Source organism: Terrimonas ginsenosidimutans (assembly GCF_022012415.1).
In the GTDB taxonomy this organism is placed as follows: domain Bacteria; phylum Bacteroidota; class Bacteroidia; order Chitinophagales; family Chitinophagaceae; genus Terrimonas_A; species Terrimonas_A ginsenosidimutans.
This window is the reverse complement of sequence record NZ_JAKLTR010000009.1, coordinates 57672-173014: the sequence shown is the minus strand read 5'-3', so window position 1 is coordinate 173014 and position 115343 is coordinate 57672. Positions and strand designations below refer to the sequence as shown.

Genomic DNA, 115343 nt, shown 5'->3' with positions numbered 1-115343 from the left:
AGGGAAGACCTGGAAGGGGCGATCGCTAAAGCTTTCAAAGAAGATAACCAGGTGCTGGTGGAGGAAATGATACAGGGGAGGGAGTTTACCGTAGGCGTGTTCAAAACCAGGGGTAATATCATCGTACTGCCCCTTACGGAAGTAAAGGCGGATGCAAGCAAGGAATTCTTTGATTTCGAAGCAAAATACCAGGGCAAATCAACCGAAACGACACCCGCAGTGGTGGACGAGGAGATTGCCAACAAGGTCAGAGCGGCGGCCAAAAAGATCTATGAAGTATTCAATTGCCGGTTTGTTGTAAGGATCGATTTCATCTACAATGAAGCAACAGGCTTGCCTCATATGCTAGAGATCAACACCATTCCCGGTCAGACGGAAGCAAGCATCGTCCCTCAACAGGTGAAAGCCATGGGCTGGAGCCTGACGGAGTTCTATACAAAACTGACAGAGGAATGTTTCCAGTAAACAAGCTTAAAAGTTTTATAGTTTAAAGGTTTAAAGTTCATCCTTCAAATTATTAAAGCTTTAAACCGTAAAACTTTTAAACCTTTCAACACAGAATCGCCTAATGTTTAAATTCATAACACATCGCCCTTTATGGGCCAATATCCTCGCAGCGATCGCGATAGCGCTGATCATCTTTTTCATTTTTATTTTTTCGCTCAACTGGCTGACGCATCATAACCAGGCAATGTCTGTGCCTTATGTGCAGGGAAAGAATTTTGAAGAAGCAAAGTCGGCCCTTGAAAAAGCTGGCTTCGAAGTAGTAGTGCAGGATTCACTTTATATAGATACAGCTAAACCTTTATCGGTATTGAAGCAGGTTCCGGAAGCGGAAGAACTGGTTAAAGTGAACCGTACGGTCTACCTCACGATCAATCGGGCCGTCCCCCCGGATGTGGAAATGCCTAACCTGATCGGGTACAGCTACAGAAGCGCAGAGATGGCTTTGAAGAATGCAAATCTCCGCGTAGGTGATACGACCTTCCGACCTGATTTTGCAAAGAATGCCGTACTGGAACAACGTTACAACGGCCATATTATCCGTCCCGGCGATAAGGTTCGTATGGGTAGTACGATCGCACTGGTGCTGGGCGATGGCGTGGGTGACAGGCAGTTCCCTGTTCCTGTTCTGATCGGGCTCACCTATTGCGAAGCAAAGACACTGGCGGAAGCGCAGGGGATCACTATCGGCAGTGTTATCCCGAAAGAAGATGTGACCGATACCTGTAACGCATATATTTACTGGCAGAGACCTGAACGATTTGACGAGGATAAGAAATTCCGCTATATCCGTTCCGGCCAGATGATAGATATCAGGCTCCAGAAAGACAAGCCAGAGGCGGATACATCAATAGTACCTCCAGCGGATGGAGAGTAAAACACCTTATTTATTTTAACTGATCTTAATCATGCAAACAATTACAGCTGAAGAACTCAAAGCCCGCCTCGATGCCGGCGAAAAATTAAATATCGTTGATGTTCGTGAACCTCATGAACATGCCGACTTCAATATAGGCGGAACGCTTGTCCCTCTTGGAAAGATCCAGACCATGCAAGCCGATGAACTGGACGAATTCAAAGACCAGGAATTGATCGTATACTGCCGCAGCGGCAACCGCAGTGGTCAGGCATGTCTGATCCTGGATACACTTGGTTTTACAAATACGAAGAACCTGGTGGGAGGGATGTTGTACTGGCAGGAGAAGATCGGATAGGAAGCCGAAAGTCAGGGAAAGTAAAAAGTCAAAATTAAAAAGTAAAAAACAGTTCAGAATAAGAGTATAACTTCTTCCTGTTCTGAACTGTTTTTCACTTTTTAATTTTGACTTTTTACTTTTTTGAGAAGTCTTACAACTTAATATTCACTGCTACCATAAAATTCGTTCCCGCCATTGGGAAATAATAATTATCCGCAGCGACAGCACCATCAAGGAAATAAGCGTAGGTATAACCATTGGGTTCATACTTTCTGTCGAATACGTTATTTACCTGGCCGATGATATTCCATTCGGAAAAGATCTTGTTTTTCAAAGTGAGGATCGCGCGTGCATCCTGTGTATAGAATGAATTGAGCTTTCGGAGATCATTCTGGGTATTGTCGAGGTATTGTTTGCCCACATATTTGCTGATCAGACCGAATTCAAGATCCTTTACAGGGATCACATTCAGCGTAAGACCTCCGACAACCGACGGTGCAAAAGCGATATCCGTGTTTTTGTGTGTGATGGTTTGCTGGCCTACCCATTGCCAGATTGAATTATACTCATCAAGATATTCTGTAAATGCTTTGATCTTGTTTTTGCTGAAACTGATATTGCCATTGGCATTCAACCAGGAATTGAACACATAACCGCCGGTGAGTTCCAAGCCTGCGCGATAGCTCTTCGGCACGTTCACGCGCGTATAAGCACCAACATCATTGATCATGCCTGTAAGAACAAGCTGATCTTTGTACGACATGTAATAGAGGTTGGCACCAACCTGGAAACGTGTTCCTCTTTTTTCGATACCGCCTTCAAAATCATGCAGCATCTCTTTCTTTGGCTGATTGGTCACGCTTGCTTCAAAGTCGTCACGGTTCGGTTCTTTCTGTCCCAGCGCATAGCTGATATACGACTGCCAGCCATTCTTTGAAAAAGTCAATCCTGCTTTAGGATTTACAAAATTGAATTTGCGGTCGATAAAGAGTGATGGTCTGTCAGCAAAGCCATTCATGCTGTGCTGTACATGACGATACTGAACATCCGTAAATGCGCTGAATGCTTTGCTGAACTGGAACTGCCATTTCGCATACGCATTGATGTCAGATTTTTTCGCATCTACATCGTAATACCGCGCGCCCTGGTCAAATCCGTATTTAGCCCAGATGATATCACCATGGTGGTTGCCATCATAAACAGTCCAGCCACCGCCGATCGTAAGGGTGTGTTTATCGCTTTTGTATTGAGTGGAGATGATCTGCCCGTAGAAATAGTTGTCGAGCCATTTTTGTCTGACGAGATCTGTTTCGGTTACAAGCTGGCCATTTATGGAGAGGTCCGGCAGGCCATAATCGCTGAAGGATTCTTCGCCTTTATAGTTCTCATAGTAGCCGAGGCCTCTTGTCATAAACACAGCCGTATTAAAATGCCATTTGCTGCTCAGGGCATGGTCAAAGAAAAGCTGGTAATGTGTCTGGCGGTAGTTATCGGTTTCATTATCATAAGGTGCGCCGGGGCGATCTGTTCCACTTGAATTGAAAGTGCGATCAGATTTTAATGATGCTTCAGGGATGCCATTCCATGCCTGATAGGTTTTTTCTTTACCGGAGAAGAGGTTGAAGCGGAGTGATGATCTGTCACCTGTATACGCACCGGATAAGTAGAACGATTGCAAATGGCTGCTTGCGCGATCCACATAGCCATCACTCGTGATCTGACTGAGACGGGCGTCAACGGTGAAATGATCATCGATCAAACCCGTCCCTGCTTTGACCGTGTTCTTCCAGGTGTTGAAGGATCCATAGCTGTTGTTGATCTCGGCATAGGATGTTTTGTTCAGTTCGTTCGTGGATAAGCTTACCGTTGCACCAAATGCACTGGCTCCGTTGGAAGATGTTCCCACACCACGCTGTATCTGTATTGAATTGACAGATGAAGTGAAGTCGGGCAGGTTAACAAAGAATGTTCCCATGCTTTCTGCATCATTGTATGGGATTCCATTTAAGGTGACATTGATACGTGTAGCGTCTGTGCCGCGGATACGCATTCCGGTGTAACCGACGCCTGTACCGGCATCGGAGTTGACAACAACGGATGGTGTCTGATTCAGCAGGAATGGAATATCCTGCCCGAGATTCTTTTTGACGATCTCTGTTTTGCTAAGATTGGATTTTGCAAACGGGGCTTTTTCGCCGGCGCGGATCGCGCGCACTTCAACGGGCGTAAGGGCATAGAAACTGTCGGTAACTTCTTTTTGCTGGGCCGAGGCGGCGTACCATCCAGCGATTGAAAATGAGATGAGTGCAATCCTCTTCATTTTTTGTTTGTTTAAACGGTTAAAAAAATGAGAGGGAAATGCTGTTGTAGAAAGGACATATGTAGGACTCCTTCCCTGCGCAGGCATTACCCTGATCAGGTTTACGGGTATAATCTCAGATCGTGGCTTACACCACAAACACCCCGGGAAACGCTGAAAGCTACCTGGCGAAGGTGTCAAGGTCAGGAGTTTCAGGGTTTAAAAGTGTAATTGTTCAAAAGTTGCAAGCCTCTCGAGCGGCGTTTAACTTATAAAACTTAAAACATTGAAACTTTTAAACTTATCTTCCTTTTTCGTATGTCCTTCGCCTTGTAGGACCGCGCAAAGCTAAGAAATTTATTATTCATTGTAACTTTCGCGAAGCATCAAGCGTAATACTTTTAAATAAATCGAAAAAACTGTATGAAAAAGATATTTTACTCATTACTCTTTTTGGCACTGGGCCAGGCGGCTTTGGCGCAGCCTACTGCTATCAAAGACCCGAATGTTCAGGTAAGAGAAGCAAAGAATTTTACGGTGATCCGTCTTTCCAGCGCGTTTGATGTTTTCCTGTCGCAGAGCAATGAAGAGTCTGTGGCGGTCAGTGCTTCAGATCGCGAGTACCTGGAAGACATCAAGGTTGAAGTGAAAAATGGTGTGCTGGAGGTGTATTATAAGCCGAAGAAAGGCTGGGGCAGAGGTGATCGAAAACTGAAAGCATATATTTCTTTCAAGCAGCTGGATAAGCTGGATGTCAGCGGCGCGTGTGATGTTGATATCGTTGGAGTATGGAAGGCAGACGGGGCAAAGATCGAACTGTCTGGTGCGAGTGATCTGACGGGCCAGGTGAACATCACTAAACTGTCATTTGACCTGAGTGGGGCATCTGATGTAAAGCTTACAGGAACCGTGGGACGGCTGGAGATCGATGCGAGCGGAGCCAGCAGCTTTAAATGTTACGATCTGGCGGCAGATTACTGCACAGCCGATGTTTCTGGTGCCAGCGATGTGCGCATCCAGGTGAACAAAGAAATGTCTATTACCGCAAGCGGAGCAAGTGATGTGCGTTACAAAGGCGAAGGTACTATCCGGGATATCAGGACAAGCGGTGCCAGCAGTGTAAAGCGTGGTTCCTGACGCACCGGAGAATCAAACGTTTGAATTATATAGTTACCGTCCTTCCGTCGTCACCGGTTTATTTATATCGGTGAGGCTGAAAGGACGGTAAGTTTTTTGATCCAGCGGAGATGGGGCCACGGAAGCGGTTTTTTTCTATAAAAAGAAAAAAAACTTTGGCTGGTATTTATCAGGCCCTTACCTTTGCAAACCAATCGCGAATGAAGGATATGTGGAAGAGTTAGATTGGAGACATAGATTACACTTTAGTAAACGATACATCGCGAAGTAGAGCAGCGGTAGCTCGTCGGGCTCATAACCCGAAGGTCGGGAGTTCGATCCTCCCCTTCGCAACAGAGAAAAAGTCCGCTAAATGGCGGACTTTTGATTTTTAAACGTTTACGTTTTCTGGGCAGTTGCAGTCAACTGGTACGGATTGATTACCTCCTTTGCTTTTAAGACCTGCGAGTCCCAGTGTGTGTATTTAATAGATAAGAATGAAAACTGGATTCGTAAATATCTTCGGTCGTCCTAATGCAGGAAAAAGCACTTTACTCAATGCATTGATGGGAGAGAAACTGGCTATTGTATCACATAAGGTGCAAACAACCCGCCATCGTATCAAAGCTATCATGACGGAAAAGGATTATCAGATCATCTTTTCCGATACTCCTGGCATTATTGAACCCAAGTACAAGCTGCACGAAAAAATGATGCAGGCCGTGAAAAGCGCACTCGAAGATGCGGACATGGCATTGCTTATTGTTGATGTCAACGAGAGCTGGGAAGAATGCGACGCTATATTCCAGGCACTCCGTTTAAAAGTACCGGCATTGGTAGTGATCAATAAGATCGATCGCGCAAGCCCTGAAAAGATCAGGGAATCGATCGAATTCTTCGCTGCAAAGAAATATTGCAAAGGCACGGTTACCATCTCCGCAACAAGCGGGATCAACATCAAGAACTTCCTGAAGCCGATACTTGAGATCCTTCCCGAAGGAGATCCTTTTTATAATGAAGATGATATCACCGATCTGCCGACAAAATTCTTTGTCGGAGAAATGATCCGTGAGAAGATATATGAACTCGTACAGGATGAGATACCTTATCATACAGCTGTTCAGGTTCGTGAGTTCAAAGAAAAGACAACCCTTGTGAAGATTGTAGCGGATATCATCGTTCACCGGGAAACGCAAAAAGCGATCATTATCGGCGATAAAGGATCCATGATCCGCAAACTGGGAACCGAATCAAGAAAAGACATTGAAGCATTCCTGCAACAGAAAGTCTTCCTCGAACTTTTCGTGAAAGTAAAACCGAAATGGAGAGAGAATGAGTTGCATCTGAAGGAGTATGGGTATTAGGGAAGAGGAGAGGGGTTTAGGAGTTTAATAGGTTAGAAGTTTAAAAGTTTAATAGTTTAACAGTTTAACAGTTATATGCACAACCTTTAAACTATTAAACTTTTAAACTTTTAAACCGTACCCACACCTCCATAGAACATTAATAACTTATTTATTCGAACATATGAGTTTCACATTAGCAATAGTTGGTCGTCCCAACGTAGGTAAAAGCACTTTTTTTAATCGTTTGCTGGAACAGCGTAAAGCGATTGTGGATGATGTGAGTGGCGTTACGCGCGACAGGCAATACGGTGTGGCCGACTGGAATGGAAAGACATTTAACGTGATCGATACCGGCGGTTTTGTAGCGGGTAGTGATGACGTATTTGAAAAAGAGATCGCCAAGCAGGTGCTGATAGCCGTGGATGAAGCTGATGCCATTGTGTTCATGGTGGATGCGCATACCGGGATGACTGATCTGGACGATTCTATGGCTCACGTACTGCGCCGCAGTACCAAACCGGTTTTTCTAACGGTGAACAAGGTAGATACGAATGACAATCTGCTGGATGCATCCGAATTTTATTCGCTGGGGTTTGAGCATACATTTTTTATCGCAGCTGCAAGTGGGAGTGGTACTGGTGATCTGCTGGATGAAGTAGCAAAGCTGATCACGGCAGAGGATGATGCAGCCGAAGAAACTGCTGAGATCGCCGCTCTTCCGAAGTTTGCGATCATCGGTCAGCCAAACGTTGGGAAATCTTCGCTGCTGAATGCACTGGTGGGTACGGAAAGAACAATCGTGAGTGATATCGCAGGTACAACCCGCGATACCATTCACACTCATTATAATCTCTTTCAGAAAGAATTTATCCTGATAGATACCGCTGGTATCCGCAGAAAAGCAAAAGTACATGAAGACCTGGAGTTCTATTCTGTGATCCGTGCGATCAAAGCACTGGATGAAGCAGATGTTTGCCTTCTCTTGCTGGACGCTGAAAAAGGGATCACCGCACAGGATCTGAACATCTTCGCCCTGGCTGCCAGAAAAGGTAAAGGCGTTGTCGTACTTGTAAACAAATGGGATCTTGTAAAAAAAGAAACCAATACAGCAAAGGAGTATGAAGCTGAACTGAAGAAAAGACTCGCTCCATTTACAGATGTGCCGATCCTGTTCATTTCCGCACTGGAAAAAACAAGGATCTTCAAAGCGATCGAGATTGGACTGGAAGTATATGATAACCGTAAGCGCAGAGTACCTACTTCACAGCTGAATGATGCGATGCTGAAAGCAGTGGAGAATTATCATGCGCCGGTGGTTCGTGGACATTCTATAAAGATCAAGTTTGTAACGCAGTTGCCAACAGTCGTTCCGTCGTTTGCCTTTTTCTGCAACTTCCCCGATGATATAAAAACGCCGTATAAGAATTACCTGGAGAACCAGCTTCGCCAGCAATTTGACCTTACCGGAGTACCGGTGAGAATATTTTTCAGGAAAAAGTAACGTTTTGTGATGACTGAATGCGCAACGGGAATGCGGGGAAAATGTTGTGGCACAATGAAGAAGGTGTGGAAGGCAGGGAATCAACGTACTGGTTTCCAATAAAAAAATTGTTAAGGATTTGTTTATTTGAAAACCGCTATTACCTTTGCGAACAAATTATAAACCCATCGCAATGAAAAAAGTATTTGCAATGCTCGCTATCGCTGCTGTTGTAGTAGCGTGTAACAATGAATCTGCAACTTCAGCTGAAGACGCTGCAAAAAAGACTGCTGATTCTATTCGCGTAGCTGACAGCGTAGCTGCTGAACAAGCTAAAGCTGCTGCTACTCAGGCTGCTGATACACTGAAAGCTGCTGCAGACTCTCTGAAAGCTGCTGCGGATTCTCTGAAAAAATAATTGATTGTAGGAATTACTCCAACAAGATTTCCTCCCGCTTGCGGGAGGTTTTTTTTACCCAAAATCTTCGTTTTTTTCCCAAGGTTTCGCTTTCAGCCGATTCTATCTTCACTTCATCAGCAGTATTGCTGACAGTACTAAAAAAGTGAAGTATGAAAAAGTGCGTGTGGGTTGCCTGGTTATTATTGAGTAGTTTTCAGCTCTATGCTGCGGTTCTTCGGTGGGATGGACAGGGTAATGACGGACTGTGGAGTACTCCCGGCAACTGGGATCTTGACCGGTTACCTGAGACCGGTGACGAAGTGATCCTCGATAATACATTTCTTTTCTCCGGATATAACGTTACACTGCCATCAGGAAGTACGGCTATATCATTGATCTCATTAAGGATCACACCTGCTGATCATTTTTCTATTTACTGCATTATCCCTGTCACCAATACCGCAATACCTGGTTTGATCCTTACGGGAACAGGCGATGTACTGATCCTTGATCGCGGAGCTGTTCTGAGAAATGCATCCGGAGCTTCGGCTGGTACGCCATTGAGTGTTACTGCAAATGGCTTTTTCAGGATCAATAACGGGGGACATTACATTCACCAGACAGCAAGGGGGCATACCGATTTTCTTGTGAGCAGGCTGTCTGATTTGCCAGGTACAGAAGAAGGGGTCTTTGAATTTGATGTTCCGGGAACAGCGTCCTATACGGTATCGATCAGTGGGCGGACTTTCGGACGCCTCGTTTTTTCAGCAGCCAGTGCCGGCGCGGGACGTACGTATACCGGCGCGGGGATCAATCCACTTCTGATCCGCGGAGGACTAACCATACGGGAGAATACAGTGTTGTCTTATGGCGCCAATGTAGATACGATCACTGTTAACGGGCAATGCAGTATTGCTGCCGGTGCAATATTTAATATCGCAAACGGGAGCAACAGGGCTACAGTCCTGCTGAAAGGCGATCTCGATAACAGAGGGTTTATCACGGAGACTGGTTCGTCTTCAGGTTCTGTGATCGTTATGAATGGAAGTGTTGCACAGACGATCTCCGGGGGCGGAAGTATTATCCAGGAGGTTAAGATGATGGTCGATAACCCCGCAGGCATTACGTTACTGGGGCTTTTGCATCTTCCATACCAGCTTGAGTTTATCAGCGGAAAGATCAGGTCCTCCGCATCTAATCTTCTTTCATTTGGTCCGGGTGCTGTCTGCTCCGGCGCAAACGACCATAGCTTTGTAGAGGGCCCGGTAAAGAAAACAGGTCGTAGCGCCTTTGTATTTCCTGTTGGAGTTGGCGCGATCTATGCACCAGTATTTTTTGAGGAAGGGGGAGACGATGCGGATGAGTTTATCGTTAGCTACCGGAGAGCGAACCCTCAGTCATTACCAGGTTTGGGAAGTAGTTGTCTGAGCCCGATCAATCATGTCAGTTATGTCGAGTTCTGGGAACTGATCCAGGCTGCGGGGAGTTCATCGCGAAGGATCAGCTTCTCTGTTTCGCCGTTTAGTTTTGTCCATGATCTTGACGCTATCGTTGTGTCTCGGTTTGAGAACGGATCATGGGTAAGTGAAGGGGGCGTTGATCATACTCCCGGACCGCCGTCCCCGCCGTATATGACCGGCACTTTAAGCAGTGTTTCAGAGGTATCGCAATTTGGTGCATTTACATTGGGCTCAACGGTCAATCAGCAGTTAAATCCTTTACCACTATTTATCGAACGTTTTGAATCGCAGTACATCAACGGACGGGTCCATTTATTATGGAAGGCCGGCGATTGCAACGGCGCAGGCTTTAAATATGTGTTACAACACGCGCTACCCGGAGAACATTTCAAGTTACTGGCCTCTTTGCCAGGAAACAATAATAGCTGCACTTATGATTTCATTCATCATTTTCCACCATCCGGGCAAAATCATTATCAGTTGAATGTATTGAACGGATCCGGTGATACTGTTTATCAGACAAATCTTTCGGAACGTATTACAAATACCGGGAGAGATGATACGCATTCTGTTCGGGTGATCAAAAAACAGCCGGATGGTATTGATCTGATTACGGATCTCCCTTTAGGTGATATTCAGATCCTGATCGTTGGTCAGAATGGCGCAATCGTAGCTTCACATACTATCAGAACATCCAGGCGGGGCGAAGTTGTATTTATCAAGACGCCGTTTCTATCAAACGGTATTTATCGGGTCATTGCTGTGGGTGGCAACAAAAAAGTGTCAGGATTTTTCATTCGCTGATCTTATCAGGAGGATCGATCTATAATCAGCCTTACCGGATTTTCGCCTCCCGGTTTATTTAACAGGAAGGCGAAAATCCGGCAGGAAATAATGTGTTGCCAGAGGTTCAGCGGCGTTCTGATCCGGGAGTTTTAATACTGGCGTTTTTTGCCTTTAAGGGGAGTTCCTTTTTTTCGCGCAGGGCTCTTCTTCTTTACTGCATTCACCATTGGCTTTTTCAGCATTTTTGCTTCCTGGTTCCAGGCGGCGGCGGTGAGGATGATCTCCTGCAGGTTCAAGGTATAGATGTCTGCCTTTGACGTGATGAGCACTGACGCAACAATCGCTCTCTTATTCTGCTGCAATTCGGGAAACAACTCCACCAGGTCTTTTCCACGCATAAAGCAGACGGATATACCGTCTTTGGTGCTTCTGAAATACATGAACATGCCGAAATAATGATAGAAGGGCATTTTAAAGCTGAGCCGTTCTTCAATTTCCGGGACCAGCGAAAAGATCATCTCGCGGATCTTCTCGCATATTTCCTTTCTGCCTTCAGGCAGTAATTTGATATAGTCGTCTACGCCTCTCATTTTTTGCGGGATGATGGCCTCGTCTTTTTGACCCAGGCTTTCAGTTCTTTAACTTTTTCACGAAAGGCTTTAAGCTCTGCTTCCTGTTGAAGAATGAACGTATTGTTTTTTAATTCGCCGATGACCTTCTCCATTTCCTGCTCAGTTTCATAAACCATCTGACGGAAAGGACTTTCGTAATCTTTTGCCCTTGATTCATAGATGCCTTTGGACATCCATTCCTTTGTTGCCAGCGTTTCGCTCAGGTATTGCAGAAAGATTTTTTTCGTAAAATCCGCGGCGGTAAGCCCTTTTACTTCAAGCATCGATGCAAACGCATGCTGTGCTTTCTGGAGGGGGTAGTTGTTGCTGCACTGATGATAGAATTCATGAACAGCATCCCAGTCTCCGATCTTCCCTGTATGAATATTTTTGATCAATTGGTTCAGTGTAGGCTGAGGGATCAATTGTCCGCCAATATTGTTCCAATGGTGTCTTTCAGCTTTGCTTAGTTTCCTGAGAAGCGAGTCGAAGTTGAGTTTTGGTTCCTTCTCCAGCAACCCGATCAACTGGGTAATACCGTAATAAACGATCAGTTCTTTATACAGGTGGTATGCTTCGGTCACTTTGATCAATTCAACTTCCCGGGATGAATTTTCTATTCCATCGATCAGAACCCTTGTTTTATGTAACGATGACTTCTTTTCCAGTACGGATTCTCCTTTATGAACAGCTGCCTCCGCAGAGATGACTTTGCCTTCTTTCTTCTTCCAGCTTTGACCCACGGCTTTTTTCATCAGTTCCATTGCCGTGAACATTTCGTTGACGCTGTCCGGCGCGAGAAAATCATATTCGAGATATTGGTTCCTGAATGTTCGTTTGTCACGGCTGTCGTATTTGCCGGCATTGCGGGCAAGCGCATACATATTGTACATGAACCAATAGCCGGGCATGATGACAAGTTTGTCGTTGCTGACATCATTGCTTACCAGGGAGAAAGGAATGGGGATATTCAGTTCAGCAGGAAAATCACCTTTTGCCATTAGTGTGAACGAGGCAAATTTCGAATTGTGTTTAAGACTTACACACAAGCCCGGCCAGAAACCTCTTCCTGCCATCAGCTCTCCATCAGCACCGCGGGAATTGTGATTTGATCCGATTGTAGCTCCGGCTGCCATATTGCTTTGTCCCATCAGCACTGCGGCGCAAAGGAATGAATTGTTGTGGTGCTGCTCATGTGCGGGAAACAATAATGAATTCAGCACTTCGCAACAGGAGATGGTTGAGTTATCTCCGAGAAATGAATTGATCAGCCTTGCACCATACTTCAATTGCGAATGAGACGCCAGAAAAAAGCGTACTGCTTTTACCCCGTAGAACACCCGGCATCCAAACCCGATGATCCCATTCACCAGTTCGCATCCTTCTCCGATCTGGGTCGGAGAATCGGACGATGAATTGATGGTCAGGTTTTTCAGTTTGTTAGCGCCTTTGATATATGCATCTGTTCCTATGAGTACGTCTTTGATGATCCGGCTGTTTTTGATCACGGTCCTGTCGCCCACCATCCCATAGTATCCGCGTCTGAGATCGAATTTCTTTTCAGTGAATTCACGGAACTTCTGCATCAATGTATCATCAGTTCTGTACCTGGTCCATAACCAGGCATCTCCGGTTTGCATTCCATCAAAAGGGAGTACGCTGCGTCCTGCATTTTCATTACACAGTTCCATCCAGATGCGGACAGATTCTTTCTCTCCGTGTTTTACAATACCATTACCGAATTTCGCATGATCGGAAACGCTGACTTCATTCAGGTTGATCAATATGGCTTCATTACCAATGATGTAATGGCTGAGATAGTTCACGTTATCTATGATGACATTATCTCCGAAGTCGCAGCTGATGATCAAACTATTGTATAGTCCAACGGGCAGTCTCACATCATGAAACTCGAGCGAATATGGTTCAAGCTTTCCAATCCGCACCAATCCGTAAAACTTACAGTTTCTGACAAGGGAGACGTCGAAAATTTCTGATACGAGGATGTTATTCCAGTTGTCTGCCATGTTTCCATTGGCGGTCAGCTGGCTGATCTCCTTATCATTAAGATTTCGCCAGTTGCGTTCACCGGTATATTGCTGATCTCTGAGATAGTATTCGTTTTCTCCTTCCGGCAGATATTCAGCGGTAATGAAATTGTAACCGAGCCGTGCTACGGGGATTTTGTTGATCTTGTTCATGGGAATGAGTTTAATCCCGGCCTTTTCGGGCCGGGATCGTGTATCGTTAGGGCAAAGGCTTATTCTACAGTGACCGACTTAGCAAGGTTACGCGGTTTATCTACATCGAGGCCTTTGGCCACGCCAATGTAGTAAGCCAGTAATTGAAGCGGAACAACATTGATCATTGGCGCAAGGATCTCGTCAGTTTCAGGTATCACCATGGTGTCCAGCGAAAGTTCTGTTGATGTTGTATCGCCTTCTGTGATCACTGAGATCACTTTCCCTTTCCTCGCTTTGATCTCCTGCATGTTACTCACAACTTTTTCATGATATGCATCTTTGGTTGCAACAAACACTACTGGCAGGTTCTCATCAACGAGGGCGATAGGACCGTGTTTCATTTCTGCTGCGGGATACCCTTCTGCATGTATGTAAGAGATCTCTTTCAATTTGAGTGCCCCTTCGAGTGCAACAGGGAAATTATATCCTCTGCCGAGGTAGAGGAAGTCGCGGGCGTCCTTATATTTATCTGCCAGCTGTTTGATATGGTCGTTTTGTTTCAATGCGATCGCCACTTTTTCCGGCACTTCTTCCATTTCTTTCAATAGCAGCCTGTATCGTTCTTCAGAAATGGATCCTTTTATGTGTGCGATCTTTAACGCCATCATTGTTAACACAGCCAATTGTGCGGTAAATGCTTTGGTGCTGGCCACTCCGATCTCTGGTCCGGCATGCGTGTAAGCGCCACCATGGGAGGCGCGCGCGATCGATGAACCAACCACATTCACTACGCCGAGAATGATCGCGCCTTTCGCTTTTGCGGTTTCAATGGCAACGAGCGTATCAGCTGTTTCCCCGCTTTGTGAGATGGCAATGATCACATCACCTTCGTTGATCACGGGATTACGATAGCGGAATTCAGAAGCATATTCGACTTCAACATTGATCCGGCATAGTTCTTCGAAAATGTATTCGGCTACTAATCCGGCATGCCAGCTGGTTCCGCACGCGATCATCACGATCCGGTTTGCTTTGATCAGTTGATCAGCATATTGCTGTATACCAGCCATGGTGATCGTGCCTGCGTTTGCATCAAGCCTTCCGCGAAGACAATCATAAATGGTTTGAGGCTGTTCAAATATTTCCTTCAGCATGAAATGCTCGTAACCTCCTTTTTCAATCGCAGCCAATTCCAGGTCGAGCTTCTGTACATAAGGAGTGATCTTTTCATTACCCAGATTTTTCAGGATCAGTTCATCAGGTCGGATGATCGCCAGCTCATAATCGTTGACATACACCACTTCTTTTGTATACTCAAGCATGGGAGAGGCGTCTGAGCCAAGAAAATGTTCGCCTTTACCAATACCGATCACCAGCGGGCTTCCTTTCCGCGCAGCGATGATGGTCTGCGGATCATCTTTATCAAGCAACAGGATCACATATGCCCCCACAACGCGTTTAAGCGCGATCCGCACAGCTTCTTCCAGCGAGCAATTATTATTGATCTTGATCTCTTCGATGAAATTCAGCAGTACTTCCGTATCCGTATCGCTTTTGAATTGATACCCTTTTTTGATGAGTTCATTTTTCAGTTGCGCATAATTCTCAATAATGCCATTGTGGATCATTGCGAGATTACCGCTTGCAGATTGGTGAGGGTGCGCGTTCCGGTCGCTTGGCTCACCGTGTGTGGCCCAGCGGGTATGACCGATGCCGGCATGGGCATTAAGATCCTGGCCGACGATCGCTTCTTCGAGATCGGCAACCTTGCCCTTTTTTTTATATACTTTTAGATTGTTATTCTGTAATGCAACGCCTGTACTGTCATATCCACGATATTCCAGTCTTTTCAAGCCTTTGATAATGATCGGATAAGCTTGCCTGGGTCCGGTATAGCCAACAATTCCACACATAAGGTTTATTCTTTTAAGGTATTTAAAATGGCCGTCATTGCGAATTTCGAAAATTGCGGGCACACGCCCAAATTGGGGATTGAATTCTAATGAGTTGTAAGTTGGGAATTGCCGGCTGCGGCAATCTCTTTTTTTGACTCCCAGCGGGGCCTTGCGCTTTCCGATGGAGATCTAAATCTGCTTCTACTTGCTTTCAGCAAGACAACGAAAGTAATCTGGGCTTCAGCAACATTCCTTAAAAAAGGCGAATCAGCGAAGTTCTGCGGCATACAGACCCAGCTACTCCTGTTGTACTGGTGGTGCAGGCTGTTTACACCATTAGTTAACTGAGCGAAAGATATTTTATAAAACGATATTACTGCTTTACAGCAGACTTCCGCTCAGGATCAGGTATGCAACGGAAAAGTAAATGATCAGGCCTGTGACATCCACCAGCGTCGCTACAAACGGCGCAGAAGAAACAGCAGGGTCAGCGCCAAGCTTCTTCAGTGCCATGGGAAGCATACTTCCTGAAAGCGTTCCCCACAGGACGACACCAAGAAGTGTGATACCAACAGTGATGCCGATCCCCATCCAGTGTTCTCCGTAAATATCGGGGGCAAAGGAATGCCAGAGGAATATTCTCAGAAAACCGAAGATGCCTAGCACGGTACCCAGAAGGAGGCCGGAAATGATCTCTCTTTTCATGACCCGCCACCAATCGGAAATAGTGATCTCGCCCACGGCCATTGCCTGAATGATCAGCGTTGAAGCCTGAGAGCCGCTGTTACCACCACTTGAGATGATCAGTGGGATGAACAAGGCCAGGACCACCGCTTTGGCGATCTCGTCTTCAAAATAGGCCATGGCGGTGGCGGTCAGCAATTCTCCAAGAAATAAAATGATCAGCCATACAACCCTTTTTTTGAACAGCCGCATGATCGGCATCTCAAGATAAGGCTGATCCAGCGCCTCCGTACCACCGATCTTCTGTATGTCTTCGCTAAACTCTTCACTGGCCACCCAGAGAATATCATCGATGGTGACTATGCCCAATAGTTTATTGCTATTACTTACTACCGGCAATGCGACCCGGTTATTCATTTTGAATACCTCACTGGCGCTTTCCTGGTCATCATACGCATTCAGGGAAGTTACACGTTCGTCCATCAGTTCGCGGACCGTTTTATCCGGAGGGTTCAATATGAAATCGCGGATGCGGATATCATCCAGTAATTCGCCTTTATCATTGATGACATAGATCACATTGATGGTCTCACTATCCTTCCCGTATTTACGGATCGTAGAGAATACTTCTTCAATGGTATTTTCCGGGTAAACATAAACATAGTCCGGTGTCATCAGCCGCCCAATACTGTTCTCTGGATAACCCAGCAGCGAAAGGGTGATCTTTCTCTCCTCGGGGTCCATGAGTTTGATCAGTTCACGAACGGCATTGCTTGGCAGTTCTTCCAGGAAGTCCGTACGGTCATCTGCGGGAAGTTCATTCAGCAGTGAGGCGACAGTATTGGGGGGAAGGATCTGTATGATCCGTTTCTGTGTGGGGAACTCAAGGATCTTGAATACGCTGGCAGCGCGGTGTACAGACATGTTCGCAATGATCTGCCCTTCAAAGTCCGGAAATTCATAGACCAGGTCAGCCACATCACTGATATTCTGGTCGTTCAGGAAATCCCTGATCTGAAGTTTATCTTCTGTAAGAATAACGGCCTCAAACTGTTCGAGCATTGAGGGTAGTTGATTGAGTTCCTCAGTCATGTCCCAAAAATACGAAGTACGACGGTCAGAACTAGCTATCAATCTTTCCTCAGTGTTAAGAAATATGCGATTTTCGCGAAAAGTTTATTTTTTTGATGATCCTTCCTTTTCTCTATATATCTGATGCGGGTGCCAGTGGCCGCGGAGTATTCAGTTCAGAAGATATCGATGCCGGCACCCTGATCGAGGTGTCGCCTGTAATTGTAATGAGTGGTGATGACCGGAAACACCTTGATCGAACATTACTGCACGATTATATTTTCGAATGGGGGCATGATCAGCAGGAGTGCTGCATGGCGCTCGGTTATGTTCCTTTATACAATCATTCCGCAGCTTCCAACTGCGAATATGAGATGGATTTTGATCATGCATTGATCGGGATCCGCACAGTGCGGGCGATAAAAGCGGGCGAAGAGCTTTGTATAAATTATAATGGCGATTGGGACGATGCCAAACCGGTCTGGTTCCAGACAGCCTGAGCATAAAAAAAGCGTTTATACAAATTGTACAAACGCTTTTTTTGTAAATGATAACTGTTACTGGAATACAACCTGCGCTCTTACTTCTCCAAACCAACGGAAGAAGAAACGGGCTGCTCCCGGGACAGGGAGTGTGGTTTTTGTATGCAGTGTTACGTAATAGTATTGGTTCAACAGGTTAAGCTCTGTTGCTGTTACTTCATCGATGGGGAACGTGGCGGTAAAAGTACCGGTCGATGGCAGAAGAGCTCTCGGAGCTGTTCCGGTCGTCTGTTGCAACACAATATAAGGTGTTGTATTAAAGCTGGTGGAATCACCGGTTGCGACGGTGAACGGATTTCTGAGTGCACTGTATCCGATCGGCGCGGGACCATTCAGCCTTACCGCGATCACACTATCGGAAAGACCGCTCCAGCTGATCGTATAGTTAAGTACTTTGGTTCGTTTATCATAGCTCACAGAGAGCTTTGCGAGACCTGTAGACGGACTGGGATTTGGTGCGATCTGAGCACCGGTTCCGCTGATATCACTCTTCGTGTAAAAGTTTACTTTTTTCTTTTCTGATTCTTTTTCGCAGGATGAAAGGCCCATGAACAGGGCAAACGAAAGAAAACCCAAAGCAGTAAGTCTGAACAATTTCATGGTTGCGTGATTTATAGTAAATATAAGACTAAGAGGTTAAAGAGAAAAAAGAGAAAAAGGAGATCGGGGATGTTTTGTGATGCCCAAAAAAAGGATAAACGTTTGCCGGCACCTGGATAAAAGATAAGGGGAAAGATCACTCTTTCCCCCTGGTGACTGGTGGACTATGGTAGCAAAAACAGTTAATCTTATAAGATGATGAAACGGTGCTGGCTGATATCTTCATCGCCATCTTTAAGTTTCAGAATATAAGTGCCTCTTGGGAGCCGGGTGGTGGCAAATATGTTTACCGGCTGACCGGCTTCCATAGTGCCCTGACTTTGCCTGGTGATCAACCGGCCATTCAGGTCAAAAATGGAACAGGAAGCTTTCGCCAGTTTTTTTCCACTTTGGATATAGAGCGCATTATTCTCAACAATGGTAGGGAATACTTTTGTGGTGACTGGGCCAGATGTGGTTGTTGTTACGGATATAACAGATGAATAGGAGATCACTCCGGCATTATCTGTCATTTTCAAACGATAGTAATAGTTGTCTGCTTTAGGCAACGCGTCGGTGTATTGATAGTTGATCTCATTACTGCCTATCGTGGCGGCCTGACCTGGCAGGCGGTTGACCGTTGTAAAGCTGAGTGCGTCTGTACTGCGCTGGATATCGAACCAGGCGGGATCACTGTCACGGGTGATCTTCCATTTAAGATCTGCTGCGCTGTTTCTGCCCTGCCCTGTGAATGAGATCAGGTTTACCGGAAGAAGGATCATCGTTTGAAGGGAGAAACTCACCCGGTTATCGGATGCATTCTCAAAATATTCCAGTACCAGGTTGCGTATACCGGACAGGCTTGTTGTATAGGTCGTCGATGTATAGGAATGGGCATTCCAGTTGTCGATCACCCAGGTTGAACCTCCATCAAGGCTGAGCCTGTATCCGTCATCAGCTCCCACAATAAACCGGTATTGCCCGTTTGCGAAATTTTTGCTCAGGCGGTATCTGACACTAAAGTATTCTGTCAGCACGCTACACGAACTGGTAGGGTAAAGAACGTTGGTGCCACCAAAACTCTGATCGAAATTAGGTGAAGAGGTGCTGCCTTCATGTACCATGCCTTTGTAAGTGGTAAAATTATTACCGGAATACACATAGCCATTCCAGACGTTATTTGATCCAGACACCGATGTGTTTTCAGTGCCGCTGCAATCTTGTGTAACCTGGAAGGACACGCGGTTGCCTCCACCGTTCTCATAATACTCCAGTACCAGGTTATAGGTTCCGTTCAAAGGAACACTGACCGAATAGGAAGCGAATCCCTGATCAAACCAACGGTCAATGATCCATGTGGCGCCACCATCGATACTGAGCCTGTAACCATCATCTCCTCCTACGAGGAAGGTATAGGCACCGCTGGCGAAAGTTTTTTGGAGACGATAGCGGACACTAAAGGTGGATGTGAATACCGGGCAGCCATTTGTGGAATAGTTGACGTCGCTGCCGCCAAATGATTGATCAAAGGATGGATCTGTGGTTGTACCCTCCGTTACATAACCTCTGTAGTTCGTGAGGTCCATGTTGTCATACACATATCCGATCCAAACATTGTTTGTTCCATAAACGGACTCAGTTCCCTGGGGCGTACAGGGTTGTGCAATGGAAAAAAATGGCAGAATGAGGCCGAGAAATAAAGCAGGTAGAGTTGGTTTCATGAGATGATGGTTTCTTGTCACCTCAATAAACGAAACAAACTAAGGGTTATTGCTTATTAAAAATAGGGGTTTATTGTTAACGCTGTGATTATCAGGAAAAAGGGTACCCGATAAATCCGGGAAAAACAATGAAGTTTTGATAATTGTCAATGATTCAGCCGCAAAAAACCGCATAAGAATGATCTCATGCGGTCAATAGTAATCTTTATCAAACCAGAATTCGGGCTTATTTAAGCATATCTTTTATTTCCTGGAGTTTTAATAGTGCTTCAACAGGCGTCAGCCGGTTAATGTCAATTGCGCCCAACAGGCTCCTGATATCCCCGAATGTCTGGGAATGGGCGTCAAAGATGGATAACTGGAATTTTGGAGCGGAGAGTGACTTTACTTTTTCCTTTGTTTGATCTTGTGCGGCAGGCTGATCATCATCATCCACGTGTTTGGACTCAAGATGTTTCAGGATCTCATTCGCCCTGTCGATCAGCGATGGCGGCATGCCGGCCATTCTGGCCACGTGTATACCAAAGCTGTGAGTACTTCCTCCCGGCGCAAGTTTGCGGAGGAAAATTATTTTATTGCCGATCTCTTTATTCGTGATATGGTAGTTCCTTACACGTTCGAGTTTTATTTCCAGTTCGTTCAACTCATGATAGTGCGTTGCGAAAAGCGTCTTTGGCTGATGAGGCGTATTATGTAAGTGTTCCGCAATACTCCAGGCGATAGAGATCCCGTCATATGTTGACGTTCCTCTTCCGATCTCATCAAGCAGTATCAAGCTCCGGGGAGTGATATTGTTGATGATACTTGCGGTTTCATTCATTTCAACCATAAAGGTGGATTCACCACCACTCAGGTTGTCTGATGCGCCAACACGCGTAAAGATCTTATCGGTCAGCGAAATCCTTGCTTCTGTTGCCGGCACAAACGATCCGATATGCGCCATGAGTGTGATCAATGCCGTTTGCCGGAGCAAAGCAGATTTACCACTCATGTTCGGCCCTGTCAGGATAATGATCTGCTGTTCCGATTTATTCAGTTCGAGGTCATTGTGGATATAGGTTTCCCCTACAGGCAGATGACGTTCGATGACCGGATGGCGTCCTTCCTTCACGATCCACTCCATGCCGTCATGCAGTTGTGGTTTTTTGTACTGGAAGTAGAGCGCATTCTGTGCGAAGCAGGATAAACAATCAATCACGGCAAGGATATTGCCGTTGGTTTGAACAGGGGAAAGGTAGTCAAACAGCTCATTCAGCAATGCATCATATATACGAAGCTCTGTGGCGAGTATCTTTTCTTCTGCACCGGTGATCTTTTCTTCATACTCTTTCAATTCCGGCGTGATGTATCGTTCCGCATTCGCCAGTGTTTGCTTACGCATCCATGACTCAGGAACTTTATTCTTATGCGAGTTGGTTACTTCCAGGTAGTAACCGAACACGTTATTGAATCCGATCTTCAGTGAGCTGATACCTGTGATCTCTGCTTCCTTCTGTTGAAGTTTGGTAAGATATTCTTTGCCGCTGTGCGAGATCGCACGGAGTTCATCCAGCCCGGCTTCCACTCCGCTGTTGATCATGCCTCCTTTTGAAGCAAGCGCAGGCGGATTATCGATGATCTCTTTGAAGATCTTTTCAGCAATGTATGGACAGGGGTTCAATGCATCACCCAGTCGCTTGAGATATTCATTATCTGTGCCTGAGCAAAGTTGTTTGATGATATCGACCTGTTTCAGCCCCCGCGCGAGTTGGAGCACCTCGCGCGGATTGATGCGCTTGGTCGGGATCTTTGCCACGAGGCGCTCAATATCACCGCAAAGTTTAACTGCCTGTGACAGTTTATTGCGTGTATCGGTTTCTTTGATCAGCCATTCGACCAGGTCCAGCCGTTCATTGATCTTTGCCATATCTTTCAGCGGAAACACGATCCATCTTTTCAGCAGGCGTGCTCCCATTGGGGAAACAGTATTGTCAAGAACGCTGAGCAGCGTGTGATCACCTTCGGACGATCCATATACCAGTTCCAGGTTGCGGATCGTAAACCGGTCCATCCACAGAAAATCATCCCGATCGATGCGCTGCAGAGAGGTGATATGTTGCAGGTTCGGGTGTTCGGTATCTTTCAGGTAATGGATGATGGAGCCAGCAGCGATCAGTCCTTTCTTCATTTCTTCCACACCAAAACCTTTCAGCGAGTGTGTCTGGAAGTGTTTTAGTAGTGTGTCTTCCGCATAGACGGCATCAAAGATCCATTCGTCGAGCGTGTAGGTATACATTCTGCCGCCGAAATATTCTTTGAACGTTTTCTGACGCTGGCGTTGAAAAACGACTTCGGCAGGTTTGAAGCTTTGGAGGAGTTTATCGGCGTATTCCCGATCGCCTTCGGCGATAAAGAACTCACCGGTTGAGATATCGAGGAAGGCAAGGCCGTACTGGTCATCGTCAGAAAAGTGAATGCCTGCGAGAAAGTTATTGCTGTGATGTTCGAGCAGTTTATCATTCAGTGCTGTTCCGGGCGTAACCATTTCGGTGACTCCTCTTTTGACGACACCTTTTGCTGTTTTGGGATCTTCGAGCTGATCGCATACAGCCACACGATAGCCGGCTTTTACCAGCTTGTGCAGGTAAGTGTCGATCGAATGGTGAGGGAAACCTGCCAGTTCGAGGGAGGAGGCCGCACCGTTATTCCGTTTGGTAAGCGTAATGCCGAGCACTTGTGAGGCTATTACAGCATCCTGACCAAATGTCTCATAAAAATCGCCGACACGGAACAGTAGAACGGCATCCGGGTATTTCTGTTTGATCGCCCGGTGCTGTTGCATCATCGGGGTCTCCTCTGTTTTGCTCTTCGCCATGGGCGACAAATATAAAGGCTTTTGCTGCCCGGTTGAACGGTATTATAGCGGGTGTGAATTACTTTTGCGCCATGCGAAAATTGAGTATGGATGAGTTGGGCCGGAAATCGGTCGAAGAATTCCGGCAGTCAGATAAAACGCCGGTGATGGTAGTATTGGAAAATATCCGCAGTGCGTATAATGTTGGGAGTGTGTTCCGTACCTCGGATGCCTTTTTGGTGGAAGGTATTTTCATCATTGGATATTCGGCAAAACCTCCGCACAAGGAGATCAAAAAAACGGCTTTGGGCGCGGAAGAGACCGTCGCCTGGAAGCATTTTTCCACATCGGCCGAGGCTATTGAGGAGCTGAAGCGCGATGGTTACACCATTTATGCCGTTGAACAGGCCGAAGGAAGTATCAAACTTCAGGATCTTTCCCCGGCTCCCGACGAAAAGATCGCGGTGGTTTTCGGCAATGAAGTGACGGGAGTGGAGCAAACCACCATTCATTTATGCGATCACGTGCTGGAGATCCCGCAGTTTGGGATGAAGCACTCGCTGAATATTGCGACGGCGGCGGGCGTGGTATTATGGGAACTGGTGAGACGCCGGGGAAAATGACCTGACGGTCGTTTCTGCCATGAGCCGCCTGCCCCGACACTGCGGTTTACAATCCAGCAGAATATTGCTTACCGTTCTTCCCGCCCCGGTTTATTTCCTATCCGAAGGACGGAAGAACGGTATTTTTTTTAAGAGTTATATCTTACTGATATTACGTGTTTGCAATTGCTTCTTAAATTTTATAGTGAGATTAATCAAGAATTAATCAGGTTGTTTCTTCATGCTATAGTCTTTTTGCTACCTTTTTCTTCTAAACCTTATCTATCATGTTCGCTTTCTTCTCAAGTCACCGATCGTGTGATATCCTCATTTCTGTATTATCCATTTTAACCAATAAACCATAATATGAAAAGGAAACTTTTATTTGTATTATCCCTGTTCTTGGGACTGTATCTGCATGCGCAGCGGGTTACGTTCAATGATACTATTGCTGGTGTTGTGGTTCGTATAACACACGATCCATCGGCAGATAGTGCACAAGCGATTTTTTTTATGCCGGGTCAGGGCGAAGTGGGAATGGATCCCGCTAACCTAACTGTATACGGTCCGCATTACTGGCTTCAAAATGGCTGGGATGGTTCGGTGGCGCTTGGTAATGGCACGCACTACCCCATACTGATAACAATGTTACAGCCTTTTAATAATACCCGTCCCTGGGTATTGAAGCCTGCAATCGACAGTATTCTGGCCAATTTCAAAATAAAAAGAAATTCACTGCACATCATGGCGTTGAGCCAGGGCGTTTGGACTCTTGGCCAGCTGGCAACATATAAGCCTGCTGCAAACGATTACTCTTACCTCAGTCTTTTCAGAAGTTTTGTGGATATACAGGGGCAAAATCCAACGGATACTTATCATTCTTCATTACCTTTTCCTGATAAGTTTGGTGATTGGGTAGCCAGGTACAACACAAAATTTCTTGGGTTCGAGCAGATAAATGATACCCGGAATACAAGAAGGATCGTGGATACAATGAATAACAGGGTAGCAGGATCCGCGTTCTTTCTCTGGACAACTTTTGGTTCTGGCGGGCATTCCAATTTTAACGACTTCATGGATCCTGCGCAAAACAACTGGACGCTGTCAAATCCAAATGTGAACTGGAGGAAACCCCTTGCCAGCCCCACAGGTTATCTTTCAACTCCCATTGCCGGAGGGCAAAACGTTTATCAGTGGATGCTGCGTCAGGGAGATACTTTGATTGGTGCATGCGGTTCAAATATCGCTCCTTTGGCCAATGCCGGATTAAATGATACTATTACTCTTCCCCTTGATTCTTTACAACTCTCAGGCAGCGGCACTGATTCAGATGGATCGATCGTTTCTTATCAATGGACAAAAATAAGTGGCGGAACTGCAACCATTGCCCGTCCCGACTCGGCTATTACCAAACTGAACGGTCTTCAGGCTGGAGATTATGCTTTCGAGCTGACGGTTACTGACAATTGCAGTGCAACCGCAAAAGATACAGTGTTTATTACCGTACTGCCACCGGTAAGCAATGCGCCGAAATTCATCAATGTAAACATCTACGTTACCAATCCTTATTCGCATGGGGAGTGGAATGACTGGACGTTCAGCAATGGTTCAGACAAGGTTTCCGGGTTGTTCAATTATTCAGACACTACAGCTTCTACTGTATATGCAACGCTGAGTTACAGCAATGGTATCAACGATAATTACAGCGGATATGGCGCCGGAGCAACGATGGCTCCTGCTGATGTGCTTCGGTATACAAGCTACTCATCAGCGAACAGAACCCTGACTTTGTCGGGTTTGTCATCCTCAAAAGAATACAGTATTGAATTATATGCAAGCCGAAGGACCGATGGTAATCCGACGATCTTCACTATTGGAGGTCTCAGTGATACGGTAAATACCTACTATAACACTACACATGCAGCTGCATTTACCGGGTTAACGGCGGACGGTTCGGGTAATATTGTTGTGTCTATCGGCAAAATAAATTCATTTACTTATCTCAACGGATTCCGGATCGTCGAGACTGTTTCCAGTGCGCGCGGGCAGCGTGTGCCTGCTGTTGTTAAGCCGAACATTTCGCGCAACGCTGAAGATGGCGGATTGAATCTTTCTGTCTATCCTAATCCGGCGGGACAAGAGCTATTCTTTGAGTTGAATACGACCTATAAGGGTTCATTCTCAGTTTCCGTTGTTGACCTGGCTGGGAAAACTGCAAAACAATTCTCACTTGCAAAAGAGGCTGGCAGGCTAAGAAGAAGCGTTGACCTTCGCGGGCTTCCGGGAGGAAGCTATATGCTGGTGATACAAGAGGGGGGCAAGAAATATGTCAAACAATTCATCAAACAGTAGATATTGTTTGATCTGAACAGACTGGTTTAGTAAGTTCGATGGCGTCCTCCTTACAGAGGGCGCCTTTTTATTGGCGGAACAGCAAATTCTTCAATTGACTTATCTTTGCGGGATGTCCACCGCAAAAAAGTACCTCAGCTTAATAAAATTCTCGCACACGATCTTTGCAATGCCGTTTGCATTGATCGGTTTTTTTCTCGCAATTTTTTCTTTTGAAGTAGGGTTCGGAGTTGGCCAATGGAACCTGAACCAAACCATTGGCTGGAAGCCGGACAATACTCCGGTAGATACAAGCGTAGGATGGGAATATATAGCGGTGAAGTTTCTCCTTGTGATCGGATGTATGGTTTTTGCCCGCAGTGCAGCAATGGCTTTTAATCGTTACCTCGATCGTCAGTTTGATGCACTTAATCCACGAACGGCGATCAGGGAAATACCGGCAGGAATTCTTAAAGCAAACAGCGTACTGCTTTTTACGATCCTGAACTGTGTTTTATTCCTTGTGTGTACATATTTTATAAATACGCTTTGCTTTGCCTTAGCTCCTGTCGCGTTGCTTGTGGTGCTGGGGTATAGTTTTACCAAACGGTTTACTCCTTTATGTCACCTGATCCTTGGCATTGGTCTTTCCCTGGCTCCGATAGGCGCATTCCTTGCTGTTACAGGAGAGTTTCATTTATTGCCATTACTTTTTTCTTTCGCAGTGATCTGTTGGGTAAGTGGATTTGACATCATCTATGCATTGCAGGATGAAGAGTTTGATAAATCGCATTCTTTGTATTCCATTCCATCGTGGTTAGGAAAATCAAAAGCACTGCGTGTATCGGAGATCTTACATGTACTAAGCGCATTCTTCGTGATCTTTGCAGGGTGGTTTGGAAATTTTGGATGGCTCTATTGGATAGGTGTTGCCGTCTTCGCCGGGATGCTCGTCTATCAGCATTCTGTGGTAAAGCCCAATGATCTTCGCCGCGTGAACCTGGCGTTCATGACAGCAAACGGAATTGCTTCAGTGGTATTTGCTGTCTTCGTGATCGCAGACCTGTTTTTTCATTGGCGGTCATTAATGCAATAACCATTTTGAATTTTTACTTTTTACTTTTGACTTAACAATGCCCCGCATACTCTCCATAGACTACGGCCTCAAAAGAACCGGCCTCGCTGTTACAGACCCGTTACAGATCATCGCAACCGGTCTTACTACTATTGAATCCAAACAGGCTATTCCTTTTCTCAAAGATTATTTTTCCAAAGAACCTGTTGAGCTGATCATCATCGGTGAGCCAAAGAACTGGGATGACAGCGATACGCATGCCACACCTCTCGTGGAAAAGTTCATCAAGGAGCTCCAGAAGAATTTCCCTGCCATGCCGATCAAAAAGGTGGACGAGCGCTTCACTTCCAAAATGGCCAAGGATGCGATGCTCGAAATGGGCCTGAAAAAGATGCAGCGCCGCAATAAGGCGCTGGTGGATGAGATCGCTGCCACCATCATGCTGCAGGAGTATATGCGGTCGCTTTAGAAATTTCATGATTGGTAATCAATCATAAATCTTTGGCAGACACGGCGTTCGGGTTTTCCTGCTGTCTTCTCTTTCCCCGGGATGGCTTAACTTTGCCCCTTCTTTTAATGTAATTAATAAAATGATTCTACCAATTGTAGCATACGGCCACCCGGTTTTGAGGAAAGAAGCCGTAGATATAGCACCCGATTACCCAAACCTCGAAAAGCTGATCGCCGATATGTGGGAAACGATGTATGGCAGCAGCGGCGTTGGTCTTGCTGCTCCGCAGATCAACCGCGCCATCCGCTTATTCGTTGTCGATACAGAACAGATGTTTGCCAATATGGAAGAAGATGAAAAAGGTGAATTCCCTGACGAACCCGGTTTCAAAGGCGTTTTCATCAATGCCCATATAGTGGTACTGGAAGGTGAAGAATGGGCGTATAACGAAGGCTGTCTCAGCATTCCGAAGATCCGCGAGGATATCTATCGCAACGAATCAGTCACACTCAAATACGTGGACGAAAATTTTCAGGAGCAGGAAAAAACATTCAACGGCATCACTGCCCGCGTGATCCTCCACGAATACGATCATATAGAAGGCAAACTATTCATTGATCATATCTCTCCGCTGAAAAGAAAACTCATGAAGGGCAAACTGAATGATATTTCTAAGGGCAAAGTGAATGTGGATTATAAGATGATGTTTCCTTGATCGTTGATCGTTGTCCGTTGACCGTTGACCGTTGTCCGTTGTCCGTTGTCCGGAATTCAAGTGAGGTGGAATAAATTTGATCTTCGTGTACAAATTAAAAGGGTGGGGCTATCGTTGATAAACGATAGCCCCACCCTTTTAATTTGTACACGGTCAACGGTCAACGGTCAACGGTCAACGGTCAACGGTCAACGGTCAACGGTCAACGGTCAACGGTCAACGGTCAACGAATCCAAAATCCCACAAACGAGGTATTGTTCCACACCTCTATCTCCGATAGCTTTGCTTCTTACACCACCCCTTAGTCATTTCTCCGGACTGATCGAGTAGCAAAAAACAATTACAGAAAACTTATTGCTTATGAGAAGAAGTTTACTCTCAGCAATGGCCATACTATGCGCCATCAGCTACTCCTTTGCCCAAAGTGTTGCACCATCTACGGTGAACACTGCCGGTGGTACATATGATAACCCCGGTTCTTATTATCGCTTTGAATGGAGCTTCGGCGACATGCTGCTGATCTATTCTTTTTCAACGCCGGACAGTGCGTTCACCGTTACACAGGGGGTATTGCAGCCCTGTACGGAGAAGGTTGCCGGGGCTGGATCATCTTCTTTTGAAAGCGGTGATTATAGTTTGTTTCCCAACCCTACAACAGGAAAGTTCGAACTGAACTTCTTTATCAGGGAGTCCGGTAAAATGTATCTGCGTCTTGTGGATGCCACAGGGAAAGTGCTTGACAGGCGCAGCTATAACTACAATGGCTGTTGCAGCATTGAACAATTTGATCTGACCAATCATCCTCCCGGGCTTTACTATGTGATCGCGGAACTGCAGAATGACAAGAAACGCTACAGCGGATTCAAGGTGATGAAACTTGGAAAATAATAAACAACTCTACCTCTCAATTAAATACTTCAAGAACATGAAAAAGCTTCTTGCCCTGTTGGGTATGATACTAACTGCACAACTGGTACTGGCGCAGGCTCCCGGTATTTTCAATTACCAGGGTGTTGCACGTAATTCAGTTGGAAATGTTATTCAGAATAAAACGATCGCGCTGCGATTGAATATCCGTAACAATACGGCCACAGGTCCTATTGTGTATTCGGAAACACGTGAAGTAACGACTAACCCATTCGGGTTATTCAATGTGCAGGTGGGTAGCCCGGGTGCCCGCGCCAGCACGGGTACGATCGCCGGCGTGAGCTGGGGAAATGGAGCGAAGTACATCCAGGTTGAGATCGATCCTGAAGGAGGAACAACATACATCAACATTGGGACAACACAACTGGCTTCTGTTCCCTTCGCATTATACGCTGCGAATAACCTTCCAGGTCCGGCAGGGCCAGCCGGACCAGCTGGGCCTGTTGGTGCAACTGGTGCAGCAGGCCCAGCCGGACCGGCTGGTCCCGCAGGTGCGGCGGGAGCAACGGGTGCAGCCGGTCCCGCTGGCCCTGCCGGTCCGCAAGGCCCTGCAGGTTCGATCAGTAATGCGCCTGCCAGCGGCGATCTTTCGGGCAACTATCCCGGTCCCGTAGTGCGTGCATTGCAGGGAAGGGCTGTGAGCAGTACCGCGCCAGCAAATGGCCAGGTATTACGCTTTAATGGAACAGACTGGGCCCCTTCTACAATAAGCGGCGGCGGCGGTGGTTTTACTATCCCGTTTATAACAACAGAGAATAACGCCGGAACTCTTTTTTCGATTACAAATGAGGGTGATGGGACTTCTATCGAAGGTGTCAATAACACCACCACCTCCAGTATCGCAGCTGTAAGAGGGCTTGTGAACAGTACGGCTCCGGGAGGATTCTCTACTGCGGTTCGCGGCATCAATAATGGAACAGGTGGACTGGGCATCGGAGTATGGGGTTCCCAGGCAGGAAGCGGATGGGGTGTCTATGGGGTTACGCCAAATGGTCTTGGTGTTTATGGAAATGCGTCAGGAAGTGGTACAGGCGTATATGCCAATAGTAATTCCGGTACGGGTTTGACAGCTGTGAGTAATAACGGCATTCCAGCCAGTTTTTCTGTATTCAATAATGCTAATAATAACAATGTGGTAAACGCCAACACACTCGGAAATGGAAGAGTGATCAATGTTTCGTCTTCCGGTAATGGTGTTGGAGTATTCTCTGCAACAGGTGCCGGCTTTGGCGTGCAGGGGGTAAGCAGTGAGCAAACCAGTGCTGGAATTGTAGGAGATAATACAGGTGCAGGTGAGGCAGTTGTTGGGCGTACTACCAGTGACATTGCGGGCGCAGTTGTTGGTCGTAATGATGGAGGTGGATACGGAGTAAGAGGTTTTATTTCGACAAGCACGGCGGGCTCGGGAATTGGAGTGCTTGGACAGGTTGGCGCCAATAGCAGCACCGGAAGCGCCGGACGATTTGAAAATTTCAACCAAAGCAATAATGTGCGCAGCACGTTGGAGGTTGAAACAAACGGAAATGGTAATATTCCTGATCAGACGAAAGGACATGCGGCTTCATTCCTGGTAAATAATACACAAAGTGTGGCTGCTGCCGTAAGAGGAGAAGTGAAAACTATTTTCGGCAACTTTGGAGCAGCCGGGATCTTCGGAGTTTCATCTGGTACGGGTGGCTTTGGCGGCTTGTTCCATGCATCGAATCCAACTGGTAATGGATCTGCACTGGTAGCGGTCACAGACGGTAATGGTAACGCGGTAACCGCGAATGCCGGCAAAAATGGTAATGCCATCGAAGCAAATATCGATGGAGCCGGTAATGCACTTTATGCATGGGTGCCTACATTCGCGACAGGACGCGCAGGGAAGTTTAATATTTTTAATACAAGCAATACAAGCGATGTGATAACTGTCACAACCGTCGGTAATGGTATCGCAGGCAATTTCAAAGTAGACCGTACGCAGGGAACCTCAGCTGCGGTAAAAGGTGAAGTGAATTCAATGTTCGCCAATTTCGGCACAGCGGGTGTATACGGTATTTCTTCAGGTACCGGCGGATTCGCGGGTTTATTTCATTCCTCAAATCCTGCAGGTAATGGCCCGGCGCTTCTTGCCATTGCAGAGGGAAATGGTAACGGTATAACTGCCAACGCGGATAAACTCGGAGACGGTGTCGAAACGACGGCGGACGGTACAGGAAGTGCTCTTTATGCATGGACGCCGAATTTCAGCAATGGCCGTGCAGGACGCTTTGTAAATTATAATGCAGCAAATATTAATCCTGTTGTTACAGTAGAAACAAGAAGTACAGGAAACCTGTTGCTTCTCAGATCTGGAACCAGCCCCGCAAACGTGGCGCGCATCAATGCCGCAGGCCGTGGTTTCTTTAATGGCGGTACACAAAACAACGGAGCGGATGTGGCGGAAGTTTTTGATGTGAATGGCGATGCCCGGTCTTATGAAGCTGGTGATGTACTGGTCATCTCAACAGATAAAGACCGTGCAGTAGAGAAATCCGGTGAACCTTATTCAACACTGGTAGCAGGTGTATACGCGACAAAGCCAGGTGTACTGCTGACAGAAGAACAGATCGATACGGATCTGTCAGACAAAGTGCCAATGGGTGTGATCGGAGTGATCCCGACGAAAGTTTGTATGGAAGGCGGCGCGATCAAAAGAGGAGATATGCTGGTCACTTCCTCGCAGGCAGGCGTTGCCATGAAAGCTGATCCGGATAAAGTAAAAGTAGGTCAGGTGATCGGTAAAGCATTGCAGGACTACAACGGGTCTGCTATTGAAAAAATTAAAGTACTGGTAAGTGTCAAATAACTAATCTGAAAAAAAGAAGTATGAAAAAATACCTGATCCTCACACTGTCACTTGTTGCTGTGCTGGAGATAAATGCACAGAACACGGAAAAAAACAGAACTGGTGAAAGCATCGGCCAGCAGTATAAAAATAACAAAGTGCCCGGGTTGCAGTATGCATCGGCTCAATCGTCTTCGCCTGCCCAGGTTCAGCCTCATGTCTCCATGGTGGAAGAAATCAAAAATGGTAAGTATGGAAAAGTCCTGACAGGAGGAGCGGCCGCCCCGGCTCCATCGGCAGCCCGTTCGGCTAATCAAAAGCTTGCCAGCGATAGGGCTGCTTCGCAGGCAGAACCATCAGGCCAAAAGGCAACGGCGGCTCCCGCGTTCAACATTCCCTCTCAGGGGAATGTGTCTGAAGAGTCTGCCGTGCCGGCCAAGGCTGTTCCCGCAAATGAGCTCAAGCGTTTACCTGTTAAAAAAGACCAACAATAACGCGCTTCCTTTTTTGGTAAGTAGACTAGGCGTAAATTGCAGGCCATGCAAAGTGTAAAACTCTGCCTGGCCTTTTTTCTTTTATCCATTTCCTGTTTTGCGCAGGATAAAGATTCGCTGGATAATGAAAGGCTGGCTAAAATGATAAACCTATCCGAAGTAATTGTCCGCACAGACGTGAACGTTCCTAAGTTCATGGATCGTGTGAAGAACGATACAACTTTCTACAAGGCGTTCAAAAACCTTCACGTCCTTGGTTTCACTTCATTGAATGATATCCGGATCCTTGATAAGAAAGGAAACGGTAAAGCTGGTATGCAAAGCAAAACTGTCCAGACAAGAGCCTACGGATGCCGCACTATGGAGACATTATCAGAGACAACGCAGGGCGATTTTTACGATAGCAAACAAAACTTCAACTATTACACAGCGGAACTCTACGCCGGGTTGTTTTTTACAAATGGAAAGATCTGCGGGGAGAATAATATCGTCGCAGGAACTAACTTTTCAGCAAAAGGAAAAAGCGGTACTGACAAACATAAGGAACAGCTGAAGATGCTGTTCTTCAATCCCGGAAAGAAAATACCCGGCATACCTTTCATCGGAGATAAGATCAACATCTTTGATCCGGATGTGGCGGAGTTATATGACTTTTCGATCGACCAGGTAGACTATGAAGGGAAACAGGCTTACTTATTTATTGTAAAAGCCCGGGAAGATCTTGGCGGTAAAAGAAACAAGATCGTGATCGACAATATGACCACCTGGTTTGATGCAAAGACAATGGAAGTAATGGCCCGCAATTACAAAATGAGTTATGATGCCGGTGTTTACGATTTTGATGTGGAAATGGAAGTGGAGATGACCAAATTCAACGGGTATCTTGTTCCAAAGACTTTGCGTTACAGGGGTAATTGGGATGTCGTATTCAAAAAGAGGGAAAGAGGGGTTTTTGCGGCAACATTATTTGATTTTAAGACTGAATAAGAGAGACAGCGGACGGCAGACGGGTCATTTGTTAAGGCTATATCTTCACAGTCCAGGAAGAATTACCTCTTGAAATTATTGCCTGCGGTCCGTTGTCAGTCATCTGTCTTTTAGCTCTCCATCCTGTTCCCGATCGCACTCACATATTTTCTCCATTTTTCAATTACCTGGTCAATGTCCGGGGGGAGATCTGTATCGAAATGCATTTCTTCGCCTGTCGTCGGGTGAACAAATCCAAGTGTTTTTGCATGAAGTGCCTGCCTTGGGCAGATGGCAAAACAGTTGTCCACAAACTGCTTGTATTTTGCGTAAACGGTCCCTTTAACGATCCGGTCGCCACCGTAGAAGTCATCGCTGAAAAGCGGATGCCCCAGGTGTTTCATGTGGACCCTGATCTGGTGAGTGCGTCCTGTTTCAAGAATACATCTCACCAGCGTAACGTAATTGAAGCGCTCCATCACTTCATAGTGTGTAATAGCTTCTTTGCCATGATCGCCTTCGGGATAGGCTTCAAATAATTTACGGAAGCGTAAATGTCGTCCAACATGCGCAACGATCGTCCCCCTGTCTTCGGGCATATCTCCCCAGACCAATGCGGTGTATTGCCGTTTGGTGGTATGGTCAAAGAATTGTTTTGCCAGGTGGCGCATTGCTTTGTCATTCTTTGCAAGCACGAGTAAGCCGCTGGTGTTCTTATCGATGCGGTGAACCAGTCCAAAGCGTGGAAGGGATTCTTCGGAAATGTCCGGTTGCTGCTGTTGCAGGTACCAGGCGATGCCGTTCAGTAAAGTACCTGTATAGTTACCGCTGCCGGGATGAACCACCATGCCGGCAGGTTTGTTGATCACCATGAGGTCCGCGTCCTCATATACGATGTTCAGCGGGATGTTTTCGGGAACAACATCGGTGTCTTCAGGGCTCATGTCCGAAAAGACCACGATCTCGTCCAGTGCCTTTATTTTGTGGTTAGGACGCACTTCTTTGCCATTCACTAAGATCAGCCCGTTATTGATGGCCTGCTGTAATTTATTTCGCGTTGCACCTTCGATCCTGTTCATCAGGTACTTATCGATCCTTAACGGTTCCTGGCCCTTATCGGTCTTAAAATTGAACCGTTCATAAAGCTCTTCGCTGGTTTCACTGATCTCCGGCAAATCTCCTTCTTCATATGGTAAAGATCCATCCTGCATTATTCGTGATTTTGTGCAAAGGTAACGGATGAAAAATTCTTGGTAAATTGCAGGTTCGTTATGAAGCAAAAAATTGAATTCAGGGATCTTGCACAAATGAGATACAAGGAAGCCTGGGACTACCAGGAGGCCCTTTTGCAGGAATCTGTAGGAATAAAGGCCGCTTTGCGAAACCTTGCGGATTCGGGGGAAAGCGAGGGGGAGGTATTATTGCAAACGCGTCACTATCTTCTTTTTGTCGAGCATCCTCCTGTTTACACACTCGGCAAAAGCGGCGATATCGCCAATGTTTTGTTGAGTGAAGAGGAGATGGGCAGGAGGGGGATCGACTTCTTCAAGATCAATCGTGGAGGAGATATTACTTTTCATGGCCCGCAGCAATTGGTAGGATACCCGATCCTGGATCTTGAAAAATTTTTCACGGATATAGGCCGCTATCTCCGCAATATCGAAGAAGCGATCATTCTTACACTGGCGGAATACGGGATCGTGTCAGGACGTTCCGAAGGCGAAACAGGTGTATGGATCGATGCCGATAAAAAAGGCATGGAGCGAAAGATCTGTGCCATTGGTGTCCGCAGCAGCCGTTGGGTGACGATGCATGGATTTGCCCTTAATGTGAATACAGACCTCGCTTATTTTGAAAACATCATTCCCTGCGGGATCAGGGATAAGCAGGTCACTTCAATCGAAAAGGAATTGGGGCATCCGGTGGATTTTGAAGAGGTGAAGGAAAGGGTTAAACGGAATTTCGCTAAAGTTTTCGACGCTGAATTAACTGGTTGATCAAAGCAGACCATATTGTAAGATGTCAGTATGTCGACAGTAAAGCGGCAGTACAGATAGTGCAGAGATGCTGTAGGGATGGGTTATAGGACCGGTAGGGGCCTGCTATAACCACAGTATGACCCTGGTAGGTGGGTAGTAGGTATGTAGTAGGTCTTCAGTAGGTAAGTAATAGGTAAATAGTAGGTAAGTAGTAGGTAAGTAGTAGGTAAATAGTAGGTAAGTAGTAGGTACGTAGCAGGTGGTCTGATGTAAGTTATTGATTTTCACTAATTTGAATAATGATTTGATTTGGCCCGGATTGTATGATCCTGACTATAAGGAAATTGTGATAAAGGAGTAGTATGGGGGCGATTTTCAGACGAAAGAATCAGGGCATTTCGTTTGGATGTGGGGGAGGTTGCTTCAAGCAGCCAGGCGTAGGAGTAGCCCGAAGGACGCAGAGCTCCGCAAGGAACGCAAAGAAACGTGTAACTGAATAATCAATAACTTTCACTGACCGTAGCGTTGCTGGTGCGACTTCCGCGCCAGATAATCCGGGAAGTTTTGAAGGCCTGACGGAACTAGTACCTTTTTAGAACTCTTTTGGTAAGAAAAACTTATTCTTCTCAACGAGCTTTTCATCTTCATAAAGCTCAAACTTATACCAGCCTGACCTGTAGAAAGTGGATTTATCCAGCTTAAAGCTTTTTTCTTTAATGTTCTTTAATTCGAACAGTGCGTCATCAGTCAGCGTAAAGAATTTGATGTTATATGCTTTACCTTCCTCGGGAAGATTGATCTTGATATAGCCGTCTTTGAAGGTGTATACGAATTTTGAAGGAACCCATGATTCAACTCTTGGAGCGCTGTTATTGGCAACAGGAGGGCGGCCATTTGATCCATCGATCGAGGGAATGGTGAAGTTGCCATTTTGCAGGCGTCCCGGCCTGTCTTTCCTGATCATCGTGTCTATCACCGGCCTTTTGGCGTCACTGAACAAAAACACGCCTTTATCGAGCATGATATACAGGCGGTAAAACATGCGGTCATTTGCTGCTTTTGTATCTACGTAACCGTTTTCAGGGGTAGTGGGGTCTGCTACCGTCAGAATAGTCTTATAGCCGGAAAGGCTGTCGAACGAGCGTTGGATACTGATCTGCTTGATATTTTCAAACTTATTCACCCAACCGATCACGATACGGTTGTTGCCAATGTTTTTCAATGAAAACCTGGGAAGGGTGTCTTGCGCCAGCAACGGTGTGCAGGCAACAGTAAGAAGGATAAAAATAGGCAGGGTCAGTTTGTGCATGGTACTTAGAACGAATCAGGATAAGGATTCTTATTCAGAAGTCACAAAGATAGGGCAGAGAGGTAAAAAATCAGAAGTTTAACGTTCCTTTTGGCAGTGATCGGTTGCCTTGTAATCCACCACTGTGGATAACAAGAAGCCTGCTGCCCGAAGGAAAGAATGACCGGCTCACGAGATCGTCTACTGCGCGGAACAGCTTTGCCGTGTATACAAAATCCGTTGGTATGCCTGTTTCTGCATAAAAATCATTCATGAACCGGAGAAGTGAGGGGGTAAAGCGCGCGTACCCGCCTTCATGATGATCATGCAAAAGTGTCCAGTCCGCATGCACAGGGGCCAGTTGAAAGGAGATCTGCTCCTGCAGTGAATGATTGTTTTTCATAGCGCTGATGCTGATAACTGTTGAAGACTCAGGTAGGGCATTGATCAGTCCGGCGGTCATAGTACCTGTTCCCGCCATGCAGAGATAGTGGGAGTAAATCTGCGCCGGTATTGCGGCTATTGTGGCTGCTCCTTTGACTCCAGCCGCGCCGTATCCGCCTTCAGGGACCAGGATATAGTCGCGTGAGCTTATGTTCAGCTCTCCCGGAACATGTTTCTCTTTATAATCCGTGCGTGAAATAAAATGCAGCTGCATTCCTTCTTTTTTTGCGTCAAGCAAAGCCTGGGACCATTCGGCAGGCTCTTCTCCACGGATAATACCAATCGAGTGAAGACCATTTTCGCGGCAAACAGCGGCTGTTGCGACAATATGATTTGACCAGGCGCCGCCGAAAGTGAGCAATCCTTTTTTTTGCTGAGAGATGGCTTCTTCAAGATAAAAACGGAGCTTGAACCACTTATTACCGGAAATAACAGGATGTAATTTATCCAGTCTGAGCACAGACACGCGGATGTCTGGAGGATACCTTCCCGCTATTTCATCAACCGTTATATGATCAGGAGACAATGAATTAAGCATAAAAATTACTACCAGCCTTGGCGAATTTACTTTAATTTACGCCGCAAATTAAAAAGGTATATGCAACCAACATTAGTTATCCTTGCTGCCGGTATGGCTTCCCGCTATGGCAGTATGAAACAAATACAAGGCTTTGGACCTGGTGGTGAAACGATCATGGATTATTCCATTTATGACGCTATCCGTTCTGGTTTTGGAAAAGTTGTCTTTATCATCCGTCGTGATTTTGCCGAGGATTTCAAGAATATATTCGAACCTAAGTTGAAAGGAAAGATCGCTATCGAATATGCTTACCAGGATATGGAAGCATTTACCGAAGGATATACTTTTCCAGAAGAAAGGAAGAAGCCCTGGGGTACTGCACATGCGGTATTGTGCGCAAAGGATGTGGTGAATGAGCCATTCGCAGTGATCAATGCTGATGATTTCTATGGCCACAATGCGTTCGAAAATGCAGCTGACTTCCTGGTGCACGACTGTTCCCCTAAAAATTATGCGATCGTCGGTTATGACCTGCTTAAAACGCTTTCTGACTATGGTACGGTGAACCGTGGCGTTTGTGGTCTGGATGCGCAGGGCAGCCTCGCTACGATCACTGAGCGGATCAATATTGCAAAAAAAGGTGATCAGATCCTGGTTGATGATAACCTGGAGCCAAAAGAACTCAGCCTTGACACAAGGGTTTCCATGAACTTCTGGTGCTTTGATCCATCTTTCTTCTCCTATACACAGCAACTGTTCCGCGAATTCCTTCAGGAAGCTGGCCAGGAACTGAAATCAGAATTCTTTATTCCGATCGTCGCTGACAAATTCATCAAGGAAGGCGGCCGGGTGGAGATCATTCCAACTACCTCATCCTGGTTCGGCGTTACCTACAAGGAAGACGCTCCCTTTGTGGAGAACAGTTTGAACGAGTTGATCGGGAAAGGGGAGTATCCGGAGAGGTTGTGGCCGGTGGAGTAAAGCTACGATGGCAGATTACCGATGGCCGTTGGCCGAACTTCGGGCTCCGTTAAATAATAATAGAAAAGAGGCCTCTGGTTTAAGAAGGCCTCTTTTCTATTATACAGATTCGTTATGCGGAGCCCGGTCAACGGTCAACGGTCAACGTCTCTAATTCGCTTTTACCATAAAAACATAATCTTCAATTTTCTTGACCTGCAATGTTCTGTCGAGATAAGAGATCGAAGATTTCGAACTGAGTTTTACGCGGGAGTAAGCAGAATCTTTCGTCTTCATGTCATTCAGGGCTTTGTAGATATGCTTGGACTGAAGGGCAAATACCACGCCTACAGATTCGGCTTCGCGTGTGCTGAGGATACCGATCACTTCGCCTTCATGGTTGAGTACGGGTCCGCCGCTGTTTCCCGGATTTGCCGCGATGGCGATCTGGCAACTGAGCGTGTCTCCGTTATAACCGGTTTTTGCACTCAGGTAGCCCTGGCCATAAACGATCTCATCACGTGGATATCCAAGAGTGTAAACTGGTTCCGCGAGATCTGTGGAAGATTTGCTGAAAGCATACGGTGGTGCCGCCATTGGTTTGAAGTTCTGATCCTCGATCTTCAGGATGGCCAGATCCTTTTCCACGTCGCTATATACAAGCACTGCATTGAAAATCGCGCCGCTTCTGTTCTGTACGGCAATGTTCTTTGCATTCTTTACCACGTGAGCATTTGTCACAAGGAGGCCTTTCCCATCAATGATAAAGCCGGTACCGCCCGACTTGAATACCTGGGGCGCAGCGGGTTTGTCTGTAGCCGGAGCCGGTGTGGTAATGATCTGGTCCTGCAGGTTATTCACCACTGATTTCTGATGCTGCTGCTCAATTTTCACTTCATCAAGATCGCGGCTCAGTGCCTGCAGCTTCTGGGTGTCATTTTTCGGAGAGATCGACCAGATCAGGCCGCTCATCGCAAGGGCTGTAATGCCGGCAATGGAGGCTGCAATAGCCGTAACCCGCTTGGAGCGGTTCCAGAGGTATACGAGTTTTGCCTTGCCTTTCAGCTTGTCTGCATGGATCTTCCCTGTCTGTGCGAGGTCTGTATGAACTTCGTTCAGGGTATTCTGGAATTTCTGCCATTCACCAAAGCGGTTCATTTGCTGAAGGAAAAGCGTATGCTCAACCACCAGCTGGTCTACTTCACTATTCGTTTTCCGCAGGTTTTCAAAATGCAGCCTTTCGTCGGGGTTCATCTCACCTCGGATATAGCGTTCAACCGCATCAAGTATCATTATATCGTTGTTCTCATTCATCACGCTGTCCGTTTTTATAATGCGTAAAAAATATCTTTTTAAGCCTGACCAGGCACTTATATTTCTGCGTTTTGGCGTTTTCGGCGTTGGTGTACCCAAAATTACCTGCAATTTCCTGCATATTCTTTTTTTGCAGGTAGAACGCTTCAAGCAAGCTTTTGCAGGGTTCTCCCAGGCTGCCGATCGCCTTATTCATCATTTCAAATTCCTGGTCACGGCGGGCATGCTCTTCCACATCATCTTCCACCGGTACGGTGGATTCCGCGTGTCCTATATCTCCGCCATAACGGCTGCTTTGCTGTAATCGCTTGAGCCACAGTCGCCTGGATACCGAATACAGGTAAGTTTTGATCTGGCAATTCAATTCAAAGCTGCCTGAGCGGGCTTTTTCATAAAGAACGATCATCGCTTCCTGAAATATGTCTTTCGCGTCATCAGCCGAACCGTTGTTGTTGATTATCAAGGATTGAATGGTCGAATAATTCTCCTTATAGATCGCTTCAACGGCCTTTTTATCGTTACGGGCCAGTCCCTGGAGCAAAACCTTTTCTGAAAACTCTACTTTCACTATCCGTTTTTTAATACTTTTTTTTAAAAATAGTAACCCTTATCCTGCTCAAAAAAAATATTTAAAAAAACAGGGTTACCTTTTTTCAATCCAGGTATAAACACTGAAATATTTCAAAAATTCAAATTCAACAAACACATGAAAAAGCTTTTCATCGTTATGGCTGTAGCTTCTATCGCATTCGTATCTTGCAACAACGAAAGCGCTTCTGAGCAAGCTAAGCAAGATTCAGCAGCGATCGCTGATTCAATCGCTAAAGCTGAAGCTGCTGCTGCAGCTGCTGCAACTCCTTCAGTAGATACAACTGCTAAAGTTGATACTGCTGCTAAAGTTGACACTACTGTTAAACACTAAGACTTTTAATAGGCAAGCGTCAAAGCCGTTCCGGTCTCCGGGGCGGCTTTCTTGTTTTAGTTGACCGTTGTTCGTTGGCCGTTGCCCGGTTAAGAAGTTAATGAACAGGACTTTAGTCCTCCAATTGACATAATCGCCGGTCGTCGGACAACGGTCAACGGACAACGGTCAGCGAAAAACCGTACCTTTGCCGCTTCTTATATATAAATAATACAATCAGTGATTACATTTGAATCGTTAGGATTAGAAGAAGGCATTCTTGCCTCTATCCAACAACTTGGTTTTACCCAACCTACTCCTATTCAGGAAAAAGCCATCCCGGTACTGCTCCAGGGTACCAAAGATTTCGTGGGGCTGGCACAAACCGGAACAGGAAAGACGGCGGCTTTCGGCCTCCCCCTGCTCCATCTCATCCGCAAGGAAGATAAATTTCCCCAGGCACTGGTGATCTGCCCGACAAGGGAATTGTGCCTGCAGATAACCAATGATCTGAATTCATTCAAACCTAAAAAAGCGAATATATCTGTCACCGCTGTTTATGGTGGTACTTCTATCGTAGAGCAGATCCGTGAACTAAGAAGAGGCACACATATCGTGGTAGCAACTCCCGGCCGTTTGATCGACCTGATCGAAAGAAAAGCAGTTGACCTTGAACAGATCCATTACGTGGTGCTGGATGAAGCTGACGAAATGCTGAACATGGGTTTTAAAGATGATATCGAATTCATCCTGAAAAATACACCCAACCGCCAGAGCACCTGGCTCTTCAGTGCAACCATGCCGGCTGAGATCCGTAACGTGAGCAAGCGTTATATGGACAAGCCGTTCGAGATCACTATCGGTAAAGTAAATGCCGGTAATGCGAATATCGATCACCAGTACTATGCTACGCAACACGTAAACCGTTATGAAACGCTGAAGCGTATCATCGATTTCAACCCTGGTATCTATGGTATCATCTTTACCCGTACGAAAGCTGATGCGCAGGGCGTAACAGAGCAACTGATCCGTGAAGGCTATGATATCGAAGCATTGCATGGTGATCTGACACAGCAGCAGCGTGATAAAGTGATGAGCCGTTTCCGTGAGAAAAGCATTCAGCTGCTCATTGCAACAGATGTGGCCGCCCGTGGTATTGATGTATCAGGGATCACACACGTTATCAACTATGAGCTTCCTGACGATACAGAGGTTTACACACACCGCAGTGGTCGTACCGGCCGTGCTGGTAAAAGCGGGATCTCTTTGTCCCTGGTTACTCCAAAAGAAGCATACCGTCTTCGCCAGATCGAAAAACTGGTGAATACCCGTTTCCATAAAATGGATATTCCTTCCGGTAAGGACGTTTGCCGTAAACAATTCTTCCACTTCATCGATAAGATGTTAAGTGCTGATATCAGTCACGGCGAGTATGAAACTTACCTGCCGTTGCTGAAAGAAAAATTTGAACACGTAGATAAAGAAGAGATCATGCAGCGGGTTGCCGCATTGGAGTTCGATCGCTTCCTTAAGTATTATGAGAACGCCGCGGATCTTAACCTGCGTGATGATCGTCGTGGAGAAAGAAGCGAGAGAACTGCTTCACGTGAACCAAGGGCAAGGGCAGCTGGTGATGGTAATTACCAACGCTTGTTCGTTAACCTGGGAACGAAGGATGGTTTCTATAAAGCCAGCTTCCTGCAGTTCATCCTGGATATGAGCGACCTTAAGAAAGATGTGCTGGGCCGCATTGATATGAAAGAGATGAACAGCTGGATCGAAATAGAAGGCGCAGCTGCCAAGAAGATGATGAAAGCAATGGACGGAAAGAACTTCAGAGGCCGTAAGATCCGGATGAATGATGCAGACTCTGGTGGCGGAAGAAGAAAGTAACCAGATTTAATTTTTTTATATTCAATAGATTTTTATATTTGTTTGACAATGGCACTCGTAAAAGCATATACCCGATTTTATTTTTACTTCTTTTTTACAATGAAGCCGGGTACGCTTTGTTTGAGCCTTAGTTAATACGAACAACTAAATCAAGATAAAGAGTCCCGGCTTAAAGCCGGGACTTTTGTTTTAATGCACTATATGCAAACAAAAGTTTCGATACAGGGATATGAAGGCAGTTTCCACCAGGTGGCAGCGCGCACATTCTTTGGTAAGCAGGTGGAAGTAATTCCCTGCGCCACATTCCGCGAAGTGATAAAGATTGCAGGAAATAAGAAAGAAAGCGACGGTGCTGTCATGGCAATTGAAAACTCTATCGCAGGGAGCATTCTTCCCAATTATAACCTGCTGCAAAAGTCCAGCCTTAAGATCGTCGGAGAAATTTATCTCCAGATCAAACAAAACCTTCTTGTTAATCCGGGTGTGAAACTCGAAGATATCCGCGAAGTGCATTCACATACGATGGCATTGCAACAATGCTATGATTTCCTTGATAAGTACAAATGGAAACTAGTAGAAACGGAAGACACTGCCTTAAGTGCCAAACATATTCATCAGCATAAAAGCAAACATATCGCTGCAATTGCGAGTAAACTTGCTGCTGAACTTTTCAACCTGGATATGATCGCTCCCGGTATCCAGACAATGAAAAATAACTATACCCGCTTTCTGGTGCTGCAACGCGAAGATGTTGCCGCACCCGTTGAAGGAGCCGACAAAGCTTCTGTGAATTTTCATACAGATCACTCCAAAGGAAGCCTCGCCAAAGTATTAAGCCGTATCGCCGATGGCGGTATCAATCTTAGTAAGCTGCAGAGCTTCCCCATCCCCGGCAGCGATTTCAAATACAGCTTTCATGCAGATATGGAATTCGAATCAGTGGATCAGTTCAACGAAGTGATCAGAAATATCACTCCGTTAACCGAGGAGATCAAAGTGTATGGACTGTACAAGAACGGGAACAACAAAGTTTAAAAGATTAAAGAGTTGAAAGTTTAAAAGTTCAGGGCTATACGTTAATAAAACTAACCTGTTAAACTGCCAGACCTATTTAAGCCTTCAAACTCTAACTATTAAACTGTTAAACAATTAAACTTTTAAACTTTTCTCACTTCGCATGAAAACCGCAAAACGCCTCGATGGAATTGGAGAGTACTATTTTTCGCAAAAGCTGCGTGAGATAGAAGAGCTGAACAAGCAGGGAAAGCAGATCATTAACCTGGGTATCGGAAGCCCTGATCTTCCACCACATCCGGAGGTGATCAGGACGTTACAGGAGGAAGCTGCCAAACCTAATACGCATGCGTATCAATCCTATAAAGGTTCGCCGGTATTGCGTAAAGCATTTGCTGACTGGTATCATAACTGGTATGGCGTTGAGTTAAGTGCGGAAACGGAAATCCTGCCCTTGATCGGGAGTAAGGAGGGGATCATGCATATCTGTATGACCTATCTCGATAAAAAAGATGAAGTACTGGTGCCGAATCCCGGATATCCAACTTATCGCAGTGCGGTAAAACTGGCAGGTGGTAAATGCGTGGAGTATGAATTGAAAGAGAAGAATAACTATGCGCCGGACTTCAGCAAGCTTGAGAAAAAAGATCTGTCCAGAGTGAAGCTGATGTTTGTCAACTATCCTCAGATGCCAACAGGGCAATTGCCGACGAAGGAGTTGTTTGAGAAGCTGGTTGCGTTCGGTAAGAAGCATGATATCCTGATCATTCATGATAATCCTTACAGTTTTATTCTGAATGAAGATCCGGTAAGCCTGCTGTCTGTTGACGGTGCAAAAGAGATAGTGATCGAATTGAATTCACTTAGCAAGTCACATAATATGGCGGGATGGCGTGTAGGTGTATTATGTGGTGCGAAAGAAAGGGTAGAAGAAGTGCTTCGCTTTAAAAGCAATATGGACAGCGGGATGTTCCTGCCTCTTCAGCTGGCTGCCGCAAAGGCGCTGACCCTTGGAAAAGAATGGCAGGACGAAGTGAATGCGATCTACCGCGAAAGACGCGAGAAAGTATTTGAACTGCTCGAGACGCTGGAGTGCATTTATTCAAAAGAGCAAGCGGGGATGTTTGTTTGGGCAAGGATCCCTTCAGCCTATAAGACCGGTTTCGAACTGAGTGATAAAGTATTGTATGAAGCAAACGTATTTATCACTCCGGGTGGGATATTCGGAACAGCTGGCGATAAGTATATCAGGGTAAGTCTTTGTGCGCCGGTATCGAGGTTTGAAGAGTCACTGCAAAGGATAAAGAGTTTAAAGGTTTAAAAGTTGTCGCTAATCAGCCATAACTTTTAAACGACAAAAACAGAACTTTTAAACCATTAAACATTTAAACTACTTGAGGAATGGAACGCAAAAAAGTTGCAATAATCGGAGTGGGGTTGATCGGAGGTTCACTGGCGATCCGTCTTCACGAGCGAAAGATCTCTTCCAGGCTGATAGGCGTGGATGTGAATCCGGATCACCTGGAGAAAGCGATGGAAATGGAGTTGGTAGACGAAGTGCTGCCAATGAGCGAAGCGATCGCAGCAGCGGAGGTAGTGGTACTGGCCATACCGGTAGACAAGCTGGTGACCATGCTTCCATCAATTATGGACCAGATCAACAACCAGATCGTTATAGATCTTGGGTCAACAAAAGCACAATTGATCAATGTTATTAAAGATCATCCTAAAAGGGGGAGATATGTAGCCACGCATCCCATGTGGGGTACCGAGTACAGCGGTCCACAGGCAGCGGTGCGTGGCGCCTATGAAAACAAGGCAGTGATCATTTGCAATCCGCAGGATAGTGATGAAGACGCATTGATATGGACAAAAGAAATGTATAAAAAGATCGGGATGCATCTGCTTGAAATGGAAGCAGGGGCGCATGATCTACATGCTGCCTACGTAAGCCATATTTCACACATTACTTCTTTCGCCCTCGCTAATACTGTATTGGAGAAAGAGAAGGAAGATAAGGCGATCTTCGAAATGGCCAGTGCCGGTTTTGAAAGTACGGTAAGGCTGGCCAAAAGTAATCCGGCGATGTGGGTGCCGATCTTTATGCAGAATAAAATAAATGTGCTGGATGTATTGACCGAGCACATTGCACAGTTGACCCGGTTTAAAGAGAGCATCGAGAAGGATGATACACAATCTCTGCAAACCCTTATCTCCGATGCAAACAAGATCCGCAGGATACTTAAATAACAATAGAAGGCTGTACACATCAGCCGCCGTTTTTTAATTTTTAAATTTGACTTTTTACTTAATAACTTACAAACCAATAAAGACATATGCAAACAGCCGAACAAACAACAGCAAACGCAGCGCAGGAAGCATGGAAAAAACGACCGCTGATCATTAGTGGACCATGCAGTGCGGAAACAGAAGAGCAGGTTCTCGCAACAGCCCAAAGGCTGGCGGCTACCGGCCGGGTTAATATGCTCCGCGCGGGCATCTGGAAACCGCGTACAAAACCAGGTATGTTCGAAGGTATCGGGGCGAAAGGTTTACCATGGCTGCAGCAGGCGAAAAAGCTGACAGGCTTGCCCACCACGGTGGAAGTGGCAACAGGTAAACAGGTGGAAGATGCCCTGACATTTGACGTGGATGTTCTTTGGGTAGGTGCGCGTACAACAGTGAACCCGTTCAGCGTACAGGAAGTAGCTGATGCATTAAGAGGTGTGAATGTGCCTGTGCTGATCAAAAACCCGATCAACCCTGATCTTGAATTATGGGCCGGTGCGGTTGAAAGGATCGCCCGTGCGGGAATCAAAGATATTGGCCTGATCCACCGTGGATTCTCTTCTTATGGCAATACGGAATTCAGGAATGCTCCAATGTGGCACCTGGCGATCGAGATGAAACTGAAGCATCCGCATATGCCGATCATCAATGACCCTTCTCATATCTGCGGCCGTCGCGATATCCTCCAGGAAGTAATGCAACGCGCAATTGATCTCGACTATGATGGCCTGATGATAGAAAGCCATATCGATCCGGATAATGCCTGGAGTGATGCGAAACAACAGATCACACCGGAACGTCTGAAAGAGATGCTCGAAGCGATCATCTGGAGAAAAGAAGACAGCAACTCTGCTGAATATCATGCTGCATTGGAAAAACTGCGCCAGCAGATCAATCACCTGGATGACGAACTGATGCAGATCCTCAGCCAGCGTATGAAGATCGCAGAAAAGATCGGACAGTATAAGAAAGATAACAATATCACGATCCTCCAAACCAACCGCTGGAACGAGATCATCGAGAAAGCATTTGCAAAAGGAGATAAGACGGGCCTGAGTAAAGAATTCATCACGAAGTACTTTGATGCGGTGCATATGGAAAGCATCAATCATCAGAAAAAAGTGATGGACGCGTAGATCGTTAACCGTTCACTGTTGTCTGTTGCCCGGAAGGCTGACAGACAACGGTGAACGGTCATGTCTACGGTCTCTTTTATTTCCAATAACAAGCTATGCAACATAAAAAGTATAAATTTTCAACCGCTGCTACCGATTTTTATTTTGGAGGAAGTTTTTCCCAATTGAAGACAATCATCGATCAGAAAGCAACAGTGTTGCTTACCGATGAGAATGTTTTTAATGCCCATTCTAAAAAGTTCAAAGGCTGGAGGACGATCGTGATCAAAGCGGGAGAAGCATACAAGATCCAGTCGACGGTTGATGATATTATTGATCAGTTGATAGATTTAGAGACTGACCGGAAAACCACACTTGTGGGAATTGGCGGCGGTGTGATCACGGATATTGCTGGTTATGTTGCGGCTGTTTACATGCGCGGATTGAAATTTGGTTTTATTCCCACTTCTTTACTTGCGCTTGTAGACGCTTCTGTTGGGGGTAAGAATGGGATTGATGTGGGGATGTACAAGAATATGGTCGGTGTGATCCGCCAACCATCCTTTATCCTGCATGATATCAGTTTATTGAAAAGCCTTCCTGATAAGGAGTGGATCAATGGATTTGCAGAGATCATTAAGCATGCCTGCATAAAAGATGCGGCTATGTTCCGGGAACTGGAGGCGAATGATCTTTCCGTATATCAGAAAAAGCCGAAGCTGATCGCCGCACTTTTACAGCGCAATGCTCAGCTGAAGGCTAAGGTAGTACAGGAGGATGAGTTTGAAACATCTGTGCGTCGCCTCTTGAATTTTGGGCATACACTCGGGCATGCGATCGAAAATCAGTATGCACTGATGCATGGGCATGCAGTGGCAATAGGAATGACCTATGCGTGTCATATCTCAGCACAATTATCGGGGTTCAAACAAACAGATCGCGTCGTAAAAGTGCTGGAACAGTACGGGCTGCCCACTTACATGTCATTTGACAGGCAGCTGGCTTTCGATCTGTTGAAGATGGACAAGAAGCGCGAGAAAAAGGAAATGAACTATGTGTTGCTGGAAAAAGTGGGGAAGGGTGTAGTAAAAAGCATACCGCTGGTTCAATTAGAAAAAATCATTCAAGCATTACCGAAGTGAAAGTAACAATACAACCCGGCGGTCTGACAGGCATTATACAGTCGCCAGCATCAAAAAGTTCGATGCAGCGCGCATGTGCTGCTGCTCTTGTTGCAAAAGGAAAAAGTGAGATCTTCAATCCTGGTCATAGCAACGATGATAAAGCCGCAATGGATATCGTGAGCCGGCTGGGCGCAAAGCTCGAAGATCTGAACGATGGAACACTCCTGATCAGCAGTGAGGGCGTAAAACCTGTGGCTCCCTTTATTGATTGCGGTGAGTCCGGTTTGAGTATCCGCATGTTTACCCCGATAGTAGCTTTGAGCGAGGAAGAAGTGACGATCAAAGGATCTGGCAGCCTTGTTACAAGACCGATGGATTTTTTCGACGAAATTCTTCCGCATCTCGGTGTCAGAGTGAAATCGAATCAGGGTAAATTGCCTTTGGTTATCCAGGGACCGCTGAAGCCTGCGGACATTACTGTCGACGGGTCTTTAAGTTCCCAGTTTCTGACAGGCTTGTTACTTGCTTACGCAGCTGCGGGTGCCAGTGATGTGGCGATAAAGGTAACGAACCTGAAAAGCCGTCCCTATATCGATCTTACGCTTGACGTAATGAAACGGTTTGGATTAAAAACTCCGGAAAACCGGAACTACGAAGAGTTTTATTTCAGTGTGGACGAGGTCAGGAATGATACGGAAGCACAACGTTATACTGTGGAAGGAGACTGGAGTGGCGGTGCATTTCTGCTTGTGGCAGGGGCTATTGCGGGACCGATCATTGTAAGAGGTCTTGATATAGCATCAACCCAGGCCGATAAAGCGATCGTACAGGCTTTGATCAGTGCGAATGCAGGAATTGCGATCGAGGCAAAAGAGATAAAACTTCATCCCGCAGATCTTTCTGCATTTGAGTTTGACGCAACGGACTGCCCTGATCTCTTTCCTCCACTCGTTGCTCTTGCGTCTTACTGTAAAGGAGAAACAAGGATCAAAGGCGTAAGCAGACTGGCGCATAAAGAAAGTGACCGTGGGTTAACATTGCAGGAAGAGTTTGGTAAGATGGGCGTTGAGATACATCTTGAAGGAGATCTGATGCGTGTTACGGGAGGTAAGGGTGTCAACGGAGCACCGGTAAGCTCAAGACACGATCATCGTATTGCTATGGCTTGCGCCGTGGCGGCGCTGAAAGCTGCGGGGGAAACAACCATCGAGCATGCTGAAGCTGTTAACAAATCGTATCCTGATTTTTACAGTGATCTCAAACAACTTGGTAGTGTTGTATCTTTAAACCATCAATTCAATTTTCATGAATAGCTTTGGCCGCATATTCAGGGTGCATATTTTCGGAGAGTCACATGGTGAATCTGTAGGCATTGTTATTGATGGATGTCCTGCAGGTCTGTCATTATCGGAGGAAGATCTTTTGCCCGATCTTGAAAGACGTAAAGGTGGAAAACAAAAGGGAACAACCCCGCGCCAGGAAGCTGACTACCCGTTTTTTAAAAGTGGTGTATTCAATGGTAAAACAACCGGTGCGCCGATCACTATTCTTTTTGAAAATAACAATACCCGCAGTGGCGATTACGAGAAGCAAAGAAGTTTCCCGCGCCCGGGCCACGCGGATATGGTAGCTCACCAGAAGTATGGTGGCAATGAAGATTACCGTGGTGGCGGGCATTTCAGCGCGCGACTGACCACTGGCCTTGTTGCGGCAGGTGCTATCGCAAAAAAGCTGATGCCGGGAGTTAATATAGCAGCGGCCGTAACAGAGATCGGTGGGGAAACTGATCTTGAAAAAGGTTTGCAAAAAGCGATCGACGCAAAGGATTCGATCGGCGGATTGGTGGAGTGCCGTGTAAACGGACTTCCTGTTGGTTTGGGCGAGCCTTTCTTTGATTCCGTGGAATCTCAGCTGGCGCATATTGCGTTTGCCATTCCGGCAGTAAAAGGTGTTGAGTTTGGCAGTGGCTTTGCTGCTGCAAAGATGTTCGGCACCCAGCACAATGATGCGATTGAGAACATGGAAGGGAAAACACGGAGCAATCATGCCGGTGGTGTTGTTGGGGGGATCAGCAATGGGAATGAGCTTGTATACCGGATTGCGATCAAGCCAACCGCGTCAACTCCAAAAGAGCAGAGCAGTTTGAATTGGGAAACAGGTCAGGTAGAGAATTTTTCAGTTAAAGGACGCCATGATCTTTGTGTGGCGCTTCGTGCGCCTGTGATCCTGGAAGCTGCAACGGCTGTTGCGCTGGTCGATCTTTATTTGCTGGAGCAACATAGCAAACGGGTAGTTTCATCTTAATAAGAAAATACGTAACGATTATGCCAATTATCTATCATGTAACAAGCGCGTCTGAATGGAAGCAGGCACAGGAGCAGGGAGCTTATGAAGCACCGTCATTAAAAACGGAAGGGTTTATTCATTGCAGTGAAACGGATCAGGTAGCGGGCGTGCTTGAAAGATATTTCGCCGGAAGAAATGACCTGGTGAAATTACATGTGAATACAGATAAGCTGACCAGCCGTTATGTACAGGAGTGGTCTAACTCAGTGGAAGATACATTTCCGCATATTTACGGGCCGATCAATCTTGATGCGGTTGAGAAAGTAGAAACAATATAGAAAACGACCTTTCTGAATCTGTTCTTACAATTATTATGCACCATTATCTCGTTAATGCATCTCTGCAGATCGTACCGGTTGTCCGGGACCGTCATCCTTACGAATGGGTGGATGAAGTGATCGCGATCATACAAAGCTCGGGTATCAAATATGAGGTCGGCCCGTTTGCGACCGTACTGGAAGGTCAGTATGACGAAGTATTGAAGGTGATCATGGCTGTCAATGAGTTTCTGTATCAACGCGGCTGCGCCGAATGGATCAGCAATATCCAATTGCAGATACGGAGTGATGGAGATATTACGGGTGAGGAGAAGACGGCGAAATTTACACAACCGTAAACACTGGCAGCATCAAAAAAAATCTCACTATCGGTAAGCGGTAAGAACACTGAGCAGTTCATTCAAGTTGAACCTTCCGGTTAAATCTGGCAATCCAACGTACAATTATTTGTGTTTACTGGCTTCTTTTATTAGTTCCTGAAAAGAGATATCCAGTATTTCGAAACGGTTTCCTTCCGGCAGAAAGTAATGCCACCATTCCGTTTCCAGTGCTTTGAAGCCATACTTCTCCATCGTTGTGCGCAACAACTTTCGGTTTTTTAATATGTCGGCTGGCAAAGCCACAAAGCTATGATGCGCGGTGTCACTGAAGTTATCAAAGCCGGTTCCCATCGGTAATTCTGAAAGGTTATTGAGATTTATCAAAGTGAGATCGATGGCGATCCCTCTGTTATGCCCACTGCCCCTGGCGGGATTAGCGACATAACGCTCGTCTTTTACAAGTTCCCAGAATTTCACTGTTACAGAATAGGGTCTGTACGCGTCAAATACCTTCACCCCGATTCCGGCGGCTGAAAGTTCTTTTTGGACATTTGAGAGCGCTTCCGCAGCCGGTGTCCGAAGAAAGCTGACCGCTGTTGCCGGTGTATACATCTCCAGGTTCATGAAATTCTCCCGGGTTGAATAACGCAGATCATACACAAGACGGGGCACTTTACTGCTTAACTCGATCATTCTTTTACCAGGATCACTATTTGCCGTTTTCAGGTATTCCTTCACATCCTTTATTACGAAGAGCTTCTTTGATAAGCTGTCTTGTGCACTACCGGGAATAAAAACGGTTGTTAAAAAAATAACCGGAAGCAGCACCTTTATACGGAAAGGTTTAGTTAATTTGTTATACATATATCCTGTTAGACCAAAGAGGGGAAAATTGAGTTTAACGGTCAAAAGTTCAAAGGGTTTAGCGTGACAGTTCTGAAAGAGTTTTAGATGCCGCGTACAGCTGGTTAAACTTTTAAACCTTAAAACTATTAAACGATTGCAGCGTCCGCAGCAACTTGCAACCCTAACGTACACAGTTTTGTCTGAAGAAAGATACTTATAAAACAGGATACCCATACATGCTCACCTTTATGAATAAGAAAGTTTTTTCGTATTCCTCTGTCATTACCCTTTTTGTTATTTCATGTGTTGTAGCTGCTTGTGGCGAAGCGAAGAAGCCGCCGGAGAAAGAAATAGTTGTTTCTCCGGAAGAGCTGCATACAAAAGTGACAGAATTGATCCGCAGTTCTATTGATTACGCGGTCGCCAATGATGGCAGGATCGATGATTCAATCAAACTGGAATTACTTGCTCCGCTGAAGCAGGTTTATGAAAGTACTCAATTTGCCACATCCTGGAATGCAGGGCAGCAGTGGCAGCCGGTGAGTGATTCCATGCTGGAACTGGTGCGCTCGGCTCAGTTCTACGGTTTATTTCCTGAAGATTATCACAGTGCTACGCTGGAAGCGATCTACACAAAACTTGTTGCGGACACGTCAGATAAAACAGATAAGAAAGATGCGGTGCTTTGGGCTAAAGCAGACCTGCTGCTGACAGATGCTTTTATGCACATGGTAAAGGATGTGAAACTGGGACGTCTGCCGCAGGACAGCGTCAGCTTAAGAAAAGATTCTGTACTGGTTGATGAATTTTACATACAAAAGTTGCAGAGCTTATTGAAACAACAGGAGTCGCTTGCGTCAATAATAGCTTCGCTTGAACCGCAACATGCCGGATACAAGGCGTTGAAGGCGGGTGCAAAGGCGTTTCTTGACAGTGCGGATTACCAGAAAGTATATACCCGCGTGCCATCCCCCAAAGATCCCGGTTTTACAGCGGCCCTTGAAGCGCGCATGCGTGAAGGCGGCTACCTGACAGACAGCCTGCCTCCCGATTCTCTGCAAATGGCCAGTGCAATTAAAAAATTCCAGTTGCACACCGGTATCACAGACGACGGGAAAGCAGGAGAGGGAACCGTGCGTATGCTGAATTTTACGGATAAAGACCGTTTCGTGAGTCTTGCGATCAATATGGACCGGTATAAGATGTTGCCCGAGCAAATGCCTGAACGGTATATCTGGGTGAACCTCCCAGGGTTTTACATGAAATTATTGAACAAGGATTCGCTGGAGATCACCTCTAAGGTCATTTGCGGCAAGCCGATCACACGGACCCCGCTGTTGAACAGCTCTATTTCTAACCTGGTCACTTACCCTCAATGGACAATCCCGAATAGCATAATTGTGAAAGAGATCCTGCCGGCGCTGAAGAAAAATACCGGTTACCTGGCTAAAAAGGGCTACAGCCTGATCAATTCTCGTGGTGATGAGGTCAGCGCAGACAGTGTTGACTGGTCAAAATACAGCAAAGGCATTCCGTTCAACGTAGTGCAGGGAAGTGGCGATGAAAATGCTCTTGGTATCCTGAAATTCAATTTCCCCAATAAATATGCGGTGTATCTGCATGATACAAATCAGCGCTATTTGTTTGCCCGGACAGGTCGTGCGCTTAGTCATGGATGTGTACGGGTACAGCAGTGGGAAGAACTGGCTTACAACATTGTACGTTATGATAATGACAGTGATCAATACATAGATACGCCATCTCCGAAGGAAGACTCTATGTCGGCCTGGTTACAGCGCAAAGAAAAACACTCCATTGGCGTAAAAAACCGTCTCCCCGTATTTATCCGCTATTTTACTGCTGATGCGAAGGATGGGAAAGTGGTGTTTTATGACGATATCTATGGTGAGGATAAATATGTGCGGGCGAAGTATTTCGCAGGTAAGTAAGCTCAGTTCATAGGGAAGACCGGATGAGGGACCGGCGATTTTTGTTTGCCGGTGGAGGGGTCTGGTTTTTTCGCTCACAAATACGTGAATTGTAAGGAAATAGTTTATTTTCAAATGTAAATAGCGTTTATTTTTGTCCCGTATTATTAACCAAACTACTGCTTTATGAAGAAGATTTTAGTCGTCATAGTGGCTTTGTGTTTCCTGAATTCAAACAGTTTTGCGCAGGATCCAGAAGTCCGGCCGGCTGCAATCGGGGTGAGTTTTTTCTTTAATGATTACCTGACTCCCAGTCGTATACGTTCCCAGTCATTAACGAAAGTGCTGGCTGATAAACAGTGGGCCAAAACAAAAGAGATGTCTCCGGGTCTTGCTGTGTCCTATTTCCAGGGTTTTAGTAAACATGTGGATTTTGCGGGTACTCTTGCCGGCTCTTTCGTGAAAGATGCGTTAGGGAATGGAAGAGTGTTAAATAATCAATTCTTGCTGGAAGCAGACGCTTCTTTCAACCTGAAGATGGTGTCTGAAAAATATCTTGTACAACCATACCTCATTGCGGGTGTCGGCGCTTCCATGTACAAGGGAAGTTATTTTGGCGCTTTTATTCCAACAGGAGTTGGCATGAGGCTCAACATTATGGATGATGCGGCACTGTTTGTTACGTCACAGTACAGAATTCCTGTGACCAAAGAAACCTCAAACTATCACTTGTTCTACCAGTTTGGTGTTGCGGGACGCATTGGGAAAAAAGCAGAGCCGGTAGTGCTGAAACCACTCCCTCCCGCGCCTCCTTTAGATACAGATAAAGACGGTATTATTGACAGCCTCGATAAATGTCCGACCGTTCCTGGTTTGGAAAAATACAATGGCTGCCCGATCCCGGATACCGATAAAGACGGTGTGAATGATGAAGAGGATAAATGTCCAACAGTGCCAGGCCTGGCAAAATACCAGGGTTGTCCTGTTCCGGATACGGATAAAGACGGTATCAACGATGAAGAAGATAAATGTCCGACAGTCGCCGGCGTAGCCCGTTACCAGGGATGCCCTGTTCCGGATACAGATGGTGACGGTGTGAATGATGAAGACGATCGTTGCCCTTCAGAGGCTGGTCTGGCAGAAAATTTTGGTTGCCCGACTCTTGAGCAGTTCAAGTTCAATGCGAAAAAAGTTCAATTTGTTTCAGGAAGCGCTACGCTTACTGCAGCCGCGAAAGTTGAGCTGGATAAAGGCGCTGTAATCATGAGCGAACATCCAGATCTTAAGATCTCCATAGAAGGTCACACAGATAATACTGGTAAAGAAGATAAGAACCAGGCATTATCTGAAAAGAGAGCAGAGGCCGTGAAAGCATATTTTGTGAAGAAAGGTATCAATGCTGACAGACTTGTTACGATCGGTTATGGACAGTCAACACCGATTGCGGATAACAAAACGGTTCAGGGACGTGCAGCGAACAGAAGGGTGGAGTTCAAAGCGGCAAGATAAAGTACTGAATGAGCAATATTATTGAAGAGGCTGTCTCCGCGAGGCAGCCTCTTCGCGTTTGAGATACAATCGGTCTCTATGACATTGATGCCGGAAGAATGCCGGAAAGTTTTTTAAGAACAGTGGCAGCTTTAAGAGCATGGCTCCCTGTAAGGGAAAGGATCTTCGATTGATCCTTATGGAGCAGATGCCGCATCAACCGCTGTAGCTCACAACCGGGATCGTGGGTTAAAGGGGTTGATTTATCTCATCAGCTGCATTGTATAGAAATAAGAATGCCTCCGAAAAGGAGGCGTTCTTATTTCTATACAATGGCGGTTTAATTATTCTTTTTTTCTTTATCCTTCTTCCCAAACAACCGGTTCAAAAAACCTTTCTTTTTCTTCGGTTCATCATCTGCGGAACCAATAGGTTTTGTATTGCCTGAAGGTTTTTTATCCTGCTTGTTTGTTGTGTCTTTCTTCGCAGGTTTATCTTCATCGACCACTGGTTTTGATTCTGGGCCGATATAGGGTTGGTTGATATAGTCATTTTCTGCGCCAACGCCCTGGTCAACGCCTTCTGCACCGGGTTCAACAGTTTCTGCCTGCATTTCTCCATCTGCGCTATTGGTGTAAATATGTGCATCAGCGGGCTGAACAAAGCGGGCATCACGGTCTATCCCAAGTGTTTTGTCTGCATACACTTTCTGGAAGAATTTCTCCCAGATCGGCATTGCGGCGCGTCCGCCATAACCGAGGTTGTTTTCGATGCGGATAAAGCGGTCATCACAACCTATCCAGACACCGCCGAGTAGCTGAGGCGTGTAACCCATGAACCAACCATCGGCGTTATCATTGGTGGTTCCGGTTTTTCCAGACATCTCAACAGCACCAAGGCGGGAGCGTAGTCCGGCTGCAGTACCAAAGTCAACGGTGCCCTGCATCATTCTCGCCATATTGTAAGCAGTGGCTTCGCTCACGGCTTCTTTTCTGTTTACGCTATAATCAAAGCGTTTGATCACATTTCCGTTTCTATCTTCAATGCGGCTGATAAAATAGGGCTTAGTGGTAAATCCTCTTCCTCCGAAAATGCTATAGCCCCACATCATTTCGAATAAAGAAAGGTCGCAGGCACCGAGTGCGATAGAAGGAAATGCATCTATTTTGGTTGGAATGTTCAGTCGTGCAAGGAAGTCGGTGAATTCTTTCGGCCCAACCTGTTTCATGATATAGGCGGTAGCGCAGTTACGTGAGCCGGCCAGTGCGGACGCCATGGTCATTACTCTTCCACTGCATGTTTTGGTGGTAGCGGGTACCAGCTGTCCGTTCCCGAAATTCTGTTGCTGATCGATCACTTCTGTTTGAGGAGTAAAGCCTCTTTCTTCCATGGCCTGTGTATATAACAGCGGTTTCATGGTAGAGCCGACCTGGCGCTTGGTGCGCATATTAGCGTGATCGAGTTTATAGGTTTTGAAATCGATACCTCCGACCCATGCCCTGACTTCACCGGTTTGCGGGTCCATGACCATGAATGCCGTTTGAAGCATCTGGCGGTGATACCGGATGGAGTCGTATGGCGTCATGACGGTGTCTCTTTGCCGGTTGCTGTTCCAGGCGAAGATCTTCATCGGCGTTTTCTTGTTGAAGGTGGCTTTGATCTCTTTATCTGTCAGACCATCTTCTGCAAGATTTTTCCAGCGGTCGCTCGCCTTCATCGAAGCTTCCAGTACGTTCTCGTGATCTTTCCAGATAGTGCCGTTCTTCAGTTTGGCCTGCGCCATCAGTGCTTTTTGGAGAGTCGGCATATGAGATGCGACCGCTTCCTCGGCATATTCCTGCATACGTGGATTGATGGTGGTGTAGATCTTCAATCCATCTTTATAGATATCATATTTGGTTCCGTCCGGTTTCTCGATATCCTTCAATGTGTTCTTGACCTCATCGCGTAATACTTCCCGGAAATAGGGAGCATAGCCATTGTTCTCATCCAGCTTGCGGTAGTTTAATTTGATGGGAGTTCCTTTGAGTCTTGCTCCATCTGCCTCGCTGATCTTTTTATTCGCTACCATCTGACCCAGTACAACATTCCGGCGATCGAGTGCGGCTTTGGGGTTGCGCATCGGGTTATACGTGTAGTTTGCTTTGAGCATACCGATGAGCACAGCAGCTTCTTCCACCGCCAGACGGTCAGGTTCTTTCTGAAAAAACGTTCTTGCCGCGTTGCGGATGCCGTAAATATTGTCTCCGAATGGTACAGCATTCAGGTAAAGCGTAATGATCTCTTCTTTGGTAAAATTTCTTTCCAGCTTGATGGCGATGATCCATTCCTTGATCTTTTCAACCGAGCGGTTCAGTGCGTTCTTGCTACCCTGGCCGAGCAATGCCTTTGCAAGCTGCTGGGTGATGGTACTTCCACCGCCCTGGCGTCCTGCGGTGAAGATCGCGCGGAGGGTTGAACGGGTGTCAATTCCAGCGTGGTCATAGAACCGCTCATCTTCCGTTGCAACGAGTGCGTTAATGACGTTGGGGGAAATATCGCGGTACTTTACATTACTGCGGTTGCCGCGTTCCGTGTAGTACTTACCCATCAATGTGCCGTCGATAGCATACACTTCTGAAGCCTGCTGTATGGAAGGGTTTTCCAATTCCTGCAGAGAGGGCATTTTTCCAAATACGCCGAAATTGGCCAGGAGGATCAGTAGCACCAACGTGCCGAATCCGCCAAGGAAAATGTACCAGAAGATGCGAACAGATCTTTTCATATATTAAATAGAATTCTTGAGTTCCTGAGGGATAAGTTGTTTGGTATGGTGTTCTGAAAGACCGTGGCCGTACAGTCCGCCATTGCCAGGGCTTTGACGGATGAGCCCCGATCGCCTGAACGACCGGGGCTCAAATTTACCAAAATCAGTTTATCTAATTCCGCTAAAACTTGCCGGGTACCACTTTCTGGAGAAATTCAGTATAGGCATTGATGTCTTTATTGCCTTTCAGCACCTGGAGGTTCTTTTCCGTGATGACGGAATAAGTGTATTTGCCGCCTTTCAGCCATGGAACGATCTCTGTAGATGTTTTTGGCCTGGTCTGGTCGACATACGCGACCGCTTCTGCCGCATTTTTAAACGGACTCACCAGTAACAGACGATTGTCGGTATCAAGCTCCACCAGTTCGGCCTGCATGATCTTATTGAAATAGGTGTCTTTATTATAGCGATAGAATGCATTTCGGGCTTCATTTACGAAAACCGGATCGACTTTGTTCAGGATGATCAGCACATAATGGGGTTCTTCCGCATTAAAGCTGAACGGGCTTCCCGGAGGTGCAACTACGGTCGGCGGAGCAACCACGGCTGTATCTTTTTTCGGTACCACGGTGGTAATGGCCGTGTCAGGTGTGGCTGCAAGTGTGTCCGGAGGAATACTGTCTTTCGGGAATCTTGTCGGTTTCTGCACAAGACCCGGTACGCCCTGTGACGGCGCCTTGATATTCAGACTGTCTTTCGATACCGGCAATTTAATATCCGTTTTAACGATAGATGGAGGCTGTGTTGTAACAGGCGGCGGTGTGACGGCGACGGGATCGCGGCGTTGTGCCGTGTCCTCTGCAGGCATTTTGATCACCATATTACGCAATTCTTCTTCGATCTCATTTCTGCGATTGAGTACATCCAGCAGTGTGGCCGCTTTCTTCGCCAGTGGAGTTCCATTGAACTGGCTGATGATATTGCCCAGCACCTTTTTGGCGGTGCTGTCATCCCGCTGTTTTACATAATACACCGCTTCGATATAAAGAAGCTGCGGAGTCCAGTAGGTTTTGCCGTAAGAGCTGTCGGCACTACGCTTGCGTGCTACCGCTTCAGTAAAGCTTCCTTCGATGAAAAGGTCGTAAATATGTTCATACAGTTTCGTTACCTCGGGCTTGGGCGCCGTTGAGTTAGGATCTTTTCCGGTGGTTACGATCGTGTTGAAATTGCTTTTACCAAATTGTCCGGCGAGCACTCTTCTTGCTGCATCTGCTTTTGCGGTTTCACCGTTCTTGCGATAGCAGAAATAAAGGTTGAACAATACTTCGTCCATTTTTGGCGCATCGGGGAACCGTGTGCGTAATTCTTCCAGCGTTGAAGTGCCACGGGAACAATCGTCCAGTTCCTGAATGAACGCTACACCCATGTTGAACAGGGCATTTTGGATCGAATCGTTGGAGACCTGTAATTTTTCGGGGCTCATAGGAATACGTGCGTAAAGGGCATCAAATGTGAACTGAGCGCCGGAGGCTGTATCTGCGCCATTGATCATCCCTGTCAGAGCCGGGTTGGTTGACGGGTTCATCATCATCATCGCGCTTTGAGCGGCACTTCGCCGCCAGTTGTCTGTATTCTTTCGCGTACCCCATTTTGTCCGGAAATCATTGATCCCTTTCTGACGTGCATTGGCATTATAGAAGTACCATTCTCCCTTAGTTTCTCCAAAAAGGGAGGGGGGCGGCTGATTGGAAGGGAGGGTTGAGCCGGTCGTAACAACGCCTTCATCTTTCAGGCCCTGTTGTTTCCGAAGCAAGCGAACCATTTTCTTTACCCTGTCGCGACGCTGGTCTTCCGGCATCATCGCCAACTTTTGCAGGCTATCCTGGCGTGCAATGGTTTCAGTGTATTCCGCCATGCGGACGGACATTTTCTTTTTTGTAGCTATCGCCTGCGGATCTGTAATGATGGGATCACCCATTTGAATACTGTCATAGAAATTCGCGGACTGCCGGTAAAGGCTTCCGGTAAAGGAAAGCTCTGCCATTTGCAGGAAGATCCGGTTCCGGAGGTTAGACTTATCAGAAATATATTTGGTTCCTTTTGAGAGAAGTGCCAGCGCGCCTTCCGGATTATTTCTTTCCAGTTCCATTTGCGCGGCCATGTAGTAGATGATATCACGGTAGTCTGAATATTTATCCCGGCGCGCCATTTTTGTGAGGGTGGCAATGTTTTCGGCGATATAATCCTTCACACTATCGTTCTTGTGTACGCGAACGCCGGCAAGGCGGGCATACACATCCATGATCGGGTCAGTAGTGTGCGCAATCGATCTTTCATACCAGTCAGCTGCGGCATCAAGCTTCTGCGTGCTTTCATGCAATTGCCCGAGCAGATATTCCCAGCGGGCTTTTTCCTGGCGATCGCTGGCGTTACTGAGCGCTTTTTCAAGATGCACAGCGGCACTGTCCCACATCTGCTGTTTATAGAACAGGAATGCCTGCACTTCTTCCAGGTCATTGTGTAATCTTGCCGGGAAGAGGGAATCGGTTTTCAGGATCTGGATCAGTGTGGAGGCATCGGACAGGCGGTTTTGTGCGAGATAATTCCGCACCTGCCAGATAAACGCATCGTTCCTGCTCGGCGGCTCGGACAATGCTCTGCTGACAATGCCGTTTTTTTCTTTGCTTGAAACAGAAAGTGCGCTGTTGCCATCGCGTGCACTGCCAATGGTGCGGTAGTAGCCATCTTTTTCTTTTTCCGCGAATGCATAGTTAATGAACTGGAACATCAGGTATGCGGAATCAAACTGTTTCTGCAGGTAGTAGGATGCTCCCCATAGAAGGTAAAGGTTATCGGCCCAGTCGTTCCGCAGATCATGCAGTACGATACCTGTTTGCGCTTTGTAAGAAACCGAATCCAGCTGAATGCTGTCAGCCGCGGTCACATCAAGACTGTAATTGTAAAAAGGCAGCAGTTTTGAATAATCGTCACGGAAGGTAGCTTTCGCGCGTGTAAGTACTTCGTTCAGCTTTTTATTAGCGTTAAAGTAGTAATTGTAGTGAGTAACGGTGTTCTGAAGAAAGCGGCGGGGCGCTTTGATCTTTTTATCAGTGGGTGTTTTTTCAGATTTAAGTTTTCTGTTCTCGAATGCTTTCGGCTTATCAATATCAAAGCTGAATCCCATCTGCGCAAAGCAGGTGGGCGCAGCCTGGAACAGGAACAAAAGCAGAAATGATGTAAAAGTTATATATCGGGCTGGAGCCATGTCTGGTAAAGTCAATTGTTAATAACTGAAATTCAGTGGATTTAGTATAGGAATTGAAGAGTTTTTTTACAGTTTTTGCGGGCGGCCGGTGGTTCATGGTCTATCACAATAAAGCCCAACACGAAAGCTGCTCAGTTACTGGCAAAAATAATCTCCATTCCTTACCTTTAAGCGTCTTTTAAAATTCAAATATGGCAAAACTGGATGCAGGAGGCACTGAGTCGACCCTGCAAAGGCTTCGGAACCGCTACAGGCTGGTTGTAATGAACGATGATACGTATGAGGAGGTGGTGACCTTTAAGTTATCCAGACTTAGCGTTTACATTGGTTTGAGCACAATATTTGTTGTGCTGGTCGGGCTTACGGTAGCCCTGATCGTTTTCACACCGCTGAAATATTATATTCCCGGTTATGACGATCTGAAAGTAGGACGGGAATACCGGCAGATGAAGTACCGCGTCGATTCTCTTGAAAAAGCGGTCAATTACCAGGCAAAGTATAATGAAAATCTTAGAAAGGTTTTGAAGGGAGATGCATCTGTTATACTGGATACCACGCAGTTGCAGGTGCCAAAAGATGAATTGTCGGACGATTGATCATATTAATTTAAAATTAAAAATCGGGAAAGCAAAAATCTACGTCGCAAAAACACGTTAGAAATTAGGCGTTTTTAATTTTCAATTTTGCCTTTTTACTTTCTATCTTGAAATCCAGTTTGCTCGTATCATAAATCAATATCTATGTTTAACGCTAAAAACAAAACCGAAATGCAGACCGAAAAATCTACCGGTAATGGTACCACGCTCATTGGTGCCGGCACTACGCTGAAAGGCGATATCAGCAGTAACAGTGATCTCCGCATTGATGGCACTATCATAGGGAATATTTCCAGCACAGCGAAAGTGGTGGTGGGAGCGAATGGTATTGTGGAAGGCGATATCACAGGAAACCAGGCAGACATCATCGGTAAAGTAACCGGAAATGTAAAAGCCAAAGATCTGTTGCAGCTGCGTGGAGATTCTATTGTGAATGGAAATCTTTACGCGGGTAAGTTGCAGGTAGAGCCTTCAGCAACCTTTAATGGCCAATGCCATATGGGTGCTGCTACGGCAGAATCTATCGAAATTGGAAATGTGAGCCTGAAAAATGGAAAAGAGAAACTCGCCCTCCAGTAATTTTAAGAATAACAGTCTTGTAAAATATCTCGCCTTGGGCACCGAAATGCTGGTGTCCATAGGCGCAGGTCTTTTTTTAGGATATAAGGCCGATCACTGGCTGCATGTCTTCCCATTACTTTCCATTGCATTACCTTTGCTCATCCTGGTTGGATTTTTCTATAAACTGATACGGGAAACCGGTAATACAAAAAAGAATGGACCAAAATAAACGGAAAAGTTATCTCCCTCTGCTCATTGTTTTTATTCTCCTGAACGGCTTCTTTATTGCGGCAAAATCCTGGCTGGCTGAAAAAGGAATTCAGCATGAAGTACTGATTGTCGGCAATATGCTGATCTGCGGTGTTTCTCTTTTATCAGTGATCATTACACAGCGTAGTTTCAAGTCAACCAATCCCAACGTGTTTGTAAGAGCCGTTTACAGCGGTTTTGTGATCAAGTTTTTTGTACTCGCCATTGCTGCACTTATCTATATCGTAATGTCCGGCCAGAATGTAAGCCGCCCTGCCATCTTCAGTTGCATGGCTCTTTATGGTATATACAGCTTTATTGAGGTGGCTGCCCTGATGCGTATCCTGAAGCAAAAAAAGAATGGCTAAGCAGGAAGTACCCATCGGGCGTTTACAGGATTATCTTCCACCGGGCACCTATGAACCGGTGCTGGTCTTTTTGCGTGAGCATAAGGTACATCTTACTGTTGCCCGCGAGCGTAAAAGCATACTGGGGGATTATCGTCACCGTACCCAGGCAGATAATCACCGGATCAGTGTAAATGGCAATCTCAATAAATATTCCTTTCTCATTACTTTGTTACATGAGCTGGCTCACCTGCTTACGTTTGAACGATATGGCAATAAGGTTTTTTCTCATGGGAAAGAATGGAAAATGGTGTACGGATCACTGCTGGCGGATTTTCTCCGGCATAAGATCTTTCCAGAGGATATAGAACAGGAGCTGATGCGCTCACTGCAGAATCCGGCGGCGAGCACCTGTGCGGAGGATGGACTGCTGCGCGTACTACGCCGGTATGATGCCAGCGCGGAAAAGGTAAGGCTGGTGGAAGAGCTGCCGTTAGATGCGATCTTCCGCACGGCCGATGGACGCATCTTCCAGAAGAAAGAGAAGCTGCGCAAACGGTTCCGTTGCGTGGAGATAAAAACGAAGAAAGTGTACCTCTTCAGCCCGGTTTATGAAGTTGAACCCTTAACTGCCGGATAACACACATGTTAATCAGGTTTGTCTTACTTTTGACGCAAACCATCTAACATGAAAAAACTTCTACTCAGCACATTATTACTGGCAACATCTTTTGCAGCTATTCAGGCACAAACTGAAAGAGGCGACTGGATGGTAGGCGGTAATTTCAGGTTAAATACTTCGGGCAATACAGAGATCAGTCTGACACCTAACGCCGGCATATTCTTTATACAGAATTTTGCTTTCGGCGGCAATGTGAATCTCAATTATTCAAAAAGCGGTAGTGTAAAAACAACGGCATTTGGGATCGGGCCTTACCTGCGTTATTATTTTGGTCATGACCAGGTGCGTCCCATTCTTCACACCAATTTCAATTTCTTAAGTTCTAAAACAAAATTCAACGGAACTTCTACTACCAATAATGGAACGAACTTCTTCATTGGAGGTGGTGCTGCGGTATTTATCGGTGAAAATGCTTCACTCGATATTCTTGGCGGATATGATCACAGCGATTATAACGGAGCTAACGGGACCGGTGGTTTTGCCTTGAACATAGGCTTCCAGATCTATCTCCACAAGCATCAGATGGATAAGATGAGAGGGAGGAAGGCGAAGAGTGAGTGAGGTGGAAGGGAGGGTTTAAAGTTTGATAGTTTAAAAGTTTAATAGTTTAAGGTTTAAAAGTTAACTGAAGATCCTGAACTTTTAAACCTTAAACTATTAAACTATTAAACTTGTTTCTCCATCCACAGCGTACATCCCGTGTGTCCGCTGTTTCCCAATGGGCCGGCGAGGTAGTTGAAACCGAATTTTTCGTAAACTTTCAATGCTGGTTTCAGTTCGGGCATGGTTTCGAGATAGACATTGTTATAGCCCTGTTCTTTTGCCCAGTCGAGGCTTGTCTCAATAAGTTTTTTGCCAAGGCCGGTTCCCCGGGCTTCTTTTCGCAGATACATTTTTACCAGTTCGCAGGTTCCTGCGGGTAATCCTTCGGTTGGAAAGATCCCACCGCCGCCGACCACTTCATTGTCGCTCAGGGCGACGAAATACGCCGAACCTTTTTCCTGGAAGAGTTCATACAATGCGTCGGTAGATGCGTCGTAATAGACAGTGCCGGGATGATTGGCCCCGAACTCCTCCAGCGCCCTGCGGATGATGATAGCGAGCGGGGCATTATCGGACGGTTGGATCGGCCTGATCGTAATATTCGTCATAAAGGTTGCTTAAGTAATCACCGCAAAAATATTGTAAATACAAAGGCTTTGCAAGACGTTCTTTTTTACCTTTTTCATAATTTAACCGGAAAAAAATATGCACTCAGGCAGGCGGTATACTTTTAGAGAAATGATGGTTTGGACAAGAAGCGATATCTACCTGATGCTGTTTCTTTCCCTGATACCAGTGATCTTATTCTATTTCATGAAATGGACATGGCTGGCCATACCATGGGTGCCTGTTGCCATGATCGGTACAGCTACAGCTTTCATCATTGGTTTCAGGAATACACAGACCTACAACAGGGTATGGGAGGCACGTCAGATCTACGGCGGCATCGTGAATACGAGCCGGTCATGGGGGATGCTGGTAAAAGATTTTATTGGCACTGCAAAAACCCCTGAAACGGATGCTGTAAAAAGGCTGATGATACGCCGGCATATCGGCTGGCTGACGGCACTGCGTTATCAGCTTCGGGAGCAAAGGACCTGGGAAACAGCGAGGGTGATCCCCGCCAATTTACGTTACAGTAAAAATTATACCATCGCGGAATGGGATGGCAAACTGGAAGAAAATCTTCGCGCTTATCTCTCTGAAGAAGATCTAGGCTATATTCTTTCGAAGAAGAACAGGGCCACTCATTTACTGGGACTACAATCCAAACAGTTAAAAAGGCTCAAAGTGCAGGGATTGATAGAGCCGCTGGATTATGTGGAAATAGAGAAGTTGCTGATCGATATGTATGATCTGCAGGGTCGTTGCGAACGGATCAAGAATTTCCCCTACCCGCGTCAGTTTGCAACGATCAGCCAGATGCTTACGCGTCTTTTTGTTTGCCTCGTTCCGTTTGGTGTATTAAATGAGTTTCATAAGCTGGGAGAGTGGCAGCTTTGGCTGGCGGTTCCGTTTGCGGCGACCGTAGGCTGGATCTTTCTCACATTGGAAAGAGTGGGAGAATACACGGAAAATCCCTTTGAAGGTGGCGCGAATGATGTGCCCATCACCTCTATATCGAGAACGATAGAGATCGATCTGCTGGAAATGATCGATGAAGGACATATACCACCCCCGGTGGCCGCCGTCAACCAAATACTTTCTTAGAATCTCCCGGAGCAGACTGCTCAATGGCATAGTGGCGAAGGAGTATCGCCATGAAGGCAGGGTATCGCAAAGGACACAATGAAACTCCAGGTTTCAGGCTGATCTCTTTGCGTCCGTTGCGATCCTTTGCGTTCATGGCGATACTCCTTTGCTGGTTGAACTGGCAGGACCACCAGATCAGTCAAGCTGCACTATCCTGTCTTTCGGATATTTCACAGAATAGCCAAATTGAAGTTTGTGCTCTTTTTTCGGTTCAAGTACCACAGACCAGCTTACTTTCTTCGTATCGTCTTCCAGCTTGCCTGCCGGGTAGTTGAGTTTGTCGATTTCTATTTCTTTACTGGTTGAAACCGGGAACTGATCTTCGACTACGATCTTAATTGCCTGCTGTTTATTGTTGCGTACAATTGTTTCGTACTGTCTTATATCAGTTTTATTGGAGCCGAGAAACTTGCGCGAGCTGAACTCTTTCATCAGTGTACGTTTTACGACGACACCTTTATCGCGACCCAGCGAGAGGTTCAGCGTATCATCAGCTTTCGCAAGATCAAGTAATGATTTACCGAGGAATGTTCCTTCAAAGAAAAGATTCGCTTCGCCGGGCAGAAGGTTCAGGTTCTGCCAGTCTGTGATCTTCGCAGTCAGATAAGCGTTCTGATCCAGTTTGGGAGCGGCGTAATATTCATAAATCGCGTTGAGGTCGAACTGATTTATATCGACCGTATAGAGCTTGCCATCATCCGGAACGGTATAGGGAAGTTCCACTTCGAAAGTAGTGGAGGTTGGTTGATATACCGTTGTTGTATTAACAGCGGTATTTTCTCTTTTAAATTTTTTCAGCTCGTATTGCTCATCATCCTCCCGGTCTTTAACGGAGCCATATCCTACTACGACAACCTCATTCAGAGAGCTGTACGCACTGGTACCGGCTGCCTTGCCCGATAGCATGCCTGATAGATCGCCAGGCGGCTGATAGAACCGAAGATACCAAGGCTGAAGATCTGGTTTTGTTCCTTTCTCCTTTGGATTTCCGGTAGATAAAACAAGTTTCACGTCTTTCCATTCTTCACCGGATTGCTGCTGCAGGTTTGCTTTCATCTGAAGTGTCAGCGGCTGGCTGATATCCTTCACCCGTATATCGTAAGTGGGATACCAGGATGACTGATTGATGAGATAGGTAAGCAGGAACGTTGACGCTGTACTTTCTTTTACATCAAGTGCAACGATTATATCACTGGTGGAGAGATTTTTTTTCTGATGAAGGGCTTTCAACTGCTGATCAACCTTTCCCATTTCAGCAGTAAGCTTCTTTTGTGTCTTTGTACTTTCAAGTATTTTCTGATAGAGTTCAGTAAGTCGCGCGCGCTGAAAATCGACAGCTTCTTTCAGCTCGGCTACTTTCAGCGTAGTGCTTTCGCCTTTTATTGACTGGTTCTTGATGATCATTGCTTCTTCCTGCGCGTATACCGATTTCAGATTCGATTCAATGCTGATCTTTTCCTGCAACTGTTCTTTCTGTGTCTCGAGGTCTTTGATCGTACCTTCAACCTGTTGTTCCTTCAAATGGTTCAGCTGATGTGTAACGGAAAGAACGGTCAACTTACCTTCAGCTTTTAACTGTATACTTTGTTTGTCTATTAAAGGAGAAACATCGGTGAATATAATATTGTACTTGCCTGGCTGCAGTGTTTGTCTGGCTGTGCGTTCTACCTGCGCCCCCTGAAGAAAAACGGTTACTTTTTCAATTTTACTGGTGATCGGTTTGTTTTCTTTTTGGGCAGGCAATAAGGTGCTGCACAGGCATAAGCTGCCTATGATAAAAAACTTTGTCATAAGGAGTGTTTGATAGCTGGATGCGGATTGAAATGTTATTACATAAAAGGAATATGAAACATTCGCGGTTACTGGTATTTCTTACCGAACACCTTGTAAGTCATAGCCGGCAGGCGTCAAACAGGCTAATATCTTGTGATCTTCAGATAAAATAGGTTCATAGCGGCGTGTGTATTCTTCATAGTTTTATCCACCTTCTTCGCTATTTATGATACTTGTTCAACATGATTGAAATATGAAAATGTACAAAGCATTCTTACGCGCTGTTCTGTGTATCGGGACATTAATCCGGGTGATGAATATTGCCAGTGCCCAGGGGGGAGACCAGATGCTGGATGGGATCGGTGAAACAGGGATGATAGCCCGTTATATTTTTAACGGAGATCTTAAAGACTGGTCCCGCAATAATCTGCACGGCAGATTTCAGGGTGGCGACCTGAGATTTGTCAGTGATAACCGGTTCGGAAAGGTTCTGTCACTTAACGGTGAAAAAGGATTTGTCGTGATCCCGGGAGAGGCATTGACTGATCTTGAATCGCTGAGTATTTCCGGTTGGATCTTCTTACAGTCAAAGCAGGCGGGGCAACGCTTTTTTGATTTTGGAAAGGATACAACCAGGCATTTTTATGTAGCTCCCGCGGGAACCGGTGTTCAGGCAGGCTATCGCGCTTCCGTGATAACAGGAAAGAGCGACATGACTGCTGCAAGTGCTTCCGGCATAGAAACAAACAGGTGGGTCCATCTGTCTGTTGTATTGGATATTCCTTCCAAATTACTGACCACATATGTGGATGGCAAGCAGGCAGGAGAATCGAAAGGGTTTTCCCTGGAGTTATCGGACGTATTCAGCAAGCAGGCCGGAGAAAGATTGGTTTATATTGGCAGATCGTTGCTTGCAGGTGATCCATATCTCAATGCGTTGATACATGATTTCCGGATTTATCGTGTGCCGCTTAGTGGGAGGCAGGTTGCAGGTATCTATTCCAACGCCCTGAAAGGAAGAGGGCTCAATGATGGTTCGGTCAATACTTCCGGAAGACGCGCAGAAGATGATCTGCCCCGGTTTGCCTCAACCGAAGCTCAATTGTTTAACACTTACCTGGTTCAGGTGGCGGATGTGAAAGTTGAAACCGGAACAGGTAATCTTCCCCGCTTGCCCGCATATGTTCAGGGCACCTATAAGGATGGAAGGAAAGGCCCGCCGGTCCGTGTTGTATGGCCTGAAGCTACAGATAACAGCGCAGTTCTTAAAGCGGGTCAATATACGATCACAGGACGCGTTGCCGGAACAGCTTTTCAACCAAAAGCATTTATTACCGTAAAAGAATCTTTAAAGCAGCCAGTTCCGGGCTTGAAACTGGCGGCGTTTGATCTGAATAAGGTTTCGCTGAAAGCGGATGCAGATGGTCATCAATCCAAGTTCATCGAGAACCGCGATAAGTTCATTAAAACATTAGCTGCCACAGATCCGAATTCCTTCCTCTATATGTTCCGTCATGCGTTTGGGCAACCACAGCCTGAAGGAGCAAAGGCATTGGGTGTGTGGGATACGCGGGATACAAAATTAAGAGGACATGCTACCGGTCATTATCTCACGGCTATTGCCCAGGCTTATGCCGGTACGGGATATGATAAAATGCTTCAGGCTAATTTTTCTGCTAAGATGGAAGTGATGGTGAACACGCTGTATGAGCTATCCCGGTTATCCGGAAAGGCAAAGGAGGCAGGTGGTGTGTCAGTGACTGATCCGGCAGCGGTGCCTTATGGCCCCGGAAAATCTGCTTACGATTCAGACCTGAGCGATGAGGGTATCCGCAATGATTACTGGAACTGGGGGAAAGGTTTTATCAGCGCTTATCCTCCGGATCAGTTCATCATGCTGGAGAAAGGGGCAAAATACGGAGGACAGAAAAGCCAGATCTGGGCGCCGTATTATACGCTGCATAAAATTCTTGCGGGCTTAATGGATGTTTATGAAGTAAGCGGCAATAAAAAGGCGATCGATGTTGCGTCGGGTATGGGTGATTGGGTGTATGCACGGCTGAGTAAAGTTCCGACGGATACGCTGATTAAAATGTGGAACACCTATATCGCCGGAGAATTCGGTGGTATGAATGAAGCAATGGCCCGTCTTTACCGCATTACCGGTAAGCAGGAACATCTGAAGACTGCTCAGTTGTTTGATAATATCAGGGTGTTCTTCGGAGATACGGCTCATTCGCATGGGCTGGCGAAGAATGTAGATCTTTTCAGGGGACTGCATGCGAATCAGCATATTCCGCAGGTGGTTGGCAGTATAGAGATGTATCGTGTCTCCAATAAACCGGAGTACTACAAAATAGCTGATAACTTCTGGTATAAGATGGTCAATGACTATATGTACAGCATCGGAGGAGTTGCAGGCGCACGTAATCCGAATAACGCCGAATGTTTTATCAGCCAGCCGGGAACATTGTATGAGAATGGATTTTCCGCAGGCGGACAAAATGAGACCTGCGCAACCTACAATATGCTGAAGCTGACGGGTGATCTGTTCCTTTTTGATCAGCGTGCAGAGCTGATGGATTATTATGAGCGTGCATTGTACAATCATATCCTGGCTTCGGTGGCAGAGAAGACTCCTGCTAATACTTATCACGTGCCGCTCAGGCCTGCATCTGTCAAGCAATTCGGCAATCCGGATATGACAGGCTTTACCTGCTGCAATGGAACAGCGATAGAAAGCAGCACGAAGTTGCAGAATTCAATTTATTTCAGAGGAAAGGATGATCAAGCGCTGTATGTGAACCTGTACATTCCATCCACAGTGGAGTGGACGGAAAGAAAGATCAGTATTGAGCAAACAACGAATTTTCCCAATGAAGATAATTCACGTTTAACGATCAGGGGTAATGGTAAGTTTGACCTGAATGTGCGTGTGCCCGGCTGGGCTACAAAAGGTTTTTTTGTGAAGATCAATGGCAAAGAACAGAAGCTTCAGGCGAAGCCGGGCAGTTATCTGAAGATCAGCCGCACGTGGAAGGATGGAGATATTGTCGAATTAAGAATGCCGTTCCAGTTCCATCTAGACCCGGTAATGGATCAGCAGAATATAGCCAGCTTGTTTTACGGCCCGGTATTGTTGGCAGCGCAAGAGCCTGAGGCGAGAAAGGAATGGAGGAAAGTGACACTTGATGCAGGAGATATCAGCAAGTCGATACAGGGTGATCCGGCTAAATTAGCCTTCACTATTGATGGGGTAACGTTCAAGCCGTTTTATGAAACGTATGGAAGGCATTCGGTTTATTTGGATGTGAAGTTGAAGTGAGCTATCGTGAAGTGCATGAAAGGCGGGGGATAGGAACGCGGCGAACGCGGCGATACGCAACGGGCGCGGCGAAAACAGCCATGGGATGTGTCGTATTTGGCTGCGTTCTCCGCGTTCCCACACACCGGACAGCAATGGCCGATCTCATAAAAGATAATGAAAAAGCCTTCCGTACTGGAAGGCTTTTCTATTTATTTGAATATTATCCGGTGAACGGACAACGGTCAACTATCAACGATCTTACGCTACTGCTTTCTTCACCAGATCCGCCGCTTCGCTCAACAGGATCGCGCTCTGAACTTTCAGGCCGCTTTCGTCGATCAGCTTCTTCGCTTCTTCAGCGTTAGTACCCTGCAAACGAACGATGATAGGGATGTTGATATTGCCAAGGTTCTTGTAAGCGTCGATCACACCTGCAGCAACACGGTCGCAACGAACGATACCGCCGAAGATGTTGATGAGGATCGCTTTTACATTCGGATCTTTCATGATGATCTTGAAACCAGCTTCAACAGTTTGTGCATTGGCAGTACCGCCTACGTCCAGGAAGTTTGCCGGCTCACCGCCGCTGAGTTTGATCATGTCCATGGTTGCCATTGCAAGGCCGGCACCATTTACCATACAACCTACGTTACCGTCAAGTTTAACGAAGTTGAGGTTGTATTTACCTGCTTCAACTTCTGTAGGGTCTTCTTCTGTGATATCACGCAGTGCAGCTACGTCAGGGTGACGCATCAGGGCGTTGTCATCAAGGCTCAGTTTACAATCAACCGCAATGATCTTGTCGTCAGATGCTTTGAACAGAGGGTTGATCTCAAGCATTGCGCAATCAAGACCCACGTAAGCGTTGTATAGATTTGTTACGAATTTCACACAGTTTTTGAACGCTTCACCGCTCAGGCCGAGGTTGAAAGCGATCTTTCTTGCCTGGAAGCCCTGCAGGCCGCCGCCAGGGTGAACCCACTCTTTGTAGATCTTCTCAGGAGTGTCATGCGCTACATCTTCGATATTCATACCGCCCTCGGTGCTGTACATGATCACATTCTGACCTTTGCTGCGATCGAGGAGGATGGAGAGGTAAAATTCTTTGCGCTCAGAAGGTCCATCGTAGTACATATCCTGTGCAACGAGGATCTTGTTAACCACTTTACCGGCAGGACCGGTCTGGATCGTTACGAGGGTACCACCGAGGATACCTTTTGCGAATTCCTGGATATCTTCCAGTGATTTGCCCACTTTTACTCCATTCATACCAGTTTCTTTAACCGCACCTTTTCCGCGGCCGCCGGCATGTATCTGGGCTTTTACAACGGCAAACTTGCTGCCTGTTTCGGTCTTGATCTGGCGATAAGCTTCTTCAGCTTCCTGTACGGTGCTGCAGGCAAATCCTTCCTGTACCGGAACATTGTACTTTTTCAGTAGTTCCTTTGCTTGGTATTCATGGAGATTCATGTTCAAAAAATTTGTCGCAAAGATAGGGCTAAGAGGATAAAGAGGAAAAAGAGAAAATGAAGCCTTATAGAAAAGAGGAAAAGAAGGGTATAAAATGATCCCGGATCAAAATGAAACGCAGAGGAGGTTGCCCTTCTATCCCTGTTTTCCTCTTTTTCCACTTTTGCCTCTTTATCCTCTTAGCCCTATATTTGCGGCTAATCCTTTTAATATTATGGCCATTGATCCCATGCAGCAGATCCAGGAGACCGTTTCGTTTTTGAAGGAGCAGTATCCTCACCAACCTGAGGTCGGAATCGTTCTCGGTAGTGGACTTGGCAATTTTGCCAATGCAATCGCTATTGAGAAAGAAGTGGCGTATGAGGACATACCTAATTTTCCGGTGTCTACGGTGCAGGGGCATAAGGGGAGGCTGATCTTCGGCGAACTGAGCGGAAAGAAAGTGGTTGCGATGGCAGGCCGGTTTCATTTTTACGAAGGCTATACTCCGCAGGAAGTTGTATTTCCGGTGAGAGTGATGAAATTGCTGGGGATCCAGACCCTGTTGTTGTCTAATGCCGCCGGTGGTGTCAATCCGGATTTCAAGGTGGGAGATATTATGATCATAAAAGATCATGTAAGCTTTTTTACACCTAATCCATTGATCGGAAAGAATATTGAAGCGTTTGGCCCACGTTTTCCGGATATGAGCGAACCTTATAAAAAGGATCTTATCGTCACGGCAAAGAAGATCGCCGGTAACCATGGTTTTGATATTAAGGAGGGGGTATATGTTGCTGTAACCGGCCCCACATTTGAGACCAGGGCGGAATACAAACTGATCTTCACCCTTGGCGGTGATGTGGTAGGTATGAGTACTGTACAGGAATGTATTGTGGCCAATCATATGGGCATTAAAGTATTTGCGGTGAGCATTATCACGGACCTCGGCATCCGCGAGGAGGAAAACGTGATCACACACGAGGAGGTTCTGCAGGCTGCCAAAGAAGCCGAACCTAAGCTGGCTACCCTGTTCACGGAGCTGGTGGCATCCATTTAACAATTTTTGAGACGGTATTGTGCTGGCGGGAGAGTAATTTGCATCCGCCCTGCAAAGAACCAAACATGTTTAAGCTGAAGCTGAATCCTACATACCTGTTATTAGCGGCCCTGCTATTTATTTCATTACCCTCCTTCTCTCAACGGGATATCCTGCGGCAGGGGGGAAGCCGTATCCGTCAGATGGGAAATTCATTCTCCGGATCAGGCGGTGGCCAGGATAGTTTGAAGAGACGGGATAAGAATGAGGATTCCATTACGATCCGTTACAGATATCTCGACTCTACCCGCAATTACATGCTGGATTCTTCGGTCGATGATTTCTCCAGGCGATTCCCTAACCCGCCCACCCATATCACCTTAGGCAATACGGGAACTGCCGCAAGAAACCTGCTTTTCAAGCCTTCCTTCAAACCGGGTTTTGATCCGGGCATGCATGCGTTTGATATTTACCGCTGGTCGGTCGACCGGGTCCGGTTTTTTAATACAACAAGGCCTTACTCAGAGTTGAACTATGTGCTCAGCAGTCAGTCTGAGCAAATGATCGAACTGATGCACACGCAGAACATCAAGCCAAACTGGAACTTCCATTTCATGTACCGGCTGATCAATGCAACAGGTTTTTTCCGGAACCAGAAGTCGAATCATAACAACTATCTCCTTACATCCTGGTATCAATCCGTTAACAAACGTTACAATAACTACTTTATCATCCTTGCAAACAGCTTGCAGTCGGGTGAAAATGGAGGCATACGCGATTCGCTCGCACTGCAGGATCCGTTATTCAAGGACCGGTTCAGGATCGAGACAAGACTCGGCGGAAGCGAAAGTCTCTCTCCGAACTTCTTTAATACAGATGTGGGAACGGGCAACCGCTACCGTGATCTCACCTTCCTTTTGCGCCAGCAGTATGACCTGGGTAAAAAAGATTCGCTGGTGACGGATTCTTCCGTGATCCCGCTGTTCTATCCCCGCCTCCGGTTCGAATATACGGCGCAGTTCACGACACGTAATTATGAGTTCCGCGACTATCTTGGCGATTCCACTTATTATGATTCAGCCTATCATGTCGTATTTGAAAATCCGGTAGATACATTCCAGATAAAGGACTCCTGGCGCGAGATCATCAATGATTTCTCCGTGTACCAGTTTCCTGATGCAAAGAACCTGCAGCAGTTCGTTAAGGTGGGAGCATCCGTCCAGAATCTTTCGCTGAAGAATACAAAGGGTAATGCTAATTTCTATAACGTATTGGGGCATGCTGAATACCGAAACCGGACGCGTAATCAGCAATGGATCATCGAAGCAAATGGAAGTTTGTATTTTGTTGGAACGAACAGCGGCGATTATCATGCCTACGGAAGCCTGCAGCGTTTCATAGGCAGGAAGAATGCTTATGCGCAGATAGGGTTTGAGAACGTCAACCGGACGCCCTCTTTCTATTTTGATCCACGAAGTGCCTTCTATATCACGCAACAACCGCAACAGGATTTCAAGAAAGAAAACACCATACATCTTTTCGGAGCAATGTATCAGCCGTTTCTGCAATTGCGCCTGGCTGCGGATTATTATGTCATGACTAACTACACCTATGTGAAGAATATGTCTGAGCTGGCGCAGGAAGGAACTTTGTTCAATATGCTCCAGATCTCTGCACAGAAAACGATCAATCTCGGACGCTGGTGGAAGTGGCATGCAGATATTTACTATCAGCAAAGGATCGGGAATGCGGAGGTGAATGTGCCAACATTGTACACGCGTAACCGGATCGGTTACGAAGGGAAGCTTGGTCTGAAGAATCTGAACATAGCATTTGGAGCGGAGGTCCGTTATCATACTAATTATAAAGGAGACGGTTACTCGCCATTGCTCGGTAAGTTCTATTATCAGGATAATGATGAGGTGAAGTTGCAAATGCCTCATATTGCAGGGTATGTTCATTTCCGGATCAAAGGCTTCAAGTTCTATTTCAGGGCGGAAAATCTCAATACTGCTCAACTCAGCAGCACGGAGGGATTCGGGTTCACCAGGAACAACGCAGAAGTGCCGGGTTATCCATATCCGGGCCTGCTGATGCGTTTTGGCATCTTCTGGAGCTTTGTAAACTAATTTGTTAGCCCAAAGTTTTCTTAAAACATCGCATATCTGCGCCGGTTGATCAGTTCGGGTTTTGATAATCGCAGAATCATGCTATCTTTGCTTTCGTTATGCGTAAAGTAAGCGTTATCATATTGATGATCTGTTACCTGGCTTTCAGCAGCGGGGTGATCATCAATTCGCATTACTGCATGAACAAACTGGCTTCAACACAGTTTTTTTCCAGCGGATCGAAAGAGTGCGGCAAATGCGGAATGCATATGGATGATGCGCATGGCTGCTGTCACGATGAAGTCAAAATGGTAAAGATGGATGACGACCAGAAATCATCTCCATCTGTAAGCATCGAGTTCGCTTCTCTAAAAATACCCGTACAGGTTCCGTCAGCATTTATTGTGGCTGACTTTCAGAATGTTCCTCAGCAGGAATATGTCACAGAACAGCCTCCGCCTTTGCTAAAAGGCCAGGAGACCTATCTTCAGCACTGCGTTTTCAGGATTTGAGATATGAATACCAGATAGCCTGTCATGCCTGTTTTGATGAACAGACACGAGGGATCATGTATTTTTTGCGGCAGCAATGCTGCGCAAATCTCTTATTCAATCTCTAAAATCAAAATAATGAAAACTTTCAAAATATTCGCTGTAATCGCTCTGTGCCTCACACTTGCTACAACTTCATTTGCTCAATCTCATACAGACACTATTCCTGTTTCCGGTAACTGCGGAATGTGTAAAAATAACATTGAAAAGGCTGCAAAGAAAGCAGGTGCAAGCTCTGCAAGCTGGGATACTGAAGCAAAGGTGTTGACTGTTAAATACAACAGTTCAAGCACCAATGCTGCAAAGATCCAGCAGGGGATCGCTGCGGTAGGTTATGACACCCGTGATTTCACAGCAACTGACGAATCTTATAACAAACTTCACGGATGCTGCAAATATGAGCGCGTAAAAAAAGAAGCGCAACCTTCAGCTGCGACACAGAAAGCAAAGGGCTCATGCTGCGATAAAGAAGAGGGAAAAGTAGCATCGAACGAAAAGGAGAAATCCTGCTGCTCGGAAGCGCATTGATCGTGATCGATGTAAGATGATCGATGGTCAGGTTTCATGGCCAGGTGTGTTCGGTATCCCTGAACCAGGGATACTTACAGTTAGCCTGGCAACAATTTACCTTTGGTGATCATCGGTCATCGCGCATCGGACATCACGCCCCAAACTTCGAAAAAATATTCATTCAAAAATTTAGTTATGAAAAAGCTATTGATTTTACTGATAGCGGGATTCATGACGCTGGCTGCAAGTGCGCAATTCAGTAAAGCGAGCCTTCAGGCTACAGGTCTTACATGTGCCATGTGCAGCAATGCGATCAATAAAGCATTACAGGAAGTTCCATTTGTGGCTTCTGTAAAGTCAGATATCAAGAATTCCGTGTTCAATATTGTTTTTAAAGAAAATGAATCCGTTGATATTGACGCCATCCGCCAGGCCGTGGAAGACGCGGGCTTTTCTGTCGGGGGATTGAAACTCACCGGTCAGTTCGAACAGGTGGCAATTGCCAATGATAAGCACATTGAAGTGGGAGGGACCACCTTTCATTTCCTTGATGTCAAACAAGCATCGCTTAGCGGTGAACAAACCCTGACGGTGGTTGACAAGAACTTTGTGCCTGCCAGGCAGTTCAAAAAGTTCAGCAATGCTACCAAAATGGCCTGTATACAGACCGGCAAGGCTGCAACCTGCTGTGTGAAAGACGGTGTAAAGCAGAATGCGAGGGTGTATCACGTGACGATCTGAAAAGAGTGAAGTTTAAAAGTTTAAATGGTTTAAAGTTTAATAGTTTGAAAGTATGCTGTCATCACTCAGCCTGACTTTTAAACCTTAATCCATTTAAACTTTTAAACTTCTCAATATCTTTTTGTTTCAGTTAATTTATTTATTTAACTCATGATCAAATCAACTATCACTGCATTCTTATTACTGTTCCTTGTGACAGTGACAGAGGCGCAGGTGGCGAATATTGGCGATCCCAGGCTGAAGATAGAATTGCCTGATGCGAGTGGAAAAAAGATCGCGCTTTCTTCTCTGAAGGGAAAAGTTGTATTGCTTGATTTTTGGGCCAGCTGGTGTATGCCTTGCAGAAGTGCCAATAAGCAGCTGGTAAAGCTCTATGCAAAATACAAAGCCAAAGGTTTTGAGATATACAGCGTATCTGTGGATGAGGATAAAAATGACTGGCTGAAAGCTGTCAGGAAGGATAAGATCACCTGGCTACAGGTGAATGATCCGGCTAATCTTGAAGCTGACGCCATTCAGAGATGGCAGGTCAATGCATTGCCTACCGTTTTTCTTATCAACAAAAAAGGAGATGTGGTGGCTATTGACATCGAGGGAAAAGAGCTCGATAATGAGGTCGCCAGACTACTTGCTGAATAGCAGCCGATAGCCTGATTTGATAAATCACAGATCAGCAAACATGAAGTATTTTTTATTCATTAGTATTATCCTGTGCAGCCTGAACAGCCAGGGGCAGGAATTATATGTATATACTGAACCGGCGTCAAACATACCCGCCCGGTCAATCAGTGCAAAGCTGACCAGTAATATTGTAACCAGGCAGAACCCTTATAACAAGGTTATGCAGCGGTATACTCCCGAGGTATTTGTTGGTCTCAACAAAAACTGGATGTTGCGTGCCGGTGCTACGTTTGCGAATATGCATACGGATAATTTCAGGTGGGAATCTGTATACATGTATGGAAAGTACAGGTTTCTTTCCTCTGACGATACGCATTCGCACTTCAGAATGGCCATATTTGGCGAAGCAGCTTACAGCCGTAGTCCTTTTCATTTTGATGAGTTGAGTTTGCAGGGAGATAAGAGCGGCTTACAATTGGGCGTTGTGGCAACTCAATTATGGCATAAGCTGGCCATTTCAGGCAGCGTGAGTCATTTGCAGGGATTGCATAGTTCCCGCAATGATAAAACGCTGTATATCCCTTCCCGCATCTACCAGGCAATGAACTATACCGTCTCTGCGGGGTATCTGCTTTTGCCGTTTGAGTATAAAGATTACAAACAAACCAATCTGAATCTTTATACAGAATTTCTGGCACAGCAATCGCTCGACAGAAAAGCGTATTATGTTGATTTCGCGCCGGCTGTCCAGCTGATCTTTAACAGCGCCACTAAACTTAATCTTGGCTATCGCTTTCAGTTAAGTGGTGATATGCAGCGTATGGCAAAAAACAGCTGGCAGATCAGTGTGGAAAGAACATTTCTGAATGCCCTAAAACGGAAAAAGTAATATGGAGATCTACATCAGGAATATGGTTTGCGACCGGTGTATAAAATCGGTCAGGCATATTTTTGAAAAGATGCGAATAGAAACGGAAGAGATCCGGTTGGGTGTGGTGTATACAAAAGTAGCCGTTCCGGACGCGCAGGTGAGATCATTGAAAGACGCTTTACGGGAAGAAGGGTTTGAATGGATGGATGATCAGAAAGCGAAGATGGTAGAGCTTATCAAAAGCCTGCTCATTCAGCTTGTGCAAACAGCTGAACTGGATGAGATGAAAGGGAATCTTTCCGCGTATTTATCGAAGATGTTGCTGAAAGATTATCACTACCTGAGCCAGCTTTTTTCTTCTATGGAGAATACAACAATAGAGCAATATTTCATTTTACAGAAAATTGAAAAGGTGAAGGAATGGCTGGTGTATGATGAGTTTTCTGTGAGTGAGATTGCGTTCAAGCTGGGGTATAGCAGTGTGTCGCATCTTTCAGGGCAGTTCAAAAAAGTAACGGGATTTACACCTAGCGAATTCAAGCAGTTCAAAGATCATTACCGTAAACCGCTGGATAAGGTTTAACGTAAGACCGGCGTTGGAGTATCGCAAAGGGCGCAAAGGCGGCGCAAAGGACGCAAAGAGTTAAATCCTATGTTTACCTTTTGCGTCCTTTGCGCCGCCTTTGCGCCCTTTGCGATACTCCAACGCCGGTCTATTAAAAGAGCGCAGCTAATTCTATAAACCTTTCCCCGAATTATGTAACAATCCCCAAAGCATAAGGCAGGAATTTTGTGTCATAAAACTTAAATCATGACACACTCCTATAACATTTCCGGGATGACCTGCAACAGCTGCGTAGCCCGCGTGAAAAGCGAACTGCTGAAGCTCGGTAATATTGAATCAGCAGAAGTACAGCTGACAGCTCCGCAGGCAACCATCACGATGAACCAGCACATCAATACGGGTAAGTTACAGGAAGCTGTAAGCAAGGCCGGCCATTACACGATCTCCGAAGCGGACGGAGGCATGCATGATATGTCACAAGAAGCTACTGCTGAAAAGAATTCCTATTTTCCCATCTTTCTCATTTTTGGGTATATCACCGGTATCAGCCTGTTAATACAGTTCGCTTCCGGCACATTTAACTGGATGCAATGGATGAGTCATTTTATGGGAGGATTCTTCCTGGTGTTCTCTTTCTTCAAATTGATGAACCTCCGGGGATTTGCTGAAGGATACCGCAGTTATGATATCGTCGCAAAAGCAATGCCCGCCTGGGGATTCATTTATCCTTTTGTGGAACTGGCACTGGGGATCGCCTTTCTTATATCATTTCAGCCGCTCGCTACCAATATTGTGACCCTGGTTGTAATGGCAATAAGTTCGGTGGGTGTTATTCAAAACCTCATGAAAAATTCTCCGTTTCAATGTGCCTGCCTTGGGACGGTGATCAAACTTCCCTTAAGCAAAGTAACGCTTTTCGAAGATCTGCTGATGGTCGCCATGAGCGCCGTGATGGTCATAAAAATGTGGTCATGAAATTAATAGTAAAATTCTTCCGGTTCATCGGATCATTGTTTGTTAAGAAAAATTGTTGCAAATGAAATCGCTGTTAAGTATATCGGTTCTTTTTTTGTCAGTTTCGGCCTTCGGGCAGCATGAACACCATGATATGAAAGATCAGAAAAAAGAACCCGCAAAGGAAATTAAGAAGGATACCATTCCTGCGGGGAAACATGATCACGACATGAGTGGACATGGCCACACGATGTCTCATGCCTTTTCATTGAACCTGCCGATGAACAGGAACGGTTCAGGTACATCCTGGCTCCCTGATGAAACCCCCATGTATATGTACATGACCGGGAAGAAAGCAATGTGGATGTTCCATGGAAATGTTTTTCTGCGTTATACTAACACGGACATATTCAATAAGGGTATTGGTTCAGATAAGTTTGATGCACCGAACTGGTTTATGGCCATGATGAATAAAAGGATCGGGAAGAGGGGACTATTTACGACAAAGGCGATGATCAGTCTTGACCCGTTAACAGAAGGAGGGGGAGGTTATCCTTTGCTGTTCCAGTCGGGCGAAACACATAATGGAGCCAGGCTGGTGAATCGTCAGCATCCGCATGATCTGTTTGCCGAGCTGAGTGTGGCGTATACACATGCGATAAATAAGAACACCGATGTGTTTGGTTATTTTGGCTATCCCGGTGAACCGGCCATCAGTGCGCCTGCATTTATGCACAGGATCTCTGCCATGAACAATCCGGATGCGCCGCTGGGGCACCACTGGCAGGATGCCACGCATATTACGTTTGGGGTAGGAACTTTAGGTTTCCGGTATAAGAAGCTTAAAGTGGAGGGTTCCATTTTTACCGGTCGTGAACCCAATGAAGAGCGGTATGGGTTTGATAAAATGTTATTCAACAGCTACAGTTACCGTTTGTCTTATAACGCATCGCGGAACTGGGCTTTCCAGTTCTCTCAGGGCTTTATCAAGGAACCGGAATTGCTTGAACCCGGGGTGGATGTTACACGCACGACCGCTTCCGCCTTGTATGCAAAGAAGCTGGGGAAGGACAGGGATCTGAACGCGGCCCTTATCTGGGGTTTTAATGACAAAGGTGCCGGTCATAAAGAACATTCGCTTTTACTGGAAGAGAATTATCGTTTTGGCCGCAATGCCGTTTACAGCCGGTATGAATGGGTGCAGAAATCAACGGAAGAACTCGAATTAGAGAACCAGTTAGGGCATCAGACCTTCGATGTTCAGGTTTTCTCTGCGGGTTATAATCGCGGTCTGTGGAAATCAAAAGTGGTGGACCTCGCGGCAGGCGCACAGGCGACGCTGAATTTCCCGGCTGCAGGGTTAAAATCAGTTTACGGGAATTTACCGGTTGGTTTCCAGGTGTATGTACAGCTGAGACCAGTATTGCAACGGTGATCGGCAGGGGGCATGGGCAGGTCCGGGCATAGTATTTAGCTATGCCCGGACTTTTTTATTACATTTATCTAAACATTTTTTTAGGCAAGACTAAAAAAATGTTTAGCTTTATTTAATAATGAAAAAAGGACTTCTACTCTTCAGCATTTGTTTTTGTTTTCTCAATCTCTATTCTCAACGTGCGCTTACGGGTGTTGTGTTGGATGCCACTACGCGTGAACCAGTTCCCGGTGCTACAATAAAAATGTCGGATTCGACCTCCACACTCACAGACGGGAAAGGGAAGTTTGTGATCAATGATCCTGTTCCGGATTCGGTGCATGTTACAGCGACGGGTTATATTCATCAGCATCTCTCTACCCTTGAAAGATCATCGTTACAGGTGCTGCTTTTTGCTGATCACCGGGAGATGGATGCGGTTGTCGTGAGCGGTACGATGCGGCCTGTAAAAAGGCTGGAGAGCCCGGTGAATGTTGAAGTGTATACTCCCCAGTTCTTCAAGAAGAATCCCGCTCCAAGTATTTTTGAATCGCTGCAGAATATAAATGGTGTAAGGCCGCAATTGAATTGCAGCGTTTGCAACACGGGGGATATTCATATCAACGGGTTGGAAGGGCCATACACTATGGTGACCATTGATGGTATGCCGATCGTGAGTAGTCTTGCTTCGGTATATGGTTTATTCGGGATCCCGACACAACTGATCGACAGGGTAGAGATCGTAAAAGGCCCCGCTTCCGGATTGTATGGGTCGGAAGCGATCGGAGGGTTGATCAATATCATTACCAAATCACCCGACAAGGCGCCAGCTTTTACGGCAAATATAATGGCAACAAGCTGGCAGGAATACAATGTTGATCTTGGTGGTGCATTCAAAATAGGAAATAAAGTAAAGTCGCTGCTTGGCGTTGATTACTACAATTTTCAGCATAAGGCCGATAAGAATAACGATCAATTCACGGATGTAACATTACAACACCGGATCTCCGTTTTTAATAAGCTTAGTTTTAAAAGAAAGAAGGACCGTGTGGCAACGCTTGCCGGAAGATATTTTTATGAAGACCGCTGGGGTGGTGATATGCGTTGGAATAAAACATTCCGGGGAGGCGATAGTTTATATGGAGAAAGCATTTACACTAACCGGTGGGAAGTGATGGGCCAGTATCAACTTCCCGTGGAGGAAAAGATGGCACTCTCGTTCTCCGCCACAAGGCATCAGCAGAATTCTTACTACGGAAATACTCCTTATATGGGAGATCAGCGGATCGTCTTCGGACAACTGGTATGGGATAAAAAGATAGGCATGTCCCACAGCTTGCTGAGTGGGGCAGCGTTGCGTTATAATTACTATGACGATAATTCTACAGCTACGACTGATACGCTGACCGGAAGGAATAACCCGGATAATTATATCATTCCCGGCTTGTTTTTGCAGGATGAATGGAAACTGAATGCGAGGCATCTTGTGTTACTTGGCCTGCGGTATGATCATCATCCTGTTCATAAGGGGATCTTCACGCCAAGGATCGCCTGGAAATGGTCGCTCAGTGACAGACAGGTATTCCGTCTCAATGCAGGGACCGGTTTTCGTGTAGTAAGTCTGTTTACCGAAGATCATGCGGCATTAACGGGTGCGAGAGCCGTGGAGATCCGCGAGTCACTTGATCCTGAAAGAAGCTATAATGTCAACCTGAATTATATCCATAGTTTTCGTTGGGATGATATATCGCTGAGCGTCGATGCGTCTGCATGGTATTCTTATTTTACCAATCAGATCATTGCCGATTATGATTCGGATCCGAACCTGATCGTGTATAAGAACCTGGATGGTTATGCTGCCTCAAAAGGATTTACGTTGAATGTTGAGTTCAATAAGGGTCATCGCTTTAAAGCTCTCGCAGGAGTAACTATACAGGATGTTCATAAATCCGAAAAGAATGGCGCCGGGCATTCAGTCAAAACCCGTCCAGTGCTTACAGAGAAATGGAGCGGCACCTGGACGATCAGTTACACCCTGCCTTCCGCAGGATTGACGTTTGATTACACAGGCAATCTGTACGGGCCGATGCGTTTACCGTTATTGTCAGCCACCGATCCGCGGCCGGGCCATTCGCCGGTATGGAGTATTCAGAATATTCAGTGTTCAAAACTTATCAGCAATAAACTGGAAGTGTTTGCTGGTGTGAAGAACCTGCTTAACTGGACGCCGGCGAAAAGTACGCCATTCATCATTGCGCGCTCGCATGATCCGTTTGATAAGAATGTGCAGTATGATGCTTCAGGTGGGGTTGTTGCCACACCGGAGAATCCTTATGCATTGAGTTTTGATCCAACTTATGTATATGCGCCTAACCAGGGGATACGGGTGTTTGGAGGAGTAAGGTATACGGTCAGATAAATAACTCTACTTTTAATGGCTGGCGTAGGAGGAACGCGGCGGACGCAACGATACGCGGCGGACACGGCGAAAACAGCCGGGGTAAAAATTGTATTCGCTGCGATCGCCGCGTATCGCTGCGTTCGCCGCGTTCCTTCCAGGCAAATCAAAAAATAGTGTAAGTCCCTTCTAATCCACTTCTAAGTCTTCATGAGATTTGCATGACAATTGGAAATCCCTATCTTCGTCACCGTGAAACGCCTGGCTGGCATATTATTCATTTCCATCTACATGCTCGCATTTGCTGAGTTTCACCAACTTCTGCGCATTCCTTACCTCATAGAACATTTTGATTTCCATAGGCAAAGTGATCCCCAGATCAGTTTTGTGAAGTTCCTGCGCATGCATTATCTCGGACCGATCATCGTAGATGATGACTTCACGCAGGATCAGCAATTGCCGTTCCGGGACGTGGATTCACATACCCTGATCGGTTCTGTAGTGGTTTCTGTAGAACCCATTTCTATCTCCATTGATCCGCCGGAACTTTCCGCAGCGGAATTTTTCAGTTATAACGAGGTGAATAAACCTCAGTTTGAAGCCTTCGATATCTTCCAGCCGCCCCGCTGTGCCTGATGACATATAATCATCTATTCTTCACAGGCACAATTTTTTTGCATGTTAAATACTATTATTCGCTTTTCCGTAAGGAATAAGCTGATCATAGGTTTATTCACCATCGCATTAATGATATGGGGTGGAATAAACCTGCGGCAATTACCTATCGATGCATTGCCGGATATTACAAGTAACCAGGTTCAGATCATCACTGTTTCACCTTCACTGGCGGCGCCGGAGGTAGAACGGCTCATCACATTTCCGCTGGAGCAGGCGAATGCCAGTATTCCCGGAATAAAAGAAATGAGATCGATCTCACGGTTCGGCCTTTCTGTTGTAACGGTTGTTTTTTCTGATGAAACGGATATCTACTGGGCGCGTCAGCAGGTAGGTGAGCGGCTGAATACAGTGAGAGGACAGATCCCTTCGAGTGCGGGTAATCCTGAACTGGCTCCCGCCACAACAGGTATCGGGGAGATCTATCAGTACGTGTTAAGGCCCGCCAAAGGATATGAAGGTAAATACGATCTCACAGAACTCCGTTCAATACAGGATTGGATCGTTCGCAGGCAGTTGCTGGGAACACCCGGTGTTGCAGATATCAGCAGTTTTGGTGGCTATCTCAAACAATACGAAGTGGCCGTTCAGCCAGACAGGTTGAAAAGTATGAAAGTAACCATCGCGGATGTGTTTGCTGCACTGGAAAAAAACAACCAGAACTCCGGAGGGGCTTATATAGAGAAAGGTCCGAACGCTTTATTTATCCGCACAGAAGGTCTTGCTGAAACAACTGAAGATCTTGGTAAGATCTTCATTCGTCATACCGATACAGGTATCCCTGTCTACCTGAGAGATGTTGCGGAGGTCAGGATCGGTCATGCGATCCGCTATGGTGCGATGACCTATAAAGATGAAGGCGAAGTGGCAGGTGCCGTTGTGCTGATGCTGAAAGGAGCCAATGCATCGGCCGTGATCGAATCGGTAAAAACAAAGATCGCTGAGATCAAGAAGACTTTGCCTGAAGGGGTGGTACTCGAAACGTTCTATGACCGCACGAAGATGGTGGATAATGCGATCGGTACGGTAAAGAAAAACCTGCTGGAAGGTGCCTTGATCGTCATTTTTATTCTTGTATTGTTTCTTGGAAATCTGCGTGCCGGGCTGATCGTTGCCTCAGTGATCCCGCTGGCAATGTTATTTGCGATCATCCTGATGAATACATTCGGTGTAAGCGGAAACCTGATGAGTTTGGGTGCACTTGATTTCGGGTTGATCGTTGATGGGGCCGTCATCATTGTTGAAGCGGTTCTTCACCGCCTGATGCATAATAAAAGCTTTGCCGGGTTGACACGGATCACACAACCCCAGTTGAATGATGAGGTGGAAACCGCTGCAGGCAAAATGATGAACTCTGCTGTATTCGGCCAGATCATCATCCTGATCGTTTATCTACCGATCCTTTCACTGACGGGCATTGAGGGAAAGATGTTCAAACCGATGGCGCTAACTGTATCATTTGCATTGATAGGTGCTTTTGTTTTATCGCTGACATATGTGCCTATGATGACTTCTCTTTTTCTCAGTAAAAAAGTATCGCATAAAGAAACGGTTGCGGATAAGATGATGAATGTGCTGCAACGTGGATACAGACGCCTATTGCAGAAAGCATTGGCATTCCCCAGGGCAGTTGTGTCTTTTGCATTATTGTTATTTGCTTTTTCCGTGTGGCTGATCAGTACGCTTGGCGGTGAATTCATTCCCGAGCTGGAAGAAGGTGATTTCGCCGTAGACGCACGTTTATTGACGGGAAGTTCATTGACAGAAACCATCAGAACGACGCAGAAAGCTGTTTCAATCCTGCAAGAACGTTTTCCCGAAGTAGAGAAGATCGTCACGCGGATCGGTGCGAGTGAAATTCCCACAGATCCCATGCCGCTGGAGATGACAGATATCATGATCACACTAAAGCCTAGATCCGAATGGGTGTCCGCTGCTTCATTCGATGAACTGGCAAACAAGATGAGTAAAGCACTCGAAGCGGTGCCCGGTCTTACTGCGGGGTTTCAGTTCCCCGTTCAAATGCGTTTTAATGAACTGATCTCAGGTGCGAGGCAGGATGTAGTGTGTAAGATATTTGGAGAGAATCTCGACAGCCTTGCTTCTTATGCAGACAGGATGGGGCGTTTGGTAAGTACGGTTAAAGGAGCCAGTGATATTTATATAGAAGCGGTGACCGGTCTTCCACAGATCGTGATCAATTATAACCGTGATGCCATGGCGCATTACCAGTTAAGTGTAGCGGATGTAAACCTGGTTGTGCGCACCGCATTTGCCGGTGAAAGCGCTGGGCTGATCTATGAGAATGAAAGACGTTATGATCTTGTTGTGCGTTTGCAGGATGAGTCAAGAAGGGATATTGCAGATGTTCAGCAACTATTGATCCCAACGCCATCAGGCTTGCAGGTCCCATTGTACCAGGTGGCGAAGATTGAGGTCAAAGTGGGTCCCAACCAGGTACAGCGTGAGAATGCGCAACGGCGGATCATTGTCGGATTTAACGTGCGCGGCCGCGATGTTGAATCCGTTGTTGAAGAATTGAATGCAAAAGCGACAAAGCAAATAAAACTTCCTTCGGGATATTTTATAAAATATGGCGGTCAGTTTGAGAATCTAGTAGAGGCAAAAGCCCGCTTATCGATCGCGGTGCCGGCGGCGTTATTGCTGATCCTCGTGATGCTGTATTTCGCCTTTGGTTCATTGAAATATGGTTTGCTGATCTTCTCTGCCATACCTCTTTCTGCAATTGGCGGTGTGCTGGCATTGTGGATGAGAAACATGCCGTTCAGTATTTCTGCAGGCGTTGGCTTTATTGCATTGTTTGGAGTAGCGGTGCTGAACGGGATCGTATTGATCGCGGAATTCAACAGGTTGAAGAAAGCCGGGCTTTACCCCGGATTGTCGGATGAAGAGTCCTCTACAGAAGGTCAGGGCAGGCTCGATGTTAAACATATTATCATGGAAGGAACACAGGTTCGTCTCCGTCCTGTATTAATGACGGCTGCTGTAGCATCGCTTGGGTTCTTACCCATGGCACTCAGCGAAAGCGCCGGAGCTGAAGTGCAACGGCCATTGGCAACGGTGGTGATCGGCGGTCTGATCACGGCTACATTTCTTACGCTGGTCGTATTGCCAATATTATACGCGTGGCTGGAGAAAAAGAAATCACGGAAAAAGGGAAGCGCTGGCAATGTTGTTGCAGTCATACTGTTACTGATCTGCGGAATGAAGGTGAATGCGCAGGAGAAAATGACTTTACCTGCCATGCTGGAAAAAGCACGGAAAGATAACCTGAGCCTTCAGGCGATCCGTACTGAACCGCAATACTGGAAACAATTGCAGTCAGGTGTTTTTGATCCTGCCAAAACAGTAGTTAGTGGGGAGTATGGCGGATTGAACAGTGTTCAAAACGATACGAAGTTCGGCATCAGCCAATCATTCAGTCTGCCGGCCATTTATCAACGCCAGCGTTCTTATTTCCAGTCGCGCGAAGTATCACAAAAAGAGCTGTCCAACTGGCGCCAGGCTGAACTTGACAGGGAAGTGAAGAAGAGTTTCTACCAGGTAGCGGAATGGCTGGAGAGAAAGAAGATCCTGCTCGGACTGGATTCTGTATACAGCCGGTTTCAGCAATCTGCCGCGCTGCGGTTAAAATCAGGAGAATCAAACCTGCTGGAGAAGACCACAGCAGATGCGCAGTTGCAGCAGCTGAAACTTCAACAGCGGCAGTTAGACCTCGATATCGCTTCCTTGCAAAAGCAATTGCAATGGTTGTTAAATACAGATAGTTTGCTGTTGCCTGACTATAGTGCTCTGAAAATGGATATTCCGCTGCTGGTGGATTCTGCCTCTCTGTTTGAACACCCGCAAATCCGTTACGAGCGGTCGGGCATTACGATTGCTGCTGCCGAGACTGCAGCGGAGAAAGCAAAGCTGTCTCCTGATTTCACTCTTGGATACAGCAATCAATCCATCATCGGCTATCAAAGCAAGAATGGTATTACACAGCAGTATTATGGGGCTGGTAAGCGCTTTCACATCGTGAACCTGTCTGTGGGCATTCCGCTGTTCAATTCGGCGGCCAAGGCGCGGATCCGCGCGGCGGGAGTAAGGCAGGACATTGCAAAGATGAACACCGCGGCGGCTGAGAAAAATGTGTTCACGAAATTCCAGCAGATACAGCAGGAATACCTGAAGCAACAGCAGGCGTTGCAGTACTATGAACAAACAGGATTGCAGCAGGCTGAGCTGATCACCAGGCATGCGAAGCTGAGTTTTCAGAATGGAGAGATCAGTTATCTGGAATGGACGATACTGATGAATAATGCGGTATCGATCCAGCTTAACTATCTCGACGCTGTACGCCAATACAATCTCGCCATTATCGAACTGGAATACATCACCGGAAAATAAATCATTATGCGCAATATTATTTGTTTATTGATACTGATGGTGAGCATCAGTTGCGGCAGCAAAAAAACGCAGCCGGAAGAGCAGGTTGTTACACCGGACAATACGGTTTCCCTTACAGCAGAGCAACTGGCTAATGCCGGAGTGCAGACAGGGCTGGTGAGTAAGCGATCGCTCAACAGCGAATTAAAAGTGAACGGGTTGGTGGATGTACCCCCGCAGAACATCGTCTCAGTCAGTTTTCCTCTCGGGGGATATCTGAAGAATACAAAACTTCTGCCCGGCGCTCATGTTACGCGGGGAGAAGTGATTGCAACGATGGAAGATCCCGCGCTGATCCAGTTACAGCAGGATTACCTGATCGCGAAAGCAAAGCTGCAATACAGTGAGAAGGATTATGAACGTCAGAAGATGCTGAATGAAAACAATGTGAATGCGGAGAAAGTATTTCAGCAGGCACAGGCGGATTATACCTCCCAGAAGATCCTGTTGAAAGGGTATGATGAAAAGCTTCGTCTGATCGGGATCAACCCGGCTAATCTGAGTGATCAGAATATTTCGAGAAGCGTACCAGTCTATTCTCCTATTAACGGATTTGTATCAAAAGTGAACGTCAATATCGGGAAGTATGTAAATCCTTCAGATGTATTGTTTGAATTGATCAATCCTGATGATATTCATGCGGCGCTGACTGTTTTCGAAAAGGATCTCGGGAAGATCAGGCCAAAGCAAAAGGTAATGGTGACGTTTGTGGATGATCCTTCGACGTCTTATGAATGCGAAGTATTGCTGGTTACAAAGAATGTAGATGATAACCGGAGCGCATTGGTGCATTGCCATTTTGAAAAGCAACCCAAGCAGTTGTTGCCCGGAATGTTCCTGACAGCGAATATCCGCGTTAGTGAAGCGCAGGTAACAGCCGTTCCGGAAGATGCCCTCGTGCGTTATGGGAATGGTCAGTTCATTATGGAAGAAACGGGCAGTAATATGTTCCGGTTACTGAGTGTGGAAACCGGCATTCGTGATCATGGATGGGTGGAAGTGATCGGCAAAGATCTGGAAGGGAAAAAGGTGATCATCAAAAATCCTTACCCTGTAATGGCCAAACTGAAGAACACTGCCGAAGAGTAGGGTATCGAAAGCCTTGGAAACCGCAAAGTGTGCAAGAGATTTGTGCCCTCTTTGCGGTTTTTCTTTGCGGTCTTTTGCGATACTTCCACGGCATACACATTAAAGAATATTAGTTTCCGGTAAATACCTTCGTTATTTCCCCCGAAAATTTTGTTTTTTCCCCATTGCCAGGCTGGCTGAATAGCGGAAATTTGACCTATGTTATAAGCAGGATGGTCTTGAATAAAATCTCCTGTTTTTATCTACGAAACGGCTAGAAAACAAACAAATTTTTTTTACCAAAACGGCACCTACATTTGCTGCCCTAATTTTCAGCTATGGAGATCAAATACCTGCAGCATATATCTGCTACCCTCAACCTTGCAATCAAGCCAGTAATGAACATTCTTGAGCTTCATGATGGCGGTTCTACCATTCCTTTCATTGCCCGTTACCGGAAGGAGGCTACGGGGAATCTTGACGAGGTGGTGATCACTAATGTAATTGACCAGATCAAGTATTTCAATGACCTGGAGAAGCGAAAAGAAACCGTGTTAAAGACGATTGAGGACGCAGGTAAAATGACTCCTGAGCTTAAGAAAAGGATCGAGGATACCGTGAATTCAACTGAGCTGGAAGACATTTATCTGCCGTTCAAACCAAAACGTAAGACGAAAGCGTCGGTGGCGATCGAAAAAGGGCTGGAGCCGCTGGCGAAACTCCTGTTTGACCAGGAAAGCATGAATGTGGAAGAAGAAGCCGCGAAGTTCATCAACGAGCAGGTAAAAGATAAAGAGGATGCTCTTCAGGGGGCGAGGGATATTATCGCGGAATGGGTGTCGGAAAATGAGCAAGCGCGTAATATCGTGCGCAAGCTTTTCACAGAAGAAGCAGTATTCTCTTCCCGCGTGCTCAGTTCAAAGAAAGATGAGCCTGAAGCACAGAAATACCGCGATTATTTCGAGTTTAAAGAACAACTGGCAGATAGTCCTTCTCACCGCATCATGGCGATCCGCCGGGGTGAAAAAGAAGGTTACCTGATCATGAATATTGATGTAGACAAAGAAGTGGCAAATGAATCGCTGAAAAGAACATTTGTTAAGACTTCCGGTCCGGTCGGACAGCAGGTGGGTATTGCCGTGGAGGATTCATTCAGCCGGCTGCTGAAGCCTTCTATTGAAACAGAATTCCGCATGAGCAGTAAGACCCAGGCTGACGAAGAAGCAATCCGTGTATTTGCGGAAAACCTCCGTCAGTTGTTGCTCGCTTCTCCTCTGGGTCATAAGCGCGTTCTGGCGCTTGATCCGGGTTTCCGCACAGGATGCAAACTGGTTTGCCTGGATGAGCACGGAACATTGCTATATAACACAGCTATCTATCCGCATCCTCCTCAAAATGACTGGAACGGGGCGACACAAACTATTAAGGAACTTGTAGCGAAATACGATATCCAGGCAATTGGATACGGTAATGGTACCGCCAGCAAAGAAACGGAGCAGTTGGCCAGGGGAATTGATTTTGGCCGCCCGGTATCTGTATTTATGGTGAACGAGAGTGGGGCTTCTATTTATTCCGCCAGTGAAGTTGCGCGGGAAGAGTTTCCTGATCATGATGTAACTGTCCGCGGTGCGATCAGTATTGGCCGCCGGTTGCTGGATCCGTTGAGTGAACTGGTAAAGATCGATGCAAAAAGCATTGGAGTAGGGCAGTATCAGCATGACGTGAATCAAAACCGTTTGAAAGAGGCTCTTGATCAGGTGGTAGAAAGCTGTGTAAACTATGTTGGTGTTGATCTGAACACCGCGAGTAAACACCTTCTGATGTATGTTTCAGGACTGAGTTCAACCGTTGCAAAGAATATAGTGGAGTATCGTACGAAGAATGGTGGTTTCAAGACCCGGGAAGAATTGAAGAAAGTTGCGATGCTTGGACCAAAAGCGTTCGAGCAGTGCGCAGGATTCTTACGTGTGCCAGGTGCAGAAAATCCACTGGATAATTCAGCGGTTCACCCCGAGAGTTATTCTGTGGTGGAAGCGATGGCGAAAAAAGCATCCAGCACTGTACCGGAACTGATCAGTAATGGAAATCTCCGCAAAGGACTGAAAGCCTCTGAGTTCGTTACGGAAACGATCGGTCAGTTTACGATTGAAGATATCCTGAAGGAATTGGAAAAGCCGGGTCGTGACCCCCGTGAAGCGATCGAGGAGTTCCGTTTTGCAGAAGGTGTAAGTACGATGGGTGATCTGAAACCGGGTATGCGCATTCCTGGTATTGTAACAAACATTACCAATTTCGGAGCATTCGTTGATATTGGTGTAAAACAAGATGGCCTTGTCCATATTTCTCATCTTAGCAACCGCTATATCAGTGATCCGAATGAAGCGGTGAAGCTGACGCAAAAAGTAATGGTAACCGTCCTCGAAGTAGATCCTTCACGCAAACGGATCTCTTTGTCTATGAAAGACGGAGCAGATCAATCGCAGTCGAAAAGCGGCAGCAATAGACAGGATAACAAAGGAGGAAACAAAGGCGGGGGTAATAAACCAGCTGCGCCTGCGAATCCTTTCCAGGCAAAACTGGCTGAGTTGAAGAAGAAGTTTGCGGATTAATAGGGGAGAGCGGCGTAGGGTCCGGCAGATGTCGCGGATCTATCCGCGGATAATTGAAAAATTATTGTTCCATCGAAATAGCCTTTGGCACGAAGCGCAGATTGCGCAGAAAAGTTTCCGGTTAAAGAAGCTGATCTGCGCAATCTGCGCTTTCAATATAAAAGTGGTGGGTGGTAACACGCTGTGTTACCTGCGGGACAAATCTGCGAGATTCCATCTAATAAGCTATTCGGCTGGCATAGGCCCCTTCTAAATCTCCCCTTCAGGCTAATCGTTACCCAAATTTTTAGACGGGCTTCTGCTTCCTTCAGATAGTTTATTTCCCCACGTTTCAATCCAATGTCGTTTAGTTAAGTAGCCCTGGCGTACCTCAATACACGTCAACTTAAGGTATGGCTGGTGTATAAGGAACGCAGCGGACGCGGCGATACGCGGAGAACGCAGCGAAAACAGCCATAGAACATCTTGTATTTTCGCAGCGCTCTCCGCGTATCGCCGCGTCCGCCGCGTTCCTTTGGAACATTTAGCTGTATCGAATTTATGTTTCTCTTTTTGGAATGAAACTTCTTTTAGAGGCGGCGTAAAGTATTTCCTGAAGGGGAGATTTGGAGGGGCCTTACGCAAGTCGAAATAATCGAACCGTTAGCTAACTTATTCTACATTGACCAATGTCTTATAATCTGCGGGAACCTACGCCATTCCATTAGCGATAATCTTCCCGCACAGGATTAAATACATCGATCAGCGAAACGTTCGTTTTCGCAATGGCCGAATGCGGTACGTTAGAAGGGATCACCTGGCTCATGCCGGTCGTCAGGATGACGGCTTCTCCACCGATCATCATATCCAGTTGGCCTTCGATGATATAAGTGATCTGTTCATGCGGATGTTGGTGCAATGCCAGGCTGCTACCAGCTTTGATCTCAACAAGGCCCAATGTCATCCGTTCTCCATGAGTGTAATAGCCGGTCAATCCGGGGGCCAGTTCTTTGGCTTTCTGCTCTTTTATTAAAGGCATGTTTAGTTTATTTTTCTTCAAAGAGGCAGTAGCTTCCGCCTACCCATTCTTTATCCTTATTATACCGGACGCCGATCATTTTCCCTTTGCTCAGTCGTGCGAGATTATTAGCAGGCTTTGGTCTGGCCTCGCCTTCTTTCCAGAAGTAAAATATCCTGATCTCCGCTTTTGCAGGTGTGTCTGGCGTTTGGATCACTTCGGCATATTTGACTTTCCGCTGAAGGATCCAGTTCTCCGGATCTTTGATGTCTTCAATGTCTTTTAAAGTCACATCGATCAAAACACCTTGTCCCGCGAAGGAGAATAAAGGCTTCAATACATAATTTTCAAGATCGGTAGGCAGTTGTTTGATCTCGTGGAGGAAAAAAGTTTCGGGGATATATGGATGCCTGATAAATGGGATCGTGTACTTGCTGATGCGATAAAACCAGGAAGGGTGCGGTGCCCATTCAACGTCCAGTTCTTCAAAGAAGATCTTGCCCTTTTCCTGCACTTCTGCCGGTTGCTGTTGAAGATCATCAAATATTACCCGGTTGTATATTCTTTTTACAGCGGTTTTCTTCCCGTCTTTCAGATAGAATAATTGTCGGCCTTCTTTGATCAGTTCTGTAACACATACAGGTTCGATCCCGAGGAGGTCCTTAGTACAGTAAAAATCCACTCTTGTTTTTTGCTGATGCGGAAAGATCTCAAGCAGGATCACATTTTCCGGATTATGTTTACCTACAATGATCTCTTTCAGTAATTGGATGTAAGTTTCTTTTGTATGTCCGCCCATGTAAGCGGTAAAGCCTTCAGGTATGGTGAAGTTGTTACGGCAAACATCATCCAGTAATACTTCATAAGCAAACAGGGTAGGAAATCCCTGCATTTCGATCAGTTGTGGTTCGTAATTGCCGTCTTCATTTTCACAGATACCAAAGTCGAATGCGATGAATTCTGAATGGCCGATCTCTCCGGGTACATTTAGTGCGGCGGGGATGGCTTTATCTGTTTTTTGTTTGAATGAAGGATCCGTAATAATATCCACGATGCTTTCGCAGGCATCCAGGATCTTTTCTGTAAAGCTTTTTGGGATGAATACGGGTGTTTCTGCGACCCGGAATTCGATTGCTCCGGGATGAGCATTATGTAGTTCGTTCAGGAATGCCTCATATTTCTCCGGAGTGAACTGCTCGTTGTATTGTTTGCGTATAGAAGGTATCATGGAAGCGAAATTGATATTTAAGATACTTAAACATCACAAGTAATAAATTAAAAAGTCAAAATTAAAAAGTAAAAAGCTTGTCCGGGAATGAGGGGTCATGCCCAGGAGGCTTTTTTGACTTTTAAATTTTGACTTTTTACTTTATCACGCCAGTTCTGCTGGTACCAGTTGACCGATGGCCTGGTTCAGGAAATTGGGCAATACGTGCGAATATGTCCAAACTATTTTATCGGGATCTTCCAGTTGTTCCACCATGCTTTGCCATTTTTCTTCACCATGATTTTCGATGACAGTTGCTTTTTTGTCTGCTGTCTGGAGGTGGAGGCTCATGCCCTGGGCGTCGGCTTCGGGGTGGAACTGGGTTCCGATCATAAACTCGTTGAAACGGATACCCATCACTGCACGTTCGTAAGGAACATGTGGTCTGCTTTTTTCGATGCAGAGGATCTCACCGCCCATATCTTCGAGTAGTCCGTGGTTGGGTTGGATGACCTGGTAATCGCGGCTGTCAACTGCATAAAAGGGATCGCGGAGACCGTCGAATACTGGCTCGTCATGTCCTGCGGGCAGCATATGCACGGGGAAAACACCAAAGGCGGTGGATCTTCTCTTGCATACGAGTCCGGCGTTGAAGTAACGGCAGGCCAGTTGAAAGGAGTGGCAGATAAAGAAAATATGTTTTTTCTGGGTGTTGTCCGGGTTCGCATTCCAGCGGATGATCTCTTTCACCCATTTACACCAGGAAATATCCCAGTCTTCAAATCTGCTGGAAAGCGGGTCGCCGGGGCCACCGCTTGAAATGTAGATGTCAAAAGACGTGTCTGGTACTTCATTTTTCAGGCGCACATCAAACTCGGTGGATTGGACATCGAGATCGTTTTTCTTCGCCCAGTCTTTAACGATCTGGCGGATACAACGCATCCCCTGGTTGGCTTGTCCTTCGTAAAGGTCGAGTATGGCTATACGTACTGATCTGTTTTCATTCCAAATCATCCCGCGAAGATAGTAAAAATTTGATGGTGAGCCATTGAAGATCGCCGGTGTTTCGGTGGCCGTTTACGGTTTACCGTTCACCGTTGTTCGAAGGGCTGCATTTATAGCTATTTCGATATTATTCGCATTCACAATTTGATCCCGGTCAACGGATAACGGTGAACGGATAACGATGAACGGCCACGGTCATCGCTTTTTGTAAACCGATTCCCCATTCACGAATGTTTCCAGCACTTTTGCTTCAAGTAATTCGTTTTCAGGTGCTTTTAGAAGATCTCTGTCCAGGATGATAAAGTCGGCGAATTTGCCGGGTTCGAGGCTGCCTTTTTCTTTTTCTTCGAAATTGGCGCGGGCGGCCCAGATGGTCATCCCACGGAGTGCCTGTTCGCGGGAGAGTGCATTTTCTACCTGGTAGCCGTTTTGGGGCCAGCCTTTGGCGTCTTTACGAATAACGGCCGCGTAGAAGGTCTTGAAAGGAGAGATGTCTTCCACGGGAAAGTCGGTGCCAAGAGGCAGCCATCCATTTTGCTCCAGCAATTGTTTGTAAGCATATGCTCCTTTTACCCTGTCGGCACCGAGACGTTGTTCAGCCCAGTACATGTCTGAGGTGGCATGGGTTGGCTGTACAGAGGGAACGATCGATGCTTTACCGAACAGACCGAAATCGGCCGCATTGATCACCTGTGCATGTTCAATCCTCCAGCGACGGTCATTCTTCCCTTCCAGGTATTTGTTGTAGATAGACAGGATGGTGCGGTTGCCACTGTCGCCAATGGCGTGTGTACACATCTGGAAATTGCGTTGTGCGATCCAATTAGCGACAGAATCGAAGTGTGCAGGATCACTGAGAAGGAAGCCGTGATGCCCGGGCTTGTCGGTATAGGGCTGAAGGAGACAGGCTCCTCTTGATCCTAGCGCTCCGTCTCCATAGACTTTAAACGCGCGAACATGAAGGCGATCGGTTTTAATGATCCCTTTTTTATCGAGATAGTCGTAATTGCTTTTGTTATCGCTCAGCATTACATACAGACGCATTTTCAGTTGATTGCTATCCTGCATTTGCCTGATCAGTTCAGTTTCGGGTGCATTGATGCCGCAATCGTCGATGGTTGTGAGCCCGGCTGCGAAGCAATTGCGCTGGGCATCCAGCAGGGCTTCCCGGAGCTGTGATGGAGTGAGTGAGGGTATTTTCGCGGAGACGAGGTCTACTGCATTGTCGACGAGAATGCCGGTAAGTTTTCCGTTACTGGTTTCCACTTCGCCGCCGGTAAGTTTATCACCAGCTTTTACACCCGCAGCGTCTAATGCTTTCTGATTTGCGATGGCCGCATGGCCGTCCACACGTGTGAGAAGTACGGGTTGATCAGGGAAAAGCCGGTTCAATGCTTCATTGGTCGGGAATTCTTTAATGGGCCAGTCATTCTGATCCCAGCCGCGGCCGATGATCCACTGGTCTTTCGGAGATTCTTTTGCAAAATTGGTGACCCGGGTGATGATATCGTTCCAGCTTTCGGTGCCGGTAAGGTCGACTGTCTGGAGGCCGGTGCCATATCCTACAAAATGCGCGTGCGCATCGATCAGGCCCGGGTAAATGAATTTACCCTGTGCATCCGTTTGCCCGGCAGCATTGTATTTCTTTTCCAGTTCGGCTTTTGTTCCGGTGGCGAGGATCTTCCCGTCTTTAATCACCATGGCTTCGGTGGTAGAAAAGGAGGAATCGACGGTATAGATCGTTGCATTGTAAACAAGCAGGTCTGCATTTTCTCTATTGCCGCAGGAGAATATCAGCAGCATTATGGGAAGGAGCATTATGGGAAGGAGCAGTAGGTTTATTCGTTTCATGCTTTTTAATTCTTGTAGGTAAGATACTTTATTTCGGTTTGTGTGCCGTTGGGGGCGATGGATTCTGTATGGGAGATACTTTGACTTTACAGAAAAATATTCAACTGTCAGTTCCCTGCTCTTTTCTTGCTTTTGCTTCCTGGGCAAGTCTTTCTTTTTCGAGTGCGGAATTGTTCTTCGCGGTATCCCAGTATTGTTTTCCATAATTGACCAGGATCTCACCGCCGGCGGCAATATTGGCCCGCGCTTTAATGTAAACCCTTCCGTCAATTTTTTTAAAGGTGCAGTTGTTATTGATGCCGGGGATCTGCGTCATCCCTTTCGCATCGTTGGCATAACGTGCGAGTGATTTTGGGGTGGGAGCTGCATTGATCACATGATTGCGGCTTATATAGTAGATGTAGTCATTATCGATCTGTTCCTTTACTTCATCCCAGGTTGTCACCACTCCTTTATATTCTATTACAAGGGAGCCGATGGGTATAAAAACTTTGGTGAACAAACCGAGCCCGGCTCCCGGAATGCCGGAGGGTTTGATTTCGAGGTATTGAGATTTGATGGTCATGTGGAGCAAATGTAAGAAGGAACATCATTCACCTGGCAAATTCATGCCGTCAATCAGACCATTTGTGCTGAACAGCTGATAATGCCTTGTTTCAGTAATTACTTTAGCCCCGGTAACATCACTTAACAGACAACGCAGGGAACGATCTTAATTACTTTCATCCTTAACGGGAATGAAATGCAGTTGACAGAATGGTTTGTTCTGTGGTAAAAAAAATACAGACAAAGTTTAGTTATCGACAAGCAAAAATGACTTGTTAGAACAGAAAGCTGATCATTATCAAAAAATCTGTTTGTCGATGGTGGACTTTATCAAACAAACCTTAATCTGCATGCAATCGTTTTTCTTTATTCATTTGAAAAAGAAATTTATACGAATCGATGTAAAAGATATTCGCTATGTGTTGTCGGTTGCTCATCACGTGAAGATCTGTACAGATCAGGGCATATTCATTCCGCATTTAAGTTTAAAGCAACTGGAGACGATCCTTCCTGCCGATTCATTCTCGCGTGTGAACAGGGGGACGCTGGTGGCGCTTGATCGTATCATCTCGTTTGATAAAGATGAAGTGGTATTAAAGGATGTAAAATTCTCGTTCAGTGATAAGTACCGGAAAGAGCTGGAAAACAGGATTACGGTGATGCTTCACCAGGAGGCTAAGACTGATAAAGACGTAAAGGACGTTCAGGCGACAGGCAGAAAAGGAAAGAGTGCCAACAATTCAGGATAGTTCCGTTTATTAAGATCTCCAATCAACAATATTTCGTTCCCACTTTAGTGTGGTTACCGGAGGGGGTGTCTACTCCCTCTTCTTTAAAAAATCCGTTGCTACGATTTTTTATTGCGGCTGCTATACGGCAACGCTTTTATTCTTATTGATTAAACCTATCATTTCATGAAAATTCTATCAAGGGGCATAACCGTACAGGTTATTGCTGCAATACTCATATTTATCTTCGCGTATGCTGCGATAAGTAAATTTTTCAATTTTGAAATATTTCAGTTCACGTTGACACTGGCGCCGGTGGTTGGGAAATATGCTAAGGTTCTAGCGATCGTTCTTTCCATCGTAAATCTTTTACCTGTATTATTGCTGTCCATTCCTAAGACCAGACGCGCAGGTTTTCTCTATTCTTTTTGCCTTCTTCTGATATATGCTGCTTATATAGGGTATTCTTTGTTGCTGGAAAAAGACCTCCCATGCTCCTGTAGCGGCATTGCACCATGGTTTACCTGGACGCAGCATTTCTGGATCAATATTGCCGCAATGCTGATGGCCATGACCGGATTTCTTATTACCAACAATCTTATTGCAATAAAAGCGCCTGCTTTGGCCAAAGCAGACAACAGGGAACGCTGAAAACCTGAACAACAGAGTAAGCATCATTAACCAAATAACGCCTGATATGAAAAAGTATCTCTTAGGGGTAGCGGCTATTGCTATGGCTATAAGCCTGAGTGCATTTACCGCACCCAAAAAAACGCGAGTTAAAAACAGTAAAGGTTCATGGGATCTTTGGTGGTACAAGATCAAACCCGGATATGGGACGGGATCGTTCTTTCATAACACAATGGTTGAGTTTATAACCATCTCCCCGTACATGCCGGAGTATATTTGTCCAACCTTCCCCTGGTCATATAAATGCACGATAGGGTTTGATCCGTCTGAAGTGGATGAAACAACAAATGACCTGCGTCCCGGTTACCGTGAGCCTGAAGCCATTGGCGAAATGCGTCCTACTATCTGATCACATGGATAATGTTTATGCTGAGCCCGCCATCGCTATGGTGGGCTCAGTTTTTTATGATGATCCCGGCAGATATTGTCGCTGCGCGCGGATAAGAATAAAAACTTTGCGTTTCAGGATCGGACAAAGGGAAGCCTGTTACAGTGAAAATGTTTTGCAGTTGAATATACAATTGAATGGATTGGCTCGTATTGACCTGTTTTTTGTTGTTTATAGTATAACTGATCGAAAGATTTCTCAATCGTAGAAAAGAAGCATCGCTGTAAATAGCGTCTGAGCCTGGAATCAGGAAAGATGCTAACTGCGCCGGTGAGGAAGGGCTCACCGTAGGCTTTTGGACCGTCGTGATATCTCCCGGTGATCGCCAGTAATCACCAACCAGCAGGGGCTGATTGATGCCTGAACCGGGAGGGTGATTATATAAAGCGCGGAGGTGATTGATGCCTGTTTGAAAGCGAAAATCAAATTGCATTTCAGTCTTCCAGCGTCCAATGGAGACTGTCTGAGTTGACCCGCCATATAATTTTGGTGCAGTATTGACATAATAATTGTTGTCCTCAAGGAACTGATAGATCCCCGTTCCCGGGTCCACACCGGCAAATCGCAAGGGCTGTTTGGAATCAAGGGACTGTCCCGTCCAGTATCTTCGTGCATACATACTTTTCTCCAATCCTTCAAAACTTCTCAGATAGTTCCTGTGAGAAGTGATGTTTATCTGTGATGACCACCTGAGCCTGCGATGTTCTTCGGATCTGTAAGTGACAGTAATCTCGATCCCGCGATTATGTACTATTGCGGGATAGTTCAGGATATATCTTGATGAACTGGTTTGATTGGGTAAGAGTTGGCTGATCAGCTGTTTGCCAGTGCGGTGGAAATAGGCTGAAAAAGTGAACGATAAGCGGTTATTAAAAGTATAGCATTCGAGTGCGGCTTCAGCTTTTCGTGTAACCGACCATCCGAACGGGATTTCATTCACATTGTCTGCAGATGGCTGATTGCCGGTATACGTTGAAATTCTTGACCATGAATCCCTGAAATGACTATAGCCCACATTATCATTGCCGGTAGTACCATATGAGATCCTGATCTTCCCATAGTTAAAGAATGGCAGGTGTTTCCTGACAAATGTTTCTTCAGAGAAGATCCATCCAATACCTGCCGATGAGAATAATCCGTTTTTTTCATCGCTGCTGAAGTGGCTGGAATTTTCACATCTTCCGGTGAGATCGATACTGTATTTGCCTGAGATCTGCAAAGAGAATCTAGCAAGCAGGCTTTGGTAAGTGTTGTTGTCAAAGATGTGTCTGTCATCTATCCGCGTGGCATTGGCTAATGTTAGTGGTTTTGAGGCATCGTTGTAGCCAGATCCCCTCATTGATCCAAGAAAAACAGAATGATGTTGTAAAGTCGCGCCCGTCATTATCAGCAGCGAAACTCTTTTGCGGCTCAGCTTATACTCAAGCTGAGGTTCGAGAACGGTGGTCCGGAATTTTCCTGACCCATATAAGCTGCGGACATTTCTTTGCTGTTGCGGGCCGAATGAAGCGTGAGGTGCTAATGATGATTCTTTTGTCGATAAACCGCTGTATCCGGCGTTCAGGCTGATGGTGAGATGTTTTGCTATCAGGTAGTCCGTTCTTGTGGTTGCCTGTATGGCAGACATGGTCATCGTATATGTTTGAAGCAGATAAGCCGCGGGATTATCTGTTATCGGCAGTCCATTGTATTCCCAGTTCAGCTTGCCATTGCTGTTATAAAGCTCCGGATGATTGGGTGGCAAACTGATCACACGTAATAAAGCCGGCGACACGGTGGACACATTTTTTCCATTCGAGTAATAAACAGATGCTGTGGTGTTTATTTTTTGATTTTGAGAGCGGTATCTGAGTTGCTGGCTGATGGTTAATTGTTTTGAAAAGAAATCTCCTTTCAATAGATGATCTTCATTCCGAAAACCAATAGAACCGGTGAAGAAGATCCTGCGGAAGCTGCCTGAGATCCGTGAATGTGCGTTCCATAATGGCGTGGCAGCATGAAAAAAATACCTGCCCCAGTTGATCTGCCGGCTGCTGTCAAAAGATAACAGATCTGGTGCGTATGAAAAAGAACGTTCGGCGAGATCTGCCTGGATACCATCATTTGTAAACGCATTCTTTCTTAATTCACGATACTGATCTGTTGAAAGCATGGCGGGCGGAGCCTTGCGTACAGATATGCCGGATGATATGATCGTTTCTATCGAGAGTTTTTCTTCCGATGGTTGTTTGGTGGTGATAAGTATGACTCCGTTCGAGGAACGGGATCCATAAAGCGAGGTTGCTACTGCATCCTTTAGTATTTCGATACTTTCAATATCAGATGGATCTATAAGGCTTAGTGGGCTTATTCCGCCATAGGGATTCTGGTAAGCGTCAAGACTTCCCGGCGCGCCGATGGAAGATAGCTGGTTTGCATTATTGTTCTGTGGAGCAAAGGGAACACCATTGAGTACAATGAAGGGTTGGTCAACCGGTGGTATCAGGTAATTGATAAGCGGATTTGGGTTGACAGAATGTTGTCCGCGTATTTGTAACAGGGAGGACGCTCCCGGAGCTTCTCCGGAAGATGTTATGAGCATACCCGGAACTTTTCCCTGCAGAAACTGAAACAGATCGTTTCTTGGCAGTTTGTTCATTTCAGTGGTATTGACCTTTACTGCATTGCCTGTGCTGAACCGGCGTGTTGTTGATCCATATCCGAGGATGATCGTTTCGTCTAATTCTTTTATCTTTTGCTGGATCTTTAATTCGAGGAAGTCAGCTGTTCCAACTTCTGTTTCCGTAGAAATGATCTCAGCGCCTGTGATAAGCAACGCCGTTCCTGAAGTTACTCCCGAGAGTTCAAAGCTGCCGTCTGCCTTGGTGATGATGTTTTTGTTTTCAGTTTGGAGGTATATGGTGGCTCCTTCCACCGGGTCGCCTGAATAGGTCAGGATGCGTCCCCGGACTGTTCTTTTCTGTTCATGGTTTGATACAAGAATAATATAATTCCCGTCGATAAGATATCCGATACTGCTTTTTTGCAGGAGGTTGCCAAGAAGATCGCGAATGTCCATTTTGTGTTTCCTGATACTGGTATTCGGGATTCTTTGGAGCTGTTCACTGGTGTATACGAAAGTGTAGGAGCTTTGCTTTTCTATCTGCCGGATCACTTCACGGAATGAAGCGTTCTTAAAAGAAACACTGATCCTTTGCGCATAAACACATGCGTTCGCCAGACTGGCAATGCAGTAAAGGATAAACAGTTTCATCCGGAGTGTATTTCGTTCCCAATGGCGATGCATTGCTCGATGCATCTTTGTTAAGGTAACAAAAAACAGGATGAATCTTCTGATTACAACTGCTCTCTATTGAGTATTGTACAGGGTTTTTTTATGCAAGAAGTTGCTGCTGCTTTAATGCTTCCATGAGTCGTTCGTTGAGCTCCATCCTGGTGTCTTCAAAGCCATGTGCATTCGTCCATGCCTGAATAGAGATCGTGTATTTGTCGGGTTCGAGATTTATGACGCCGATCCGGTGTGCGGGCTCTTTTTTTAATGAGTCAATATGCGTTATTACATCAACAGCAGTTTTGCGTACCGTCTCCTCATCTATTTTATAAGGAAATTTCAGTTCCACATCGATGCGGCGCATCCCTTCGCGGCTAAGATTGACCACTACGTTATTGGAGAGCTGTCCGTTTGGAACGATGATCGTTTTATTATCAAAAGTTTTTATCAGGGTGTAGAACAGCTGGATGGAATCAACAGTGCCCTGTTGATTTTGCATGATGACATTATCTCCAACGCGATAAGGACGGAGTACGAGTATCAGGATGCCGCTCACAAAGTTCTGTAATGTTCCTGAAAGAGCAAGACCCGCCGCGACACTGAGGCCGGCTACAATTGCCGTAAAGAAAGTAAGTTGCAGACCTGCTGCCTGCAACGAGATCACGATGACAAAGATCTGCAGCGCGATCACGATCAGATTTAATAGGAAATACCGCAGTGATGCGTTAAAGTTCCGCTTCTCCAAAACTTTTCTTAACCATTTGGACAGAATGCGGACCAACCAAAATCCAATAAAAAGAATGATAATGGCTACGACGATCTTTGGCACATACAGTATCAGCCAGTCAGATGCTTTTTTGTAAAATTCTTCCCAATTCCAATTCATAGCATAGGATATAAAAAAACTATGCCATTCTGGTCGTGGCCTATGCCGCCGCGTTGGCGGTCATCGCCATTGCATGCTCAAGTCCCTTGCCTGTGAGGTATATCTGCGCAATATTCAATTGCAGGATCTCTAACAAACCCTCCTGTTTCAACTCATACAGGTGTGTTACAATTACATCCCAGCCGGAATGCTGGCGTAGAATTATTTCCCTCGGACTGATATTGCTCAATATCGGCTGGTCGTCATTTCTGACCAGTTCGTAAATTGTCCGGAGGGTCTGGTATTTTTCAAGCATATATCAATATTAATTAGATCCGCGACTGAAAGCTGTTAACGCACGCCCAAATTTCAGCATCGGCGCTTTTTTAACCAATACTATTTAGCGGATATTGCGCTCCATTGAGTAAACGGCCCGGTGGGCTCTTCTTCCTTTTGAACATTTGGTTTTGCTCCCTGATCACTTATCCCGGAAACGATTTCGGACTTACCCTTTGCGTCCCGGATACACCCTATACTTTTCTGCTGTATCTTTCCGCGTCCTGATATTTAACTAAGTTTTATTAACTACATTATCCAAAATGAATACCCGCTTGCTTTTTCTGATCGCCGCCTTTATTTACGCTGCCGGCAGTCATGCGCAGGAACCTTTGCTGCAGCATATCTACGGAAGAAAAAACCTGAGTCTCGACGGACGTTGGAATTACATTATCGACCCGTATGAAATGGGATACTATGATTATCGTCATGAGCCACATGATCAATCGGCAACAGGTTCAGGCGGGTTTTATGATGACCGCAAACAAAAGGATAAAGGCGAATTGATCGAATACAATTTCGATCTTTCTCCAACGCTGAAAGTGCCGGGCGACTGGAATTCGCAATCTGAAAAACTTCAGTTCTATGAAGGTTCAATCTGGCTTCGCCAGAAATTCAATGCGGACCCACAGGCTGGAAAAAGATACTTCCTTTATTTCGGAGCAGTGAACTACGAAGCGCATGTGTATCTGAACGGGAAAAAACTGGGAATGCACAAAGGCGGTTTTACGCCATTCCAGTTTGATGTAACCGGCAAATTGGTTAAAGGAGAGAACTTTGTTGTGGTTAAAGCTGACAATACGCGTAAGCAGGACGAAATCCCGACTGTTAATACAGACTGGTGGAATTATGGCGGTATTACCCGTGACGTACTTTTGACGGAAGTGCCGGATTCCTATATTGCCGACTACAAAGTGCAGCTTGCAAAAAATAACCCCAATAAGATAGAAGGGTTTGTTCAGATGGCCGGTACCGCTCTTTCGCAAACGGTCACGATCTTTATCCCGGAAGCAGGCATTACGCAAACCGTTACAACGGATAATAATGGTCGCGCTGCGATCAGCTTTCCCGTGAAAAAGATCAGTTACTGGTCACCGGAAAATCCCCGGCTGTATAACGTAGAGATAAGTACTGCAAAAGACAAGCTGACTGATCAGATCGGCTTCCGTACGATCGAAACAAAAGGGCAGGAGATCCTGTTGAACGGGAAGCCGGTATTTCTTCGGGGCATTTCACTGCATGATGAAAATCCATTGATACCCGGCCGTCTTCGTGGTCAGGGAGATATGCGTATGATGCTTCAATGGGCAAAGGAGATGAACTGCAATTATGTTCGCCTCGCACATTATCCTCATAGCGAAGAGATGATCAGGCTCGCAGATGAAATGGGGTTAATGGTTTGGGGAGAAGTGCCTGTGTACTGGACTATTTCATGGTTGAATCCGGATACGTATAACAATGCAGAGAAGCAATTGTCTGATCTGATCGTTCGTGATAAAAACAGGTCAAGCGTGATCGTTTGGTCTATCGGTAACGAAACCCCGTTAAGCGAGCCACGTCATACCTTCATGGGTAAGCTTGCGGCAAAAGCACGTTCACTGGATGATACACGATTGGTTGCGGCGGCACTGGAGGTTCACCGGGAAGGACATGATGTGATCGTAAATGACCCGCTTGGAGAAAAGCTCGACCTGGTCAGCTTCAATGAATATGCAGGATGGTACTGGAGCAATTCAACTGATATGCTGAATTATAAGTTCAAGATCGGATTCAATAAACCTGTTGTGATCACAGAGTTCGGGGCAGATGCGCTGGGTGGTTTTCATGCGGACGAAGAAACCCGGTGGAGTGAAGAATACCAGGAGTTGCTGTACGTGAACCAGATAAAAATGCTTACAGCTATTCCTGCTTTGCGTGGTATGACACCATGGATCCTGACAGACTTCCGCTCACCCCGCCGCCAGCATCCTTATTACCAGGATTTCTGGAATCGGAAAGGCCTTATCTCCGAAACAGGGAAAAAGAAGAAAGCGTTTTTTGTATTGAAAGCATTTTACGACGAAATGCAGAAGAAGTATAAAAGCGAGGGGAAATGAGGTTAAACATTCCAGGTTTAATAGTTGCCTGACGTTGACCTTTAAACCGGAAAACTGTTGAGCATTTCAATTATTGTTCTTTCACTGCTTTTAACTAACCAACAAAGAAATAACCGAAATGAATTGCCTGAAATTTTGCTGCATAGCCTTGCTGTGCACACCATTGATCAGCCTGGCGCAAAAGCGCTCAATTGATCAAAGGGTTGATTCTGTTTTGAAGTTGATGACACTGGAGGAGAAGATCGGCCAGCTTAACCAGTATTCCGGCCGGGAGGTTACGGGGCCTGCCAGTGATAAAAAGACGAACCAGCTTAATGACCTTAAGACAGGATGGATCGGCAGTATGCTGAATGTAAAAGGTGTGAAAGATACTCGGGAAATACAGGCCGCAGCGATGCAGTCGCGGCTGAAGATCCCCCTGTTATTCGGCCAGGATGTGATACACGGTTACCAGACTGTTTTCCCGGTGCCGCTTGGGGAATCAGCATCATGGGATCTTGAAGCCATTCGAACAACAGCGCATATTGCCGCAAAGGAAGCCGCAGCATCCGGGCTGCATTGGACATTTGCCCCGATGGTGGATGTTGCCCGTGATCCCCGCTGGGGCCGTGTAATGGAAGGCGCGGGTGAGGATGCATATCTTGGTTCGCAGATCGCCATTGCACGCGTGAAAGGTTTTCAGGGCGAAGAGCTGGGAAAGCTTGATGCGATCATGGCGTGTGCGAAGCATTTTGCCGCTTATGGCGCGGCACTCGCCGGACGTGATTATAATGCAGCGGATATGAGCAGACAACAGTTATGGGAAACATATCTGCCGCCATTCAAAGCTGCTGTTGATGCAGGTGCAGCCACCTTTATGAATTCGTTCAATACACTAAATGGAATTCCTGCAACCGCCAGTACGTATCTGCAGCGTGATATCCTGAAAGATGCATGGAAGTTTGGGGGATTCGTAGTGAGCGATTGGAATTCTATTGGAGAAATGGTGCCATGGGGCTATGCAAAAGACGCGAAAGATGCTGCTCAGCGGGCAATGATCGCGGGTAGTGATATGGATATGGAAAGCAATGCGTATCGCAGAAACCTTGCTCAACTGGTCAAAGACGGTAAAGTAAGTGAAGCACTGATCGATGATGCGGTAAAAAGAATATTGAGAAAGAAGTTTGAACTCGGATTATTTGAAGATCCTTATCGCTTCTCCGACCTGCAAAGAGAGAAAGAAGTACTTGCAGATAAAAAGCATCTTGCAATTGCGCGTGATGCTGCCGCAAAATCTATCGTCTTATTAAAAAATACTAAAGCTGTACTGCCACTCAACAGGAATTACAAAACAATCGCAGTGATAGGCCCTCTCGGTAAATCAAAAAAGGATATGCTGGGCAATTGGGTAGTGTTCCCGAATGATACTGCTACTGTTGTAAGTGTATGGGACGGATTGCAGAACAGGAAAGGGCAAACGAAATTTATTTATGCGAAAGGCTGTGATATCACAGGAACATCGACCGCAGGATTTGCACAGGCCGTGGCTGCGGCAAAACAGGCGGATCTTGTGATATTTGCGACAGGAGAAAGTGGTGATATGACGGGTGAAGCAAGATCGCGGGCAGATATTCATATTCCCGGAAAGCAGGAAGAACTGTTCAAAGCGGTCAAGGCAACGGGTAAACCGGTTGTTGCATTGGTGATGGGTGGTCGTCCGCTGATCTTTGATGCAATTGCCGATGAAGCAGACGCCGTTCTGTTCACCTGGTGGTTAGGCACTGAGGCCGGGAACGCGATCTCCGATGTATTGTATGGTGATCACAATCCTTCCGGAAAGCTTCCGATCAGTTTCCCGCGGTCAATAGGCCAGATCCCGGTTTCCTATAATGCATACAGCACAGGGCGCCCCGTAAAAGATCCGAAGAATATTCACTACCGTTCCGCATATATCGATGAATCAAATCTTGCGCGTTTTGCCTTCGGTTATGGACTGAGTTATACAACCTTCAATTATTCTGCCCTTGAAGTGGATAAGACGCAGTTCAGGAAGAATGAAACGGTCACCGTGAGATTCAATCTTTCCAATTCCGGTAAGTCTGCCGGAGCTGAAGTGGTACAGTTGTATATATGGGATAAGGTTGCTTCTGTTGCACGCCCGATGAAAGAATTGAAAGGGTTTCAAAAGATCACGCTGAATCCGGGTGAGTCTAAAACAGTCCAATTCGTTATAGATAAAACTCTTTTATCCTTTTACGATGCTGACCTTAAGTATGATGCAGAGCCGGGCGAATTCGAGATAATGATCGGGGGAAGTTCTGACTCGATCCAGTTGCGGCAGGTTGTTGAATTAAAAGGGGAATAAAGGGGGGGGGAGAGTTTAAAAGTTTAAGAGTTTAAAAGTTTAAAAGTTTCAGAGGTTTCATAGGTTGATATCTCGCAACAGGTTAGTTGGTTCCGCTGGGCTATGAGTTGCCGGGGGGCGGGTTAATATACCCGTCGCGCGCTGATTCGTTCTATGCCGCGCGCTGCGATCCATTCACCGCCGCGCGCGCTGATTCATTCGCCGCGCGCAGGGCAGAAATGGGCATACGACAGCAACCGCATTGCTGCGTTTGACTGTCGTCGCCCATTTTTCAATTGTATCATTCCACATTTCCTATCCCATTCTTCCTTTTTTTGATCATAGATGCAATAAAAAAACGCACCGCCCTTTTCAGGACTGCCCTCCTCCACCAGTCCTGAAAATGACGGTGACTAAGAAATTTCTCTGTTGTAAATATCGCTTTATGCAGAAGGGAATCCATGGGAAAAACACAGGATCTAACGGGAAAATAACGGAAGTATGACGGTGATTAGACGACCGTAAACGAAACTGAGAAATCGATCCCCAGCTTTTGCGCCAGATGCCTGATAACGGATGGCCAAATTTTGTTCATTGTTTGGCCGCTCATATCCTTCAGTATTAATGCAGGTTCATAGTTGTATCAATCATCAACCATCGAACTAAAAAGGGCTTCGATAAAAAGCCACCGCTGCCAGATACATCCAATTTCTTTCCGTTTACTCATTTCTGATCCACATTCTTTTTTTCTTTTACTCTCTTTGCGGCAGTAATCATTAAACTACTAGTATGCAAAGATATTTCAAGGTCGGGTCGCTGGTTCTTGTTGCGCTTATTTCGTTCAGTTCATGCAGTAAGTATGATATTGGTCTGCCGGGTCCGGAAGGAGGACAGGGGCATGCAGGTGCGCAGGGAAATGCCGGTAATGCTGACGTTATCTCGTTCAATTTTGGGCAAACGACATTTACAGCTGTGCAAGAGTTCAAGATGCCGGGAGTGTCGAAGGCCAGGATAGACTCCAGTCTGGTTCTTGTTTATTATAATCCTCTGAGCGAAGGGCTTTCGACATGGTATCCCTGCCCGGGTCTTGGATCAGGAGGCGTTTACCAGGCAAGGTGGTGGATCAACCAGGTGTTTCAATCACCGGACGACTACAGCTTGTATATGAGATTGCATACGCTCACAGGAGATGATTATTCAATGCCTGTAACATTCAGAAAAGTAAAGATCATTATGGCTTCGCCATCGGTCATTAATAATGTGATGACCGGACGCAACGGGCAGTCACTGAACCTGGATAATTATTTGGAGGTGAAAACTTATTTCGGTTTAAATGATTAGGTTGGACAACGACTATGGTTTCAGATGAGAGAAAGCCTGCCTGAAAAGGCAGGCTTTTAAGCGAACTTACTTATACGACGAGACGTGTAAAGGTTCCAAAATACAATAAACGGTCAACCTGTGGAATCGCAAATATTTGTTGCAGGGATAGGAATTATACCATCAATGATGGTTCCCGGTATACGGTATTTATGGAGATAACCGCAAGTACTGTAATAATTTACGCTGATATTTGCAGTATGCCCGGTTTTCTTCACATCGCTTTTGACCCGATCTATGCTCATCCGCTGCCGGAGGGTCACCGGTTTCCGATGTTAAAATATGAGTTGATCCCGGAACAACTGCTGCACGAAGGAACGATACAGCCGGAAAATCTTATTCAGCCCCAGTCCTGCCCGGATGAGATTGTTCTCCTGACCCACACGGCGGAATACGTCAGCAAATTGAAGGGGCAAACCTTAAGTGCAAAGGAACAGCGGCATATCGGTTTCCCGCAGTCACCCGGGTTGACCAGACGTGAATGGGTGATCGTACAGGGAACGATAGACTGTTGTCTTGCCGCCCTTGAATCCGGGGTGGCATTGAATGTTGCAGGCGGAACCCATCATGCGTTTGCGGACAGGGGGGAAGGATTTTGTCTGTTGAATGACTTTGCTGTGGCGGCGAATTACCTGCTACAGCAAAAAATGGCGGAAAAGATCCTGATCATTGACCTTGATGTGCACCAGGGCAACGGAACGGCAAGTATTTTCAGGAATAATCCGGCAGTGTACACCTTCAGCATGCATGGCGCACATAATTATCCTTTTCACAAAGAAGAAAGTGATCTGGACATTGGACTACCTGATGGCATAAATGATGATAAATACCAGGAATATCTTCAAAATACACTGCCATACTTAATGGAAAGTGTGAAACCTGACTTCGTATTTTATCTTTCAGGGGTAGACATCCTGTCTACCGACAAATTTGGAAAACTTAATATAAGTATGAATGGATGTCTTGAGAGAGACAGGTACGTTTTTGAAACAGTGAAGCACTTTGCAGTTCCATGTGCAGTAGCAATGGGAGGTGGATATTCAGAGGATATAAGGGTTATCACTCAGGCGCATTGTAATACTTTCCGGCTAGCAAAGGACATCTATGGTCTGGACTGATTATACATAGTTTCTAATTGATATGTATTTGCCAGATAATAAATAATTTATTGCTTATATCTGCGGCGATATTTTACCTCACTTTTTTTTATGCGGGAAAAGCCTCTACAGTAATAGTACGTGTACTACACCGATTTGGGTAGTGACATTTGCCAGCGCTACTACACAGTAACCCGTACACGGTTTGTGGTATAGACAAAAAATAGCCCATGATAAAGATCATGGGCTAACTGAAACATTAACTATTACGCACCAAATTCTTATTCCATCGATAGCTTTTTGCGTAAAGCACCGGGGGAAAAATCATAGAACTTTTTGAACATCGTTATAAAGTTGCTGGTCTTTTCATATCCCAGCATGTAAGCAACTTCTTTCACACTGATGGGTTGTTGGTCCAGCAGATGCCTTGCGAGCTGCATTTTTTTCTTGAGATAGAATTCATAGATACTGATCCCATACACTTTTTTGAAATTGCGTTTCAATGTAGACTCACTTAACGCTACCTGTTTGGCAATAGCCTTAATGGAAGGAAGGTTTTTGTCGAGGTATTCATCAAGGATCTTTTCAACTGCCAGCATTTTCATTTGCAATTGTTCATTGCTGTCTTTCTTTTCGCTGGAAGGCATTGTCTGCAATCGGCGGAAGATGTCGTGCAGGATAGATAATGTCTTGGTTCTTGCATAGAATGGATCTGTTCTTCCTTTACTCATTAACTCCTGCATGTCTTCGAGGTTGTGATGAAGAGTAAAGGACGCTTCCTCTGTGTACAGTAGAGGTTTTTTTTCATAGAACAGGTCATGTGCCTGGAATAAAATGTCAGGATCTGCATCCCTGAATTCCCGGAATATCCATTCTGCGGATATATTAATGATCAGGGCTTTGATCTTGTGTCCTGGCAATAAGGTGTAGATAAGCGGATAGTCAGCAGACATGAATACAATGTCTGGGAGCAACGTGCCTTCCCGCTTTCTGATCTGAAAGTGTTTAGGGGTTAGAGAGGCGATCACCGTGAAGAACTTTCCGTTAGCCGGTCTTACAGGGATTTTCTTGAATTGGCGAACACCCATTACCTGGATGTCCCAAGTCATCACCTGTAATCCATTATTGGTATCTGTTAGCTTAATGCTTCCGGATCCCTCGGCTAATGGCAAGCTGATGGTGTTGTTGTTTGGTTCAGCATTGAAGATGCGTGCAAGTTCTGTGAAGAAGTTGGCCGCATCAGGTTGTGTAGTACTACCACGCAACTTTTGAAAGGCGGTAAGTAATTTATGCACAGAAAAAGGTTTGAATAAAAAGGAGCAACAGACATACCAAATAAAATAAAGCAGCGACATGTGCCAATCTTTAAGTGTTTCATCTTACGATAAAACACTAACAAATAAATGAACGCATCCGGGCATTTATTGAACGCATGGAGGTACAATGAAAAAGAATATGAGAATAATTTTATTCAACGTTAACTACTTCTAACCAACTATTATCATCAGGCCTTGATGAAATTCCTATCCCCCGGAAAGCCAACGCTGACTTATTATCCAATACTTTGATTAGTGAATGCTATGGAATGCTGACCAATGGAGTCACTCACCATTCAGATTCTTAGCTTCATCTTCCATTCCAGGAAGGCCAAATGTTTTAACCTTAAATCCTGGTTTATGAAAGCAAAATTCTATCTTACTTTCATCATTGCAAGTTCACTTTTCACCTCTGTTCTTTTCGCTCAAACTGATCGTTCCGGATTAGTTTCTTTATCAACACCTTCATCATCACGTAACGCTCCGGCCACCGCAACGGATGACTGGTTCACCAACGCATCTGCGTGGATCAGGGATTTCGAGTATGATTTCCGGCCTGCCGGTCTTACATCTTTCAGGGCAATAAGTCCTGGTTACAAGGCGGGATATCTTATCCAGCCTGACGGCTATACTGCTTATCCGATGCGCGCTGACAATACTGAACCCAACTGGGAAGTAAAGTTCAGTCTGCAATCTGTAGGACGCGATAAGGCAGCATTCCGGTTTAAAGAACCTGTATCAACTGAAAATGGCAGCGAGGGTCTTGTTCAGCATTTCCGGTTTGCCGATGTAGAATACCGGAATAATGAAAAGGGCTTGCGTCAGAATTTTATTATCTATGAAAATCCGGGAGGGAAGGGGCATCTCCGCCTTCGACTGTCCCTTCAATCCCAATTAACAGCAAAGCTGGTCAATCAGCAAAGCCTTGTTTTCGCGGATAAAGCAACAGGAGCTACCCGGCTTATATATGAAGAATTGAAAGTCTGGGATGCGAATCATCAGGTACTGGATGCACACATGGAGCTTGATGAAAAAGGAAAAGCGTTTTCGATCATAGTGAATGATGAGAACGCTGTTTATCCTGTTACGATCGATCCTTTGAATAAAACAACTGATTGGTCAACTTCCGCCAACGGCCTTCTTCCCGGAGTCTTGAATACGCTTGCATTGCAGGTAAATACATTGTATGGATACAATGTAACAGGACTTGGTGATATCAATAATGACGGGTTTGAGGATGTGGCTGTTGGTGCGCCCGGTATGGCCGATGTATTAAGCGGTTCCGGCTCTATTCTCAGTGTTGGTGCTGTATTTATCTACCTCGGATCGGCAACCGGTCTCGCTACCACGCCTGCACATACTTTACAACCAACTGCAGCACTTCTCGCTTCTGGTCTTTTCGGCTTTAGCGTGGCTGCAGGTGATGTGACCGGGGATGGACTACCTGACATCATAGTCGGAGCTCCATTGGAAAGTGTAAGTCTTACATTCCCGATCTTTGGAGCCATTACAGGTCGTGTCGGAAGGGTGCATGTATATAATGCAACAAATATTTCCGGACCTCATCCCACTACTTCTGTGGACATCACGCTTAGCACAGGAGAATTGTCAAACACCTCTATTACGGTCAACGCGCTGCTTGGTTTTTCTGTAGGCGTTACGGGTGATATGAACGGGGACGGAAAAGGAGAGATCGTTGCGGGAGCGCCTACTTTTGCGAGACTGTCCGGTTTGGCGAATGTTAAGACCGGTGGCGCTTTTGTTTACCTCAGTAATCCGACTAATACTTTCACAACACGGGTTTCGCTCAATCCTCCGACTGGTAGTCTGCTCGGTCTGAGTGGCGCATTACAATCCATCATCGTTCCGCTTCTTGGTCAAACGGTCTGGGACGCTACTGCATTGCTTTTAGGTACCGTGTTGGACGGACAGGTGTCAGGCCTGCTGTTTGGCTATAGCGTTGAAGGAGCAGGAGCGTATACGAGTGATGCGATCCCTGACGTAGTGGTGGGCGCGCCTGCAGGTGTGAGCCTGGCCGTTCTCACGGGAGGAATCGGCGGACTGAGTACTGATGTGGCAAATATCCTGTCTGGCCAGGTGCTTGGCGGATCTGCCTATGTATTTGCAGGTACGGGAAATGCAGCAGGCGTTAATACCGGTCCTGCCGCCCGTCTCCAGGCAAGCACAACGGGGCTTTTGGGCAGCGCAGCCAATCTCTTTGGTTACTCCCTGAGAGGTGTGAGAGATAATGCTAATGCACGTACAGGCAATATCCTCG

General features: G+C 46.1%; 92 protein-coding genes, 1 tRNA gene and 1 riboswitch (2 of these 94 cut by a window edge). Of the genes, 65 read left to right on the top strand and 28 right to left on the bottom strand.

Annotated elements, in window-relative coordinates; genetic code table 11:
- The 3 genes from LZZ85_RS15085 to LZZ85_RS15075 form a co-directional block, all read left to right on the top strand.
- On the top strand, positions 1-465 hold the 3' portion of the coding sequence (locus tag LZZ85_RS15085; protein WP_237873585.1) for a D-alanine--D-alanine ligase. Its footprint begins 522 nt before the window's first position; the window shows 465 of its 987 coding nt (coding positions 523-987); its start codon lies beyond the left edge, outside the window; it ends in the stop codon at positions 463-465.
- A gap of 103 nt (positions 466-568) precedes the next feature.
- The gene (locus LZZ85_RS15080) at positions 569-1381 is read left to right on the top strand and encodes a PASTA domain-containing protein (RefSeq protein WP_237873583.1); all 813 of its coding nucleotides are present in this window, start codon (positions 569-571) and stop codon (positions 1379-1381) included.
- A 31-nt stretch (positions 1382-1412) separates the two neighbouring features.
- The gene (locus tag LZZ85_RS15075) at positions 1413-1718 is read left to right on the top strand and encodes a rhodanese-like domain-containing protein (RefSeq protein WP_237873581.1); all 306 of its coding nucleotides are present in this window, start codon (positions 1413-1415) and stop codon (positions 1716-1718) included.
- A 133-nt stretch (positions 1719-1851) separates the two neighbouring features.
- Here the strand turns inward: LZZ85_RS15075 and LZZ85_RS15070 are convergent, their stop codons facing one another.
- Complete coding sequence (locus tag LZZ85_RS15070; RefSeq protein WP_237873580.1) at positions 1852-4020, bottom strand: TonB-dependent receptor; 2169 nt, start codon at positions 4018-4020, stop codon at positions 1852-1854.
- A gap of 55 nt (positions 4021-4075) precedes the next feature.
- A riboswitch (TPP riboswitch) is annotated at positions 4076-4176 on the bottom strand.
- Between the two features lie 246 nt (positions 4177-4422).
- On the opposite strand from LZZ85_RS15070, the gene LZZ85_RS15065 reads away from it, so the two are divergent.
- From LZZ85_RS15065 to LZZ85_RS15040, 6 genes are all read left to right on the top strand, one after another.
- Complete coding sequence (locus LZZ85_RS15065; RefSeq protein WP_237873575.1) at positions 4423-5136, top strand: head GIN domain-containing protein; 714 nt, start codon at positions 4423-4425, stop codon at positions 5134-5136.
- Positions 5137-5397: 261 nt separating this feature from the next.
- Positions 5398-5469, top strand: a tRNA-Met gene (locus tag LZZ85_RS15060).
- Between the two features lie 143 nt (positions 5470-5612).
- Positions 5613-6479, top strand: a complete 867-nt coding sequence (gene era, locus LZZ85_RS15055) for a GTPase Era (protein WP_237873571.1) — start codon at positions 5613-5615, stop codon at positions 6477-6479.
- A gap of 163 nt (positions 6480-6642) precedes the next feature.
- Positions 6643-7962, top strand: coding sequence for a ribosome biogenesis GTPase Der (gene der, locus LZZ85_RS15050; protein WP_237873567.1), 1320 nt, complete (start codon positions 6643-6645; stop codon positions 7960-7962).
- A gap of 172 nt (positions 7963-8134) precedes the next feature.
- A complete protein-coding gene (locus LZZ85_RS15045; protein WP_237873565.1) occupies positions 8135-8359 on the top strand; it encodes a hypothetical protein in 225 nt (74 codons plus the stop codon).
- Between the two features lie 152 nt (positions 8360-8511).
- A complete protein-coding gene (locus tag LZZ85_RS15040; RefSeq protein WP_237873564.1) occupies positions 8512-10605 on the top strand; it encodes a hypothetical protein in 2094 nt (697 codons plus the stop codon).
- A 131-nt stretch (positions 10606-10736) separates the two neighbouring features.
- Here LZZ85_RS15040 and LZZ85_RS15035 read toward each other — a convergent pair whose 3' ends face one another.
- The 4 genes from LZZ85_RS15035 to mgtE form a co-directional block, all read right to left on the bottom strand.
- On the bottom strand, positions 10737-11177 hold the full coding sequence (locus tag LZZ85_RS15035) for a DUF1801 domain-containing protein (protein ID WP_237873557.1): 441 nt from the start codon (positions 11175-11177) through the stop codon (positions 10737-10739).
- Positions 11174-13399, bottom strand: coding sequence for a DUF4954 family protein (locus LZZ85_RS15030; RefSeq protein WP_237873556.1), 2226 nt, complete (start codon positions 13397-13399; stop codon positions 11174-11176). The genes LZZ85_RS15035 and LZZ85_RS15030 overlap by 4 nt, the downstream gene beginning before the upstream one ends.
- Before the next feature lie 59 nt (positions 13400-13458).
- Positions 13459-15294, bottom strand: a complete 1836-nt coding sequence (gene glmS, locus LZZ85_RS15025) for a glutamine--fructose-6-phosphate transaminase (isomerizing) (protein ID WP_237873554.1) — start codon at positions 15292-15294, stop codon at positions 13459-13461.
- 363 nt (positions 15295-15657) lie between these two features.
- Positions 15658-17022 (bottom strand): magnesium transporter, encoded by a 1365-nt coding sequence (mgtE, locus tag LZZ85_RS15020; protein ID WP_237873553.1) that lies wholly within the window; start codon positions 17020-17022, stop codon positions 15658-15660.
- 125 nt (positions 17023-17147) lie between these two features.
- Here mgtE and LZZ85_RS15015 point away from each other — a divergent pair, with 125 nt between their 5' ends.
- Complete coding sequence (locus tag LZZ85_RS15015) at positions 17148-17531, top strand: SET domain-containing protein (RefSeq protein ID WP_237873549.1); 384 nt, start codon at positions 17148-17150, stop codon at positions 17529-17531.
- A 57-nt stretch (positions 17532-17588) separates the two neighbouring features.
- On the opposite strand, the gene LZZ85_RS15010 is transcribed toward LZZ85_RS15015, so the two are convergent.
- The 3 genes from LZZ85_RS15010 to mutS form a co-directional block, all read right to left on the bottom strand.
- A complete protein-coding gene (locus tag LZZ85_RS15010; protein ID WP_237873547.1) occupies positions 17589-18173 on the bottom strand; it encodes a CHRD domain-containing protein in 585 nt (194 codons plus the stop codon).
- A gap of 188 nt (positions 18174-18361) precedes the next feature.
- A complete protein-coding gene (locus LZZ85_RS15005; RefSeq protein ID WP_237873545.1) occupies positions 18362-19873 on the bottom strand; it encodes a T9SS type A sorting domain-containing protein in 1512 nt (503 codons plus the stop codon).
- 226 nt (positions 19874-20099) lie between these two features.
- On the bottom strand, positions 20100-22727 hold the full coding sequence (gene mutS / locus LZZ85_RS15000; RefSeq protein WP_237873542.1) for a DNA mismatch repair protein MutS: 2628 nt from the start codon (positions 22725-22727) through the stop codon (positions 20100-20102).
- Positions 22728-22798: 71 nt separating this feature from the next.
- Here mutS and LZZ85_RS14995 point away from each other — a divergent pair, with 71 nt between their 5' ends.
- The 9 genes from LZZ85_RS14995 (at position 22799) to LZZ85_RS14955 (ending at position 33097) form a co-directional block, all read left to right on the top strand.
- Positions 22799-23329 carry an RNA methyltransferase gene (locus LZZ85_RS14995; RefSeq protein WP_237873541.1) on the top strand — a complete coding sequence of 177 codons (531 nt, stop codon included), beginning with the start codon at positions 22799-22801 and terminating at the stop codon, positions 23327-23329.
- A 345-nt stretch (positions 23330-23674) separates the two neighbouring features.
- Positions 23675-25660: a T9SS type A sorting domain-containing protein gene (locus tag LZZ85_RS14990; protein WP_237873539.1), complete on the top strand. Its 1986-nt coding sequence runs from the start codon at positions 23675-23677 to the stop codon at positions 25658-25660.
- Between the two features lie 112 nt (positions 25661-25772).
- Positions 25773-26735 (top strand): UbiA-like polyprenyltransferase, encoded by a 963-nt coding sequence (locus LZZ85_RS14985; protein WP_237873536.1) that lies wholly within the window; start codon positions 25773-25775, stop codon positions 26733-26735.
- Between the two features lie 37 nt (positions 26736-26772).
- Positions 26773-27183: a Holliday junction resolvase RuvX gene (gene ruvX, locus LZZ85_RS14980; RefSeq protein WP_237873531.1), complete on the top strand. Its 411-nt coding sequence runs from the start codon at positions 26773-26775 to the stop codon at positions 27181-27183.
- Between the two features lie 121 nt (positions 27184-27304).
- Positions 27305-27880: a peptide deformylase gene (def, locus tag LZZ85_RS14975; protein WP_237873529.1), complete on the top strand. Its 576-nt coding sequence runs from the start codon at positions 27305-27307 to the stop codon at positions 27878-27880.
- A 360-nt stretch (positions 27881-28240) separates the two neighbouring features.
- Positions 28241-28768, top strand: a complete 528-nt coding sequence (locus LZZ85_RS14970; protein ID WP_237873526.1) for a T9SS type A sorting domain-containing protein — start codon at positions 28241-28243, stop codon at positions 28766-28768.
- A 37-nt stretch (positions 28769-28805) separates the two neighbouring features.
- Positions 28806-31637 carry a beta strand repeat-containing protein gene (locus LZZ85_RS14965; protein ID WP_237873524.1) on the top strand — a complete coding sequence of 944 codons (2832 nt, stop codon included), beginning with the start codon at positions 28806-28808 and terminating at the stop codon, positions 31635-31637.
- Positions 31638-31657: 20 nt separating this feature from the next.
- Positions 31658-32110 carry a hypothetical protein gene (locus LZZ85_RS14960; protein ID WP_237873521.1) on the top strand — a complete coding sequence of 151 codons (453 nt, stop codon included), beginning with the start codon at positions 31658-31660 and terminating at the stop codon, positions 32108-32110.
- Positions 32111-32155: 45 nt separating this feature from the next.
- Complete coding sequence (locus LZZ85_RS14955) at positions 32156-33097, top strand: hypothetical protein (protein WP_237873520.1); 942 nt, start codon at positions 32156-32158, stop codon at positions 33095-33097.
- A 110-nt stretch (positions 33098-33207) separates the two neighbouring features.
- Here the strand turns inward: LZZ85_RS14955 and LZZ85_RS14950 are convergent, their stop codons facing one another.
- Positions 33208-34287, bottom strand: a complete 1080-nt coding sequence (locus LZZ85_RS14950; protein ID WP_237873518.1) for an RluA family pseudouridine synthase — start codon at positions 34285-34287, stop codon at positions 33208-33210.
- Between the two features lie 60 nt (positions 34288-34347).
- Between LZZ85_RS14950 and lipB the strand changes: the two genes are divergently transcribed.
- A complete protein-coding gene (lipB, locus tag LZZ85_RS14945; protein ID WP_237873517.1) occupies positions 34348-35073 on the top strand; it encodes a lipoyl(octanoyl) transferase LipB in 726 nt (241 codons plus the stop codon).
- Between the two features lie 574 nt (positions 35074-35647).
- Here the strand turns inward: lipB and LZZ85_RS14940 are convergent.
- Complete coding sequence (locus LZZ85_RS14940) at positions 35648-36364, bottom strand: hypothetical protein (protein WP_237873516.1); 717 nt, start codon at positions 36362-36364, stop codon at positions 35648-35650.
- A gap of 70 nt (positions 36365-36434) precedes the next feature.
- Positions 36435-37325, bottom strand: coding sequence for a 1-aminocyclopropane-1-carboxylate deaminase/D-cysteine desulfhydrase (locus LZZ85_RS14935; RefSeq protein WP_237873514.1), 891 nt, complete (start codon positions 37323-37325; stop codon positions 36435-36437).
- 60 nt (positions 37326-37385) lie between these two features.
- On the opposite strand from LZZ85_RS14935, the gene LZZ85_RS14930 reads away from it, so the two are divergent.
- Positions 37386-38288, top strand: a complete 903-nt coding sequence (locus tag LZZ85_RS14930) for a nucleotidyltransferase family protein (protein WP_237873512.1) — start codon at positions 37386-37388, stop codon at positions 38286-38288.
- A 150-nt stretch (positions 38289-38438) separates the two neighbouring features.
- Here the strand turns inward: LZZ85_RS14930 and LZZ85_RS14925 are convergent, their stop codons facing one another.
- Both LZZ85_RS14925 and LZZ85_RS14920 read right to left on the bottom strand, forming a co-directional pair.
- Positions 38439-39581, bottom strand: a complete 1143-nt coding sequence (locus tag LZZ85_RS14925) for a S1C family serine protease (RefSeq protein ID WP_237873510.1) — start codon at positions 39579-39581, stop codon at positions 38439-38441.
- A complete protein-coding gene (locus tag LZZ85_RS14920) occupies positions 39574-40149 on the bottom strand; it encodes an RNA polymerase sigma factor (RefSeq protein ID WP_237873508.1) in 576 nt (191 codons plus the stop codon). The genes LZZ85_RS14925 and LZZ85_RS14920 overlap by 8 nt, the downstream gene beginning before the upstream one ends.
- A 138-nt stretch (positions 40150-40287) precedes the next feature.
- Here LZZ85_RS14920 and LZZ85_RS14915 point away from each other — a divergent pair, with 138 nt between their 5' ends.
- The 11 genes from LZZ85_RS14915 to LZZ85_RS14865 all read left to right on the top strand — a co-directional run bounded on the left by LZZ85_RS14915 (position 40288) and on the right by LZZ85_RS14865 (position 50879).
- Positions 40288-40503, top strand: a complete 216-nt coding sequence (locus LZZ85_RS14915; protein ID WP_237873506.1) for a hypothetical protein — start codon at positions 40288-40290, stop codon at positions 40501-40503.
- A 219-nt stretch (positions 40504-40722) separates the two neighbouring features.
- Positions 40723-42375 (top strand): DEAD/DEAH box helicase, encoded by a 1653-nt coding sequence (locus LZZ85_RS28670; RefSeq protein WP_237873504.1) that lies wholly within the window; start codon positions 40723-40725, stop codon positions 42373-42375.
- Positions 42376-42576: 201 nt separating this feature from the next.
- Positions 42577-43410: a prephenate dehydratase gene (locus LZZ85_RS14905; RefSeq protein ID WP_237873502.1), complete on the top strand. Its 834-nt coding sequence runs from the start codon at positions 42577-42579 to the stop codon at positions 43408-43410.
- Positions 43411-43552: 142 nt separating this feature from the next.
- The gene (locus tag LZZ85_RS14900) at positions 43553-44710 is read left to right on the top strand and encodes a pyridoxal phosphate-dependent aminotransferase (RefSeq protein WP_237873500.1); all 1158 of its coding nucleotides are present in this window, start codon (positions 43553-43555) and stop codon (positions 44708-44710) included.
- Positions 44711-44790: 80 nt separating this feature from the next.
- Positions 44791-45639 carry a prephenate dehydrogenase gene (locus tag LZZ85_RS14895; RefSeq protein ID WP_237873497.1) on the top strand — a complete coding sequence of 283 codons (849 nt, stop codon included), beginning with the start codon at positions 44791-44793 and terminating at the stop codon, positions 45637-45639.
- An 86-nt stretch (positions 45640-45725) separates the two neighbouring features.
- Positions 45726-46814, top strand: coding sequence for a chorismate mutase (locus LZZ85_RS14890; RefSeq protein WP_237873495.1), 1089 nt, complete (start codon positions 45726-45728; stop codon positions 46812-46814).
- Between the two features lie 95 nt (positions 46815-46909).
- Complete coding sequence (gene aroB, locus LZZ85_RS14885) at positions 46910-47935, top strand: 3-dehydroquinate synthase (RefSeq protein WP_237873489.1); 1026 nt, start codon at positions 46910-46912, stop codon at positions 47933-47935.
- Positions 47932-49230, top strand: coding sequence for a 3-phosphoshikimate 1-carboxyvinyltransferase (gene aroA / locus LZZ85_RS14880; RefSeq protein WP_237873487.1), 1299 nt, complete (start codon positions 47932-47934; stop codon positions 49228-49230). Before aroB ends, aroA begins: the two co-directional genes overlap by 4 nt.
- Positions 49223-50221 carry a chorismate synthase gene (locus tag LZZ85_RS14875; protein ID WP_237873486.1) on the top strand — a complete coding sequence of 333 codons (999 nt, stop codon included), beginning with the start codon at positions 49223-49225 and terminating at the stop codon, positions 50219-50221. The genes aroA and LZZ85_RS14875 overlap by 8 nt, the downstream gene beginning before the upstream one ends.
- Before the next feature lie 20 nt (positions 50222-50241).
- Entirely contained in the window at positions 50242-50541 is a 300-nt protein-coding gene (locus LZZ85_RS14870) for a DUF952 domain-containing protein (RefSeq protein WP_237873485.1), read from the top strand.
- Positions 50542-50576: 35 nt separating this feature from the next.
- Positions 50577-50879 (top strand): thiamine-binding protein, encoded by a 303-nt coding sequence (locus LZZ85_RS14865; protein ID WP_237873484.1) that lies wholly within the window; start codon positions 50577-50579, stop codon positions 50877-50879.
- A gap of 105 nt (positions 50880-50984) precedes the next feature.
- On the opposite strand, the gene LZZ85_RS14860 is transcribed toward LZZ85_RS14865, so the two are convergent.
- Complete coding sequence (locus LZZ85_RS14860) at positions 50985-51725, bottom strand: M15 family metallopeptidase (protein WP_237873483.1); 741 nt, start codon at positions 51723-51725, stop codon at positions 50985-50987.
- Between the two features lie 230 nt (positions 51726-51955).
- Between LZZ85_RS14860 and LZZ85_RS14855 the strand changes: the two genes are divergently transcribed.
- Both LZZ85_RS14855 and LZZ85_RS14850 read left to right on the top strand, forming a co-directional pair.
- Positions 51956-53656, top strand: a complete 1701-nt coding sequence (locus tag LZZ85_RS14855) for a L,D-transpeptidase family protein (protein WP_237873482.1) — start codon at positions 51956-51958, stop codon at positions 53654-53656.
- A 165-nt stretch (positions 53657-53821) separates the two neighbouring features.
- Positions 53822-55144 (top strand): OmpA family protein, encoded by a 1323-nt coding sequence (locus LZZ85_RS14850; protein WP_237873478.1) that lies wholly within the window; start codon positions 53822-53824, stop codon positions 55142-55144.
- 319 nt (positions 55145-55463) lie between these two features.
- On the opposite strand, the gene LZZ85_RS14845 is transcribed toward LZZ85_RS14850, so the two are convergent.
- Both LZZ85_RS14845 and porW read right to left on the bottom strand, forming a co-directional pair.
- A complete protein-coding gene (locus tag LZZ85_RS14845) occupies positions 55464-57887 on the bottom strand; it encodes a penicillin-binding protein 1A (protein WP_237873477.1) in 2424 nt (807 codons plus the stop codon).
- Positions 57888-58050: 163 nt separating this feature from the next.
- Positions 58051-61134, bottom strand: coding sequence for a type IX secretion system periplasmic lipoprotein PorW/SprE (porW, locus tag LZZ85_RS14840; RefSeq protein WP_237873475.1), 3084 nt, complete (start codon positions 61132-61134; stop codon positions 58051-58053).
- Positions 61135-61325: 191 nt separating this feature from the next.
- Between porW and LZZ85_RS14835 the strand changes: the two genes are divergently transcribed.
- From LZZ85_RS14835 to LZZ85_RS14810, 6 genes are all read left to right on the top strand, one after another.
- On the top strand, positions 61326-61730 hold the full coding sequence (locus LZZ85_RS14835; RefSeq protein ID WP_237873474.1) for a hypothetical protein: 405 nt from the start codon (positions 61326-61328) through the stop codon (positions 61728-61730).
- Positions 61731-61901: 171 nt separating this feature from the next.
- Positions 61902-62309, top strand: a complete 408-nt coding sequence (locus LZZ85_RS14830; RefSeq protein ID WP_237873473.1) for a bactofilin family protein — start codon at positions 61902-61904, stop codon at positions 62307-62309.
- Positions 62281-62520: an AtpZ/AtpI family protein gene (locus LZZ85_RS14825; protein WP_237873472.1), complete on the top strand. Its 240-nt coding sequence runs from the start codon at positions 62281-62283 to the stop codon at positions 62518-62520. The genes LZZ85_RS14830 and LZZ85_RS14825 overlap by 29 nt, the downstream gene beginning before the upstream one ends.
- Positions 62507-62908: a hypothetical protein gene (locus LZZ85_RS14820; protein WP_237873470.1), complete on the top strand. Its 402-nt coding sequence runs from the start codon at positions 62507-62509 to the stop codon at positions 62906-62908. The genes LZZ85_RS14825 and LZZ85_RS14820 overlap by 14 nt, the downstream gene beginning before the upstream one ends.
- A complete protein-coding gene (locus LZZ85_RS14815) occupies positions 62901-63527 on the top strand; it encodes a SprT-like domain-containing protein (RefSeq protein WP_237873468.1) in 627 nt (208 codons plus the stop codon). The genes LZZ85_RS14820 and LZZ85_RS14815 overlap by 8 nt, the downstream gene beginning before the upstream one ends.
- Positions 63528-63575: 48 nt before the next feature.
- The gene (locus tag LZZ85_RS14810; RefSeq protein WP_237873466.1) at positions 63576-64130 is read left to right on the top strand and encodes a porin family protein; all 555 of its coding nucleotides are present in this window, start codon (positions 63576-63578) and stop codon (positions 64128-64130) included.
- A gap of 104 nt (positions 64131-64234) precedes the next feature.
- On the opposite strand, the gene LZZ85_RS14805 is transcribed toward LZZ85_RS14810, so the two are convergent.
- A complete protein-coding gene (locus tag LZZ85_RS14805) occupies positions 64235-64720 on the bottom strand; it encodes a GNAT family N-acetyltransferase (protein WP_237873464.1) in 486 nt (161 codons plus the stop codon).
- A 97-nt stretch (positions 64721-64817) separates the two neighbouring features.
- Here LZZ85_RS14805 and LZZ85_RS14800 point away from each other — a divergent pair, with 97 nt between their 5' ends.
- The gene (locus tag LZZ85_RS14800; protein WP_237873463.1) at positions 64818-65822 is read left to right on the top strand and encodes a bestrophin family protein; all 1005 of its coding nucleotides are present in this window, start codon (positions 64818-64820) and stop codon (positions 65820-65822) included.
- 177 nt (positions 65823-65999) lie between these two features.
- Here LZZ85_RS14800 and LZZ85_RS14795 read toward each other — a convergent pair whose 3' ends face one another.
- A complete protein-coding gene (locus LZZ85_RS14795) occupies positions 66000-67655 on the bottom strand; it encodes a DUF4139 domain-containing protein (RefSeq protein ID WP_237873461.1) in 1656 nt (551 codons plus the stop codon).
- Positions 67656-67890: 235 nt separating this feature from the next.
- On the opposite strand from LZZ85_RS14795, the gene LZZ85_RS14790 reads away from it, so the two are divergent.
- Positions 67891-70962 (top strand): beta-L-arabinofuranosidase domain-containing protein, encoded by a 3072-nt coding sequence (locus LZZ85_RS14790; RefSeq protein ID WP_237873460.1) that lies wholly within the window; start codon positions 67891-67893, stop codon positions 70960-70962.
- A 240-nt stretch (positions 70963-71202) separates the two neighbouring features.
- On the opposite strand, the gene sucC is transcribed toward LZZ85_RS14790, so the two are convergent.
- Entirely contained in the window at positions 71203-72414 is a 1212-nt protein-coding gene (sucC, locus tag LZZ85_RS14785) for an ADP-forming succinate--CoA ligase subunit beta (RefSeq protein ID WP_237873458.1), read from the bottom strand.
- 214 nt (positions 72415-72628) lie between these two features.
- Here sucC and LZZ85_RS14780 point away from each other — a divergent pair, with 214 nt between their 5' ends.
- The 15 genes from LZZ85_RS14780 to LZZ85_RS14710 all read left to right on the top strand — a co-directional run bounded on the left by LZZ85_RS14780 (position 72629) and on the right by LZZ85_RS14710 (position 92969).
- Entirely contained in the window at positions 72629-73453 is an 825-nt protein-coding gene (locus LZZ85_RS14780) for a purine-nucleoside phosphorylase (RefSeq protein WP_237873455.1), read from the top strand.
- Positions 73454-73518: 65 nt separating this feature from the next.
- Positions 73519-75561: a putative porin gene (locus tag LZZ85_RS14775; protein ID WP_237873453.1), complete on the top strand. Its 2043-nt coding sequence runs from the start codon at positions 73519-73521 to the stop codon at positions 75559-75561.
- A gap of 98 nt (positions 75562-75659) precedes the next feature.
- Entirely contained in the window at positions 75660-76052 is a 393-nt protein-coding gene (locus LZZ85_RS14770; protein WP_237873451.1) for an HYC_CC_PP family protein, read from the top strand.
- 117 nt (positions 76053-76169) lie between these two features.
- Positions 76170-76619, top strand: a complete 450-nt coding sequence (locus tag LZZ85_RS14765; protein WP_237873450.1) for a cation transporter — start codon at positions 76170-76172, stop codon at positions 76617-76619.
- 177 nt (positions 76620-76796) lie between these two features.
- A complete protein-coding gene (locus LZZ85_RS14760) occupies positions 76797-77342 on the top strand; it encodes a heavy-metal-associated domain-containing protein (protein ID WP_237873449.1) in 546 nt (181 codons plus the stop codon).
- Positions 77343-77492: 150 nt separating this feature from the next.
- Positions 77493-77981, top strand: coding sequence for a TlpA family protein disulfide reductase (locus tag LZZ85_RS14755; protein ID WP_237873447.1), 489 nt, complete (start codon positions 77493-77495; stop codon positions 77979-77981).
- A 40-nt stretch (positions 77982-78021) separates the two neighbouring features.
- Positions 78022-78852, top strand: a complete 831-nt coding sequence (locus LZZ85_RS14750; protein ID WP_237873445.1) for a hypothetical protein — start codon at positions 78022-78024, stop codon at positions 78850-78852.
- A gap of 1 nt (position 78853) precedes the next feature.
- Complete coding sequence (locus tag LZZ85_RS14745; RefSeq protein WP_237873443.1) at positions 78854-79417, top strand: helix-turn-helix domain-containing protein; 564 nt, start codon at positions 78854-78856, stop codon at positions 79415-79417.
- A 228-nt stretch (positions 79418-79645) separates the two neighbouring features.
- Positions 79646-80374, top strand: coding sequence for a heavy metal translocating P-type ATPase (locus tag LZZ85_RS14740; protein ID WP_237873441.1), 729 nt, complete (start codon positions 79646-79648; stop codon positions 80372-80374).
- Between the two features lie 133 nt (positions 80375-80507).
- Entirely contained in the window at positions 80508-81788 is a 1281-nt protein-coding gene (locus LZZ85_RS14735) for a hypothetical protein (RefSeq protein ID WP_237873438.1), read from the top strand.
- A 118-nt stretch (positions 81789-81906) separates the two neighbouring features.
- On the top strand, positions 81907-84186 hold the full coding sequence (locus LZZ85_RS14730; protein WP_237873437.1) for a TonB-dependent receptor: 2280 nt from the start codon (positions 81907-81909) through the stop codon (positions 84184-84186).
- 231 nt (positions 84187-84417) lie between these two features.
- The gene (locus LZZ85_RS14725) at positions 84418-84801 is read left to right on the top strand and encodes a hypothetical protein (protein WP_237873435.1); all 384 of its coding nucleotides are present in this window, start codon (positions 84418-84420) and stop codon (positions 84799-84801) included.
- 42 nt (positions 84802-84843) lie between these two features.
- The gene (locus LZZ85_RS14720; protein WP_237873433.1) at positions 84844-89253 is read left to right on the top strand and encodes a CusA/CzcA family heavy metal efflux RND transporter; all 4410 of its coding nucleotides are present in this window, start codon (positions 84844-84846) and stop codon (positions 89251-89253) included.
- Between the two features lie 6 nt (positions 89254-89259).
- Positions 89260-90381 carry an efflux RND transporter periplasmic adaptor subunit gene (locus LZZ85_RS14715; RefSeq protein WP_237873431.1) on the top strand — a complete coding sequence of 374 codons (1122 nt, stop codon included), beginning with the start codon at positions 89260-89262 and terminating at the stop codon, positions 90379-90381.
- Positions 90382-90698: 317 nt separating this feature from the next.
- Positions 90699-92969 (top strand): Tex family protein, encoded by a 2271-nt coding sequence (locus LZZ85_RS14710; RefSeq protein ID WP_237873430.1) that lies wholly within the window; start codon positions 90699-90701, stop codon positions 92967-92969.
- Positions 92970-93672: 703 nt separating this feature from the next.
- Here LZZ85_RS14710 and LZZ85_RS14705 read toward each other — a convergent pair.
- The 5 genes from LZZ85_RS14705 to LZZ85_RS14685 form a co-directional block, all read right to left on the bottom strand.
- On the bottom strand, positions 93673-93987 hold the full coding sequence (locus tag LZZ85_RS14705) for a cupin domain-containing protein (RefSeq protein WP_237873427.1): 315 nt from the start codon (positions 93985-93987) through the stop codon (positions 93673-93675).
- Between the two features lie 7 nt (positions 93988-93994).
- Positions 93995-95194 (bottom strand): hypothetical protein, encoded by a 1200-nt coding sequence (locus LZZ85_RS14700; RefSeq protein ID WP_237873426.1) that lies wholly within the window; start codon positions 95192-95194, stop codon positions 93995-93997.
- 144 nt (positions 95195-95338) lie between these two features.
- Positions 95339-96187 carry a type 1 glutamine amidotransferase gene (locus LZZ85_RS14695; protein WP_237873424.1) on the bottom strand — a complete coding sequence of 283 codons (849 nt, stop codon included), beginning with the start codon at positions 96185-96187 and terminating at the stop codon, positions 95339-95341.
- Between the two features lie 186 nt (positions 96188-96373).
- Complete coding sequence (locus LZZ85_RS14690; RefSeq protein ID WP_237873422.1) at positions 96374-98029, bottom strand: amidohydrolase; 1656 nt, start codon at positions 98027-98029, stop codon at positions 96374-96376.
- Positions 98030-98129: 100 nt separating this feature from the next.
- On the bottom strand, positions 98130-98594 hold the full coding sequence (locus LZZ85_RS14685) for an SET domain-containing protein (RefSeq protein ID WP_237873420.1): 465 nt from the start codon (positions 98592-98594) through the stop codon (positions 98130-98132).
- 331 nt (positions 98595-98925) lie between these two features.
- Between LZZ85_RS14685 and LZZ85_RS14680 the strand changes: the two genes are divergently transcribed.
- The 3 genes from LZZ85_RS14680 (at position 98926) to LZZ85_RS14670 (ending at position 100342) form a co-directional block, all read left to right on the top strand.
- The gene (locus LZZ85_RS14680) at positions 98926-99324 is read left to right on the top strand and encodes a LytR/AlgR family response regulator transcription factor (protein WP_237873419.1); all 399 of its coding nucleotides are present in this window, start codon (positions 98926-98928) and stop codon (positions 99322-99324) included.
- Positions 99325-99489: 165 nt separating this feature from the next.
- On the top strand, positions 99490-99954 hold the full coding sequence (locus LZZ85_RS14675) for a MauE/DoxX family redox-associated membrane protein (RefSeq protein ID WP_237873418.1): 465 nt from the start codon (positions 99490-99492) through the stop codon (positions 99952-99954).
- A 46-nt stretch (positions 99955-100000) separates the two neighbouring features.
- The gene (locus tag LZZ85_RS14670) at positions 100001-100342 is read left to right on the top strand and encodes a hypothetical protein (protein ID WP_237873416.1); all 342 of its coding nucleotides are present in this window, start codon (positions 100001-100003) and stop codon (positions 100340-100342) included.
- Positions 100343-100388: 46 nt separating this feature from the next.
- Here LZZ85_RS14670 and LZZ85_RS14665 read toward each other — a convergent pair whose 3' ends face one another.
- The 3 genes from LZZ85_RS14665 to LZZ85_RS14655 all read right to left on the bottom strand — a co-directional run bounded on the left by LZZ85_RS14665 (position 100389) and on the right by LZZ85_RS14655 (position 104833).
- Positions 100389-103634, bottom strand: coding sequence for a SusC/RagA family TonB-linked outer membrane protein (locus LZZ85_RS14665; RefSeq protein WP_237873414.1), 3246 nt, complete (start codon positions 103632-103634; stop codon positions 100389-100391).
- A gap of 121 nt (positions 103635-103755) precedes the next feature.
- On the bottom strand, positions 103756-104538 hold the full coding sequence (locus LZZ85_RS14660) for a mechanosensitive ion channel family protein (RefSeq protein ID WP_237873412.1): 783 nt from the start codon (positions 104536-104538) through the stop codon (positions 103756-103758).
- Between the two features lie 40 nt (positions 104539-104578).
- A complete protein-coding gene (locus tag LZZ85_RS14655) occupies positions 104579-104833 on the bottom strand; it encodes a hypothetical protein (protein ID WP_237873411.1) in 255 nt (84 codons plus the stop codon).
- Positions 104834-105116: 283 nt separating this feature from the next.
- Here LZZ85_RS14655 and LZZ85_RS14650 point away from each other — a divergent pair, with 283 nt between their 5' ends.
- The 4 genes from LZZ85_RS14650 to LZZ85_RS14635 all read left to right on the top strand — a co-directional run bounded on the left by LZZ85_RS14650 (position 105117) and on the right by LZZ85_RS14635 (position 111770).
- A complete protein-coding gene (locus LZZ85_RS14650; RefSeq protein WP_237873409.1) occupies positions 105117-106949 on the top strand; it encodes a glycoside hydrolase family 2 protein in 1833 nt (610 codons plus the stop codon).
- Positions 106950-107067: 118 nt separating this feature from the next.
- On the top strand, positions 107068-109293 hold the full coding sequence (locus LZZ85_RS14645) for a glycoside hydrolase family 3 N-terminal domain-containing protein (RefSeq protein WP_237873408.1): 2226 nt from the start codon (positions 107068-107070) through the stop codon (positions 109291-109293).
- A gap of 768 nt (positions 109294-110061) precedes the next feature.
- On the top strand, positions 110062-110613 hold the full coding sequence (locus LZZ85_RS14640; protein ID WP_237873405.1) for a hypothetical protein: 552 nt from the start codon (positions 110062-110064) through the stop codon (positions 110611-110613).
- A 239-nt stretch (positions 110614-110852) separates the two neighbouring features.
- The gene (locus LZZ85_RS14635; protein WP_237873403.1) at positions 110853-111770 is read left to right on the top strand and encodes a histone deacetylase family protein; all 918 of its coding nucleotides are present in this window, start codon (positions 110853-110855) and stop codon (positions 111768-111770) included.
- 260 nt (positions 111771-112030) lie between these two features.
- Here the strand turns inward: LZZ85_RS14635 and LZZ85_RS28665 are convergent, their stop codons facing one another.
- A complete protein-coding gene (locus LZZ85_RS28665; protein ID WP_237873402.1) occupies positions 112031-113044 on the bottom strand; it encodes a helix-turn-helix domain-containing protein in 1014 nt (337 codons plus the stop codon).
- Positions 113045-113425: 381 nt separating this feature from the next.
- Between LZZ85_RS28665 and LZZ85_RS14625 the strand changes: the two genes are divergently transcribed.
- On the top strand, positions 113426-115343 hold the 5' portion of the coding sequence (locus LZZ85_RS14625; protein WP_237873400.1) for an FG-GAP-like repeat-containing protein. The gene runs 1199 nt beyond the window's last position; 1918 of the gene's 3117 nt are visible here — the first part of the coding sequence; its start codon is at positions 113426-113428; its stop codon lies beyond the right edge, outside the window.

What these genes read in the sequence shown, in the direction of transcription:
- LZZ85_RS15080 (WP_237873583.1), top strand. Translation starts at nt 569, where the DNA reads ATGTTTAAATTCATAACACATCGCCCTTTATGGGCCAATATCCTCGCA.
- LZZ85_RS15075 (WP_237873581.1), top strand. Translation starts at nt 1,413, where the DNA reads ATGCAAACAATTACAGCTGAAGAACTCAAAGCCCGCCTCGATGCCGGC.
- LZZ85_RS15070 (WP_237873580.1), bottom strand. Translation starts at nt 4,020, where the DNA reads ATGAAGAGGATTGCACTCATCTCATTTTCAATCGCTGGATGGTACGCC.
- LZZ85_RS15065 (WP_237873575.1), top strand. Translation starts at nt 4,423, where the DNA reads ATGAAAAAGATATTTTACTCATTACTCTTTTTGGCACTGGGCCAGGCG.
- era (WP_237873571.1), top strand. Translation starts at nt 5,613, where the DNA reads ATGAAAACTGGATTCGTAAATATCTTCGGTCGTCCTAATGCAGGAAAA.
- der (WP_237873567.1), top strand. Translation starts at nt 6,643, where the DNA reads ATGAGTTTCACATTAGCAATAGTTGGTCGTCCCAACGTAGGTAAAAGC.
- LZZ85_RS15045 (WP_237873565.1), top strand. Translation starts at nt 8,135, where the DNA reads ATGAAAAAAGTATTTGCAATGCTCGCTATCGCTGCTGTTGTAGTAGCG.
- LZZ85_RS15040 (WP_237873564.1), top strand. Translation starts at nt 8,512, where the DNA reads ATGAAAAAGTGCGTGTGGGTTGCCTGGTTATTATTGAGTAGTTTTCAG.
- LZZ85_RS15035 (WP_237873557.1), bottom strand. Translation starts at nt 11,177, where the DNA reads ATGAGAGGCGTAGACGACTATATCAAATTACTGCCTGAAGGCAGAAAG.
- LZZ85_RS15030 (WP_237873556.1), bottom strand. Translation starts at nt 13,399, where the DNA reads ATGAACAAGATCAACAAAATCCCCGTAGCACGGCTCGGTTACAATTTC.
- glmS (WP_237873554.1), bottom strand. Translation starts at nt 15,294, where the DNA reads ATGTGTGGAATTGTTGGCTATACCGGACCCAGGCAAGCTTATCCGATC.
- mgtE (WP_237873553.1), bottom strand. Translation starts at nt 17,022, where the DNA reads ATGCTCGAACAGTTTGAGGCCGTTATTCTTACAGAAGATAAACTTCAG.
- LZZ85_RS15015 (WP_237873549.1), top strand. Translation starts at nt 17,148, where the DNA reads ATGATCCTTCCTTTTCTCTATATATCTGATGCGGGTGCCAGTGGCCGC.
- LZZ85_RS15010 (WP_237873547.1), bottom strand. Translation starts at nt 18,173, where the DNA reads ATGAAATTGTTCAGACTTACTGCTTTGGGTTTTCTTTCGTTTGCCCTG.
- LZZ85_RS15005 (WP_237873545.1), bottom strand. Translation starts at nt 19,873, where the DNA reads ATGAAACCAACTCTACCTGCTTTATTTCTCGGCCTCATTCTGCCATTT.
- mutS (WP_237873542.1), bottom strand. Translation starts at nt 22,727, where the DNA reads ATGGCGAAGAGCAAAACAGAGGAGACCCCGATGATGCAACAGCACCGG.
- LZZ85_RS14995 (WP_237873541.1), top strand. Translation starts at nt 22,799, where the DNA reads ATGCGAAAATTGAGTATGGATGAGTTGGGCCGGAAATCGGTCGAAGAA.
- LZZ85_RS14990 (WP_237873539.1), top strand. Translation starts at nt 23,675, where the DNA reads ATGAAAAGGAAACTTTTATTTGTATTATCCCTGTTCTTGGGACTGTAT.
- LZZ85_RS14985 (WP_237873536.1), top strand. Translation starts at nt 25,773, where the DNA reads ATGTCCACCGCAAAAAAGTACCTCAGCTTAATAAAATTCTCGCACACG.
- ruvX (WP_237873531.1), top strand. Translation starts at nt 26,773, where the DNA reads ATGCCCCGCATACTCTCCATAGACTACGGCCTCAAAAGAACCGGCCTC.
- def (WP_237873529.1), top strand. Translation starts at nt 27,305, where the DNA reads ATGATTCTACCAATTGTAGCATACGGCCACCCGGTTTTGAGGAAAGAA.
- LZZ85_RS14970 (WP_237873526.1), top strand. Translation starts at nt 28,241, where the DNA reads ATGAGAAGAAGTTTACTCTCAGCAATGGCCATACTATGCGCCATCAGC.
- LZZ85_RS14965 (WP_237873524.1), top strand. Translation starts at nt 28,806, where the DNA reads ATGAAAAAGCTTCTTGCCCTGTTGGGTATGATACTAACTGCACAACTG.
- LZZ85_RS14960 (WP_237873521.1), top strand. Translation starts at nt 31,658, where the DNA reads ATGAAAAAATACCTGATCCTCACACTGTCACTTGTTGCTGTGCTGGAG.
- LZZ85_RS14955 (WP_237873520.1), top strand. Translation starts at nt 32,156, where the DNA reads ATGCAAAGTGTAAAACTCTGCCTGGCCTTTTTTCTTTTATCCATTTCC.
- LZZ85_RS14950 (WP_237873518.1), bottom strand. Translation starts at nt 34,287, where the DNA reads ATGCAGGATGGATCTTTACCATATGAAGAAGGAGATTTGCCGGAGATC.
- lipB (WP_237873517.1), top strand. Translation starts at nt 34,348, where the DNA reads ATGAAGCAAAAAATTGAATTCAGGGATCTTGCACAAATGAGATACAAG.
- LZZ85_RS14940 (WP_237873516.1), bottom strand. Translation starts at nt 36,364, where the DNA reads ATGCACAAACTGACCCTGCCTATTTTTATCCTTCTTACTGTTGCCTGC.
- LZZ85_RS14935 (WP_237873514.1), bottom strand. Translation starts at nt 37,325, where the DNA reads ATGCTTAATTCATTGTCTCCTGATCATATAACGGTTGATGAAATAGCG.
- LZZ85_RS14930 (WP_237873512.1), top strand. Translation starts at nt 37,386, where the DNA reads ATGCAACCAACATTAGTTATCCTTGCTGCCGGTATGGCTTCCCGCTAT.
- LZZ85_RS14925 (WP_237873510.1), bottom strand. Translation starts at nt 39,581, where the DNA reads ATGAATGAGAACAACGATATAATGATACTTGATGCGGTTGAACGCTAT.
- LZZ85_RS14915 (WP_237873506.1), top strand. Translation starts at nt 40,288, where the DNA reads ATGAAAAAGCTTTTCATCGTTATGGCTGTAGCTTCTATCGCATTCGTA.
- LZZ85_RS14905 (WP_237873502.1), top strand. Translation starts at nt 42,577, where the DNA reads ATGCAAACAAAAGTTTCGATACAGGGATATGAAGGCAGTTTCCACCAG.
- LZZ85_RS14900 (WP_237873500.1), top strand. Translation starts at nt 43,553, where the DNA reads ATGAAAACCGCAAAACGCCTCGATGGAATTGGAGAGTACTATTTTTCG.
- LZZ85_RS14895 (WP_237873497.1), top strand. Translation starts at nt 44,791, where the DNA reads ATGGAACGCAAAAAAGTTGCAATAATCGGAGTGGGGTTGATCGGAGGT.
- LZZ85_RS14890 (WP_237873495.1), top strand. Translation starts at nt 45,726, where the DNA reads ATGCAAACAGCCGAACAAACAACAGCAAACGCAGCGCAGGAAGCATGG.
- aroB (WP_237873489.1), top strand. Translation starts at nt 46,910, where the DNA reads ATGCAACATAAAAAGTATAAATTTTCAACCGCTGCTACCGATTTTTAT.
- LZZ85_RS14875 (WP_237873486.1), top strand. Translation starts at nt 49,223, where the DNA reads ATGAATAGCTTTGGCCGCATATTCAGGGTGCATATTTTCGGAGAGTCA.
- LZZ85_RS14870 (WP_237873485.1), top strand. Translation starts at nt 50,242, where the DNA reads ATGCCAATTATCTATCATGTAACAAGCGCGTCTGAATGGAAGCAGGCA.
- LZZ85_RS14865 (WP_237873484.1), top strand. Translation starts at nt 50,577, where the DNA reads ATGCACCATTATCTCGTTAATGCATCTCTGCAGATCGTACCGGTTGTC.
- LZZ85_RS14860 (WP_237873483.1), bottom strand. Translation starts at nt 51,725, where the DNA reads ATGTATAACAAATTAACTAAACCTTTCCGTATAAAGGTGCTGCTTCCG.
- LZZ85_RS14855 (WP_237873482.1), top strand. Translation starts at nt 51,956, where the DNA reads ATGAATAAGAAAGTTTTTTCGTATTCCTCTGTCATTACCCTTTTTGTT.
- LZZ85_RS14850 (WP_237873478.1), top strand. Translation starts at nt 53,822, where the DNA reads ATGAAGAAGATTTTAGTCGTCATAGTGGCTTTGTGTTTCCTGAATTCA.
- LZZ85_RS14845 (WP_237873477.1), bottom strand. Translation starts at nt 57,887, where the DNA reads ATGAAAAGATCTGTTCGCATCTTCTGGTACATTTTCCTTGGCGGATTC.
- porW (WP_237873475.1), bottom strand. Translation starts at nt 61,134, where the DNA reads ATGGCTCCAGCCCGATATATAACTTTTACATCATTTCTGCTTTTGTTC.
- LZZ85_RS14835 (WP_237873474.1), top strand. Translation starts at nt 61,326, where the DNA reads ATGGCAAAACTGGATGCAGGAGGCACTGAGTCGACCCTGCAAAGGCTT.
- LZZ85_RS14830 (WP_237873473.1), top strand. Translation starts at nt 61,902, where the DNA reads ATGCAGACCGAAAAATCTACCGGTAATGGTACCACGCTCATTGGTGCC.
- LZZ85_RS14825 (WP_237873472.1), top strand. Translation starts at nt 62,281, where the DNA reads ATGGAAAAGAGAAACTCGCCCTCCAGTAATTTTAAGAATAACAGTCTT.
- LZZ85_RS14820 (WP_237873470.1), top strand. Translation starts at nt 62,507, where the DNA reads ATGGACCAAAATAAACGGAAAAGTTATCTCCCTCTGCTCATTGTTTTT.
- LZZ85_RS14815 (WP_237873468.1), top strand. Translation starts at nt 62,901, where the DNA reads ATGGCTAAGCAGGAAGTACCCATCGGGCGTTTACAGGATTATCTTCCA.
- LZZ85_RS14810 (WP_237873466.1), top strand. Translation starts at nt 63,576, where the DNA reads ATGAAAAAACTTCTACTCAGCACATTATTACTGGCAACATCTTTTGCA.
- LZZ85_RS14805 (WP_237873464.1), bottom strand. Translation starts at nt 64,720, where the DNA reads ATGACGAATATTACGATCAGGCCGATCCAACCGTCCGATAATGCCCCG.
- LZZ85_RS14800 (WP_237873463.1), top strand. Translation starts at nt 64,818, where the DNA reads ATGCACTCAGGCAGGCGGTATACTTTTAGAGAAATGATGGTTTGGACA.
- LZZ85_RS14795 (WP_237873461.1), bottom strand. Translation starts at nt 67,655, where the DNA reads ATGACAAAGTTTTTTATCATAGGCAGCTTATGCCTGTGCAGCACCTTA.
- LZZ85_RS14790 (WP_237873460.1), top strand. Translation starts at nt 67,891, where the DNA reads ATGAAAATGTACAAAGCATTCTTACGCGCTGTTCTGTGTATCGGGACA.
- sucC (WP_237873458.1), bottom strand. Translation starts at nt 72,414, where the DNA reads ATGAATCTCCATGAATACCAAGCAAAGGAACTACTGAAAAAGTACAAT.
- LZZ85_RS14780 (WP_237873455.1), top strand. Translation starts at nt 72,629, where the DNA reads ATGGCCATTGATCCCATGCAGCAGATCCAGGAGACCGTTTCGTTTTTG.
- LZZ85_RS14775 (WP_237873453.1), top strand. Translation starts at nt 73,519, where the DNA reads ATGTTTAAGCTGAAGCTGAATCCTACATACCTGTTATTAGCGGCCCTG.
- LZZ85_RS14770 (WP_237873451.1), top strand. Translation starts at nt 75,660, where the DNA reads ATGCGTAAAGTAAGCGTTATCATATTGATGATCTGTTACCTGGCTTTC.
- LZZ85_RS14765 (WP_237873450.1), top strand. Translation starts at nt 76,170, where the DNA reads ATGAAAACTTTCAAAATATTCGCTGTAATCGCTCTGTGCCTCACACTT.
- LZZ85_RS14760 (WP_237873449.1), top strand. Translation starts at nt 76,797, where the DNA reads ATGAAAAAGCTATTGATTTTACTGATAGCGGGATTCATGACGCTGGCT.
- LZZ85_RS14755 (WP_237873447.1), top strand. Translation starts at nt 77,493, where the DNA reads ATGATCAAATCAACTATCACTGCATTCTTATTACTGTTCCTTGTGACA.
- LZZ85_RS14750 (WP_237873445.1), top strand. Translation starts at nt 78,022, where the DNA reads ATGAAGTATTTTTTATTCATTAGTATTATCCTGTGCAGCCTGAACAGC.
- LZZ85_RS14745 (WP_237873443.1), top strand. Translation starts at nt 78,854, where the DNA reads ATGGAGATCTACATCAGGAATATGGTTTGCGACCGGTGTATAAAATCG.
- LZZ85_RS14740 (WP_237873441.1), top strand. Translation starts at nt 79,646, where the DNA reads ATGACACACTCCTATAACATTTCCGGGATGACCTGCAACAGCTGCGTA.
- LZZ85_RS14735 (WP_237873438.1), top strand. Translation starts at nt 80,508, where the DNA reads ATGAAAGATCAGAAAAAAGAACCCGCAAAGGAAATTAAGAAGGATACC.
- LZZ85_RS14730 (WP_237873437.1), top strand. Translation starts at nt 81,907, where the DNA reads ATGAAAAAAGGACTTCTACTCTTCAGCATTTGTTTTTGTTTTCTCAAT.
- LZZ85_RS14720 (WP_237873433.1), top strand. Translation starts at nt 84,844, where the DNA reads ATGTTAAATACTATTATTCGCTTTTCCGTAAGGAATAAGCTGATCATA.
- LZZ85_RS14715 (WP_237873431.1), top strand. Translation starts at nt 89,260, where the DNA reads ATGCGCAATATTATTTGTTTATTGATACTGATGGTGAGCATCAGTTGC.
- LZZ85_RS14710 (WP_237873430.1), top strand. Translation starts at nt 90,699, where the DNA reads ATGGAGATCAAATACCTGCAGCATATATCTGCTACCCTCAACCTTGCA.
- LZZ85_RS14705 (WP_237873427.1), bottom strand. Translation starts at nt 93,987, where the DNA reads ATGCCTTTAATAAAAGAGCAGAAAGCCAAAGAACTGGCCCCCGGATTG.
- LZZ85_RS14700 (WP_237873426.1), bottom strand. Translation starts at nt 95,194, where the DNA reads ATGATACCTTCTATACGCAAACAATACAACGAGCAGTTCACTCCGGAG.
- LZZ85_RS14695 (WP_237873424.1), bottom strand. Translation starts at nt 96,187, where the DNA reads ATGATTTGGAATGAAAACAGATCAGTACGTATAGCCATACTCGACCTT.
- LZZ85_RS14690 (WP_237873422.1), bottom strand. Translation starts at nt 98,029, where the DNA reads ATGAAACGAATAAACCTACTGCTCCTTCCCATAATGCTCCTTCCCATA.
- LZZ85_RS14685 (WP_237873420.1), bottom strand. Translation starts at nt 98,594, where the DNA reads ATGACCATCAAATCTCAATACCTCGAAATCAAACCCTCCGGCATTCCG.
- LZZ85_RS14680 (WP_237873419.1), top strand. Translation starts at nt 98,926, where the DNA reads ATGCAATCGTTTTTCTTTATTCATTTGAAAAAGAAATTTATACGAATC.
- LZZ85_RS14675 (WP_237873418.1), top strand. Translation starts at nt 99,490, where the DNA reads ATGAAAATTCTATCAAGGGGCATAACCGTACAGGTTATTGCTGCAATA.
- LZZ85_RS14670 (WP_237873416.1), top strand. Translation starts at nt 100,001, where the DNA reads ATGAAAAAGTATCTCTTAGGGGTAGCGGCTATTGCTATGGCTATAAGC.
- LZZ85_RS14665 (WP_237873414.1), bottom strand. Translation starts at nt 103,634, where the DNA reads ATGAAACTGTTTATCCTTTACTGCATTGCCAGTCTGGCGAACGCATGT.
- LZZ85_RS14660 (WP_237873412.1), bottom strand. Translation starts at nt 104,538, where the DNA reads ATGAATTGGAATTGGGAAGAATTTTACAAAAAAGCATCTGACTGGCTG.
- LZZ85_RS14655 (WP_237873411.1), bottom strand. Translation starts at nt 104,833, where the DNA reads ATGCTTGAAAAATACCAGACCCTCCGGACAATTTACGAACTGGTCAGA.
- LZZ85_RS14650 (WP_237873409.1), top strand. Translation starts at nt 105,117, where the DNA reads ATGAATACCCGCTTGCTTTTTCTGATCGCCGCCTTTATTTACGCTGCC.
- LZZ85_RS14645 (WP_237873408.1), top strand. Translation starts at nt 107,068, where the DNA reads ATGAATTGCCTGAAATTTTGCTGCATAGCCTTGCTGTGCACACCATTG.
- LZZ85_RS14640 (WP_237873405.1), top strand. Translation starts at nt 110,062, where the DNA reads ATGCAAAGATATTTCAAGGTCGGGTCGCTGGTTCTTGTTGCGCTTATT.
- LZZ85_RS14635 (WP_237873403.1), top strand. Translation starts at nt 110,853, where the DNA reads ATGCCCGGTTTTCTTCACATCGCTTTTGACCCGATCTATGCTCATCCG.